Source organism: Halobacillus litoralis (assembly GCF_009856355.1).
Classification (GTDB): domain Bacteria; phylum Bacillota; class Bacilli; order Bacillales; family Halobacillaceae; genus Halobacillus; species Halobacillus litoralis_B.
The window spans coordinates 283788-399130 of record NZ_WMEW01000002.1 but is presented as its reverse complement, the minus strand read 5'-3'; the positions used below and the strand labels follow the sequence as shown (position 1 = coordinate 399130).

General features: G+C 48.1%; 118 protein-coding genes, 1 other RNA gene and 3 other annotated features (1 of these 122 only partly in view). Of the genes, 101 read left to right on the top strand and 18 right to left on the bottom strand.

What is annotated here, in order from left to right; genetic code table 11:
• The 6 genes from clpX to GLV97_RS05840 all read left to right on the top strand — a co-directional run.
• Positions 1 to 1068, top strand: the 3' portion of a protein-coding gene (clpX, locus tag GLV97_RS05865; protein WP_160836267.1) for an ATP-dependent protease ATP-binding subunit ClpX. 210 nt of this gene lie to the left of the window's left edge; the window shows 1068 of its 1278 coding nt (coding positions 211–1278); its start codon lies beyond the left edge, outside the window; the stop codon is at positions 1066 to 1068.
• A 258-nt stretch (positions 1069 to 1326) separates the two neighbouring features.
• Positions 1327 to 3657, top strand: coding sequence for an endopeptidase La (gene lon / locus GLV97_RS05860; protein WP_160889216.1), 2331 nt, complete (start codon positions 1327 to 1329; stop codon positions 3655 to 3657).
• Positions 3647 to 4234, top strand: coding sequence for a ribosome biogenesis GTP-binding protein YihA/YsxC (yihA, locus tag GLV97_RS05855; protein ID WP_160836265.1), 588 nt, complete (start codon positions 3647 to 3649; stop codon positions 4232 to 4234). The genes lon and yihA overlap by 11 nt, the downstream gene beginning before the upstream one ends.
• A gap of 432 nt (positions 4235 to 4666) precedes the next feature.
• On the top strand, positions 4667 to 5494 hold the full coding sequence (locus GLV97_RS05850; protein WP_160840735.1) for a transporter substrate-binding domain-containing protein: 828 nt from the start codon (positions 4667 to 4669) through the stop codon (positions 5492 to 5494).
• Between the two features lie 79 nt (positions 5495 to 5573).
• Entirely contained in the window at positions 5574 to 6239 is a 666-nt protein-coding gene (locus GLV97_RS05845) for an amino acid ABC transporter permease (RefSeq protein WP_412098052.1), read from the top strand.
• A gap of 28 nt (positions 6240 to 6267) precedes the next feature.
• Positions 6268 to 6990 carry an amino acid ABC transporter ATP-binding protein gene (locus tag GLV97_RS05840; RefSeq protein ID WP_160836513.1) on the top strand — a complete coding sequence of 241 codons (723 nt, stop codon included), beginning with the start codon at positions 6268 to 6270 and terminating at the stop codon, positions 6988 to 6990.
• 52 nt (positions 6991 to 7042) lie between these two features.
• On the opposite strand, the gene GLV97_RS05835 is transcribed toward GLV97_RS05840, so the two are convergent.
• The gene (locus GLV97_RS05835) at positions 7043 to 7525 is read right to left on the bottom strand and encodes a LiaI-LiaF-like domain-containing protein (protein ID WP_160840734.1); all 483 of its coding nucleotides are present in this window, start codon (positions 7523 to 7525) and stop codon (positions 7043 to 7045) included.
• A 256-nt stretch (positions 7526 to 7781) separates the two neighbouring features.
• Here GLV97_RS05835 and hemA point away from each other — a divergent pair, with 256 nt between their 5' ends.
• From hemA to GLV97_RS05800, 7 genes are all read left to right on the top strand, one after another.
• Positions 7782 to 9155, top strand: a complete 1374-nt coding sequence (gene hemA, locus GLV97_RS05830; RefSeq protein ID WP_160840733.1) for a glutamyl-tRNA reductase — start codon at positions 7782 to 7784, stop codon at positions 9153 to 9155.
• A 13-nt stretch (positions 9156 to 9168) separates the two neighbouring features.
• Positions 9169 to 9987, top strand: coding sequence for a cytochrome c biogenesis protein (locus tag GLV97_RS05825; RefSeq protein WP_160836261.1), 819 nt, complete (start codon positions 9169 to 9171; stop codon positions 9985 to 9987).
• Positions 9988 to 10002: 15 nt separating this feature from the next.
• Positions 10003 to 10932 carry a hydroxymethylbilane synthase gene (gene hemC / locus GLV97_RS05820; protein ID WP_160836260.1) on the top strand — a complete coding sequence of 310 codons (930 nt, stop codon included), beginning with the start codon at positions 10003 to 10005 and terminating at the stop codon, positions 10930 to 10932.
• Positions 10932 to 11708, top strand: coding sequence for a uroporphyrinogen-III synthase (locus GLV97_RS05815; protein WP_160836259.1), 777 nt, complete (start codon positions 10932 to 10934; stop codon positions 11706 to 11708). The genes hemC and GLV97_RS05815 overlap by 1 nt, the downstream gene beginning before the upstream one ends.
• 2 nt (positions 11709 to 11710) lie before the next feature.
• Complete coding sequence (gene hemB, locus GLV97_RS05810; RefSeq protein WP_160836258.1) at positions 11711 to 12697, top strand: porphobilinogen synthase; 987 nt, start codon at positions 11711 to 11713, stop codon at positions 12695 to 12697.
• Positions 12698 to 12714: 17 nt separating this feature from the next.
• The gene (gene hemL, locus GLV97_RS05805; RefSeq protein WP_160836257.1) at positions 12715 to 14001 is read left to right on the top strand and encodes a glutamate-1-semialdehyde 2,1-aminomutase; all 1287 of its coding nucleotides are present in this window, start codon (positions 12715 to 12717) and stop codon (positions 13999 to 14001) included.
• 163 nt (positions 14002 to 14164) lie between these two features.
• Positions 14165 to 15136: a LysM peptidoglycan-binding domain-containing protein gene (locus tag GLV97_RS05800; RefSeq protein ID WP_160836256.1), complete on the top strand. Its 972-nt coding sequence runs from the start codon at positions 14165 to 14167 to the stop codon at positions 15134 to 15136.
• Here the strand turns inward: GLV97_RS05800 and GLV97_RS05795 are convergent.
• Complete coding sequence (locus GLV97_RS05795; protein WP_160836255.1) at positions 15133 to 15321, bottom strand: hypothetical protein; 189 nt, start codon at positions 15319 to 15321, stop codon at positions 15133 to 15135. The genes GLV97_RS05800 and GLV97_RS05795 overlap by 4 nt on opposite strands.
• 126 nt (positions 15322 to 15447) lie before the next feature.
• Positions 15448 to 15672 (top strand) — a binding site (T-box leader).
• Positions 15673 to 15760: 88 nt separating this feature from the next.
• Between GLV97_RS05795 and GLV97_RS05790 the strand changes: the two genes are divergently transcribed.
• The 34 genes from GLV97_RS05790 (at position 15761) to yajC (ending at position 46253) form a co-directional block, all read left to right on the top strand.
• Complete coding sequence (locus GLV97_RS05790) at positions 15761 to 18403, top strand: valine--tRNA ligase (protein ID WP_160889215.1); 2643 nt, start codon at positions 15761 to 15763, stop codon at positions 18401 to 18403.
• Between the two features lie 58 nt (positions 18404 to 18461).
• Positions 18462 to 19742, top strand: coding sequence for a bifunctional folylpolyglutamate synthase/dihydrofolate synthase (locus tag GLV97_RS05785; protein ID WP_160889214.1), 1281 nt, complete (start codon positions 18462 to 18464; stop codon positions 19740 to 19742).
• Positions 19743 to 19835: 93 nt separating this feature from the next.
• Positions 19836 to 21566, top strand: a complete 1731-nt coding sequence (locus GLV97_RS05780) for a sensor domain-containing diguanylate cyclase (RefSeq protein WP_160889213.1) — start codon at positions 19836 to 19838, stop codon at positions 21564 to 21566.
• Between the two features lie 176 nt (positions 21567 to 21742).
• Complete coding sequence (locus tag GLV97_RS05775; protein WP_160889212.1) at positions 21743 to 22504, top strand: prepilin peptidase; 762 nt, start codon at positions 21743 to 21745, stop codon at positions 22502 to 22504.
• A gap of 121 nt (positions 22505 to 22625) precedes the next feature.
• Positions 22626 to 23426, top strand: coding sequence for an SPOR domain-containing protein (locus tag GLV97_RS05770; RefSeq protein WP_160889211.1), 801 nt, complete (start codon positions 22626 to 22628; stop codon positions 23424 to 23426).
• 164 nt (positions 23427 to 23590) lie between these two features.
• Positions 23591 to 24157 carry a Maf family protein gene (locus tag GLV97_RS05765; RefSeq protein ID WP_160840823.1) on the top strand — a complete coding sequence of 189 codons (567 nt, stop codon included), beginning with the start codon at positions 23591 to 23593 and terminating at the stop codon, positions 24155 to 24157.
• A 59-nt stretch (positions 24158 to 24216) separates the two neighbouring features.
• Positions 24217 to 24888, top strand: a complete 672-nt coding sequence (radC, locus tag GLV97_RS05760) for a RadC family protein (RefSeq protein WP_160836512.1) — start codon at positions 24217 to 24219, stop codon at positions 24886 to 24888.
• A 240-nt stretch (positions 24889 to 25128) separates the two neighbouring features.
• Entirely contained in the window at positions 25129 to 26169 is a 1041-nt protein-coding gene (locus GLV97_RS05755; protein ID WP_202409603.1) for a rod shape-determining protein, read from the top strand.
• An 11-nt stretch (positions 26170 to 26180) separates the two neighbouring features.
• The gene (gene mreC / locus GLV97_RS05750; protein ID WP_160840725.1) at positions 26181 to 27062 is read left to right on the top strand and encodes a rod shape-determining protein MreC; all 882 of its coding nucleotides are present in this window, start codon (positions 26181 to 26183) and stop codon (positions 27060 to 27062) included.
• Positions 27059 to 27586, top strand: a complete 528-nt coding sequence (gene mreD / locus GLV97_RS05745; RefSeq protein ID WP_160840724.1) for a rod shape-determining protein MreD — start codon at positions 27059 to 27061, stop codon at positions 27584 to 27586. Before mreC ends, mreD begins: the two co-directional genes overlap by 4 nt.
• Positions 27587 to 27620: 34 nt before the next feature.
• Positions 27621 to 28307 (top strand): septum site-determining protein MinC, encoded by a 687-nt coding sequence (gene minC / locus GLV97_RS05740; protein WP_160889210.1) that lies wholly within the window; start codon positions 27621 to 27623, stop codon positions 28305 to 28307.
• Positions 28300 to 29097 carry a septum site-determining protein MinD gene (gene minD, locus GLV97_RS05735; protein ID WP_160836245.1) on the top strand — a complete coding sequence of 266 codons (798 nt, stop codon included), beginning with the start codon at positions 28300 to 28302 and terminating at the stop codon, positions 29095 to 29097. Before minC ends, minD begins: the two co-directional genes overlap by 8 nt.
• Before the next feature lie 157 nt (positions 29098 to 29254).
• Positions 29255 to 30019, top strand: coding sequence for a peptidoglycan DD-metalloendopeptidase family protein (locus GLV97_RS20255; protein WP_160889209.1), 765 nt, complete (start codon positions 29255 to 29257; stop codon positions 30017 to 30019).
• Positions 30006 to 30860 carry a site-2 protease family protein gene (locus GLV97_RS05725; RefSeq protein WP_160836243.1) on the top strand — a complete coding sequence of 285 codons (855 nt, stop codon included), beginning with the start codon at positions 30006 to 30008 and terminating at the stop codon, positions 30858 to 30860. The genes GLV97_RS20255 and GLV97_RS05725 overlap by 14 nt, the downstream gene beginning before the upstream one ends.
• 13 nt (positions 30861 to 30873) lie before the next feature.
• A complete protein-coding gene (locus tag GLV97_RS05720) occupies positions 30874 to 32298 on the top strand; it encodes a ribonuclease E/G (RefSeq protein ID WP_160889208.1) in 1425 nt (474 codons plus the stop codon).
• A 35-nt stretch (positions 32299 to 32333) separates the two neighbouring features.
• Positions 32334 to 32404: a sequence feature (ribosomal protein L21 leader region), on the top strand.
• Positions 32405 to 32417: 13 nt separating this feature from the next.
• On the top strand, positions 32418 to 32726 hold the full coding sequence (rplU, locus tag GLV97_RS05715) for a 50S ribosomal protein L21 (RefSeq protein ID WP_160889207.1): 309 nt from the start codon (positions 32418 to 32420) through the stop codon (positions 32724 to 32726).
• Positions 32727 to 32738: 12 nt separating this feature from the next.
• Positions 32739 to 33068 (top strand): ribosomal-processing cysteine protease Prp, encoded by a 330-nt coding sequence (locus GLV97_RS05710; RefSeq protein WP_160836241.1) that lies wholly within the window; start codon positions 32739 to 32741, stop codon positions 33066 to 33068.
• Positions 33069 to 33082: 14 nt separating this feature from the next.
• Entirely contained in the window at positions 33083 to 33373 is a 291-nt protein-coding gene (gene rpmA / locus GLV97_RS05705) for a 50S ribosomal protein L27 (RefSeq protein WP_027955268.1), read from the top strand.
• Between the two features lie 175 nt (positions 33374 to 33548).
• Positions 33549 to 34064, top strand: a complete 516-nt coding sequence (locus tag GLV97_RS05700) for a Spo0B domain-containing protein (protein WP_160889206.1) — start codon at positions 33549 to 33551, stop codon at positions 34062 to 34064.
• A 14-nt stretch (positions 34065 to 34078) separates the two neighbouring features.
• Entirely contained in the window at positions 34079 to 35362 is a 1284-nt protein-coding gene (obgE, locus tag GLV97_RS05695) for a GTPase ObgE (RefSeq protein ID WP_160840720.1), read from the top strand.
• Between the two features lie 17 nt (positions 35363 to 35379).
• Positions 35380 to 35829 carry an ACT domain-containing protein gene (locus GLV97_RS05690; RefSeq protein ID WP_027955271.1) on the top strand — a complete coding sequence of 150 codons (450 nt, stop codon included), beginning with the start codon at positions 35380 to 35382 and terminating at the stop codon, positions 35827 to 35829.
• A gap of 14 nt (positions 35830 to 35843) precedes the next feature.
• Positions 35844 to 36719 (top strand): prephenate dehydratase, encoded by an 876-nt coding sequence (gene pheA / locus GLV97_RS05685; protein ID WP_160836238.1) that lies wholly within the window; start codon positions 35844 to 35846, stop codon positions 36717 to 36719.
• Positions 36720 to 36890: 171 nt separating this feature from the next.
• Positions 36891 to 37898, top strand: coding sequence for a SafA/ExsA family spore coat assembly protein (safA, locus tag GLV97_RS05680; protein WP_160840718.1), 1008 nt, complete (start codon positions 36891 to 36893; stop codon positions 37896 to 37898).
• A complete protein-coding gene (locus GLV97_RS05675) occupies positions 37888 to 38847 on the top strand; it encodes an aminoglycoside phosphotransferase family protein (protein WP_160889205.1) in 960 nt (319 codons plus the stop codon). Before safA ends, GLV97_RS05675 begins: the two co-directional genes overlap by 11 nt.
• A gap of 35 nt (positions 38848 to 38882) precedes the next feature.
• Positions 38883 to 39620: an NAD(+) synthase gene (gene nadE, locus GLV97_RS05670; RefSeq protein ID WP_160889204.1), complete on the top strand. Its 738-nt coding sequence runs from the start codon at positions 38883 to 38885 to the stop codon at positions 39618 to 39620.
• Between the two features lie 70 nt (positions 39621 to 39690).
• Entirely contained in the window at positions 39691 to 40245 is a 555-nt protein-coding gene (locus GLV97_RS05665; protein ID WP_160836234.1) for a YhcN/YlaJ family sporulation lipoprotein, read from the top strand.
• A gap of 75 nt (positions 40246 to 40320) precedes the next feature.
• Entirely contained in the window at positions 40321 to 41073 is a 753-nt protein-coding gene (locus GLV97_RS05660; protein ID WP_160840712.1) for a YebC/PmpR family DNA-binding transcriptional regulator, read from the top strand.
• Positions 41074 to 41153: 80 nt separating this feature from the next.
• Entirely contained in the window at positions 41154 to 41723 is a 570-nt protein-coding gene (locus GLV97_RS05655) for a BofC C-terminal domain-containing protein (protein WP_237418576.1), read from the top strand.
• Positions 41724 to 41885: 162 nt separating this feature from the next.
• Entirely contained in the window at positions 41886 to 42503 is a 618-nt protein-coding gene (gene ruvA / locus GLV97_RS05650; protein WP_160836232.1) for a Holliday junction branch migration protein RuvA, read from the top strand.
• An 18-nt stretch (positions 42504 to 42521) separates the two neighbouring features.
• Positions 42522 to 43523: a Holliday junction branch migration DNA helicase RuvB gene (gene ruvB / locus GLV97_RS05645; RefSeq protein ID WP_160836231.1), complete on the top strand. Its 1002-nt coding sequence runs from the start codon at positions 42522 to 42524 to the stop codon at positions 43521 to 43523.
• Positions 43520 to 43717, top strand: coding sequence for a DUF2905 domain-containing protein (locus tag GLV97_RS05640; protein WP_160836230.1), 198 nt, complete (start codon positions 43520 to 43522; stop codon positions 43715 to 43717). Before ruvB ends, GLV97_RS05640 begins: the two co-directional genes overlap by 4 nt.
• A gap of 63 nt (positions 43718 to 43780) precedes the next feature.
• Positions 43781 to 44806, top strand: a complete 1026-nt coding sequence (gene queA / locus GLV97_RS05635; RefSeq protein ID WP_160889203.1) for a tRNA preQ1(34) S-adenosylmethionine ribosyltransferase-isomerase QueA — start codon at positions 43781 to 43783, stop codon at positions 44804 to 44806.
• 33 nt (positions 44807 to 44839) lie between these two features.
• Positions 44840 to 45976, top strand: coding sequence for a tRNA guanosine(34) transglycosylase Tgt (tgt, locus tag GLV97_RS05630; protein ID WP_160836228.1), 1137 nt, complete (start codon positions 44840 to 44842; stop codon positions 45974 to 45976).
• A gap of 16 nt (positions 45977 to 45992) precedes the next feature.
• The gene (gene yajC, locus GLV97_RS05625) at positions 45993 to 46253 is read left to right on the top strand and encodes a preprotein translocase subunit YajC (protein ID WP_160889202.1); all 261 of its coding nucleotides are present in this window, start codon (positions 45993 to 45995) and stop codon (positions 46251 to 46253) included.
• 38 nt (positions 46254 to 46291) lie between these two features.
• On the opposite strand, the gene GLV97_RS05620 is transcribed toward yajC, so the two are convergent.
• Positions 46292 to 46675: a TIGR04086 family membrane protein gene (locus tag GLV97_RS05620; RefSeq protein WP_160836226.1), complete on the bottom strand. Its 384-nt coding sequence runs from the start codon at positions 46673 to 46675 to the stop codon at positions 46292 to 46294.
• Positions 46676 to 46799: 124 nt separating this feature from the next.
• Between GLV97_RS05620 and GLV97_RS05615 the strand changes: the two genes are divergently transcribed.
• Both GLV97_RS05615 and GLV97_RS05610 read left to right on the top strand, forming a co-directional pair.
• On the top strand, positions 46800 to 48089 hold the full coding sequence (locus tag GLV97_RS05615; protein ID WP_160836225.1) for an ArsB/NhaD family transporter: 1290 nt from the start codon (positions 46800 to 46802) through the stop codon (positions 48087 to 48089).
• Between the two features lie 56 nt (positions 48090 to 48145).
• Entirely contained in the window at positions 48146 to 48802 is a 657-nt protein-coding gene (locus GLV97_RS05610) for a DUF421 domain-containing protein (protein ID WP_160836224.1), read from the top strand.
• Between the two features lie 202 nt (positions 48803 to 49004).
• Here the strand turns inward: GLV97_RS05610 and spoVB are convergent, their stop codons facing one another.
• Complete coding sequence (spoVB, locus tag GLV97_RS05605; RefSeq protein ID WP_160889201.1) at positions 49005 to 50561, bottom strand: stage V sporulation protein B; 1557 nt, start codon at positions 50559 to 50561, stop codon at positions 49005 to 49007.
• Between the two features lie 113 nt (positions 50562 to 50674).
• Here spoVB and GLV97_RS05600 point away from each other — a divergent pair, with 113 nt between their 5' ends.
• From GLV97_RS05600 to dtd, 7 genes are all read left to right on the top strand, one after another.
• Complete coding sequence (locus GLV97_RS05600) at positions 50675 to 50968, top strand: post-transcriptional regulator (protein WP_160836222.1); 294 nt, start codon at positions 50675 to 50677, stop codon at positions 50966 to 50968.
• 137 nt (positions 50969 to 51105) lie between these two features.
• A complete protein-coding gene (gene secDF, locus GLV97_RS05595; protein ID WP_160889200.1) occupies positions 51106 to 53388 on the top strand; it encodes a protein translocase subunit SecDF in 2283 nt (760 codons plus the stop codon).
• 127 nt (positions 53389 to 53515) lie between these two features.
• On the top strand, positions 53516 to 53836 hold the full coding sequence (locus GLV97_RS05590) for a LapA family protein (RefSeq protein ID WP_160836220.1): 321 nt from the start codon (positions 53516 to 53518) through the stop codon (positions 53834 to 53836).
• Between the two features lie 56 nt (positions 53837 to 53892).
• Positions 53893 to 56226 (top strand): single-stranded-DNA-specific exonuclease RecJ, encoded by a 2334-nt coding sequence (gene recJ / locus GLV97_RS05585; RefSeq protein ID WP_160889199.1) that lies wholly within the window; start codon positions 53893 to 53895, stop codon positions 56224 to 56226.
• Positions 56216 to 56728: an adenine phosphoribosyltransferase gene (locus GLV97_RS05580; RefSeq protein ID WP_027955293.1), complete on the top strand. Its 513-nt coding sequence runs from the start codon at positions 56216 to 56218 to the stop codon at positions 56726 to 56728. Before recJ ends, GLV97_RS05580 begins: the two co-directional genes overlap by 11 nt.
• A 136-nt stretch (positions 56729 to 56864) precedes the next feature.
• Positions 56865 to 59069: a RelA/SpoT family protein gene (locus tag GLV97_RS05575; protein WP_160836218.1), complete on the top strand. Its 2205-nt coding sequence runs from the start codon at positions 56865 to 56867 to the stop codon at positions 59067 to 59069.
• Between the two features lie 15 nt (positions 59070 to 59084).
• Complete coding sequence (dtd, locus tag GLV97_RS05570; protein WP_160836217.1) at positions 59085 to 59531, top strand: D-aminoacyl-tRNA deacylase; 447 nt, start codon at positions 59085 to 59087, stop codon at positions 59529 to 59531.
• 66 nt (positions 59532 to 59597) lie between these two features.
• Here dtd and GLV97_RS05565 read toward each other — a convergent pair whose 3' ends face one another.
• A complete protein-coding gene (locus GLV97_RS05565) occupies positions 59598 to 61109 on the bottom strand; it encodes an SH3 domain-containing protein (protein WP_160889198.1) in 1512 nt (503 codons plus the stop codon).
• A gap of 161 nt (positions 61110 to 61270) precedes the next feature.
• Positions 61271 to 61491, top strand: a binding site (T-box leader).
• Positions 61492 to 61557: 66 nt separating this feature from the next.
• Between GLV97_RS05565 and hisS the strand changes: the two genes are divergently transcribed.
• The 3 genes from hisS to ssrS all read left to right on the top strand — a co-directional run bounded on the left by hisS (position 61558) and on the right by ssrS (position 64880).
• Positions 61558 to 62838 carry a histidine--tRNA ligase gene (gene hisS, locus GLV97_RS05560; protein ID WP_160836215.1) on the top strand — a complete coding sequence of 427 codons (1281 nt, stop codon included), beginning with the start codon at positions 61558 to 61560 and terminating at the stop codon, positions 62836 to 62838.
• A gap of 1 nt (position 62839) precedes the next feature.
• Complete coding sequence (gene aspS, locus GLV97_RS05555; RefSeq protein WP_160889197.1) at positions 62840 to 64621, top strand: aspartate--tRNA ligase; 1782 nt, start codon at positions 62840 to 62842, stop codon at positions 64619 to 64621.
• A gap of 66 nt (positions 64622 to 64687) precedes the next feature.
• Positions 64688 to 64880: non-coding RNA, 6S RNA (gene ssrS / locus GLV97_RS05550), on the top strand.
• 51 nt (positions 64881 to 64931) lie between these two features.
• Here ssrS and GLV97_RS05545 read toward each other — a convergent pair.
• The gene (locus tag GLV97_RS05545; RefSeq protein WP_160889196.1) at positions 64932 to 65588 is read right to left on the bottom strand and encodes an RsfA family transcriptional regulator; all 657 of its coding nucleotides are present in this window, start codon (positions 65586 to 65588) and stop codon (positions 64932 to 64934) included.
• Positions 65589 to 65671: 83 nt separating this feature from the next.
• A complete protein-coding gene (locus GLV97_RS05540; protein ID WP_160836212.1) occupies positions 65672 to 66946 on the bottom strand; it encodes a replication-associated recombination protein A in 1275 nt (424 codons plus the stop codon).
• Between the two features lie 118 nt (positions 66947 to 67064).
• Here GLV97_RS05540 and GLV97_RS05535 point away from each other — a divergent pair, with 118 nt between their 5' ends.
• The 20 genes from GLV97_RS05535 to GLV97_RS05445 all read left to right on the top strand — a co-directional run bounded on the left by GLV97_RS05535 (position 67065) and on the right by GLV97_RS05445 (position 85015).
• Positions 67065 to 67748, top strand: a complete 684-nt coding sequence (locus GLV97_RS05535) for a YitT family protein (protein ID WP_337192723.1) — start codon at positions 67065 to 67067, stop codon at positions 67746 to 67748.
• Positions 67702 to 68121 (top strand): cysteine metabolism transcriptional regulator CymR, encoded by a 420-nt coding sequence (gene cymR, locus GLV97_RS05530; protein ID WP_027955302.1) that lies wholly within the window; start codon positions 67702 to 67704, stop codon positions 68119 to 68121. Before GLV97_RS05535 ends, cymR begins: the two co-directional genes overlap by 47 nt.
• Positions 68122 to 68139: 18 nt before the next feature.
• Complete coding sequence (locus GLV97_RS05525) at positions 68140 to 69279, top strand: cysteine desulfurase family protein (RefSeq protein WP_160889195.1); 1140 nt, start codon at positions 68140 to 68142, stop codon at positions 69277 to 69279.
• A gap of 20 nt (positions 69280 to 69299) precedes the next feature.
• Positions 69300 to 70412 (top strand): tRNA 2-thiouridine(34) synthase MnmA, encoded by a 1113-nt coding sequence (gene mnmA / locus GLV97_RS05520; RefSeq protein WP_160840695.1) that lies wholly within the window; start codon positions 69300 to 69302, stop codon positions 70410 to 70412.
• Between the two features lie 85 nt (positions 70413 to 70497).
• Positions 70498 to 71157: a tetratricopeptide repeat protein gene (locus tag GLV97_RS05515; RefSeq protein WP_160889194.1), complete on the top strand. Its 660-nt coding sequence runs from the start codon at positions 70498 to 70500 to the stop codon at positions 71155 to 71157.
• A gap of 21 nt (positions 71158 to 71178) precedes the next feature.
• Positions 71179 to 73509 (top strand): ATP-dependent RecD-like DNA helicase, encoded by a 2331-nt coding sequence (locus GLV97_RS05510; protein WP_160889193.1) that lies wholly within the window; start codon positions 71179 to 71181, stop codon positions 73507 to 73509.
• A gap of 12 nt (positions 73510 to 73521) precedes the next feature.
• Positions 73522 to 74343: a TIM barrel protein gene (locus GLV97_RS05505; RefSeq protein WP_160889192.1), complete on the top strand. Its 822-nt coding sequence runs from the start codon at positions 73522 to 73524 to the stop codon at positions 74341 to 74343.
• A 48-nt stretch (positions 74344 to 74391) separates the two neighbouring features.
• A complete protein-coding gene (locus GLV97_RS19770; protein ID WP_202409600.1) occupies positions 74392 to 74568 on the top strand; it encodes a hypothetical protein in 177 nt (58 codons plus the stop codon).
• A gap of 6 nt (positions 74569 to 74574) precedes the next feature.
• The gene (locus GLV97_RS05500; protein ID WP_160889191.1) at positions 74575 to 75642 is read left to right on the top strand and encodes an AI-2E family transporter; all 1068 of its coding nucleotides are present in this window, start codon (positions 74575 to 74577) and stop codon (positions 75640 to 75642) included.
• A 333-nt stretch (positions 75643 to 75975) separates the two neighbouring features.
• On the top strand, positions 75976 to 78612 hold the full coding sequence (alaS, locus tag GLV97_RS05495) for an alanine--tRNA ligase (protein WP_160889190.1): 2637 nt from the start codon (positions 75976 to 75978) through the stop codon (positions 78610 to 78612).
• Positions 78613 to 78675: 63 nt separating this feature from the next.
• A complete protein-coding gene (locus GLV97_RS05490) occupies positions 78676 to 78948 on the top strand; it encodes an IreB family regulatory phosphoprotein (protein ID WP_027955310.1) in 273 nt (90 codons plus the stop codon).
• Positions 78945 to 79361, top strand: a complete 417-nt coding sequence (ruvX, locus tag GLV97_RS05485; RefSeq protein ID WP_160836203.1) for a Holliday junction resolvase RuvX — start codon at positions 78945 to 78947, stop codon at positions 79359 to 79361. Before GLV97_RS05490 ends, ruvX begins: the two co-directional genes overlap by 4 nt.
• 13 nt (positions 79362 to 79374) lie before the next feature.
• Positions 79375 to 79659 (top strand): DUF1292 domain-containing protein, encoded by a 285-nt coding sequence (locus tag GLV97_RS05480; protein WP_160836202.1) that lies wholly within the window; start codon positions 79375 to 79377, stop codon positions 79657 to 79659.
• 173 nt (positions 79660 to 79832) lie between these two features.
• Entirely contained in the window at positions 79833 to 80957 is a 1125-nt protein-coding gene (gene mltG, locus GLV97_RS05475; RefSeq protein WP_237416817.1) for an endolytic transglycosylase MltG, read from the top strand.
• Positions 80958 to 81216: 259 nt separating this feature from the next.
• A complete protein-coding gene (locus GLV97_RS05470) occupies positions 81217 to 81858 on the top strand; it encodes an O-methyltransferase (RefSeq protein ID WP_160836200.1) in 642 nt (213 codons plus the stop codon).
• 34 nt (positions 81859 to 81892) lie between these two features.
• Positions 81893 to 82546, top strand: a complete 654-nt coding sequence (gene udk, locus GLV97_RS05465; RefSeq protein WP_160836199.1) for a uridine kinase — start codon at positions 81893 to 81895, stop codon at positions 82544 to 82546.
• A 162-nt stretch (positions 82547 to 82708) separates the two neighbouring features.
• The gene (gene greA, locus GLV97_RS05460) at positions 82709 to 83185 is read left to right on the top strand and encodes a transcription elongation factor GreA (protein WP_160836198.1); all 477 of its coding nucleotides are present in this window, start codon (positions 82709 to 82711) and stop codon (positions 83183 to 83185) included.
• 157 nt (positions 83186 to 83342) lie between these two features.
• Positions 83343 to 84014: a YrrS family protein gene (locus GLV97_RS05455; RefSeq protein WP_160840684.1), complete on the top strand. Its 672-nt coding sequence runs from the start codon at positions 83343 to 83345 to the stop codon at positions 84012 to 84014.
• A gap of 16 nt (positions 84015 to 84030) precedes the next feature.
• On the top strand, positions 84031 to 84720 hold the full coding sequence (gene mtnN / locus GLV97_RS05450) for a 5'-methylthioadenosine/S-adenosylhomocysteine nucleosidase (RefSeq protein ID WP_160889189.1): 690 nt from the start codon (positions 84031 to 84033) through the stop codon (positions 84718 to 84720).
• Between the two features lie 67 nt (positions 84721 to 84787).
• Positions 84788 to 85015 carry a YrhC family protein gene (locus tag GLV97_RS05445; RefSeq protein ID WP_160889188.1) on the top strand — a complete coding sequence of 76 codons (228 nt, stop codon included), beginning with the start codon at positions 84788 to 84790 and terminating at the stop codon, positions 85013 to 85015.
• 42 nt (positions 85016 to 85057) lie between these two features.
• On the opposite strand, the gene sigK is transcribed toward GLV97_RS05445, so the two are convergent.
• The 8 genes from sigK to GLV97_RS05405 all read right to left on the bottom strand — a co-directional run bounded on the left by sigK (position 85058) and on the right by GLV97_RS05405 (position 91707).
• Positions 85058 to 85771, bottom strand: coding sequence for an RNA polymerase sporulation sigma factor SigK (gene sigK, locus GLV97_RS05440; protein WP_160836194.1), 714 nt, complete (start codon positions 85769 to 85771; stop codon positions 85058 to 85060).
• 208 nt (positions 85772 to 85979) lie between these two features.
• Positions 85980 to 86366 carry a monovalent cation/H(+) antiporter subunit G gene (mnhG, locus tag GLV97_RS05435; protein WP_160836193.1) on the bottom strand — a complete coding sequence of 129 codons (387 nt, stop codon included), beginning with the start codon at positions 86364 to 86366 and terminating at the stop codon, positions 85980 to 85982.
• Positions 86347 to 86658 (bottom strand): Na(+)/H(+) antiporter subunit F1, encoded by a 312-nt coding sequence (locus GLV97_RS05430; protein WP_160836192.1) that lies wholly within the window; start codon positions 86656 to 86658, stop codon positions 86347 to 86349. Before GLV97_RS05430 ends, mnhG begins: the two co-directional genes overlap by 20 nt.
• Positions 86659 to 87135 carry a Na+/H+ antiporter subunit E gene (locus GLV97_RS05425; RefSeq protein ID WP_160836191.1) on the bottom strand — a complete coding sequence of 159 codons (477 nt, stop codon included), beginning with the start codon at positions 87133 to 87135 and terminating at the stop codon, positions 86659 to 86661.
• A 6-nt stretch (positions 87136 to 87141) separates the two neighbouring features.
• Positions 87142 to 88626 (bottom strand): Na+/H+ antiporter subunit D, encoded by a 1485-nt coding sequence (locus tag GLV97_RS05420; protein WP_160889187.1) that lies wholly within the window; start codon positions 88624 to 88626, stop codon positions 87142 to 87144.
• Complete coding sequence (locus tag GLV97_RS05415; RefSeq protein WP_160836189.1) at positions 88619 to 88957, bottom strand: Na(+)/H(+) antiporter subunit C; 339 nt, start codon at positions 88955 to 88957, stop codon at positions 88619 to 88621. Before GLV97_RS05415 ends, GLV97_RS05420 begins: the two co-directional genes overlap by 8 nt.
• A 2-nt stretch (positions 88958 to 88959) precedes the next feature.
• Positions 88960 to 91296, bottom strand: a complete 2337-nt coding sequence (locus tag GLV97_RS05410; protein ID WP_160836188.1) for a Na+/H+ antiporter subunit A — start codon at positions 91294 to 91296, stop codon at positions 88960 to 88962.
• 258 nt (positions 91297 to 91554) lie between these two features.
• On the bottom strand, positions 91555 to 91707 hold the full coding sequence (locus GLV97_RS05405) for a sporulation histidine kinase inhibitor Sda (protein WP_160836187.1): 153 nt from the start codon (positions 91705 to 91707) through the stop codon (positions 91555 to 91557).
• Between the two features lie 288 nt (positions 91708 to 91995).
• Here GLV97_RS05405 and GLV97_RS05400 point away from each other — a divergent pair, with 288 nt between their 5' ends.
• From GLV97_RS05400 to GLV97_RS05365, 8 genes are read left to right on the top strand one after another with little or no spacing between them, the layout of a single operon-like run.
• Positions 91996 to 92568 (top strand): YqeG family HAD IIIA-type phosphatase, encoded by a 573-nt coding sequence (locus GLV97_RS05400; protein WP_160836509.1) that lies wholly within the window; start codon positions 91996 to 91998, stop codon positions 92566 to 92568.
• Positions 92568 to 93668 carry a ribosome biogenesis GTPase YqeH gene (gene yqeH / locus GLV97_RS05395; RefSeq protein WP_160836186.1) on the top strand — a complete coding sequence of 367 codons (1101 nt, stop codon included), beginning with the start codon at positions 92568 to 92570 and terminating at the stop codon, positions 93666 to 93668. Before GLV97_RS05400 ends, yqeH begins: the two co-directional genes overlap by 1 nt.
• Positions 93669 to 93680: 12 nt before the next feature.
• The gene (gene aroE, locus GLV97_RS05390) at positions 93681 to 94517 is read left to right on the top strand and encodes a shikimate dehydrogenase (RefSeq protein WP_160889186.1); all 837 of its coding nucleotides are present in this window, start codon (positions 93681 to 93683) and stop codon (positions 94515 to 94517) included.
• A gap of 1 nt (position 94518) precedes the next feature.
• Complete coding sequence (gene yhbY, locus GLV97_RS05385) at positions 94519 to 94809, top strand: ribosome assembly RNA-binding protein YhbY (protein ID WP_160836184.1); 291 nt, start codon at positions 94519 to 94521, stop codon at positions 94807 to 94809.
• A gap of 14 nt (positions 94810 to 94823) precedes the next feature.
• Positions 94824 to 95396: a nicotinate-nucleotide adenylyltransferase gene (locus GLV97_RS05380; RefSeq protein WP_160836183.1), complete on the top strand. Its 573-nt coding sequence runs from the start codon at positions 94824 to 94826 to the stop codon at positions 95394 to 95396.
• On the top strand, positions 95386 to 95940 hold the full coding sequence (gene yqeK, locus GLV97_RS05375; RefSeq protein ID WP_160836508.1) for a bis(5'-nucleosyl)-tetraphosphatase (symmetrical) YqeK: 555 nt from the start codon (positions 95386 to 95388) through the stop codon (positions 95938 to 95940). Before GLV97_RS05380 ends, yqeK begins: the two co-directional genes overlap by 11 nt.
• Before the next feature lie 48 nt (positions 95941 to 95988).
• Positions 95989 to 96342 carry a ribosome silencing factor gene (gene rsfS / locus GLV97_RS05370; protein ID WP_160836182.1) on the top strand — a complete coding sequence of 118 codons (354 nt, stop codon included), beginning with the start codon at positions 95989 to 95991 and terminating at the stop codon, positions 96340 to 96342.
• Position 96343: 1 nt separating this feature from the next.
• Positions 96344 to 97072, top strand: coding sequence for a class I SAM-dependent DNA methyltransferase (locus GLV97_RS05365; protein WP_237418575.1), 729 nt, complete (start codon positions 96344 to 96346; stop codon positions 97070 to 97072).
• Between the two features lie 75 nt (positions 97073 to 97147).
• On the opposite strand, the gene comER is transcribed toward GLV97_RS05365, so the two are convergent.
• Positions 97148 to 97957 carry a late competence protein ComER gene (gene comER, locus GLV97_RS05360; protein WP_160840669.1) on the bottom strand — a complete coding sequence of 270 codons (810 nt, stop codon included), beginning with the start codon at positions 97955 to 97957 and terminating at the stop codon, positions 97148 to 97150.
• Positions 97958 to 98033: 76 nt separating this feature from the next.
• Here comER and GLV97_RS05355 point away from each other — a divergent pair, with 76 nt between their 5' ends.
• From GLV97_RS05355 to GLV97_RS05345, 3 genes are read left to right on the top strand one after another with little or no spacing between them, the layout of a single operon-like run.
• Entirely contained in the window at positions 98034 to 98603 is a 570-nt protein-coding gene (locus tag GLV97_RS05355; RefSeq protein WP_160889185.1) for a helix-hairpin-helix domain-containing protein, read from the top strand.
• 57 nt (positions 98604 to 98660) lie between these two features.
• Entirely contained in the window at positions 98661 to 99218 is a 558-nt protein-coding gene (locus GLV97_RS05350; protein WP_160889184.1) for a ComE operon protein 2, read from the top strand.
• Positions 99215 to 101476, top strand: a complete 2262-nt coding sequence (locus tag GLV97_RS05345) for a DNA internalization-related competence protein ComEC/Rec2 (protein WP_160889183.1) — start codon at positions 99215 to 99217, stop codon at positions 101474 to 101476. Before GLV97_RS05350 ends, GLV97_RS05345 begins: the two co-directional genes overlap by 4 nt.
• A gap of 40 nt (positions 101477 to 101516) precedes the next feature.
• Here GLV97_RS05345 and GLV97_RS05340 read toward each other — a convergent pair whose 3' ends face one another.
• On the bottom strand, positions 101517 to 101651 hold the full coding sequence (locus tag GLV97_RS05340; protein ID WP_027955338.1) for a YqzM family protein: 135 nt from the start codon (positions 101649 to 101651) through the stop codon (positions 101517 to 101519).
• Positions 101652 to 101996: 345 nt separating this feature from the next.
• On the opposite strand from GLV97_RS05340, the gene holA reads away from it, so the two are divergent.
• Complete coding sequence (gene holA / locus GLV97_RS05335; RefSeq protein WP_160836177.1) at positions 101997 to 103025, top strand: DNA polymerase III subunit delta; 1029 nt, start codon at positions 101997 to 101999, stop codon at positions 103023 to 103025.
• A gap of 101 nt (positions 103026 to 103126) precedes the next feature.
• Here holA and rpsT read toward each other — a convergent pair whose 3' ends face one another.
• Entirely contained in the window at positions 103127 to 103387 is a 261-nt protein-coding gene (rpsT, locus tag GLV97_RS05330; RefSeq protein ID WP_160836176.1) for a 30S ribosomal protein S20, read from the bottom strand.
• A 160-nt stretch (positions 103388 to 103547) separates the two neighbouring features.
• Here rpsT and gpr point away from each other — a divergent pair, with 160 nt between their 5' ends.
• The 10 genes from gpr to prmA all read left to right on the top strand — a co-directional run bounded on the left by gpr (position 103548) and on the right by prmA (position 115338).
• Positions 103548 to 104633, top strand: coding sequence for a GPR endopeptidase (gene gpr, locus GLV97_RS05325; protein WP_160889182.1), 1086 nt, complete (start codon positions 103548 to 103550; stop codon positions 104631 to 104633).
• 84 nt (positions 104634 to 104717) lie between these two features.
• Positions 104718 to 105869, top strand: coding sequence for a stage II sporulation protein P (spoIIP, locus tag GLV97_RS05320; RefSeq protein ID WP_160836174.1), 1152 nt, complete (start codon positions 104718 to 104720; stop codon positions 105867 to 105869).
• 12 nt (positions 105870 to 105881) lie between these two features.
• On the top strand, positions 105882 to 106202 hold the full coding sequence (locus GLV97_RS05315; RefSeq protein WP_160840663.1) for a hypothetical protein: 321 nt from the start codon (positions 105882 to 105884) through the stop codon (positions 106200 to 106202).
• A gap of 93 nt (positions 106203 to 106295) precedes the next feature.
• Positions 106296 to 108110, top strand: a complete 1815-nt coding sequence (lepA, locus tag GLV97_RS05310) for a translation elongation factor 4 (protein WP_160836172.1) — start codon at positions 106296 to 106298, stop codon at positions 108108 to 108110.
• A 73-nt stretch (positions 108111 to 108183) separates the two neighbouring features.
• On the top strand, positions 108184 to 109323 hold the full coding sequence (gene hemW / locus GLV97_RS05305) for a radical SAM family heme chaperone HemW (protein WP_160889181.1): 1140 nt from the start codon (positions 108184 to 108186) through the stop codon (positions 109321 to 109323).
• Between the two features lie 99 nt (positions 109324 to 109422).
• Positions 109423 to 110445, top strand: a complete 1023-nt coding sequence (gene hrcA, locus GLV97_RS05300) for a heat-inducible transcriptional repressor HrcA (protein ID WP_160836170.1) — start codon at positions 109423 to 109425, stop codon at positions 110443 to 110445.
• A gap of 125 nt (positions 110446 to 110570) precedes the next feature.
• The gene (gene grpE, locus GLV97_RS05295; RefSeq protein WP_160836169.1) at positions 110571 to 111116 is read left to right on the top strand and encodes a nucleotide exchange factor GrpE; all 546 of its coding nucleotides are present in this window, start codon (positions 110571 to 110573) and stop codon (positions 111114 to 111116) included.
• A 40-nt stretch (positions 111117 to 111156) separates the two neighbouring features.
• Positions 111157 to 112986 carry a molecular chaperone DnaK gene (dnaK, locus tag GLV97_RS05290; RefSeq protein ID WP_160836168.1) on the top strand — a complete coding sequence of 610 codons (1830 nt, stop codon included), beginning with the start codon at positions 111157 to 111159 and terminating at the stop codon, positions 112984 to 112986.
• Between the two features lie 147 nt (positions 112987 to 113133).
• Entirely contained in the window at positions 113134 to 114261 is a 1128-nt protein-coding gene (dnaJ, locus tag GLV97_RS05285) for a molecular chaperone DnaJ (RefSeq protein WP_160836167.1), read from the top strand.
• A gap of 138 nt (positions 114262 to 114399) precedes the next feature.
• The gene (gene prmA, locus GLV97_RS05280) at positions 114400 to 115338 is read left to right on the top strand and encodes a 50S ribosomal protein L11 methyltransferase (protein ID WP_160836166.1); all 939 of its coding nucleotides are present in this window, start codon (positions 114400 to 114402) and stop codon (positions 115336 to 115338) included.
• Positions 115339 to 115343: the final 5 nt, after the last annotated feature.

The following is a 115343-nucleotide window of genomic DNA, read 5'->3' as shown; positions in this document are numbered from 1 at the left end:
CTCAATGATTATGTAATCGGACAGGACCAGGCGAAGAAGAACCTTTCCGTAGCTGTCTACAACCACTACAAGCGTATCAACGCAGGTGTGAAAAATGATGAGGTGGAGCTTGCGAAGAGTAACATCCTGATGCTTGGACCTACCGGAAGCGGTAAAACACTGCTTGCCCAGACCCTTGCCCGCATCCTGAATGTTCCATTCGCAATCGCAGATGCCACATCACTGACAGAGGCTGGTTATGTCGGGGAAGATGTAGAGAACATTCTTCTCAAACTGATTCAGGCTGCTGATTATGATGTTGAGAAAGCAGAAAAAGGAATCATCTATATTGATGAAATCGATAAAGTAGCACGTAAATCCGAAAACCCTTCCATTACACGGGATGTGTCTGGTGAAGGTGTCCAGCAGGCACTTCTTAAGATCCTTGAAGGAACGCAGGCAAGTGTTCCTCCACAGGGTGGACGGAAGCATCCTCATCAAGAATTCATCCAGATTGACACGACAAATGTCCTGTTTATCGTGGGTGGGGCCTTCGATGGGATCGACCAGATTATCAAGCGCCGCCTGGGCAGAAAAGTGATCGGATTCGGCTCCGAACAGGTGACAGACGATGCAGAGAAAAAGGATCTTCTGACAAAAGTACTGCCTGAAGACCTTCTAAGCTATGGTCTGATTCCTGAATTCATCGGACGTCTGCCGGTTATTGGAAGCCTTGAGCAGCTGGATGAAGACGCGTTGGTTGAAATCCTTACAAAACCGAAAAACGCTCTTGTCAAACAGTATCAAAAGCTGTTCCAAATTGACCATGTGGAGCTTGAGATGGAGGAAGAAGCTCTTCGTGAAATTTCCCGCCTTGCCATTGAACGTAAGACAGGGGCACGCGGACTGCGCTCCATTATCGAAGGCATCATGCTTGATGTGATGTATGAACTTCCTTCCCGCGATGATATCGAGAAGTGTATTATCACGAAAGATACAGTGAAAGCGGAAAACGGACGTCCGAAGCTTGTGCTGACGGATGGCACCGTTGAGGATGAAAACAAGCAGTCACCGAAAGAAAGTGCGTAATGCCTGAGGGTTTTCCCTTGAAAAGCCGTGCTACGAATAACTGTAGCACGGCTTTTTTATAGGGGCTTGACAGACTCTGGACCTAAGCATGAAACATAGGTTTCTGCTAATAATAGGGATACCATAAGGAAAGTCCCCCTGCCTGACTTGAGGCCGGGGCTATGCGTGTTGGCACCATCTGGTATCGTTTCGTTTACTTTCCACTTACATTTCTATATGATTAAATTACGTATCCGCATTTATCGGAGGTGCAAATAGATGACAGACAAACAAAGAAACAATATACCTCTACTTCCTCTTAGAGGGCTGCTTGTCTACCCATCCATGGTGCTACACCTGGATGTCGGCCGGGAGAAATCTGTCCAGGCCCTGGAGCAGTCCATGATGGATGATAATGAAATTTTTCTTGTTTCTCAAAAAGAAGTAAACATTGATGAACCAGCGTATGAAGATCTTTATTCCGTAGGGACCGTAGCCCGCGTCAAGCAGATGGTGAAGCTTCCGAACGGAACCAACCGTGTGCTTGTCGAAGGACTGCACCGGGCGGGCATGGATGAATTCAATGAAGAAGGCGACTTTTTCAAAGCATCCATCCAGATCATTGATGACGAGCACGAAGATAAAAACGAAGAAGAAGCGCTGATGCGCATGCTGCTCGATCAATTTGAGAAGTTCGTGAAAGTATCCAAAAAAGTGACGCAGGAAACGTACAACACGGTTGCGGACACGGATGATCCCAGCCACCTGGCTGATATCGTCTCCTCCCACCTGCCGATTAAGCTGAAGGACAAGCAGGATGTGTTGGAAACCCGTAATGTGAAAGAGCGTCTGAATAAACTGATTGAGCTGATCGGCAATGAACGCGAAGTGCTTCAGATTGAACAGAAGATCGGCCGTCAGGTGAAAAAATCGATGGAGAAAACGCAGAAGGAGTACTACCTCCGCGAGCAGATGAAGGCCATTCAGAATGAACTGGGCGATAAAGACGGGAAGACCGGTGAAGTGGCTCAGCTGAAAGAGAAAATTGAGCAGGCTTCCATGCCGGAGCGTGTGGAACAGATTGCCCTGAAGGAACTCGGCCGTTATGAAAAGGTACCACAGAGTTCCGCAGAGAGCTCTGTCATCCGTAATTATATCGAGTGGCTTGTTGCTCTCCCGTGGTCTGAGGAAACGGAAGACAATCTGGATGTCAACCGGGCGGAAGGCATTTTAGATGAAGATCACTACGGCCTTGAAAAAGTGAAGGAGCGGGTACTGGAGTACCTGGCTGTCCAGAAGCTTACGCAGTCGATCAAAGGGCCGATTCTCTGCCTTGCCGGACCTCCCGGAGTAGGGAAGACATCCCTGGCCAAGTCCATCGCTCGATCCATCAACCGTAAATTTGTCCGTGTATCGCTTGGTGGTGTGCGGGACGAAGCGGAAATCCGTGGTCACCGCCGGACGTACATCGGAGCGATGCCGGGCCGGATCATTCAGGGGATGAAGCGGGCCGAAACCGTTAACCCGGTCTTCCTTCTGGATGAAATCGACAAAATGGCAAGCGACTTCCGTGGAGATCCGTCTTCGGCTATGCTTGAAGTGCTTGATCCGGAGCAGAACGGTACATTCAGTGATCACTTCATTGAAGAGCATTATGACTTATCCAAAGTAATGTTCATCGCTACAGCCAACAACGTAGCCAACATTCCCGGACCGTTGCGCGACCGGATGGAAATGATTACGATTGCCGGTTATACAGAAGTGGAGAAGCAGCAGATTGCCAAAGAGCACCTGCTTCCGAAGCAGATTAAGGAAAACGGCTTGAAGAAAAGCCAGCTGCAGGTAAGAGAAGATGCGCTTCTCAAGCTTATCCGCCGTTATACCCGTGAAGCCGGCGTCCGTGGTTTGGAAAGAGAGCTGGCCGGATTATGCCGGAAAGCGGCTAAGATCATCGTAGCCGGTGACAAACAGCGTGTAGTCGTAACAGAAAAAATGCTCGAGGAACTTCTTGGGCGTCCGAAGTTCCGTTATGGACGTGCTGAGCTCGAGGATCAGATCGGGGCGGCTACAGGCCTTGCCTATACGACAGCCGGCGGAGACACGCTTTCGATTGAAGTGTCCATCTATCCAGGCAAAGGCAACCTGACGCTGACGGGTAAATTGGGGGATGTGATGAAAGAATCCGCCCAGGCTGCTTTCAGTTATATCCGTTCGCGTGCAGCCGAGCTTGATATCGATCCGGAGTTTGTGGAGAAGAACGACATTCACATTCATGTTCCCGAAGGAGCGACACCGAAGGATGGTCCATCAGCAGGAATCACAATGGCTACAGCCCTTGTTTCCGCTCTTACCGGGCGTCCTGTCCGTAAGGAAGTCGGGATGACTGGTGAAATCACCCTTCGTGGACGGGTGCTTCCGATCGGCGGCTTGAAGGAGAAATCCTTGAGTGCCCACCGGGCCGGCTTGACGAAAATCATCATTCCTGATGAGAATAAGAAAGACCTGGAAGATATTCCAGACAGCATAAAAGAAGGCTTGACCTTCGTCCCTGTCAAACACTTGGATGAAGTATTGGATCAGGCACTGGTGGAGGGTGCACATGAAGGTTAATTCCGCAGATATCGTCATTAGTGCGGCGAGCAAGAAACAGTATCCCAACCAACCGATTCCCGAGATCGCCCTCGCCGGGCGGTCGAATGTCGGTAAATCATCGTTTATCAACAAGATGATTCAAAGAAAGAACCTGGCGCGGACATCTTCCAAGCCGGGGAAAACGCAGACGCTTAACTTTTACATCATCAACGATAAATTCCATTTCGTTGATGTGCCGGGTTACGGCTATGCGAAAGTTTCCAAAAAGGAACGGGCCAAATGGGGAGCGATGATGGAGGAATATTTCGCTGAACGTGAACAGCTGAAAGCGACAGCACTTATCATCGATGTCCGCCATAAGCCTTCCGAAGATGACCAGGTGATGTATGACTATCTGAAGCATTTTGATGTGCCGGTAATGGTCATTGCAACAAAGCTGGATAAAATTAAAAAAGGGCAGCGCCATAAGCAGTTGAAAATGATTCAGGAGGTGCTGGAAATGGAAGAAGAGGATACACTCATTCCATTTTCGTCGGAAACAGGTGAAGGAAAAGATAAAGCCTGGAAAACGATGCTCTCTCATCTGCAGGTATAACAATCAAACCGCTCTCCCGTGAGGAGGGAGGTCTGAATAAGGGAGATCTTCTGTTGAACAGAGGGTCTCTCTTTTTAAAATCATCGGCGCCTGCGGGAAGAATACGTACCAGGGCAGGTACTGTTCCTGACCCGGCAGAGACCTATTGTGTCCCCGTAAACGACTAGCGGAACAAGCTGCTGACCGGCACATACTTTTTCCATAATTTTACTGTTCCCCCAATGGAGAACGGTTTTTTTATATAATTTTCTATTAAGAACGAGTAATATCGAGTATTTATAAGGTATATGTAGTATTTATGCATGTATTCGGCTTATATACTTCTATTTACCTATTTTTAGAATCTCATTAATTTTGGGAAATATTTGATAAATCGATATACTTTTAATATTACAGAACGATGACAAAAAGAGAAGGGATGATTCAGGGCTTATGAAGAAAATGAATGGAGTACTGCTGCTGCTCTTGACTCTGGTGCTTTTCCTGGCTGCTTGTGGAAGCAGTGAAGAAGACACGTCGGGAGATGAAGGGGACAGCGGTTCAGAGGATACAGCAGAAAATAACACGGATTACGAGCTTGTCGAAGATGGGACTTTTACTTTTGCGGCTTCCGGAGAGTTCCGCCCATTTAGTATGACCGGTGCGGACGGAGAGATGGAAGGTTTCGATATTGATGTAGCCAATGCGATCGCAGAGGAACTGGGTCTTGAACCGAGTCCTCAGAAACAGAAATTCGCAAGTATTGTGGAAGGTGTGAAAACCGGGCGTTTTGACGCTGCGGTAGCCAGTCATACGATAACAGAGGAACGTCAGCAGGAAGTAGACTTCTCGACGCCGTACTATTATTCCGGTGCACAGATTTTCACCCGCCCGGACAGTGACATTGAAACGCTTGAGGATTTGGAAGGCAAAGAAGTCGCTCTTTCTAAAGGATCGACATACAGTCAGTATGCAGAAGAAGTGACAGAGAATATTAAAACGTATGACAGTGATGTTGTGGCTCTGCAATCCTTGTCCAAGGGTCGTCATGATGCTGTCATCACCGACTTCCTGACTGGAAAGGAAGCTTCCGGTGAAGGGCTCGAGATCGAGGCGAAGGAAATGATTGAGCGCAGCGAACAGGCCGTTGCCGTATCGAAGGAAAACACAGAATTACTAGATGAGATCAATACAGCACTGGAAACCCTTCGAGAAAATGGGACTCTTTCTGAGATCAGCGAGGAATATTTCGGGGAAGACATCACAACTGCTCCTGAATAAGCCGTGATTTTGGATAGTAACGAAGGTGAAGAGTGCGCAGACGCGTACTCTTTTTCATATGACAGAGGAGTTGATGCAGATGTATCTAAATGTTGTTCATTTCTGGGATTCATTGATCAGCAGTCGTGGCATTTTCTTTGAAGCGGCACAGCTGACCCTTGCCTTAACGGCTGTATCTATTTTTATTGCGATTTTTATCGGACTTATGTTTGCATTTATGAAAATCTCCGGCATAAAGGTGCTGGAATGGATAGCTAATCTATATATTTATGTCGTTCGGGGCACCCCGTTGATTGTTCAGATCTTTGTTTTCTATTATGGATTGACAGAAATCTGGATGATCAGCGGGTTCTGGTCCGTGGCTCTTGGTCTGGCCTTCCATAACGGCGCCTATATTGCTGAAATATTCAGAGGCTCGATTCAGTCGATTGGAAAAGGACAGACAGAAGCCGGACGTTCCCTCGGAATGAGTCAGACCCTCACTATGCGCCGGATCATTCTGCCCCAGGCATTCCGGCGCGCATTGCCACCGCTCGGAAATCAGTTTATTATTGGATTGAAAGATTCATCCCTGGCTGCATTCATCGGGGTATCGGAGATTTTTGCTGTCGCTACGACACAAGGAGCGAATACCTTTGATTACATGACCTGGCTGCTTGTCAGTGCGGTATGGTATTTGATTCTGGTCTTCCTGCTGACCCTTGTTGTCGGAGCTGTAGAGAAGAAACTGGCGGCCAGCGATTAATGGAGGAGGAAATCGATTGTCTGATTATATGATAGAAGCGAATCAGTTAAATAAATATTTCGGAGACCTGCACGTCTTGAAAGATATCGACTTTCAGGTGAAGGAAAGTGAAGTCGTCGTTCTCATCGGAGCCAGTGGCTCCGGTAAAAGTACGATGCTGCGCTGTCTGAATTTCCTTGAAATGAAAAACGGCGGAGAGCTGTACATTCAAGGGAAGGAGATCAATCCGAAGAAGGATAACTTGAATGCGGTCCGCCAGCGGGTCGGAATGGTGTTCCAGCATTTCAATCTATTCCCGCATAAAACCGTGCTTGGGAATGTGATTGAAGCTCCTCTGCAGGTGAAAAAGCTTTCCAAGGCTGAGGCAAAAGAGGAAGGCCGGCAGCTGTTGGAGAAAGTCGGACTTGGCGATAAAGCGGATGTATTTCCGTCCCGCTTGTCGGGTGGGCAGAAACAGCGTGTAGCCATCGCCCGCGCCCTTGCCATGAAACCGGAAATCATGCTTTTCGATGAACCGACCTCCGCCCTGGATCCTGAGCTTGTCGGGGAAGTACTTCAAACGATGAAGACACTTGCACAGGAAGGGATGACGATGGTCGTCGTTACGCACGAAATGGGCTTTGCCCGTGAAGTGGCCGACAGAGTGGTGTACATGCACGATGGCAGGATTGTCGAAAGCGGAACACCGCAGGAGATTTTTGAAAATCCGCAGGAAGAGCGTACACAGGCCTTCTTGAGTTCCATCCTTTAAAATAAAAACAAGGCTGTCGGGAATGACATCGACAGCCTTGTTTTTTTTACTCTTATGTTTTCTTTTTTAGAAGATAGAGACCGAAAGCAATCAGCGCCAGCGGCCAGAACCTTTCAATTAAAAGAAAGAATTGGTTGATCCACTGAATCCAGGCCGGCAGCGTTGGTGAAAACAGGACAAAAGCTCCCGTGCCCAGCAGGACCAGGGCTGGAACCAGTCCTTTTTTTGTTTTTCGATATTGCAGCAGGAAAGCTGCACCGACAATACATAAGTAAACGCCCCAGTGATCGCGCCAGAAAGCCAGCTGATCCACGGCTAGAAAATGAATACCGAAGCCGGTGACAATCGTCCCGGTAAACAGGCTGGACGTATCCCTGCTCACATAGCTGTGAAACAGAAAGGCTGCACCGATCAGAACGAGCAGGAACGGCCATGAGTAAAATGGCTGCAGGTGGGGAATATTGAGATGACGAAGAAAAAAATACGCACCAAGTCCAATGAAGAGGAACCCAAGCAGGGTATGGTTTTTGTTCAATGTGCTCACATCCAGTCATTTTGGAATGATAATGTTTGTACCTTGATATTCTCCTGTAGATTTGGTATATTACAAACGAATTATAAATTAGATTCGTTCTAATTTAATAATTATAAGTAATTATTCAAATAACTCTATCTCATCCTATCATAACAGATTCAACATCTGTTCATAATTGGGACAAAAAATCTTCCGTTATTTATGTTATAATCTACACTACAGGAGAAAATCTGCACGTGTAATGGGGGTATATGAAATGCACATTATAGCCGTCGGTCTTAATTACAAAACAGCCCCTGTGGAAATTCGAGAGAAGCTCACATTTTCCGAGGATAAGCTTGAAGAAGCTATGGCCCAGCTCAACGGGCGTAAAAGTGTATTGGAGAATGTGATTATTTCTACATGCAACCGAACGGAAATCTTTGCCGTCGTGGACCAGATCCATACGGGACGGTACTATATTAAACAGTTTTTATCAGACTGGTTTCAAGTGGATAAAGAGTCATTCACTTCTTACCTTGCGATATATGAAACAGACGGAGCGGTCGAACATCTGCTGCGCGTCACTTCCGGTCTTGATTCCATGGTCCTTGGAGAAACGCAGATCCTTGGACAGATGAAGCAGGCGTTTCAGCGTGCTCAGAATGCCGGAACGACCGGAACGATATTCAACCAGTTGTTCCGACAGGCTGTCACTATGGCGAAGAAGGCACATAAGGACACGGAGATCGGTGAAAACGCTGTCTCTGTCAGTTATGCAGCTGTTGAACTGGCACGCAAAATCTTCGGTGACCTCGTTCATAAGCACATCGTGATCCTTGGTGCTGGAAAAATGGGTGAGCTTGCCGCTAAAAACCTTCACGGCTCAGGTGTCCGTAAAGTGACCGTCGTGAACCGTACGATGGAAAAAGCCCGTACTGTCGCTGGTCAGTTCAATGGGTATGCCCGTACGATGGACGAACTGGAAGCCGTGCTGGGTGATGCGGATATTGTCATCAGTTCTACAGGTGCGTCGGAGTATGTCATTACGAAGGAAATGATGGAGCCGGTCCATAAGAAACGGAAGGGCAAACCGCTTTTCTTCGTAGATATTGCTGTACCTAGAGATCTGGATCCGGCAATGGAGGCCTTGGAAAGTGTCTTCCTCTATGATATTGATGATCTTCAGGGAATCGTGGACGCCAACCTGGAAATGCGCAGGCAGGCGGCAGAGGAAATCGAAATCATGATGGAAGCAGAAATCGTGGAATTCAAACAGTGGCTCCAGACGATCGGCGTGGTGCCGGTGATTTCTGCGCTGCGTTCCAAAGCGCTCGACATTCAGTCGGAAACGATGAAAAGCATTGAGCGGAAAATGCCGGATCTATCCGATCGTGAGCGTAAAGTATTGAACAAGCATACGAAGAGTATCATCAACCAAATGTTGAAAGAACCGATTTCCCAGGCGAAGGAACTGGCGGCTCAGCCTGATTCTGAAGAGACGCTGAAGCTGTTTACGCAGATTTTCGGCATTGAAGAACAGGTGGAAAAAGAGGCCGCTCAACAGGAAAAAAAGAACAGCGCAGCGAATGAGCGCCGGGTAGAGGCGGATCAATCTGTTTCCATCATCAGCCCTGTGATTCATTCCTGAGGGGGCCGGCTCCATGTTTGAGTTGAAATGGGTGTACGAGCTGATCCTTTTCCTTTATGGACTCAGCCTGATCGGATATTTCATTGACTTTGTCCAGACAAACCGGAAGGCCAACCGTGCGGCCTTCTGGTTACTTAGTATGGTCTGGGCATTACAAAGTGTTTTCCTGTTGTCCCAGTTCTTCATCAAGGATAACTTTCCAATCATGACGGTTTACGACGGCTTATATTTCTATACTTGGATTCTGGTGACCTTTTCTTTATTAATCAACCGGTTGTTCAAGATGGATTTCCTCGTCTTCTTTACGAATGTCGTCGGCTTTCTGATCATGATTATTCATATTTTCACAAGGGCTCAGAATGCATTGGATAATGAAGGGGTGGCGCTCGTCAATGAACTTCTTGTCATTCATATCAGTCTGGCGATTATCTCTTATGGATTTTTCACCCTTTCCTTTATTTTTTCCATCATGTATTTACTGCAGTACCGGCTGTTGAAAAAGAAAAAATGGAATGCCAAACTGTTCCGGCTCGGGGATTTGACAAAGCTGGATCATTTTTCTTATATTGCGGTCATTTTAGGCGTACCGCTGCTGCTTATAGCGATTATTCTCGGAGTTGTCTGGGGCTATGTTTCGACAGATGTGTTCTATTGGTATGATTTCAAGACGCTCGGTTCCTTCCTCGTGTTAATCGGCTATATGATCTATCTCATTCTGCGGGTGGTTAAAGGGTATCAGGGACGGACCATTTCCATTTTTAACGCCGCCGCTTTTTTATTCCTGCTTATCAATTTCTTTTTATTCAGCTCCCTATCGAACTTTCACTTTTAAAGAGGAGGAACAAGCATGAGAAAAATCATTATCGGTTCAAGAAAGAGTAACCTGGCGATCACCCAGACGGAATGGGTGATCGATCAGCTGAAACAAATCGATCCATCCTACGATTTTGAAATCAAGCGGATCACGACAAAGGGTGACCAGATCCTTGATGTAACGCTGTCCAAAGTCGGAGGCAAAGGCTTGTTCATCAAGGAAATCGAACAGGCGATGTATGACGGTACGATTGATATGGCTGTCCATAGTATGAAAGATATGCCGGCTGTGGTGGCCGAAGGGTTGACGGTTGCCTCTGTGCCCATCCGCGAAGATCACCGCGATGCGTTCGTATCCAATGATCACGTCGCTTTGAAAGACCTTCCGGAAGGGGCTGTTGTGGGGACGAGCAGTCTGCGCCGCGGGTCTCAGATCAAAGCGGTCCGCCCGGATCTTGAGATTAAATGGATCCGTGGGAACATTGATACGCGGCTTCGGAAGTTGAAAGAGGAAGATTACGACGCTATTGTGCTCGCCGCTGCCGGTCTGAAGCGCATGGGGTGGGATGACAACCTTGTCACAGAATACCTGGAGCCGGATGTTTGTGTTCCTGCTGTCGGTCAGGGGGCCCTGGCCATCCAGTGCCGCGAGGAAGATAAAGAACTGCGTGATTTTCTTATGAAATTGAATCATGAATATACACAGACGACCGTAGCAGCTGAACGGAAATTCCTTCACGACCTGAATGGCGGGTGCCAGGTTCCGATCGGCGGGTACGCTTACCGGAAAGGCGATGATATCGTTCTTACCGCTCTAGTCGGGACACCGGACGGCGAAACGATTCTTCATGAGACGGTCACTGGACAGGATCCGATTGAAGTCGGGCGTCATGCGGCTGATCTTTTAAGAGAGCAGGGAGCGCAGGAAATCGTTGATCGTGCCAAAGAGGAGTATGGTCAGTAATGGACGCGCCACTGCACGGGAAGAACATCCTCATCACAAGAGGCAGATCCCAGGCGGCGCCGTTGAAAGAGCGGATCGAGGAAGCGGGCGGTGTTCCAAGACACACCCCGCTTCTCGCTTTTCAATTGAACGATCAACAGACAAACGAACCCATATTAGATGAACTTCACGAATTTTCCTGGATTTTTTTAACCAGTTCCAATGCCGTGAAGTTTTTTTTCAAATGGCTGCATAAGCATGGCAGGAAACTTCCTGCGGACGTCCGGACGGCTGTCATCGGCACAAAAACGGAACGCGCTCTGCAGAGATATGGAAGAAAAGCGGATTTTTTGCCTGCATCCTTCCAAGCGGCTAAAATGGAAGAGGAATTTTTTCAAAAGTACCCGGAACCGGGAAAGCTTTTATACATACGGGGAAATCGTTCCCGGGACGTTCTTCCGGCAGCTTTTCGTAAGCGGGCCGTGTTTTTCAAATCACTCACGGTTTATGATACGCTGTTACTGACGAATGACCAGAAAAATATTACCAGCTGGCTGGAGAACGGTGACCTGGACGCCTTGACGTTTACGAGTCCGTCCACCATTCAGGCTTTTAAAACGGTGACCAAAGGCAGCCGGGAGAGCGGCCTGTCCCTGCCCTGCTTCTGCATCGGACCGACGACGGCCCGGAAAGCGGAGACAGAAGGGTTTACCGATGTGTTTACTCCGCCGCAGTATACGATAGAACACATGGTGGAACAGATGATATTATATTTCAAGAACGAAGGGAATCGATAGGAATGAAGGATCTTCAATTTAAACGGCACCGCCGTCTGCGCCGCACGGAATCCATGCGGGCGCTCGTAAGAGAAACGCATCTTCGCACAGATGATTTGATTTATCCGATCTTTGTTGTAGAAGGGCAGGATATCAAAAATCCAGTGGCTTCGATGCCGGGAGTCCATCAAGTGTCCCTCGACCATTTAACAGCAGAAATGGAGGAGCTTGTAACACGGGGGATCCGCTCGGTGATCGTCTTCGGAGTACCCGCCCATAAGGATGAGGTCGGAAGTGAAGCGTATCATGAGGAAGGAATCGTTCAGCGTGCCATCCGTCAAATTAAAGAAGAAGTGCCTTCCTTGACGGTCATTGCTGATACGTGTCTGTGTCAATATACCGATCACGGTCACTGCGGCATTGTCCGGGACGGGGATATTGCGAATGATGAATCATTGACTTACATTACACAGACCGCTGTCACCCAGGCAGAGGCCGGTGCAGATATTATTGCTCCCTCCAACATGATGGACGGTTTTGTGGCAGCCATCCGCCGCGGACTGGATGAGGCCGGCTTCAGTCATATCCCGGTTATGTCCTATGCCGTGAAGTTTGCTTCTGCGTTCTACGGACCATTCCGGGATGCCGCTCACAGTTCTCCGCAGTTTGGAGACCGTCGTGCTTACCAAATGGATCCATCCAACCGTCTGGAAGCTCTTAGAGAAGCAGAGTCTGATGTCGAAGAAGGGGCTGACTTCCTTATCGTTAAGCCGGCGCTGGCTTATCTCGATATCATGCGGGAAGTGAAGGACCGCTACAATCTGCCGGTTGTTGCTTATAACGTGAGTGGCGAATATTCCATGATCAAGGCTGCGGCCCAGAACGGCTGGGTCAATGAAAAAGAAATCGTTCTTGAAAAGCTGACCGCTATGAAGCGTGCGGGTGCTGACTTAATCATTACGTACTTCGCTAAAGATGCGGCAGACTGGCTGAAGGAAGACCAATCTTAAGAAGGAAGGTGCTGACGATGAAAAACTTTGATCGTTCCAAACAAGCGTATCAAGAAGCTGTAGAACTGATGCCGGGGGGAGTCAACTCTCCCGTCCGTGCGTTCAAATCTGTAGACATGGATCCAATTTTCATGGAAAAAGGAGAAGGCTCCAGGCTCTATGACGTTGATGGCAATGAATACATCGACTATGTCCTGAGCTATGGGCCGCTGATCCTTGGCCATGCCGATGAAAGGGTGACGGATGCTTTAACAAAAGTGACCGCCCACGGAACAAGCTTCGGAGCGCCGACAGAGATTGAGAATCAGCTGGCGGATCTCGTCCGCGAGCGTGTACCTTCTATTGAAATGCTGCGAATGGTCAACTCTGGTACAGAAGCTACGATGAGTGCCCTGAGAGTGGCGCGCGGTTACACCGGTCGTGACAAAATCCTCAAATTTGAAGGGAACTATCACGGTCACGGTGATTCTCTGCTGATCAAGGCAGGATCCGGGGTGGCGACACTTGGACTTCCAGATTCACCGGGGGTTCCAGCCTCTATAGCTCAAAACACGATCACGGTCCCTTACAACGACCTCGAAAGTGTCAAATATGTCTTTGAAGAGTACGGAGACGACCTGGCTGCGGTTATTATTGAGCCGGTTTCTGGAAACATGGGTGTCGTACCTCCGAAGGAAAGCTTTCTTCAGGAGCTTCGTCAGCTGACTGAAGATAATGGGACGGTCCTTATCTTTGATGAAGTCATGACAGGGTTCCGGGTCGGCTACCACAGTGCTCAAGGTCATTTTGGCGTAACACCGGATATGACTTGTCTCGGCAAAGTCATCGGCGGGGGGCTTCCTGTCGGTGCCTACGGTGGAAAGCGGGAAATCATGGAGCGTGTCGCCCCTGTTGGTGATATTTACCAGGCGGGGACACTGTCAGGAAATCCGCTTGCCATGACTGCGGGATATCAGACCATTTCAGCGATGACCGAGGAAGCCTATGCTTCCATCAGTGAACGGGTGGACCAGCTGATCGAAGGGTATCAGCAGGCAGCCGAAGCCTATGACATTCCGCTTACTGTGAACCGGGCGGGATCCATGGTCGGATTCTTCTTCACCAATGAACCGGTGTACAATTTCGAAACGGCTAATCAATCCGATCTGGACATGTTTAAGAAATACTATCAAGGCATGATACAGGAAGGCGTATATCTTCCGCCATCTCAATTTGAAGGCATGTTCCTTTCTGTGAAGCATACAAAAGAAGACATCGAGCAAACGATTGAAGCCGTCCGTAAAGTCTTTTCAACGCTTAAATAAAAGCAGGACTACAAACAGACAGCCTGGGTATTCCCCAGGCTGTCTGTTTTTTGACGTGGTTCGCGGTCTGTTTTCGGACGATTCCTCCCAAACATGTATATAACCATATCCTGCGCATAAGGTGTTAGTAGAGAACAGGAATACCTTAGGGAGGGACTCTGGATTGCCAAATAAACAAAATGTATTTTCCTTTTATCTGGATGAATCGATATGGTTTCAGGAAGGACAGGGTGTAAGAGAGCTGATTGGTATTTCTTTAGAGCCGGATATCACGATCGAGGACCGCGGGGATGAAGTGTGCCTGAAGGGAACCGTTGATCTTGGCGGTGAATATATGCCGACAGGTCCTCAAACCGATGCAGAATCTCCGGCAGCTGCCGGGGCGAGGGTGATGGACAGCGTGGAGGCTCAGGGGGAGGGGATCTACGTCTTTTCCCACGCGTTCCCTGTGGAAATAACCGTTCCCCTGGAGCGTGTTTCCAATATGGATGATGTATGGATTGATATCGAAACATTTGATTATGAACTGCCGGCTGATCGTCAGCTCCGCCTCCATGCCCAGCTTACCATTAACGGAGTTGAGGAAGCACAAAGGGACGCGTCCAATGATGATACTTTCGATGAGCCTGCCCAGGCAGGACCGGTCAATTTCAAAGAAGAAGTGCCTGAGGTGGAGCGTGCCGTTCCTGAAAAAGAAGCCCCTGTATTCAGGATGAACGGGCACCAGCAGGAAGAACAGGAACAGGAGGATGATGGCCGCTGGTTTTACAAGAAATCACAAAGCTTTCCTGAATTTTTCGGCTCGCAGCAGGAGCCTGTCCAGGATATCCCGGTCCAGCAGCCTGCTTCCTCTGATAGTACCTCAGACTGGGGGGAAGTCAGTGTGGAGGAATCTTCCGAGTCCAGTGAATCGGAGGCTGCGCCGGGTGGGATGGATGGCATTAAACAGATCTTTAAACACCTGTTCCCAAATCGTGAGGATACGTATACACGAATGAAAATGTATATTGCCCAGGGGGAGGAGACCTTGACATCTATTGCTGAGAAATATGATGTTCCGGTCAGACAGCTGGAGCGTGTCAACAGCTGTGATGAGGATGTAGCCCCTGGACAGATTGTCTATATCCCTGATTAAATCCATTTATATTTAAAAGCCAGCCACAGACCGATGACGAGACCGAGAAGGAATATATCGAGGGTCGTCGGCCAGAAAATGGTCCGTAAAGCCTGAAAAATCACGATCGGAAGCAGGGAGGTTTCAATAACAATCAACCACGTCTTACACCACGGAGGAAGCCGGTAGCGGTACATTCGGCTCATCTGTCCACCTCTTTTCCTAAGTGTTGAGGCCCGCAGGCTTGGTCTGCGGGCTTTTGCATATTTTTTGTCAGACAGTTGACTAACGACGTATGTTCTATATACAATATGTAATATAGTCTTTATACGTGAAATGCTTAGATAGGGAGTAGTACGTAATCATTTCTTGCAGAGAGGAAAACAATTGGTGGGAGTTTTCCAGGAACCCTGATTATGAAAGTCGCCCTTGATGCAGCTTCTTTGAACATCATCAGTAGGAGAAGCCGGTTAGAAACCGTTATGATTGTGAGTGTACAGGAGTCTCTCCTGTAAATTAAGGTGGTACCACGGAAATTATACCCTTTCGTCCTTTTACTGGATGAAAGGGTTTTTTATTTTCCATTCCGTTTGAACCCCTGACCGAGTGTAATGACTGATATCAATTGAAGGAGGAAGATCAGAGATGAGTGAAAAGGATCTTTCAATGCCAACCAAATATGATCCGGCCGCTGTTGAGAAAGACCGGTACAAGTACTGGGTGGAAGGGAAGTTTTTTGAAGCGGAAGGAGATACGGATAAAGAACCGTATACCATCGTTATTCCACCGCCGAACGTAACCGGGAAGCTTCACCTCGGCCATGCATGGGATACGACCCTGCAGGATATATTATCCCGTGTGAAGCGTATGCAGGGCTATGACGTGCTGTGGCTGCCTGGGATGGACCACGCCGGTATTGCTACGCAGGCGAAGGTGGATGCCAAGCTCCGTGAACAAGGCATTTCCCGACACGACCTCGGCCGTGAGAAATTCCTTGATAAAGCGTGGGAGTGGAAGCATGAATATGCCAAGTTCATCCGTGCCCAGTGGGAAAAGCTCGGTCTCGGCCTTGATTACTCCCGCGAACGATTTACGCTTGATGATGGTCTTTCCGACGCTGTTAAGGAAGTATTCGTTACTTTATATGAAAAAGGCTTGATTTATCGCGGTGAGTATATCATCAACTGGGATCCGGCTACGCAGACGGCTTTGTCTGACATTGAAGTGGAGTACAAAGATGTCCAGGGCGCTTTCTATCATATGCGTTACCCGCTGAAGGATGAGGAAGGTTCCATAGAAATCGCTACGACGCGTCCGGAGACGATGCTTGGAGATACCGCAATTGCTGTTCACCCGGAAGATGAGCGCTATAAACATCTCATCGGAAAAAAAGCGGTTCTCCCTCTTGTCGGCAGGGAAATTGAAATTGTCGCGGATGACTACGTAGACATGGAATTCGGTTCCGGTGCCGTGAAGATTACGCCGGCTCATGATCCTAATGACTTTGAAATTGGAAACCGCCACAATCTGGAGCGCGTGCTTGTCATGAATGAGGATGGCACGATGAATGAAAATGCCGGTACTTATAAAGGTATGGACCGTTTTGAATGCCGCAAGCAGATTGTCAAAGACCTTAAGGAGCAGGGCGTCCTGTTTGAAATTGAGGACCATATGCATTCGGTTGGTCATTCCGAGCGAAGCGGTGCCGTTGTCGAGCCCTACCTTTCCACACAGTGGTTTGTGGATATGAAGCCGTTGGCGGATGCATCCGTGGACCTTCAAAAAGGAGACGAGGCTGTCCAGTTTGTACCGGACCGCTTTGAAAAACCTTACCTTCACTGGATGGAGAATACCCGTGACTGGTGTATTTCCAGACAGCTGTGGTGGGGCCACCGTATTCCAGCCTGGTACCATAAAGAGACCGGCGAAATTCATGTCGGCAAGGAAGAACCGAAAGATCCTGAAAACTGGAAACAGGATGAAGACGTCCTGGATACGTGGTTCTCTTCTGCCCTCTGGCCGTTTTCAACGATGGGCTGGCCGGATGAGGACAGCAGCGACTACAAACGCTATTTCCCGACCAACGTCCTTGTGACCGGCTATGACATTATCGGCTTCTGGGTAAGCCGGATGATCTTCCAGTCGCTTGAATTTACCGGAGAGCGTCCATTCAATGATGTTCTCATTCATGGTCTCGTCCGCGATGCAGACGGCCGTAAGATGAGTAAATCGCTTGGGAACGGCGTCGATCCTATGGACGTCATTGAAAAATATGGCGCGGATTCGCTCCGTTACTTCCTGTCCACCGGATCTTCTCCAGGTCAGGACCTCCGTTTCCACTGGGAGAAGGTGGAGTCGACGTGGAACTTTGCGAACAAAATCTGGAACGCCTCTCGTTTTGCTTTGATGAACATGGGCGGTTTGAAATTTGAAGAGATCGATCTATCCGGGGAAAAATCTGTGGCGGATCAATGGATTCTCACACGACTTAACCAAACGATCGAACAGGTAACTACTAACATTGATAAATACGAATTTGGAGAAGCCGGCCGTCACTTGTATAACTTCATCTGGGATGATTTCTGTGATTGGTATATTGAAATGGCGAAGCTTCCATTGTACGGAGAAGATGAGCAGCGCATTCATACGACCCGTTCGATTCTGGCTTATACGCTGGATCAGACGATGCGGATGCTGCATCCATTCATGCCGTTCATTACTGAAGAGATCTGGCAGCACCTTCCTCATGAAGGGGAATCCATCACCCAGGCATCCTGGCCTGTGGTAAGGGAAGATTTCCACAATGAACAGGCGGTTGCTGAAATGGAACGCCTTGTCTCCATTATTCGTTCCGTACGTAACATCCGTGCCGAAGTAGACACACCGATGTCCAAGCAGATTCAGCTTCTGATCCAGGCGAAGGATGAGGATGTCGTTCAGGAGCTCGAGAAGAACCGCTCTTATTTAGAGAGATTCTGCAACCCGAGTGAACTGACGATTGCCACCGATCTGCAGGCTCCGGAAAAAGCGATGTCTGCCGTCGTTACGGGTGCGGAACTTTACCTGCCGCTCGCAGGCCTCATCAATATCGAGGATGAGATCAAGCGTCTTGAAAACGAGTGGAAGAAATGGGACCAGGAAGTCACCCGGGTCCAGAAGAAGCTTTCCAATGAAGGTTTCGTAAGTAAAGCCCCTGAGCAAGTTGTTGAGGAAGAGCGGAAGAAAGAAACCGATTATCTCGATAAACGGACGAAAGTCGAAGCGCGTATTAAAGAACTGAAAGCCTAAGAGGAGAAGGAGGGTATTCTGCGGAATACTCTCCTCTTTTTAAAGAGAGGGAAGACTTATGAATTACGAAGAAGCGGTGCAATGGATACACGCTAGGGAAAAATTCAAAATCAAACCGGGGTTGAAACGGATGGAATGGATGATGGACCGGCTGAACCATCCGGAAGAAAAAATCACAGCTGTACATGTCGCCGGCACGAACGGAAAAGGGTCCACGGTTTCTTTTCTGAGGAATATCTTCGAGGGGCAGGGGCTGTCTGTAGGGACTTTCACCTCTCCGTATATTGAAACGTTTAATGAGCGGATCAGTGTCAATGGCAGACCGATTGCTGACGAGGAGCTGGCGGAGGTGGTCGACCGGATCCGTCCCTTGTCTGAGGAGCTGAAGCATACCTCTCTCGGTGAACCGACGGAATTTGAAGTCATCACCGCTGCAGCCCTGCTGCATTTTTCCCGGCTGGATCTTGATTATGTCTTAATGGAAACAGGGCTGGGCGGGACGTATGACTCTACCAATATCATTCATCCTGTATTGAGTGTGATTACGAACATCGGCCATGATCACATGAATATCCTCGGCTCTACGATCGGAGAAATCGCCGACGAAAAAGCGGGAATCATTAAACAGGGGGTTCCTCTGGTAACTGGTGCTTCCCAGCAGGAGGCCGCTGCTGTCCTTGCTGAAAAAGCAGCAGAATGCCATTCCCCTGTGTTCTGGTACGGGAAGGATTTCCATGCGGATCACTTAACAAGCGGTGCCGGCAGGGAGACCTTCCGTTTCATAAGTGAAAGCTTCGTCTCACCTGCTTGGAAAAGCTCGATGCTTGGGCCTCACCAGGTTACAAATGCCTCGCTTGCCATCCAGGCAGCGGAAGTTTTAAGACACAGGGGAGCCCCTCTGGAGAGGCAGCGGTACGGAGGAGCCATCGAGAAAACGTCCTGGCCGGGAAGATTTGAAACGATCCGGCATAAGCCGCTGACGATCGTGGACGGCGCCCATAATGAAGAAGGGACCGGAGCCCTTGTAGAAACGGTGAAGCGTCATTATTCCGACCGGCGGATCATCCTTGTTTATGCCGCATTGGAGGATAAACCAGTGGAGAAGATGCTGCATAAGCTGAAGGAAGTGGTGGATGTTCTATTTGTCACGACTTTTGATTTTCCAAGAGCCTTATCTGCAGAGGACCTGGAGGAACTCTCCCCTGTCCCGCATACAGAAGCGGTTCCTGATTATAAGACAGCGGTTCGTAAGGCGTCGGCTCAGGCCGGGGACGATGATGTCGTTCTGATCTCCGGTTCGCTTTATTTCATCTCTGCCATCCGCACATTTCTAAAGTAATCTCTTGTAAAAGTGGGAATTTATAGAAAATTTTACACAAATTTATGGTAAAATATACTATAATGAACGGCGATTACAGGCAGAGGTGAAACGATGTCCAAACAAAAAATTATCGGCGTCTGGCTGGTGTGGGCCCTGATCTGGCCGCTGAGCCTCGTACTGATTTACAACTTGGAAACTCCTGCTGTAACCGGCAGCCGGATGAACTTGATGGTGTTTACGCTCCTTACGGTCATTGTGGCCCTTTTTCCACTGCGGATCGGAAATCACCCGGTGTTTTTCACACAGGGGGTGGCGTTCGCTGTATTTCTCCAATACGGCCTGTTCGTGGAAATGGCCATATCGCAGATGGCCGTCGCAGTCCTGCTTATGAAAGTGAGGCTGAGCAGACATACGATGTACAGGCTTCCCATCAATCTGCTTATGTTCCTGGCCATCTCTGTGATTTCTGCTCTCCTTTATGAAGGGATGGGGGGCGGCCATGGCCCTGCAGCCGTGGATGAATTCAGCGATCTTTTTCCTATTACCGCCTATGCGGTCTCGCAGATTTTATTGAACCAGCTTTTTTTATCGGCCATCTCCAAATGGCTGTATCGACGGCCGTTTCAATGGTTCGACCAAGGGCTGTTATGGGATGTCATGACCGCCGGGCTTGTCCTGCCGATCGGCTTTGTCCTTTTTGTCGTCTTTCTGCAATTTGGCATCAGCGGAATCTTTTTTGTTGGTATTCCTTTTGTATTCATTTCCGGCATGATGATGATGTATCACAACAGCAGTCAAGTGAATGACTACTTGAAGAAAGCGAGCCGGATTGGTCATGAATTAACCGGGAACCTCGGAGTGACGGATGTTCTGGACCTCTTCGTCGATCACATTACTGAACTCCTGCCGGTGGACCATTTGTATGTGTTTGATGTGAAAGAGAGTGGACAATTGAATTTGATCCGTTTTTTCGACCAATCCGGCGGTCTGGACCTTCCATCCATCCTATTGGAAAAGGGGCAGAGTGTCAGTGGTCACACGCTGCTGACTGGAAAAGGGGCCTATTATAAAAAACGGACGGAATGGAGAACACTGGAAAGCCCTTATACACCGCAGGCGTCAGAAAGTGTTTTATCGGTGCCGGTCGTACGGAACAATGATACGGTTGGTGTGATTACGGTGTATTCCAACCAGAAGAGGGCCTTTTTACAGTTCCAGCTCCTTATTTTGACAATCCTGGCCAACTACCTTGGTGTAGCGATCGAAAATGCCCGGAACTATGAGAAAACAAAAGAGGAAAGCGAACGCTGTGCGCTGACAGGATTGTATAATTACCGTTACTTCGATGATTACATGAAGCAGTCTTTCCTGAGGCGTGGCGGAGATGAACAGGAACCCGTCTCGCTGATCCTTCTGGACATTGATCACTTCAAGAAGGTCAACGATACGTATGGACATGAAAGCGGCAATGAAATCCTGATTGAACTCTCCAGCCGTCTAAGGGGAGCGGCGGAAGAGGGTATGACGCTGGCCCGTTACGGAGGAGAGGAATTCGTGTTTCTCCTGCCTGGATTTGATGAAGCAGCAGCTCTTGCCTTCGCTCATCACGTTCAAGCGGTCATTAGGGAAACCCCTTTTACCGCGTATGAACATATCCTGAAAAGCGGGGGGCCGGTTTCAATACCGGTCACCGCCAGCATCGGAGCGGCCACTTACCCGGATTCATGTGAGGAACCGTTCGATCTGATCCGACAGGCGGACAGGGCGATGTATGTGGGAGCGAAGCAAAGGGGTAGAAACCGGGTGGCCGGTTATAAAGATTTGATTCAACCTGTCCAATAAGTGCTGTTGGGCAGGTTTTCGTTTTTTTTTTTGAGACAAACAGAGGCAAGTGGGATATAATTTTCCTTGATCCCCTGTTTTTGAGCACACCGCCTGTAAGGATGTCCTCTCTTCTTGAACGCTCCCTCCCCCTTTTTCCCAATGGCTGTCCATTCCATGAAAAAGGAGCCCCGCGTATGTCTATCCTTTTCCCGCTTTATTTGTTCCTCGCTGGTATTGTCTTAGGTTCCTTTTGTAATGTTGTCGGTCTGAGACTGCCCCAAAACGCTCCATTTATCACTTCAAGATCTGCCTGTCCCAGCTGTTCGACCAAGTTGTCAGCTGGAGAACTGATCCCTGTCGCTTCCTATATGATTAGGAAGGCGAAATGCCGGCACTGTAAAACACGAATTTCCCTGCTTTACCCTGCAGGGGAATTGTTCACAGGGGTTTTCCTTCTGCTTTCTTACAATCACTTCGGATGGACGGTGGAATTGCTGGAGGCCGGCCTTCTCCTTTCGCTGGCTGTCATCGTGACGATCAGCGATGTGAAGTATATGGTCATTCCCAACCGGCTGCTTGTATTTTCTGCCCTTGCGTTTACGGTTCTCCGACTGTTTCATCCTCTGCAGCCCTGGTACGACCCTCTGGCTGGTGCTGGGGTCGGATTTGCCCTTGTGTTTTTCATCATCTTTCTCAGCAGAGGAGGCATGGGGGCCGGCGATATGAAACTGCTCGCTGTCCTCGGCTTGTTTTTGGGCGTCCGGTTGACCCTGCTGACCTTGTTTCTGGCTGTGGCAGCCGGGGCAGTGGTGAGCACTTTTCTGCTGGCTGCGAAAATGATCAGCCGCCGGCAGCCTTTTCCCTTCGGCCCGTTCCTCATGGCCGGGGCGCTCATCAGTTTTTATTATGGTGACGCATTGACTGCGTTCTATCTGCGATACTTTATTCAGCCATGAAGAAACAGGGGACGGGAGCGGATGTTCAAGCTGAAATTGTCGAAGCGGCCCCGACAAAATTAAGCATGGTTTTTATTTCTTCTGTGATAGGGTTGGGACAAACGCTGCAGGAGTGATAACCATGGACTCAAAGAAGAAGATTTCGATTTCATTCCGGCCTGAGGATGGCTCCAAAAACGAAGTGGTCCGTACTCAGAAAGAACAGGCGGCGGCTGTGGATCAAGATAAGGAAAAAGAGAAACGGACCACGCCTGTTTACCCACTGCCTGTGAAAAAGAAGTGGCGGCTTCCTGGATCCTACCGTCCGATTCTGGCAACGGCAGTGATTGCCCTCCTGCTCAGCCTGGGACTTGGTTTTGTTCTATTAAGGATGTTCGTTTCCTTGACGGATGTTACGACAGCAGGCACAGAGGTTCTTCCTGCTGCTGAGGCACCGGCCGGACAGGTGCAGGAGGCCGGGGAAGCCTCAGAAAACCAACTGCCGGACAGTGCGGCAGCCTCGCTGGATACATACATCGTCCAGGCAGGTGCTTTTTCCACTGAGGGAAAAGCCGGTGAGTGGCAGAGCCGCTTGAATGCCCAGTCCATCTCATCGGTCGTATGGAAGCGTGATGGGCAGTATTTTTTGTTTGTCGGCAGTGCATCATCGAAACAGGAGGCCGCATATATCGCTGAAGAGATGAAGTCTAAAAGTATTGAAACCTATGTAAAGCCGTGGGTCGTAACCATTGAAAAAGAACTCCCTCCGCTTCTTCAGGAAGGGATGAAAAATCATACCCTCGGCTCCCTTACCGAGTCGGAGCGGAAAGAAATCGCCAAGGCCTCCGGCGAAGACTCTTCCCTGGGACAAGCCTTGGTGAACTGGGAATCCCAGGATGAGAACAACCTGAACTGGCTGAAGGTTGCAAAATCATTAGAATAAGACATTCGGTGTAAAAGCATACTGGAAAAAGGAAGTTTGCCCACAGAGCACTTCCTTTTTTTATACCCGGAGGTTCTTTCAAGGACGCTTTTCAGTTTTCTGCATTTCCTGTTATTTTTAGTATGATAATAGTAACCCCATGGATAGAAAGGATGTTTGCTGTGATGAAGACGCTCGTACTAGGTTCTCAGTCACCCCGGAGGAAGGCTTTATTGGAGATGGCGGGGTGCTCATTGATCCTCCGTCCTTCGTATGCCGATGAAACGCTGGAACCGTCTGTGCCCGCGGATGAAGCGGCAGCATATCTGGCGGAACAAAAAAGCACGGCTTTACAGCTGGAGCGCAATGAGGTGCTGCTGACTTCGGATACCGTCGTATCGATAGACGGAGACATTTTGGGTAAACCCGCGGACAGGCAGGACGCCCGTCAGATGCTGGAAAGGATGAGCGGCCGGACGCATCAGGTGTACACAGCTGTATGCCTGCGTTCAGAGGAGGGCAGGCGCACCTTTACAACAGGAACAGATGTCAGTTTTTATACATTAACGGATGAAGAGATCGACCACTACCTGAATACCGATGAACCCTGGGATAAAGCAGGGGGTTATGGGATCCAGGGAAAGGGAGGGCTCTTCGTCAGGGAAATTAAAGGAGACTATTACAACGTGGTAGGTCTTCCCATTGCCCGGGTCATCCGTGAGCTGAAAGAATTTGGCGTCTCCATCCACTGACACCTTTTTCCCTGGGGAGGAATGAGGAAGGATGTGGATCATTGACAACGCCAAACGTAATGATTAAAAACGTTCCAAAACAGGACCGTCCACGTGAAAGGCTGATGGAGCTGGGGCCTTCCCACCTGTCCAATCAAGAGCTCCTTGCCATCCTTTTAGGAAGCGGGACGAAGCAGGAGTCGGTGATGGAACTTTCCAACCGCCTGCTCGTCCATTTCGAAGGGATTACCCTCTTAAAGGATGCGGCTGTGGAAGAGCTTACCGCCATCAAGGGGATCGGGGCAGCCAAAGCTGTGCAGCTGCTGGCTGCGGTCGAATTCGGCAAACGGATGCACAAAATGAAACCGGTGGAACGCTATATGATCCGCAGCCCTGAGGACGGGGCGGATTTTATTATGGAAGAAATGCGGGATTTGAAGCAGGAGCATTTTATCTGCCTGTTCCTGAATACAAAAAATCAAGTGCTCCACAGGCAGACCATCTTTATCGGAAGTTTAAATGCGTCCATCGTCCACCCGAGAGAAGTATTCAAAGAAGCGGTGAAACGCTCCGCGGCCTCGATTATCTGCGCCCACAACCACCCCTCCGGAGACCCTACGCCCTCCCAGGAAGATATCCAGGTCACCCAGCGCTTGAAAGAATGCGGTAAAATGATCGGGATTGAACTGCTCGACCACATTGTCATTGGGGATCGTACCTTCATCAGTCTGAAAGAAAAGGGTTATCTATAAATGGCTGCGCTTTCCATTCCTGTATTCATCCACGCTTTTCGTATGTTTCTGGAAAAAGTTTAATAGGGATTGTTGTACCACTATCTATTTTTGTAGTTTTTTCGTATAATTGAATAGATGAACAAGACAGAGCGCCATTTATAGGATCTTCTTATAAATCGGCGCTTCTTCTAATCAGACAATTTTGGGGATGTCTCACCCCCGCCTGAGGAAAGCGGGCTCTTAGAAAGGAAGATATAATTGGGGATTTTTGGATTCTCTCAAGATCTCGGGATTGACCTGGGTACAGCGAATACACTCGTATTTTTGAAAAATAAAGGGGTTATTGTCAGAGAGCCCTCTGTCGTAGCCAAGAACTCTCAAACGGGAGAGATTGAAGCTGTTGGTAACGATGCGCGGAACATGATTGGAAGGACACCCGGATACATAAATGTGATCCGCCCGATGAAGGACGGGGTCATTGCTGATTATGATACGACGGCGCAGATGATGAAGTATTACATTAAAAAAGCCTTGAAAAACCGATCTTCGTTCGCGAGTAAACCGAACGTTATGGTCTGTGTACCATCAGGGATCACGATGGTGGAGGAAAGAGCTGTCGTGGATGCCACGAAACAGGCCGGTGCCAAGGAAGCCTATCCGATTGCCGAGCCGTTTGCTGCAGCCATCGGGGCAGGACTGCCGGTGTGGGAGCCGACAGGCAGTATGGTCGTCGATATCGGCGGCGGAACGACAGAAGTCGCCATCATCTCCCTCGGCGGCATTGTGACGAGCCAGTCCATCCGTGTTGCGGGTGATGAAATGGACGACAATATCATCCAGCACATCCGCAAGAAGTACAATTTGATGATTGGTGAACGTACGGCTGAAGATGTGAAAATGGAGCTCGGCGGTGCCGGTGAAGTCAAGGATATCGAAGAAATGGATATCCGCGGCCGTGACCTTCTGACCGGTCTTCCGAAGACGATTACGATCAAGAACGATGAGATTTATGAAGCTATGAAAGATACAGTGGATGCTATTATCGAAACCGTGAAAAACACATTGGAGAAAACCCCTCCAGAGCTTGCTGCTGATATTATGGAACGCGGCATCGTCCTGACGGGCGGCGGGGCTCTGCTTAAGAATATCGATACAGTCATCAGTGACGAAACCAATATGCCGGTCTTTATTGCGGATGAACCGCTTGATTGTGTAGCCATCGGAACAGGGAAATCCCTGGAATACATCCATCACTTCCGCTCCCAGCCGAACGTGGCGAGCCGGGCGAACATGGAGTAAACGAACCGGTTATGCCTTCTTTATTCCGCAGAAAAAGACTGATGATTGTATTAATTGGTTTCATAGTACTTGTGACGTTAATCGGCTTTTCCATCCGTGACCGGGATTCCCTCAGCACACCGGAGAAGTTTCTCCAGGATTCGATCGGCTGGATGCAGACGATTTTTCATAAACCGGTCAGCCTCGTAGATACCACAGTTGAAAACGTTCAAGATATGTTCAACGTGTACGAGCAGAACCAGGTGCTGAAAACCCGTCTCTCTGAATATAAAGGTGTGATTCAGGAAAATCAGCGGCTCAACAAAGAGGTGGATGAACTTCAGGATACCCTCGGCAAGTCCGAAGGCCTCAGTGATTACTCGTCTATTCAGGCCACCGTCATCGCCAGAAGCTCGGACCGCTGGTTTGAGCAGATGACCATCAACAAAGGAGAAGAGGATGGAGTGGAAAAGGACATGGCAGTCATGACAAGTGACGGCCTGGTCGGAAAAGTTAAATCGGCGGGAGCCTTCCATTCCACCGTCCTGTTGTTGAGCGGGTTTGATCGTTCCAACAAGATTTCCTCCTGGGTGGTCCGGGAGGATAAGGAAGAAGCTTTCGGGTTAATCGAAGGCTATGATGACGAGTCAGGGCGCCTTCTCCTTGAAGGTATTAAGCTTGATGAGGAGCTTGAGCCCGGGGATACGGTCATTTCCTCAGGACTTGGAGGTGTCTTTCCGAGTAATCTGAGAATTGGAACCGTTGAGGAAGTGGTGAATGATCAGTATGGGTTGACGAAAACGGCCTATGTGGAGCCGTTTGCTGATTTATTCGACATCAACCACGTCATGGTGGTGGACCGATCGGTGGAGACGATCGATACAAGCAGCGAAAAGGAGGGGGATGAATCATGAGTCGTTATGTCATCCCGCTTGTCTGCCTTTTCCTGCTCGTTATGCAGGGGATGGCCATGAGCCTGCTTCCTGCGAAGCTCGTTTACTCCGATCTCCTGATCACCCCTCACTGGATATTAATCTTTTTGTTCATCATTGCGATTTTTTATGACAAGGACCATACCTACCACGCCGTCTGGTACGGTCTTATGTTCGGACTGTTAATTGATGTGGTTTATACAGGGGTGCTCGGGGTGTATATGATTACTTACACCCTGATTATTTATGTGGTTCACGGGTTGAAGAAACTGGTGCATGCCAATTTTCCTGCTGCTTTTTTACTCGCAGTCATCGGCCTCATTCTGGCGGATGCCCTTCTTTATATCGTATATTCGTTCGTTCAAATTACGTCCATCAGCTGGGTCGATTATGGTCTGCTTCGTCTGCTCCCTACGCTGGCAGCGAATATGATCTTTTTCACCCTGCTCTATCCACTGGTTAAAGAGAGGGTATACGATTGGTCGGAAGAAATCAGCAACGTTTAGTGTAGTGAATGTCTAAGGTCTGAGGTGATTGCCAATGTCGGCGAATGGTCAGAGAATCATGATTAAAGGTACGAGAGATGGATTGATCTTGAAACTGGATGACCAGTGTTCATTCGATCGGCTCCTCCGGGATCTGCAGGATAAGCTGTCCATGAACGGAGTAACGGAAGATGAGCCGATGATCCGGGTCATTATTCAAGTTGGAAAACGCTACTTGACAGAGGAGCAGAAGGAAGAGTTGTCTGCCGTTGTCCGTGAAAAGCAGAAACTCGTCGTTGATAAAATCGAATCGGACGTTTTGACGAAAAAAGAAGCGTTGGATTGGAAAGAAAATACAGAAATTACCCCCGTAGCCAGAACGGTCCGATCCGGGCAGGTGGTGGAAGTGAAGGGTGATCTTCTTCTTGTTGGAGATGTCAATCCAGGTGGACAGGTGAATGCCACGGGGAACATCTTCATTATGGGGCGTTTGAGAGGGATTGCCCACGCCGGCTGTGAAGGGGATGGGGAAGCTGTGATTGCAGCGGCCTATATGCAGCCCAGTCAACTGAGAATCGCTGATCAGCTCAGCCGTTCCCCTGACTATGAGTCGGAAGGCGTGTATATGGAATGCGGGTTTATCGATAAGGGCGTTCAGAAGATTCGTATTGATCGGTTACAGGAAGTTGTAAAGAAGAGACCGAATCTCGTGAGTTTTGAAAGGAGAATGATCAATGGGTGAAGCGATTGTCATTACCTCTGGAAAGGGAGGCGTCGGAAAAACGACTACAACTGCCAATCTGGGGACCGCTTTGGCCTTGCAGGACAAAAAAGTCTGCTTAGTTGATACTGATATCGGTCTCAGGAATTTAGATGTTGTGATGGGGCTTGAGAACCGGATTATCTATGATATCGTAGATGTCGTAAAAGGGCGCTGTAAAACAAAACAGGCACTGATTACAGATAAACGCTTCGAATGCCTTCATGTGCTGCCGGCCGCGCAGACGTCTGATAAATCGGAAGTCACGCCGGAAGGCATTAAAGCCATTGTGGAAGAACTGAAGCAGGATTATGATTACGTGGTTATTGACTGCCCTGCTGGAATTGAACAGGGATATAAGAATGCTGTATCCGGTGCGGATAAGGCGATCGTCGTAACAACGCCTGAAAAATCCAGCGTGCGCGATGCCGACCGGATTATCGGACTGCTGGAGCAGGAGGAGATGGAAGCGCCGAAACTGGTCATCAACCGGATTAGAAACCATCTGATGAAGAATGGGGATATGATGGATGTAGATGAAATCGTCAACGTGTTGTCTATAGATCTTCTAGGCATTGTCATTGATGATGAAGCAGTGATCAAGGCATCCAACAGTGGAGAGCCTGTCGCTATGAAACCGAATTCCAAAGCATCCTTAGCTTACAGGAACATTGCACGCCGGATTCTGGGTGAGACCGTACCCTTGCTGAGTCTGGAAGAAGATAAAGGTGTGCTGGCTAAAGTGAAGCGGTTCTTCGGAATGCGCTCCTGAAAAGAAAAAAATCCCCGGATACGGGGCGGAAGACTGGCGGGAATGTTCCCGGCAGTCTTTTTTTTTGCCGGCGTTTCCCCTGGAGGAAGAAAAAATAATAAACCGGACTCTTGTCCCATAGAATAATAGAAAAAAGGGCAGAGAGAGGGGTTTGAGTGTGAATAAGAATATAAGGGATGTACGGAGGAATATAGCGGGACGAAAGAAAAAAAAGCTAGACCGGCCGGCGTCGGGGACAGGCCCGGTCTATCTTCCCCCACAGGACGAGGAGGCCCATGGTTTCCCGCCATTGTTAACAGGTGACGGAGGATCGCCGAGAGAACCTGTGGAAAACAGAAGAAGCAGCAGGATCGGCCTGCAGGTGTTCTTTGCTGTTCTGTTATTTGGTGTCATGGCTGCAGGTACTCATTCGGGTGCAGGTCTTCTGAAGACGCCCGCAGACTGGGCGGCGGGTCAAATGGAGGATGAATTTCCGTTCGCTAAAGTAACGGCCTGGTACAATGATCGGTTTGGTGATCCTCTTCAAGTCATGAAACCGAAAGAAGATCAGGTGGAAGAGCCTCTGGCGATGCCTGTGAATGGTACTGTGACCACCCCGTTTCAAAATGACGGGAAGGGAATCATTTTGACAACAGCCAGTGATTCCAAAGTACGCGCTGTCCGGGATGGAACGGTCGTCTTCGCAGGTAATGACCCCGACTCAGGAAAAACCGTGGTCCTGCAGCATCCGGACGGCACGGAAACGACCTACGGTTATTTGTCTGAGATTGATGTGTACTTGTATGAAAATGTCCAGGCCCAGGGAGGGCTCGGTTCTGTGAAAGCAGAAGAGGGGGAAAACGCTGAATTCTTCTTTGCCATAGAAAAAGATGACACGTACCTGGACCCCGTTCAGGTGATTAAAGTAAATGAAGGATCTTAGGGTGGCCGGCTGGCTTCATATCCACCCCCTTTTCTTTCTGCTGGCTTTTTCGGCGATTCTTACGGGAGCTATTCTTGATTTTATTCTTTTGTTTACGATTGTCCTCATTCATGAAATGGGGCATTTTTGGACGGCCCGTTACTACAACTGGCGGGTGGAAAAACTTGAAATCTGGCTTTTCGGTGGTGCTGTGGTCAGCGAGGAGCACCATACCCGTCCGTTCAAGGAGCAGACTGCTGTTGTTCTCGCAGGGCCGCTGCAGCACGTGTGGATCTATCTTCTTCTGTACGGTATTCAGATGTGGATCGGTCCGCACCCCTTTATAGCGACGGCTTTCTTCTACAACACGCTGCTTCTCGGGTTTAACCTGATGCCTGTATGGCCGCTGGATGGCGGCAAACTTATTTTCTATCTCTTCTGCCAGACCTCCTCTTTTCAAAAGAGCTTGAAAAGGACGCTCTTTTTTTCTGCGCTTGTTTTGGCGGCAGCCGCCGGCTGGTTGTTCATTGAACAGCGGTGGACGCTCGCAGCCGTCCTGCTTACGGCTTTTCTCATTACAGAACATGTCCTGGAATGGAGGAAACGGGCGTTCAGCCACATGCGTTATCTTCTCTTCTGCGCCTATCAGAACAGAGAAGGCATGAAAACGGAATACCAGCATGTGTCTCCGGACATGCGGATTATGGATGCTGTGAAACATGTCCGACCCAACCGGAGGGTGAAGTATATATTGAAACAGGCGCCCCACTTTTATATAGTAGATGAACAGGAATGTCTGCGCGCTTATTTTGAGAATAAGCAGCCGTACTTAAAGTTTAGAGACATCCGCCAATTTGCTTAAAAAGAGGGATGGCATGCGAACGTTTATCATACAGACAAAAACGGCAGAACGAACCGGCCTGCTGCTGGAAGAAGGAAAGATTCAGGAATATAAAATCGACAGGCCCGGAGCGCGGACGCTCACGGGCTCTATTTACTGTGGAGTGATTGCCCGGATCGATCATGGACTGCAGGCCGCCTTTGTCGATATCGGTTTAGAGAAACAAGCGTTCCTCCGGGGAAATTCCATCCCCTGGGGAAGCGGAAGAATCGAGGAGAAAGTGAAGGTCGGAGAGCGGCTGTTCGTCCAGGTGGAAAAGGACCCGGAGGGCCTCAAAGGAGCAAAAGTAACGGCAGACCTTACACTGGCGGGGGTGAATATGGTTTACCGGCCCTATGGCGGAGAGACAGCCCTTTCAAAAAAGCTGACAGAAGCAGAACAATCTGAGCTGCGTGCTGTGTTTGAGCCGGTGCTTCGTGATCAGGAAGGCTTGATTGTTCGGACCGGAGCAAAAGACACATCCCGGGAGGAGCTGTTGGAAGAACTCCAGCGCTTACAGGAAGAATGGGCCCGTACGGCGGAAGAAGCAGGGAAAAAGCCCCGAAGGATTTGGCATGAAGCTTTTCTTCCGGACCAATGGTTAAGAAAGTTCCCGGTTTCGACCATCGACCAAATCATCATCGACGACACAGCCACTGTGAAGCGTGTGAAGAAAAAGATGCCCGCCTTAGCCGGCAGAATCCAGTGGACAGTAAATGCAGCTGACCATCTGCCTGTGCCGGTCCATACGTTACAGGAGAGTCTTGTGCAGCCGGAAGTCCACATGGAAGAGGGCATCAGTCTGGTCATGGAACAGACCGAAGCGATGGCTGTGATCGATGTCAACAGCCGCCGCTTCAAAGGACGTTCCTTCTCCAATGCCCAGGCACTGGACGTGAATCTGCGTGCGGCAGAGGAAATTCAGAGACAGATCCGTCTAAGGAATTTGTCCGGCATCATTATGATTGATTTTATTTCCATGACTCATCCGGAACACAGGAAGAAGCTGGAGAAGACATGGAGGCAGCTGATGAAGAAGGACCCTGTTTCAACGGTCGTGTATGGACTGACGAAGCTTGGAGTTATGGAGATGACGCGGAAGAAAGAGGAGACAGGACCGCTTTCGCTGCTTGCTGCACAGAGCGCGTACACGTTCACCTATGAGACGATGGTTTACCGGCTGGAGCGCACATTGCTGGAGCTTGGGGATACGGAAGCTGTTCTGCTCGCGGTGGATCCTGAGTGGCTGAAAATAAAAAAACGCTTGTTTTCTGAGCCTGTATCTAGTAAAATTCCACAGGAGCTGTTTGTCAGGATGGATGACAACATCCATGGCTGGCAGATAGAGCTTGAAGGGTCTTCCGACATGATTAAAGAAGTGGCGGAAAGCCGTGATGCACGTGTTGACAACTTGTTTTGATCTGTGGTAACATTATTTTGTTATTCTAGTAGCACCCGCTGCTACAACCGCGCAGAACAGGTTTTAAACCGGAAACGGTACCTGAATGGCGAGTCTGAGTATATTGAGGAGGTGCAGGTATGTACGCAATTATTGAAACTGGTGGTAAGCAGGTTAAAGTTGAACAGGGCCAGGAAATCTACGTTGAGAAAATGGACGTGGAAGCTGGTGAGACTGTCACTTTTGACAAAGTTCTATTCGTAGGTGGAGAAGATACAAAAGTTGGTGCTCCTTACGTAGATGGTGCTTCTGTAACAGCTAAAGTTGAAAAACAAGGCCTACAGAAGAAATTGACTGTCTTCAAATACAAGCCTAAGAAGAACTACAAGCGCAAGCAGGGTCACCGTCAGCCGTACACGAAACTTATCGTTGATGAAATCAACGCGTAAGGATCGTTCCGGATGATTGAAGTATCCATGTTTCGCTCTCAGGGGAATATTACAGGCTTTGAAATTTCCGGTCATGCAGAAAGCGGACCCTACGGCCACGACTTAGTCTGCGCCGCTGTGTCAGCTGTCTCATTCGGAACCGTCAATGCTATTGTAAGCCTCTGTGAATTCGAACCTCATGTTGTACAGGGAGGCGAGGGTGGTTATTTAAAAATCACACTGCCTGACAATCTGCAGGAGCCGGTAAAAACAAAAGCCCAGACGCTTTTGGAAGGCATGCAGGTTTCCTTACAAACGATTGAACAAGATTACGATCAATATATTCATATATCCCAACGATAAGGAGGTGAAGACTCATGCTACGTCTTGATTTGCAGTTTTTCGCCCAGAAGAAGGGTGTAGGTAGTACAAAGAACGGTCGTGACTCTGAGTCCAAGCGTCTTGGAGCCAAACGCGCAGACGGACAGCACGCATCCGCTGGTTCTATCCTTTACCGCCAGCGCGGTACGAAAATCTATCCAGGAGCCAACGTTGGCCGTGGTGGAGATGACACATTGTTTGCGAAAGTGGACGGTGTTGTTAAGTTCGAACGTTACGGACGCAACCGTAAAAAAGTCAGCGTTTATCCTGTAGCACAGGAAGCGTAAACGAATAATTTCGTGCAGCAGAAGCCGCGCTTATTGCAGAAAGCAAAGCGCGGCTTTTTTTATATCCGCTTTTCCAGACGCCGTACTCCCTCCGTAATTTGCCCGGAACTGTTTTTGCCGGCTGTAATCTCTGCTATACTTTTTATTATTATGGGTGTACGAGGGAGTGGACAGGATGGAAGAGAAAGAGATCATCGGACTGCTTAGACATAAGCGTCATGACTGGATGAATCAAATTCAATTGATTCAAGGATATGCTTCGCTTGGGAAGCAAGATCGTCTGATGGATCTGCTGGATACTGTGAAGGCAGAATCGGAGGAAGAGCGCAAGCTGTTAAATGCAGAAGCATCGGCCTTCCCGCTGTGGCTTCTTACGTTTAACTGGATCTATGCATCGTTCCAACTCACCTATTCGCTGGAGCAGGGGCTTGATTTATCCAGTCATGATCAGACACTAACTGCTTATGGCAGGCGGTTGATGGAAATAATGGAAAAGCATAAGGATGCCGATGAACTCTATGAAGGGACTGTGACGCTTTATCGTGGAGGTCAGGGGGCACTTGGATTAAGCTGGGAATGGGATGGACGCTTTCCAGACCCTGATCCGATGCTGAAGGCCCTTCAGGAAGAAGGGTTTATCGCTTCCATCTATGACAGGAAAGAACTTTCTATTGAAATGACAATAGAATGAAGAGGTGAATACTAATGTTTGTCGATCAGGTTAAAGTATTTGTAAAAGGTGGAGATGGCGGGAATGGTCTTGTCGCCTACCGCCGTGAAAAATATGTACCAAAAGGAGGCCCTGCCGGCGGAGACGGTGGTAACGGAGGGGACGTTGTGTTCGAAGTGGATGAGGGCTTGAACACTCTCATGGACTTCCGGTACCAGCACCATTTTAAAGCGGTGCGTGGGCAGAATGGTATGAACCAGAAGCAGCACGGAAAAAATGCCGAACCGCTGGTCATCAGCGTACCACCGGGGACAACTGTGAAAAACGCGGACTCTGATAAAGTAATAGCCGATTTGACGGAACACAAGCAGAGAGCGGTTATTGCTAAAGGTGGACGTGGAGGACGCGGAAATGCCAGGTTTGCGAACCCGAGAAACCCGGCACCTGAAATTGCCGAAAACGGTGAGCCGGGGGAAGAACTGGATGTTGTTGTCGAATTGAAGCTGCTTGCTGATGTCGGTCTTGTCGGTTTTCCGAGTGTCGGAAAGTCTACATTTCTTTCGGTCGTCACGGCTGCACGCCCGAAAATTGCCGACTATCATTTTACGACCCTGGCGCCCAATTTAGGCGTCGTGGAAAGTCAGGACCACAGAAGCTTCGTGATGGCGGATCTTCCCGGACTGATTGAAGGGGCCCATGAAGGAGTCGGACTCGGGCATCAATTCCTGCGTCACGTAGAGCGCACGCGGCTGCTTCTTCACGTGATTGACATGTCTGCTATGGAGGGCCGTGATCCTTATGAGGATTATGTAACGATTAACCAGGAATTATCCTCCTATGATGATCGACTGAAAAATCGTCCGCAGCTCATTGTCGCGAATAAAATGGATATGCCTGGAGCAGAAGATAACCTGGAGCTTTTCAAAGAGCAGCTTGGGGATCAGGAGGTCGACATCTATCCGATTTCCACTGTGACGCGTGACGGTCTTGATGAACTGCTTTATGCGGTGGCTGATAAGCTTGATCAAATGCCGAAGCAGGAAGAAGAACTGGAAGAAGTCGACGAGCGCGTCCTGTATAAATTTGAAAAAGAAGAAGCGCCGTTTAAAGTGACACGGGCCGATGATGGTGCATACGTGTTATATGGAGAGAAAATCGAATCCTTGTTCAGACGGACAGACTTCTCGAGGGATCAGTCCATCAACCGTTTTGCCCGTCAGATGCGGAGCATGGGCGTGGACGAAGCCCTTAGAAAACGAGGAGCCAAAGATGGCGATACGGTAAGACTCATGGATTATGAATTCGAATTTGTTGATTAAGAAGGGAGGAAGAGGTCATGGCGGATTATAACGAAACATTTTATTTAGTCCGTAGTGATATTCTCCCTGAAGCGATGATGAAGACGATTGAGGCGAAAGAGCTGCTGGAACGGGGAAAAGTCGGCTCGATTTACGAAGCGGTCAAACATGTGGGATTATCCCGCAGCGCGTTTTATAAATACCGGGATGCGGTTTTTCCTTTTCAGGCCATGGTAAAAGAACAGATGATCACTCTTTTCTTCCATTTAGAAGACCGGAGCGGGACATTGTCAAACTTATTGATGACGGTGGCGGAATCAGGATGTAATGTGCTGACCATCCACCAGACGATCCCCCTTCAGGGCAAGGCCAATGTGACTCTCTCCTTAAATACGTCAGGAATGAAGGAAAGCATCGAGAAATTGTTACAACAGCTCCATAAACTCGATTTTGTCGATCGTGTTGAAATTTTAAGTTCAGGAGCTTAATTGGAGGGGAAATCATGTCGGAACAGCAGATCGGGTACTTGGGACCCAGGGGGACGTTTACAAAAATGGCGGTGGATGCATTATTTGATGGCGGGTCATTTATCGCTTACGAGAGCATTCCAGCCTGTCTGGATGCGGTGGAGCGTGGCGAAATAGGAACAGCCGTTGTTCCACTTGAAAATGCTATTGAAGGCTCTGTCCATTTGACGATTGATTATTTAGCTCATCAGGTGGATCAGTCTATTATTGCTGAAATGACCGTTCCTATTAAGCAGCATTTACTTGTTCATCCAGCAAGGAATGGGGAAGAGATCCGGAAGGTATATTCCCACAGCCATGCGATTGCGCAGTGTCATGAATACCTTCACAAACACTATCCGAACGCTGAGATTGAATATACAGCCTCAACGGCTAAAGCAGCCGAGCTTGTGGCAGCTGAGCGTGACGGAGTGGCGGCTATTGCGAACCATCTCGCGGCTGAAGGAAATGGACTGACGTTCCTGGATACGGACATTCACGATTATGATAATAATCATACACGGTTTGCTGTCGTTCAGAAGGCGGCGCAGACATTGAAAGTGAAGGACCATCCTGTGAGTAAGCATAAGACGACCGTGATGGTGACGCTGCCCAAGGATTACGTCGGTGCCCTGCATCAGGTTCTTGCAGCTTTTGCCTGGAGGAAGATGAACTTATCAAAAATTGAGTCAAGACCGATGAAAACGGGTCTTGGCAACTACTTTTTCCTAATAGATGTAGATCAGCCTTATGATCAAGTGCTGTTCCCTGGTGTCCAGGCGGAACTGGAAGCCCTGGGCTGTCGGTTGAAGGTAATTGGAACGTATCCAAGCTACCAGATCGACATCCCGGCCCCTGTCCATGAAGCCTGACCCTTCAAACCCCGGAATCCCTGCTGTGACAGGGACATCCGGGGTTTGTTTATATTTTATAGAAATTATTATAGGCTTTTTCATCAAACTTTCGGCTTGTGCTGCATAGAGTGTTATGAAGTTATTTTTGTTTTATTGTTCCTCAGCAATGACAGGAAGGGAGTTGCAAATGTGAGAATTCACATTGTACAAAAAGGAGATACACTCTGGAACATAGCCAAGAAATATGGGGTGGACTTTGAGGAGTTAAAATCCGTAAATACCCAGCTTTCCAATCCTGATATGATTATGCCGGGTATGAAAATCAAAGTCCCTCAAGGTACAAAGTCTGTGAAGAAGGAAGCACCAAAAGCTCAGGCTCCCGCAAAGGAAATGCCTGCAGCCCCTAAGGAAAAGGCAAAGCCGATACCTTCCATTAAGGAAGATGAAAAGAAGCCGGCTCCTAAAGGTGTGAAAGAAAAACCGATGCAGCCCATGCAGCCTATGCAGCCGATCCACATGAATATGCCGATCACCATGCCGAGTATTGATCAGCAGATGCAGAATTATTATACAACCTTCCATCTGCCTCAAATGCCGGGGCCTAAACCGGAAGAGTCACCAGAGTCTCCGGAGTCACCAAAAGAGGAAGTAAAAGGAGAGCAGTATCAGCCGATGCAGCAGCCCTACTGCCCTCCGATGCAGCCTCAGCTCGTGCATACGGATTACTACTGCTGTCCTCCTTATCCGGTTATGATGCCGATGCCATACGGCGGGCCTCACCACATGCAGCAGCCGATGCCGTATCCAATGAACCAGCCCATGTACGGCGATGATTTTGAGTCGGATGATGAAATGGTACAGGGAGCCCAATCGGAGGAGGACTGCGGGTGTGACGGAGGCTCTCCGGAAGGATATGGCCCGGGGTACGGCGGATATCATCCCGGTCATCACCCCCACCCCCCTCACCCTCAGCATCCATGGCAGCAGATGCCTTATGGAGGCATGCAGCATCCGGGGGGATGGGGACATCCGTATCCACAGCAGCCCCAGCACCCCCAGTATCCTCAACAGGGATGGGGCCATCAGCAGCCCTATCAAGGATGGGGACCGCATCCGCAGATGGGACCATGGAACCCTCAACAGGGCGGTCAGGGGATGCCGCAGTCCTGGAGAGACGATGATGTAGATGAAAGCTGAATATAAAAAGGGCGATTCATACACGGATCGCCTTTTTCATTGGATACAAAAAGAGGAGAACCTTCCTGTCATTTACGAACGGACCATTAAACCGAAAGTGTATAAAGTTTCATTTGCAGGCAGGCCGATGATTTTAAAGGGTTATCGGCGGCTCCACGTCATCCAGCAGCAGATCGACTTTTTTGAGCACTGGAATTACGCCTCGCGGACAGCGGCCCGTCCGCTGCCGTTCCGTCCGGGAACATTTACTCTGGGGAAACTGGGCTGTGACTGGGCTTTGTTCGAAAGAATGGAAGGAAGACATGCGGACTTTGACCGGCATCAGGACCGAAAGAAAGCGGTCCGTATTCTGCATCAGTTCCACCGGACCACAAAGGGCATTGCGGTTCTGTCGATTCCGAAGGATCCGTTGTATGTGAAGTGGGAGCGGAGGTTGGAACAGTTTTTGGAAACGAAAGATGTGTTTACGGATTTGGGCAGGCGTCAGATGTTTCAGGATATTTCCTCTTTGGTCCAGCGGAGACTGGAGGCTTTTGCCGACTGTCCGTGGGGGGAAATAGAAGAACGTGCATGGGACAGTCATGAATGGCTGCACGGAGATGTCGCCCATCACAATTTTATTGTCACCCGTGATCAATCCATCCGGATGATTGATTTTGATCTGCTTCATACCGGTCCGCGTGTATATGACCATATTCAACTGGCCCAGCGTTTTCTTCCACATGTGGAATCCGAGCGCTCTACATTGGTCCAATATTTTCCCCACGTAAAGGAACGAGATATCTGGTGGAAAGGTGTTCTTGTTCCCTCTGACCTTCTGCGGGAATGGCTGTACGGCTATAGGAGCTGTCTGCGGGAGGAAAGCTCCTTTACCCGGCAGATGAGAAAACTGGAAAAAGCGTGGGAGAGCCGGAAGAAGTTTGTCCGATACGCAGAACATATGCTATGATTAGTTATCATATGTGTGAAAGGATGAACAATCCGGTGGAAGAAAAAGTTCAGCAGATAACAGCGTGGCTTCAGGAAAAAGTGAAAGAAGCCCATGTAGACGGTCTCCTTGTCGGAGTCAGCGGCGGCATTGATTCCGCAGTCGTAGCCAATTTAATTAAAAGAGCATTTCCTGACAGATCCCTGGGTGTAATTATGCCCTGCAAGAGCCAATCGGAAGATCAGGAACATGCCCGGCTTGTAGTAGAAGCCTGTGACCTCCCTGCCTTGACGGTGGATTTGACGGAGACGCACAACGTGATGTTCACAAATATTCAAACCCAGCTCGAATCAGCCGGCCAATTGAATGAGGATCAGTTGAAACTTGCGGATGCCAACCTGAGAGCGAGGCTTCGCATGAGCACCCTTTATACGATTGCCACAAACCATAAGTACCTTGTAGTGGGGACAGATAATGCTGCTGAATGGTATACTGGTTACTTCACGAAATTTGGAGACGGCGGTGTCGACCTTGTACCGCTTGCAAATCTGACCAAGGGTGAAGTGAGGGAAATGGCTGAATACTTAGGTGTACCGGATGAAGTCATTCATAAACAGCCGAGTGCCGGTCTTTGGGAAGGTCAGACAGACGAAAATGAAATGGGCACCAGTTATGCCATGATTGATCGTCACCTTAAAGGCGAGGAAATTCCTGAAGAGGACCGTCAGATCATCGAAGCAATGCATAAGCGGTCCGCCCATAAGCGCCAGCTTCCTCCTGCACCCCCGCAGTAACTCTGGTGGATTTTGTCAGACTAAAACATTCTTCTTTACCCATAGTAAGGGGAAAAGGAGAATGTTTTTTATGTGGAAAATTATTGGAGTGTTGACTGCCGTCTGTGTGTTGAGTGCGTGTCAATCGGAGGAAGCTCTGGAACCCGGGACGTCCTCTGGTGAAATATATGAGCCGATCAGCTATGGTGAAGTAGAGGACCCGGAAAGGCGTGGACAGATTCCGACCGGCAAGGACAGCTATTTCAAGCGGACAGCAGAGAAGGATTTCCGTAACGCCCGGTATGGAGAAACGAACCGGGCGCATGATAATGATTTCAGTAATGAAGATGCCATGGCCGTCGTAGAGAAGATTCATGAAATAAAGGAAGTGACAATGGCCCAGGCCTATTCTACGGATGAAGATATGTATATCGCCGTGATGATTAATCCGACGGATCGGAGAGATACCGATGTAACGGAAAAAATCAAAAAGAAAGCCGGGGAATTGACGGATAAGAAGCTGACCATTTATACGAATAATAACAACTGGGACCATATGAAGGATTTGAACGCCCGTTTGAATGCTGCGGAAGCACCGGACCGTGTGAAAGAGCGGATTCGTGAGTTCTTCAGGCCTGAGGAGTAAAGCGCCTGCTTTTGTGCCGCAAAATGAATATGGTATAGTGTAGGGTAGAAATGTTTGGGGAGAGGAGAATGTCCAATGGCCGGCCATTCAAAATGGAGTAATATAAAGCATCGTAAAGGGGCTCAGGATGCAAAGCGGGGAAAGCTTTTTATGAAACTGGCCCGTGAAATTTTCATGGCTGCTAAACAGGGCGGAGGGGACGAGGAAACCAACCCTGCGCTCCGAATCGCTGCCGATAAGGCCCGATCCAACAATATGCCGAAAGATAACATTGAAAGAGCCGTTAAAAAGGCGACAGGTGATCTGGAAGGCGTCAACTATGAAGAGTTTACGTATGAAGGATACGGTCCTGGAGGCGTTGCGGTTATGGTCAAAGTCCTGACGGATAATAAGAACCGCACCGCCGGGGAAGTGCGTCATGCCTTCAGCAAAAATGACGGCAATCTTGGTGAAAACGGCTGTGTCGCCTTTATGTTCAACCGTTCCGGCTATCTCGTCATTGATCGTTCCACGACGGAAGCAGATGAAGAGGCGATGATGCTGGAAGTGATTGAAGCGGGTGCTGAGGAAATGGAAACGACGGAAGAGAGCTTTGAAATTTATACAGAGCCTGAAACCTTCTCTGATGTGAAAGCTTCGCTGGAAGAAAGCGGCTATACGTTTTCTACAAGTGAAGTGACGATGATTCCTGAGACGTATACCGAGCTTGAAGAAGAGGGCGTAGAGAAAATGCTGAAGCTGATTGATATGCTGGAGGACAACGACGATGTCCAGGAAGTGTATCACAATCTCGATGCGGATGAAGCGGTTCTCGAAAAATTGTCCTGATTCTGCCTTTCTATGATAATAACTTCTATTTCTGGACAGACTGGAAATAGAAGTTATTTTTATTTGGGAGGGTGAGTACTTTGAAAGCTGCAGCGTATAGGATTACCGGCTGGCTTCTGGTATGTATGGTTCTTGCTTCCTGTTCTCCCGCTGTACTGGAAGGGCAAGACCACAGCTTGATGAGAAGTGTAGAGAAAACGGAGAAAGGGACCTCAGAAGCAAGTGTTGAAACGCTTGTCCAGGCTGAGCCTTTGGAATTGACGATTGTTATGAAGGAACACTACCTCGATGGAGTGGTCGAAACGACGACGAAGCAGGAGACCATCTGGTCGATGATGGACTTCTGGGCTTCTTATGAGGGCTGGAGAATTGAAAATCAGGAGCTGGATCGTATTGTTTTTCAACGGCAGGTGGAAGACATCTCTCCGTTGACTAAACAGCATGGATACTTTGGGTTGAATGAGAACGGAGAACTGGCCGTTTTTCAAGGGATTCCCAATGAGGGAAAAGTGATGGAGTCGTTCAAACCGATTCCTGTAAAACCGTTGGAATCGAAACGCATCGATCTGTTGAAAGGTGGCATTAAGATTAAGGACTCATCCCATTTTGAGCAGGTTGTCCATCAGTATGCCGGAGAAAACCAGATGTAATGACAGGCAGCCGCAGCTTATCTGCGGCTGTTTTTGATGGGGCTGCAATCTCTTGTACAACGCCCCCCCTCCTGCTTTTTTACGTGTGTGTACATAGGCGAACATATGGTTCTATGTTACAATAAGAGGGTTAAGACTAGAGAGCAGGAGAGGTTGCAGCAGATGATTAGTTATATCAAAGGCCAGCTGACGACGCTTGAAGAAGGGTCGATCACGATAGAAGTAAGTGGGATCGGGTATGAGGTTTTATGTGCCAATCCCTTTCATTTTGAAGCACAGATGAATCAAGAAGTGAAAGTACATACGTACCACTACATTCGCGAAGACAATCAATCCTTATATGGATTTAAGAAAAAGGAAGATAAACAGCTGTTCGGGCAGCTTCTTAACGTATCCGGGATCGGCCCGAAAGGAGCGCTGGCCATCCTCGGGACGGTCAGCGTACCGGAATTTGTATCCGCAATCGAGCAGGAAGATGAAAAATACCTGACTAAATTCCCCGGCGTCGGTAAGAAGACGGCCCGCCAGATGATCCTTGATTTGAAAGGCAAGCTGATTGTATGGCTTCCGGATGAGCAGAACGAAGAAACCTTGTTCTACCAGGAAGATCTGACCTCCCGTGAAAAACGTGAGCTGATCGATGACGCCATTGAAGCCTTGAAGGCACTTGGATATACCGAGAAGGAAGTGAAGATGGTCCGCACGCAGCTTGAGAAGTCCAAGCAGGGAACCGTGGATGATTACGTAAGACAAGGACTTCAAATGTTGATGAAATCCTAAAGAGAAGGAGGGATAACCATGGATGACCGGATGATATCCGGCGAGCAGCAGCAGGCCGATCAGGATCTTGAGCTTAGTCTGAGGCCGGAACGGTTGAGCCAGTACATCGGACAGGATCAGGTGAAGAACAACTTGAGCATCTTTATCGAAGCAGCGAAGATGCGGGAAGAGCCGCTTGACCATGCCCTGCTGTATGGCCCGCCCGGGCTGGGGAAAACGACGCTGGCTTCGATTATCGCCAACGAAATGGGCGTCCAGTTCAGAACTACGGCGGGACCTGCGATTGAACGTGCGGGGGATTTGGCGGCGATTTTATCCTCCCTGGAACCCGGGGATGTTCTTTTCATCGATGAAATCCACCGGCTTCCCCGTTCCGTGGAGGAAGTGCTTTATCCGGCGATGGAGGATTTCTGTCTTGATATAGTCGTCGGGACAGGTCCGAGTGCAAGGTCTGTCCGGCTTGACCTCCCTCCCTTTACGCTTGTCGGTGCAACGACAAGGGCGGGGCTTTTGTCCGCTCCGCTCCGGGACCGTTTTGGTGTACACAGCCGTCTGGAGTACTATGATACGAAAGCACTCTGCTCCATTGTCGAGCGGACGGCGGAAATCTTTTCCGTATCAATCGAAAAGGACGCAGCTGTCGAAGTGGCCCGCCGTTCACGCGGGACCCCGCGGATAGCCAACCGGCTCTTGAAACGGGTCCGGGACATTGCGCAGGTCAAAGGGGAAACCGTCATCTCCAAGGCGACCACACAGGAAGCGCTGAGGATGCTGCAGGTGGACGCCGAAGGTCTTGATTTTATTGATCATAAATTATTAATGGGGATTATGGACAGCTTTCAGGGCGGTCCTGTAGGGCTGGATACGATTGCAGCGACGATCGGCGAGGAATCGCAGACCATTGAAGATGTGTATGAGCCGTATCTGCTGCAGATCGGATATATTCAGCGTACACCGCGCGGACGGGTCGTGACCCCGAAAGCTTATGCCCATTTCAACAGGGAGGTGCCCGGCTCTTGACGGGGTTTGGCAGAATCTTTATTGTTATAGGGATTGTGTTTATTGTCATAGGAATCGTGTGGAGTCTGTTCGGCAGACTCCCTGGTGACTTCTCTTTTAAAAAAGGAAATGTCACGTTTTATTTTCCGATTATGACCTCGATTATCGCCAGTATTGTATTATCTTTGATTTTTTACTTAATTCGGAGATTCTAGCAGGACCAGCGGTAAACGGGCACGATGAAAGAAGAATTATCTCAGGAAGAATAGGGGATTTGTATGGATATTAAGCAGTATGATTTTGATCTGCCGGAAGAGCTGATTGCACAGGTTCCGCTTGAGGACCGTTCCTCTTCCAGATTGATGGTCTGCGACCGCAGCACAGAAAACATCGAGCACAAGCACTTTGCAGATATTACGGAAGACTTAAATCCCGGCGACTGTCTTGTATTGAATGACACACGCGTCCTTCCGGCCCGGTTGTTCGGAGCGAAGGAAGGAAGCGGCGGGAAAGTGGAAGTTCTTCTTCTGCATCAGACAGAAGAGGATGAATGGGAAGTCCTTGTAAAACCGGCTAAAAAGGTGAAGGAAGGAACGAAAATCATCTTCGGCGACGGAAAGCTTACGGCTGAATGTACGGAAATTCAGGAGCATGGTGGACGGAAGGTGAAATTCAGCTACGAGGGAATTTTCCTTGAAGTCCTTGAATCTCTAGGAGAAATGCCGCTGCCTCCATACATCAAGGAGCAGCTGTCGGACAGAGAACGGTACCAGACGGTCTATGCGAAAGAAGAAGGCTCAGCTGCAGCACCGACCGCAGGCCTGCACTTTACGAATACGCTTTTAGAGGGGCTTCAGGAAAAAGGTGTGGAACTTGCCTACCTGACCCTCCATGTTGGTCTTGGGACATTCCGTCCGGTGAGCGTGGATAACATTGAAGAGCATGATATGCATGCGGAATTTTATCAGCTCAGCCGTGAAACCGCCGATCAGCTGAACCGGGTTCGTGAAAACGGTGGAAGAATTATCTCTGTGGGAACAACGTCCACCCGTACTCTGGAGACGATCATGAGAGACTACGGAACGTTTACAGAGGCGGGTGGATGGACGGATATCTTTATTTATCCTCCCCAGAAGCTGCAGGCCATCGACGGATTGATTACGAACTTCCACCTTCCAAAATCGACGCTCATCATGCTTGTCAGTGCATTTGCCGGGCGTGACTTCGTTATGGAAGCCTATCACCGTGCTGTAGAGGAGCGTTACCGTTTCTTCAGCTTCGGGGATGCTATGTTTATTAAATGATCAGGAAGATCAACGGAAGAAAGGATAGGAAAAATGGCAATCACATATGAATTAATCAAAACTTGTAAGCAGACAGGGGCGCGTCTCGGAAAAGTCCATACACCCCACGGCTCTTTCGAAACACCGATGTTCATGCCTGTCGGTACTCTTGCTACCGTAAAGACGATGAGTCCCGAGGAACTGGAACGGATGGGGGCTCAGATCATCCTTTCCAATACGTACCATCTGTGGCTCCGTCCCGGAGAGGATATCGTAGAGGAAGCCGGCGGCCTTCATAAATTTATGAATTGGAACGGTTCCATTCTAACGGATTCCGGCGGATTCCAAGTGTTCAGTTTGAGCGATCTTCGTCAAATCGAAGAGGAAGGGGTGCACTTCCGCAACCACATCAGTGGAGAGAAGCTGTTCCTCTCCCCGGAAAAAGCGATGCATATCCAAAACTCTCTCGGTGCAGATATTATGATGGCGTTTGATGAGTGCCCGCCTTATCCGGCTGAACATAAATATATGAAGGACTCTGTGGAACGGACGAGCCGCTGGGCAGAGAGGTGCCTGGAAGCTCATCAGCGGCCTCATGATCAAGGATTGTTTGGGATCATCCAGGGCGGGGAATATGAAGACCTTCGTCAGCAGAGTGCCCGTGATCTGACATCCATGGACTTTCCGGGATATGCCATTGGAGGCTTGTCTGTAGGAGAGCCGAAAGACGTGATGAACCGCGTGCTCGATTTCACGACACCGCTTCTTCCGGATCAAAAGCCCCGCTATTTGATGGGCGTCGGTTCACCGGATTCCCTCATCGATGGAAGCATCCGCGGCATTGATATGTTTGACTGTGTCCTGCCTACCCGGATTGCGAGAAATGGAACATTGATGACCTCCCAGGGCCGTCTCGTTGTGCGCAATGCGAAATATGCCCGCGATTTCCGCCCGATTGATGAGAACTGTGACTGCCATACGTGCCGGAATTACAGCCGCGCGTACATCCGTCACTTAGTCAAATCCAACGAAACATTCGGTTTTAGACTTACGACTTATCATAATCTTTATTTTCTGTTAAACTTAATGAGGCAAGTGCGTGAAGCCATTAGAGAAGATCGACTCGGTGATTTTAGAGAAGAATTCTTTGAACAATATGGTTTCAATAAACCAAATGCGAAGAACTTTTAGAAAGGGGGAATAATAGATGGACACATTAGTAGGCCTGTTACCGATTATTCTAATGTTTGTCATTTTCTATTTCCTATTGATCCGTCCGCAGCAGAAGAAACAGAAACAAGTGCAGCAGATGCAGTCGGATTTACAGAAAGGTGACAAGATCATTACTATCGGAGGCATGCACGGTACGATACATGCGATTGATGAAGGTACGCTTATCATCAGCGTACAGGATGGAACGCAGATGAAGTTCGACCGTTCCTCCATCCGTGAAAAAGCCAGCGAATAATACAGAACCCCGCTCATGGAGCGGGGTTTTATTATTGTTTACCGCTTTGCTGTCTTTTTAGGCAGATTTACCCCGATCATGCCGCCCAGCCAGGCTGCAAGGACCAGTCCTCCGAAATAGCTGAGCTGCGGCAGGGTTACCATTGTATTTTCAAAAATGATTTGAAATAAGGCCATCGCCCCGACAAATACAGCCCCGGTCAAAACGCCGGCCAGCCATCCTTTCTGTTCTCCTTTATAGGCGGCCGCTCCACCCCCGAATGCCAGAATACTGATTCCGACGATTAATGCGAGCTGGTTCAGCGTGCCGTATTCCATATCCGTCAGCTTCAGTAAGCCGGCCAGTACCCCGGAAAAAACAATCATCAGGATAAAGATGGATCCGATTCCGTAGCCCAGCACACCCTGCATCATTTTCTTCATATCGACCCTCCTGGATTCAGCTTGTCACTTTCACTATATGCGCAAAATCCATAGAGATAGAAGCAGATATTTTGTCCTTCCCGTGAATACGTATATAAAAAGTCCGTATAAAAGGGGAAGATCTATGTCAACCGTACTGGCAATTCTCATATTTACTGCAAGTTATATCCTCATCATGACGGAGAAACTGAACCGGGCACTCGTAGCTGTTGCCGGCGGCGTCCTCTTATTAATGACGAAGGTTTACGCATGGGAGGAAGCTTTCGGTTTTATCGACTGGGAAACGGTCGCCCTTTTGTTTTCGATGATGGTCCTTGTATCCATAACGAAAAAGACCGGCATCTTTTCGTTTATGGCTGTCCGCCTTGTCCAGCTCGTACAGGGACGACCTGTTCCACTGTTGATCGTCACCGGTATTTTTACAGCGGTAGGTTCTGCCTTCTTGGACAATGTGACGACTGTGCTTTTGTTTGTGCCTGTTCTTCTCTCTCTCATTGATCAGTTGAAGCTTCCCGCTTTCCCTTATTTAATTACGACCATTTTCAGTTCGAATATCGGGGGAACAGCGACACTGATCGGGGATCCGCCGAACATTATGATCGGACAGGCGGTGGAGCATTTCAGCTTCGTCTCCTTTATGTATCACCTTGGTCCTGTCGTCATTGTCATTTTTGTCGTCATGATGGCCGGCATGATCCTTCTGTACCGGAAACGTCTGGTTTATGATGAAGCGCTCGCACGGCGGCTGATGGAACGGAACGCCAAAGCGGACTTGAAGGTGACACCGCTTCTTTTTCAATCGGTGGGGGTCCTGCTCCTGACCATTACAGGGTTTATGATGCATCCGTTCATTCATATGGATATTACGACCATCGCCGTCAGCGGCGCGCTCCTGCTGCTGTTTCTTTCTGAGAAGGAACTTGACGTCGAGCATGTGTTTCAGGAGGTGGAGTGGGTCACGTTATTTTTCTTCATGGGACTCTTTATGCTTGTCGGAGGACTGGAAACGGTCGGTGTCATCGACGAGATGGCCCGGGGAATGGTCTGGCTTTCCGGCGGGGACCTGCCTGTGACCGCCATGGTGATGCTGTGGAGTGCCGGAATCCTGTCAGGGGTCGTGGATAACATTCCTTTTGTAGCAGCGATGATCCCTGTCGTTCAGGAGCTTCAGGGCTACGGCATGATGAACGTGGATCCGGTCTGGTGGGCGCTTGCGCTCGGAGCCTGCCTGGGTGGGAATGGGACGTTGGTTGGGGCTTCAGCAAATGTTGTCGTTGCCGGGCTCGCAGCCAGCCACAACAAACCGATTCCTTTCCTGAAGTTTTCCTTATACGGGTTTCCTGTTCTGCTGGTTTCCCTGCTCATATGCAGTGTGTACATCTGGTTCCGTTATTTGCTGCCATTCTTGTCATAATAATTGATAAATAGGTGATGTTAACAATATAAGGAACGGCAGCGGAAAGGTCGTGGATGGACGTGCTTGTCATCTCTGTAATTTTTCGAACCCTCATCACCTATCTGATTATACTTATCGTCTTCCGGTTTATGGGAAAAAGGGAAATCGGGGAACTGAGTGTCATGGACCTCGTCGTTTTTATCATGCTGGCAGAAATTGCTGTTTTTCTGATTGAAGAGCCCGATGAAGATATTTGGAAAGCCATTGTTCCTATGGCTGTACTCCTGACGATTCAAATCGGGAGTGCCTGGATTTCCCTCAAGAATCAGTCGTTCAGAAACTGGTTCGATGGAAAGCCTTCTGTGATCATCAAGCATGGCAGAGTGGATGAATATGAGATGAGACGCCAGCGCTATAACTTTAATGACCTTCTTCTTCAGCTCCGCGAACATGGCGTCCATGAGGTTCAGGATGTCGCCTATGCGGTGCTTGAACCTTCAGGGAAACTGTCCGTCTTTGAGAAAAAAGAAGATGGATCTTCTGATTTTGCAGTGGTTTTAATTGCGGATGGAGTGGTTCAAAAGAGCGGGCTGAAGATTATTGGAAAAAGCCGGCGCTGGCTTATGGATCAGCTTCAAAATCAGGGGTATACCGATGTGCAGGAAGTCTCTCTATGTACAGTGAATGATCAAGGGGAGGTCCATTTCGATCAAAAGAATGAATTTCACTAAAATCACGGGCGGACTTCGGTTTAACGGAAGACGGTCTCTATTTATACTGGAGCACAGGATTTTCTGCTTTTTTCCATGCGATCGTGGCCGTCTTCGTGTGGTCTTTCTGATTAAATATCTACGTTTGTCAGTGGAAAGGGACCTCGGAAAACCGGGAAATACAACATTCATAACAACCCGAAAATAACCGCCCCAGGGGCGGTTATTTTTTCGGAAGCATTCTCCTCCAGGGGATCATCTTCCACTCTTCATTTCGGATCAGCTGGAAGGTGTATGTCAAAAACAGATAGAGAGCCGTTAGACCAGCTCCCATAATGAGCAGCTGGGAAAGCGGCCGTGCTTCATGCAGCCAGTTGTTTTTCCATATGAATCCGACCACCCCTGTCGTGCCGATGACGATGAAGAATTTCAGGAACAACAGAAAAGGAAACGAAAGCACCTTGTATTTGACGAGCACCTGCAGGTGAAGAAGGGTGACTATGACGACGCCGACACAAATTGCCGCTGCCGCTCCGTGAATACCGAATTCAGGTCGTGAAGTGAGAGCGACAAGCACAATGAATTTCACAACAGCTCCGATGAGTGTGTTCCACATGGCGGGACGCGCAAGGTCAAGCGCCTGCAGGGCGGCCTGGAGAGGCGTCTGGATATAATGGAGCAGGAAGAAGGGAGCCATGAACTGGAGCATGAAAGAAGCATGGCTCGTCCCGTATACAGCGGTTAAGATAACAACAGGAAAGATCATGAAGACAATCGTGATTAAACCGCCCGAAGCGATCGACAGGCGGATGGACTGCATGATCCTGTAACGGATTGTTTCCTTGTTCCCTTTGGCTGCTGCTTCGCTGATCGAGGGAACGAGTGCTGTGGAAAGTGCATGCGTAAGGAACGTCGGCAGAAAGAGCAGCGGCAGCACATAACCGGTTAATTCCCCGTACAGTTTTGTGGACTCGACAGCTGCAAAACCGGCAAGAGCCAGGCTCTGAGCGACAAGGATGGGCTCAAAGAAGTAGGTCAGCGATCCGATGAAACGGCTTCCGGTCGTAGGGAGGGCAATAGTCATCAACTCATTTAACGTCTTCCGTCCTTCACCCAGATTCTTTTTCCACGATTTCCTGAGATGGAAGCTTTTATGGACATTGAACTGCCTGAGCATATACAAAAGAGAGACCAATTCGCCAAGCACCGCGCTTCCCATTGCACCGGCGGCAGCGTATTGGACACCATAGGGGTAGAGCATTTTCGTAAAAAGAATGACAGATCCGATACGGACGACCTGCTCAATGACTTGGGAAATGGCCTGGGGCTTCATGTTCTGCCTTCCTTGAAAATAGCCGCGGATGACCGAAGAGATAGCAATGATCGGTATGATGGGTGTTACCGCAAGCAGAGGGGAAACGGCACGTGCATCCGTTAAAAAGTGATCAGCGATGACAGGAGCCAGCAGGAAAATGCCAATCGTAAATACAAAGCTCAATGTCGTTGTGACTGCGAGGGACACAATCAAAATGCGCTTGATTTTGCCCTCGTTTCCTGTAGCCTCCGCTTCTGAAACGCGTTTGGAAATCGCCACGGGAAGTCCGAACTGGGTGATGGTAATAGCCATAATCAAGGTCGGCAGAGCCATCATATACAGGCCGACACCTTCCGGGCCCATGACCCGTGCCACCACGATCCGGTTCACGAACCCAAGGAACCGGGTAATCAATCCGGCGGCAACGAGGATCAGGGCCCCGTGCAGAAAAGTTTGTTTAGACATATTTCGATCCGCCTTCTCAAAGAAATGAAATTCCGATACAATGAAGTATATGCTCAATCGTGGACAAGGCATGACTACGGATTCTACGAAATGATGAAGTGAGGAGTATCGATATGGAACCTTATAAGCGTGTCGGATTGTGGAAAAAGGAAGTAGCTCCGGTAACAAAGAGTAAAGCGGAGGAGTTCAAACTGCTTGGCTACCCCCGGGCGACAGAAACGGAAATCTGGAACTGTCTCATGTCCAAGGTGTGGAAAGGGGAGCCGGAAATGAGGCTTCACCAGGTCGTACAGGATATTTTTCATTTATCCAGTCATACATACACAAGTTACCTGACGGTTGAAGCCTATCAAAATGATGATCTGCTCGCGTCTATTGAAGCACTCAACCAGACGGAACCGGAATAGAAACACAGCTTTACACGGATGCTGTTGCGAAAAAAGTAAAAAGTAGTAGAATAGGGACGGGATAGAACGGACCCTGTTTTGTACAACGGTACGGGGTGAGCCCTGTGTCGGGATACATAAAGGAGGAGCAGAAGCGAATGGTGAAACGAGGGCGGATTGTCGCCTTTTTCATCGTGGTGCTGTTGTTGGCAGCTACGATTGGGACGACGATTACTGGAGTTACAAAAGATATTAAATTAGGACTGGATCTTCAGGGCGGCTTTGAAATTCTTTATGATGTGGAGCCTCTGAATGAAGACCAGGAAGTGAATGATCAGGTATTGGAAGCCACGGCTGAATCGCTGAGCCAGCGTGTCAACACGCTCGGAATCAGTGAAACCAACATATCCATCGAGGATAACGGGCGGATCCGGGTGCAGCTGGCCGGTGTCGAGGACCAGCAGACCGCTCGGGAACTGCTTTCGACAACAGCGGAATTGACATTGAGAAGTACCGATGGAAAACTGTTTCTTGACGGTTCCGACCTGGTAGAGGGAAGTGCCCAGCAGTCCTTCGATCCAAATACGAATGAACCGGTCGTAACTTTGAAGGTGAAGAGCGCCTCCGAGTTTTACGATGTTTCAGAGGAAGTCTATAATACACCGGATGATCCATCGACTCCCTACCCGGACGACCTTCTTGTCATCTGGCTGGATTATGATGAAGATACATCCTTTGCTGAGCAGTATGGATCAGCAGATCCTGAATATATTTCGGCTCCGTCCTTCCGGCAGAACGGACCGATACGCAGCAATTCCATTCAGATCAGCGGGGACTTCACAGTGGAGTCAGCCCAGCAGCTGGCGGATATTTTGAACGCAGGTTCTCTCCCTGTCAATCTGGAAGAAACGTATTCCAATTCCGTCGGTGCCCAATTCGGGGAACAGGCTATGAATAAAACCATTATCGCAGGAGCGATCGGTGTTGCCGCCATCTTCCTGTTCATGATTGCCTATTACCGATTCCCCGGGGTTATTGCATCCCTGACGCTGTCTGTTTATATTTATTTGATTTTAGTGGTCTTTGAAATGATGAACGGGGTTCTTACCCTGCCGGGGATTGCAGCCTTGATTCTAGGGGTTGGTATGGCAGTCGATGCCAACATCATTACCTATGAACGGATCAAGGAGGAATTGAAATCAGGCAAGTCGCTGATGTCCGCCTATAAAGCAGGGAATAAGCGCTCGCTGTCAACGATCCTTGATGCTAACATTACAACCTTGATTGCCGCCGCTGTGCTGTTCATTTTCGGTACAAGCTCTGTCAAAGGTTTTGCTACGATGCTGATCGTCAGTATTCTGGTGAGCTTTATAACGGCGGTGTATGGAACGCGTCTCTTTATGAGTCTATGGGTGAAGAGCCGTTTTCTTAATAAACGTCCGCGCTGGTTCGGAGTAAAACCGGAAGACATTCAAAATATCGAAGACGGCAAAGAAGTGAATGCAACGTTCATGAAGCGTTCCTTCGATTTTGTAGGAAAGCGGAAGTTGTTCTTCACGGTTTCCATTGCTTTGATAGCCGCCGGTATTCTTGCACTGTCTGTCTTCCGTCTCAACCTTGGCATTGATTTCTCCAATGGTTCGCGTGTCTCCATTTTATCGGACGGGGATATAACAGCTTCTCAAGTGGAGGAGACAATGGAAAGTGAATTTGACGTTTCTCCTGAGCAGGTCGTCATTTCAGGGGATAACGATGAAATCGCCGTAGCGAGGTTCGATTCTGAACTGAGCAAGGATAAAGTCGCCGAGATTCAGTCGTACTACGAAGAGGAGTTCGGCAATACTCCAAACATCAGTACCGTATCTCCGATTGTTGCCAAGGAACTGGCGAAAAACGCAGCGCTTGCGGTACTGTATGCCTCGATTGGAATCATCATCTACGTCACGATACGTTTTGAGATATTCTTTGCGATCACGGCCATTATCGCTCTCCTGCACGATGCATTCTTCATTCTGGCCTTCTTCAGTCTTACAAGGCTGGAATTCGATATCACGATCATTGCTGCTATTCTTACCATCGTCGGTTATTCTGTCAACGATACAATCGTAACGTTTGACCGGATACGGGAGAACTTGAAACTGAAGAAGAAAGTCAAGTCCTTCTCCGAACTGGCTAAGATTGTGAATGACAGCTTAATGCAGACACTGGCGAGGAGCTTCAATACGGTGATTACGGTCATCTTTGCAGCTGTCATGCTGCTCGTGTTCGGCGCATCGTCGATTACGAATTTCTCTTTCGCCCTTGTGATCGGGCTGCTGGCAGGAACGTATTCGTCCCTGTTTATCGCATCCCAGCTATGGCTTGTCTGGCGCGGGAGAAACATTAAGGATAAACCGATCAACTATGTGAAGAAAAAACGGAATGATGGACCGCAGGTATAACCTGCCTGTCCGGTAACGGACCAAGGTCCTGATCAAGCGGTCTTTCCCCGGGGAAAGACCGCTTTTTGTTTATTTGGAGATCGGGTATATAGGTAGTATTCACATATGGAAAAAGGAGAGATGCTTTATGAAGGGTCAAACGTACATCATTTCAGCCCTAATTTTTGCTGTAGTGATTGCTGTATTTGCGGTCATCAACGTGGAGAATGTGCAGGTGAATTACTTATTCGGAACCGGGGAAGCCCCCTTGATTCTGGTGATACTCGTTTCTGTGTTGCTTGGAGGTCTGGCTACTGCTTCTGTCGGGGCCGTCCGCTACTTCAGGTTAAGAAGGGAGAACCGTTCCTTACAGGAAAAACTGCAGGCATATGAGAAAGAGAGTGGAGAGAAAATGGAGCCTGTTTCTGGAACCAGTGAAGAGGCAGGTTCCAGGGAAAACATCACATAATTGCATTTGCTACCCCTGATCCGCTCTTGTATAATAGATGGGTCAGGGGTGAACTTATGATAGAAAGTAAGATGAAATGGAAAATTACATATAATGAGCCGGTCGATGCAGAAGGTAACAGCCGCTCAGGCGGATTGACGCCGCTTACGAAGCAGCTGCTGGAAAAGCGGGGGATAGTTGAACCTGAAGCGGAACAGCGTTTCCTTCATCCGTCTTTTGAACAACTGCATGATCCATTCCTGATGGAAGGGATGGAAAAGGCTGTTGCGCGTATGAAAAAGGCTGCCGCTGAGGGGGAGCCTGTTCTTGTTTTTGGGGATTATGACGCTGACGGGGTCAGTTCCACCACATTGATGGTCGAGGCGCTCCGAGAGGCGGGGGTGGACTGTGATTTTTATATTCCCAACCGTTTTACAGAAGGGTACGGTCCGAACAAGGAGGCCTTTCAATTTGCTTTTGATTCCGGTTATGGTGTCATTATCACCGTCGATACAGGAATTGCTGCGGTCGAAGAAGCGGCCTTTGCCAGGGATCTGGGACTGGATTTAATCATTACGGATCACCACGAAGTGCAGGAAACTCTTCCGGATGCCTATGCCATCATCCATCCGAAAACATCAGCAGATTACCCGTTTCAGGAGTTGGCAGGCGTCGGCGTTGCTTTTAAATTTGCTCATGCTCTCTTAGGGGAATTTCCGAAACATTACCTTGATCTTGTAGTTATCGGCACCATTGCGGACCTTGTGCCTCTTGTTGATGAGAACCGTGTCCTTTCCTATTTTGGTCTGAAGGCGATCTCCCAGTCCACGAGACCGGGAATCCAGGCGCTGCGAAAGGTCTGTTCCATTGAAGGAGAGATGAACGAAGAAACGATCGGTTTTACCATCGGGCCGAGAATCAACGCTGTCGGACGTCTTCAGGACGCCACACCGGCTGTTGACCTGCTGTTATCCGATAGTCTGGAAGAGGCTCAGGAAATGGCTGCTTTTATTAACCAGCTGAATCAGGAACGTCAGAAGATCGTTGCTTCCATTGCCAAAGAGGCGGAAGAGATGGTGGTGAATGAGCATGGAGAGGCTGATGAGGTAATTGTCGTAGCCAAGGAAGGCTGGAATCCGGGCGTACTGGGTATCGTCGCCTCCAAGCTTGTCCGGCAGTTCGACAGGCCTGCCATCGTTCTCGGCATTGATTCGGAAAAAGGAGTGGCCAAAGGTTCAGCCCGTAGTATTGATGCCTTTGACATGTTTGCCAATTGTATGGAGGTCCGCCACCGGTTCCTTCATTTTGGTGGACACGCCCAGGCAGCGGGTATGACCGTCGAACTGGATCAACTGGATGCTTTGAGGGAAGATCTGATCGGCATTGCCAGGAAAAAGCTGACGGCAGACGACTACCAGCAGGTGCTTGACATCGAGACGACCATAGACGTGGACGATGTCTCACTGAAGCAGATTGAAGAAATCGATCAACTCCGCCCGTTCGGCATGGGTAACCCTAAACCTTTGTTCCATCTCAAGCATACCCCTAAAGAAGTACGGTTGATCGGAAGCAGAAAAAATCATTTGAAATTTCAATTCCAAGGTCAGCAGGTAAAGGTGGACGGCATCGCCTTTGGTCTGGGTGATCTGTATACGCAGCTGTCTCCGCATGCGGCTGTAGACTTTGTTGGAGAACTGGGAGTCAATGAGTGGAATGGGCGTAAAAACCTCCAGGTCATGATCAAAGACTTAAGCGTGACCGAGTGGCAGCTGTTTGACCACCGCGGGTCAAGGCATCTCGAAAAAAATGTAGCTGTACCACAGCACGAAAAGTATGGGGCTGTAAGCTTCGGTGATCAATCTGACGCTCCGTTCGACCTTCCCGTCCTGAAACCGGAACAGGTTGTGAATGAACAGGAGTGGGACGGTCTTCTGCTTCTTGATCTTCCGCGTGAATTGAAGGATCTCACGTCGCTGCTGGAAGTGATCCGAGTGAAGAAAGTTTATGCCTGTTATCACTTGGAAGACAGTACCTTCTTAAAAACATGGCCGTCGCGTGACCACTTCAAATGGTTTTATGGTATGCTGATGAAGCGTGGACGTTTTGACATGAAAAAAGAAGCTGATCTCCTGGCCCGGAGAAAAGGCTGGGATAGATCGATGGTGGAATTTATTTCAGAGGTGTTTTTTGAACTTCAGTTTGTTAAAATAAAAGATGGGATTTTAACGGTTGAATCCGAACCATCTCAAAAAGATTTACGTGAATCTTCGCTTTACCGCGAACGCGAAGAGCAGTTGAAAATGGAACAAACGCTATATTATTCCACATATAAAGAATTGAAGGAATGGTTCGACCGCTATCTGAACCAACGTTCGAAGCAAGTCAAGGAGGAAGTAGTTAATGGATTATAAAGAACATATTGCAATCGTACAGGACTGGCCCAAAGAAGGCGTCCAGTTTAAGGACATCACCCCATTGATGGATAACGGCCCTGCCTTTAAATCCGCTGTCGATGAGATTGTAGAGTATGCGAAACAGCTGGAAATTGATATTGTCGTAGGTCCGGAAGCCCGTGGATTCATCGTAGGATGTCCGGTTTCCTATGCCCTTGAAATCGGTTTTGCACCGGTGCGTAAAGAAGGGAAGCTCCCTCGTGAAACCATCAAAGTGGATTACGGCCTGGAGTACGGCAAAGACGTACTGACGATCCATAAGGATGCCATTAAGCCGGGACAGCGGGTTCTGATCGTTGATGACCTGCTGGCTACCGGAGGGACGATCGAAGCGACCATCGACCTTGTCGAGCAGCTTGGCGGCGAAGTAGCCGGATGTGCGTTCTTAATTGAGCTTACGTATTTGAACGGCCGTGAAAAACTGAAGAATAACGATGTATTGACATTGATGCAATATTAATAGAAAAGAGTGCCCTTTCTTTAGGGCGCTCTTTGTTTTACAAGCGCTGGATGTGTATGACTTTACAAAAAAGGTGCTTTTTTTGATAATGATGACAAATAACTTTAGAAAGTCTTAAAGGAATCAGGGTGATTGAATGGCGAAAGATACAGTTCTAACTGCTGAAGAGGTCATAGAACAGGCAAGCCAGTATTTAAATGAGTCGGATCTGGCTTTTATTCGTCGTGCCTATGAGTTCGCAGAGGAAGCGCACAGCAGTCAATTCCGAAAATCCGGTGAACCTTATATTATCCACCCCATTCAGGTTGCAGGAATCCTGGTCAATCTGGAAATGGATCCCGAAACCGTCGCAGGGGGATTTCTTCACGATGTCGTGGAAGATACGGATATTACACTGGAGGAGATTGAGAAAGCTTTTAATGAAGAGGTTTCCATGCTTGTCGATGGTGTTACCAAATTAGGTAAGATCAAATACAAATCCAAGGAAGCCCAGCAGGCAGAGAACCACCGTAAAATGTTTGTAGCTATGGCGAAGGATATGCGGGTGATTCTTATCAAGCTCGCTGATCGTCTTCATAATATGAGAACGCTGAAGCATCTCCCGGCAGAAAAACAGCGGAGAATATCCAACGAAACCCTGGAGATTTTTGCTCCGCTTGCCCATCGGCTTGGAATCTCCACAATCAAGTGGGAGCTGGAAGATACGGCGCTGAGGTACTTAAATCCGCAGCAGTATTACCGGATTGTTCATTTGATGAAGCAGAAGAGGAACGAACGGGAGCATTACATCGAAGAAGTCATCGATGAAATTCGTGATCAGCTCGATGATGTAAACATTGATGCTGATTTAAACGGCCGGCCGAAGCACCTGTACAGCATTTACCGGAAGATGGTGCTGCAGAACAAGCAGTTCAATGAAATCTATGACTTGTTAGCCGTTAGAATTACCGTGAACAGCATCAAGGACTGTTACGCAGTTCTTGGAATCATCCATACCTGCTGGAAACCGATGCCCGGCCGGTTCAAGGATTTTATTGCCATGCCGAAGCCGAACCTGTACCAGTCTCTTCATACAACGGTCATTGGACCAAAGGGAGATCCGCTGGAGGTTCAGATCCGTACCCATGAAATGCATGAAATCGCTGAATACGGAATTGCTGCCCACTGGGCTTACAAAGAGGGCCGGCAGAACACAGCGGGTCAATCCTTTGAAGAAAAACTGACGTGGTTCCGTGAAATTCTGGAATGGCAGAGTGAAACCCACGATGCCGAAGAGTTTATGGAATCATTGAAAGTGGATCTCTTTTCCGATATGGTCTATGTTTTTACACCGAAAGGGGACGTCATTGAACTTCCTTCCGGTTCGGTGCCTGTCGATTTTGCCTTCCGGATTCATACCGAGGTGGGTAACCAGACGATCGGCGCCAAGGTTAATGGGAAGATGGAGCCGTTGGACTACGAACTGAAAACCGGTGACATTGTGGAAATCATGACGTCCAAGCATGCGTACGGCCCTTCTAAAGACTGGATCAAGCTTGCGCAGACTTCCCAGGCTAAAAACAAAATCAAACAATTCTTTAAGAAACAGCAGAAGGACGAAAACATTTCCAAGGGAAAAGAACTTGTAGAACGGGAAATCCGCAACTTCGGTCTCCAGCCGAAGGAAGTTTATACCCAGGACAACCTCAATAGAGTGTCTGAGAAGTTCAACTTTGCCAACGAAGAAGATATGTTTGCCGCCGTCGGATATCAAGGCATTACCGCAGCCCAGATTGCTACAAGGCTTACAGAGAAAATCCGTAAGCAGAAGCAGAAGGAACAGGACCTTGAACAGACCCTTGCCGATGTCAGCACGACAGAAATTAAGAAACCTTCCAAAACAGGAAAAAAAGATTCAGGCGTCCGTGTCGAAGGTGTCGACAACCTGCTCGTTCGTCTGTCCAAATGCTGCAACCCGGTGCCCGGCGATGAAATCATCGGCTATATTACTAAAGGCCGCGGGGTATCCGTTCACCGTACGGATTGTCCAAACGTGCATACGGAGGAGGCACAGACCCGTCTGCTTCCTGTGAAATGGGAAACGTCGGTCACAGATTCCAAGCAGTATCATGTCGATTTGGAAATCTGGGGCTATGATCGGAGAGGCTTGTTGAACGAAGTTCTGCAGGCGGTCAATGAAACAAAAACCAACATTACCGCTGTTTCAGGTAAATCAGACCGGAACAAAATGGCGACCATCCACATAACGATTCTCATCCAGAATACAAACCATTTGAGAAAAATCGTCGAACGGATCAAACAAATTCAGGAAGTATACACGGTCCGCCGTGTGATGCAGTAAAAAGGGGAATAGAAGATGAAAGCCGTTGTCCAAAGAGCGGTTGATGCTTCTGTCACTGTGGAAGAAGAAACGGTCGGAAGCATCGAGCGTGGTCTAGTGATCCTCCTTGGGGTTACACATGAAGATACAGAGGAAGACGCTCGTTATTTAGCGGACAAGATTCCTCATTTGAGGATTTTTGAAGATGAAAACGGGAAAATGAATCATTCTCTTAAAGATGTGGAGGGGCAGATGCTGTCCATCTCCCAGTTCACGTTGTATGGAGATACACGCAAAGGCCGCCGCCCGAATTTTATGGGGGCAGCCCGGCCTGATGCAGCTGTTCAACTGTATGAGTCCTTTAATAAGATGGTGATGGATCAGGGGGTCCACGTTGAAACCGGATCGTTCGGAGCGATGATGAACGTGCAATTGACAAATGAAGGTCCTGTCACCCTGATACTGGACAGTAAAGAACGATAAAAAAACAGCTGCGGGAATCGTTCCCGCAGCTGTTTTTTCTTTGTTCATAATCGTTTGCTGTTCAGCTTATTTGAAATATTGAATAAGGCCCTGGGTCACACCCTGGCTGACTTTCTCTTGATAAGAGGACGTACGTACGGTCTGTTCCTCACGAGCATCCGATATGAAGCCGAGCTCCAGCAATACGGATGGCTTCCTGTTCTCCCGGATCACGTGGAAGTTGCCATATTTAATTCCACGGTCTCTCAATCCCGTTTTCTGTACCATGCCTGCCTGAAGATCTGAAGCAAGATTTTTGTTCTTGGAGTGATAATAATACGTATTCAGTCCTGTTGCAGCAATGTAGAGAGGAGCGCTGTTATAGTGAAGACTGATAAATGCGTCGGCACTGGAAGCATTGGAATAATAAGTTCTGGCTGATAAAGCCACATACTCATCACTGCTGCGTGTCATCAGTACTTCTGCACCGGCCTGCTCCAGCTGTTTCTTCAAGATGTGGGCTGTACTTAACGTCAGATCACTTTCGTGACTGCCCGCTCTTCCGACAGCCCCTGAATCACGACCGCCGTGGCCGGGGTCGAGCATGATCGTTTTCCCTTTTAACGATCCCGAAGAGGAGCTGGTGTGCTGGGCACCTTTGGTGGTTTCTGTGACAATCCAGCCCGCTACATACGCGGTCATGCCGTTGAATTTAATTTTATACCAGCGGCCTTCTTCAGCAATGACATCGAATTGATCGCCTTTATGAGCCCGGCCTACAACTTTATACCCGGTGGATGGACCGCTGCGGATATTGGTGTAGTTATAGTCCAGAGTGACGGCTGTATTCGTTGTGGTCCCGGAGGAGCTGTTTCCACTCACAGGATCAACAAGCCAGCCTGCCACCCAGCCTGTCCGGCCGTTTCCCCACTTGATCTGGTACCAGCGATCTTTTTCGTTTATGTATTCATAAACTCCGCCTTTTTTAATCTGAGTAAGGATCGTCCCTTTTGTTGAATTCTGACTTCGAACATTCAAGACTGGTGTGTCTACTTTAATTTTTCCAATAACCGATTGACTGCCGGAGCTTTCATTGGATGACGAGCTTCCGGATGAGGAATTGGAAGATTTCTTCTGGGCAAGATAATCCCCATGTACCCAGCCTTTGATGCCGCCGTGCTGGATGTACACCCATTTTCCGCTCGACTTCTGCGGAGTTACGACATCGTTTTTCATCAAGTACCCTTTGATCTTTCCATTCAGTCCCGCCGATGAGCGGATCCTTAAGTAATCATACTTGGAATAATAAGTGCCGGAGGCCTGTGATGTTTCCTTCTTTACGGTGGTGAGCCATTCAGCCACCCACCCGGTTTTCCCATTCCAGTTGATCTTCAGCCAGTCGTTCTGTTTCTTGACAATGGTGTACGTTTCGTTGGCGTGCACCTGGCCGATGCGGTTGTAGCTCGTGTCAGGACCTGTTCTTACGTTCAGGTAATCCACCTGAATGACGGCTTGGTCTGCATGTGCTGTCCTGCCTTCAGCCTCCATCAAGCTGAAAGCTGCCAATAAAAAGACAATAAGAAAAAGTCCTTTTTTCAATAGTTTTCCACCTCCTGGTTCAACAGCTCCTTTCCACTATTCGACAAAAGCCTCCGGTATCCTTCATAGTTTGTTGATTTTTTTAATACTTTTATGGAATCATCAGCTTGACATAAGTGGAAAGGAGAATATATGATAGAAATCAATTCTAACATGAAACGAGAAAACCGTTGAGGGAAAAAGTAATCAGCACCCATGCGGACAGAGAGGGAATACCATAGGCTGAAAGTATCCCCCCGTCACGTGCAGACGAAAGACATTCCTTAGGTTCTATGTCGAAATTCTTAGAGTAGGCATAGACGTACACAGGCGTTAACTGTTTTGAGCGGGAGCTGCTGGAGGCTCCAATCAGGGTGGCAACGCGGTTTAATCCGTCCCTTTTCTGTAACAGGAAAAGGGGCGGATTTTTTTGTGGGAAAAAATGGTTGATATGACAGGAGGAATTTTAATGACGATCAATGCACCGAGAGGTACACAGGATATTCTGCCGGGTACATCAGAAAAGTGGCAGTACGTGGAGCAGAAGCTGGTGGATTTATGCCGCCGCTTTAATTATAAAGAAATCAGAACCCCGATTTTTGAACATACGGAATTGTTTCAGCGCGGGGTAGGGGACAGCACAGATATTGTACAAAAAGAAATGTACACGTTTGAAGACCGTGGAGGGCGCAGCATTACCCTTCGTCCAGAAGGCACAGCCTCTGTTGTCCGCGCTTACGTCCAGAACAAAATTTACGGCCTGCCGAATCAGCCGTCCAAATACTTCTACATGGGGCCGATGTTCCGGTATGAGCGCCCACAGCAGGGAAGAATGCGTCAATTCGTCCAGTTCGGCATTGAAGCACTTGGAAGTGACGATCCAGCTATAGATGCGGAAGTGCTGTCCCTTGCTTTGAATTCCTACAGGGAGCTGGGCCTTTCCTCCTTGAAGCTGGTATTGAACAGTCTTGGTGATGCCGAAAGCCGGGAAGCTCACAGAGCAGCGCTTGTCCGTCATTTCGACCCACACCGGGAAGAGCTTTGTTCCGATTGTCAGGTGCGTCTTGATCAAAATCCGCTGCGTGTGCTGGATTGTAAAAAAGACAAGGATCACCCGGCCATGGCAACAGCTCCTTCGATACTGGAATACTTAAATGATTATTCGAAAGATTACTTCGAGAAAGTGAAAAGTTACCTTGATGCGATGGGCATTGAATATGTGATAGATCCGAACCTCGTCCGCGGGCTTGATTATTACAACCACACCGCTTTTGAAATCATGAGTGAAGCGGAAGGGTTTGGCGCCATTACGACATTGAGCGGAGGCGGCCGCTACACGGGCCTCGTTCAGGAAGTCGGAGGTCCGGAAACGTCCGGCATCGGTTTTGCGATGAGTATTGAACGTCTGTTAATGGCACTGGAAGCAGAAGGTGTCGAGCTGCCGGTGGATGAAGACCTGGACTGCTATGTTGTGGCTCTTGGAGAGGAAGCCCAGGTCGAAGCGGTCCGTCTTGCAGATTCCATGCGCCTTGCCGGGCTTCAAGTCGACAAGGACTATCTGGGTAAGAAAATGAAAGCCCAGTTCAAATCGGCGGATCGTTTGAATGCGAAGTACGTGCTCGTCCTCGGTGAGCAGGAGCTCGAAAATGGAGTCATTAATGTGAAGGAAATGGCTACAGGGGAGCAGAAGGAAATCGAACTTGGCTCGGTAATTGAATATATGAAAGAACAAATGGCAGGAGGAAAGTAAGATGATACGAACTCAGAGCGGAACACTCCGCAAAGAACATATCGAACAGGAAGTTACATTGAAAGGGTGGGTACAGAAGCGTCGCGATCTGGGCGGCCTGATTTTCATTGATCTTCGGGATCGTTCCGGAATAGTCCAGGTGGTTTTCAACCCTGAAACCTCCCCGGAAGCCCTGAAGACAGCTGAAGACGTACGAAGTGAGTACGTGTTGGAAGTGAAGGGGCATGTGGTGGCACGTGATCCGAATACGGTCAATGCGAATCTTGGAACAGGGGAAATTGAAGTGGCTGCGCAGGACGTGACAATCCTGAACAAAGCCAAGACCCCTCCATTCATGATTGAGGAGCAGTCAGAGGTTTCTGAGGATCTTCGTTTGAAATACCGTTACCTCGATCTTAGAAGAAAAGAGATGCAGGAGACGTTCAAGATGCGTCACCAGACGACACAGTCTATCCGCAGTTTCCTTAACGAAGAGGAATTTCTGGATATGGAAACGCCGATGCTTACGAAGAGTACGCCGGAAGGAGCCCGGGACTATCTGGTTCCAAGCCGCGTTCATGAGGGCGAGTTCTACGCACTTCCACAGTCGCCCCAGCTGTTTAAACAGCTGTTGATGATTTCGGGCTTTGAAAAGTATTATCAGATCGCCCGCTGCTTCCGTGATGAGGACCTTCGTGCCGATCGCCAGCCGGAATTCACCCAGGTGGATATCGAAACATCCTTCATGAGTAAAGAGGATATCATGGCGATGACAGAGCGTATGATGAAGCGCGTGATGAAGGAAGTCAAAGGCATCGATATTGAAACTCCGTTCATACGTATGCCGTACACAGAAGCGATGGAGAGATTCGGTTCTGATAAGCCGGATACCCGGTTCGAACTGGAACTGGTCAACCTCTCAGACGTTGTGAAGGATTCCGGATTCAAGGTCTTTCACAGTGCCGTCGCCTCTGGTGGACAGGTCAGTGCGATTAACGTGAAGGGTCAGGCGGATGCCTTCTCCAGAAAAGATATTGATAAGCTGACCGAAGACGTCAAAGTATACGGAGCGAAAGGACTGGCCTGGCTGAAAGTGAAAGACGGGGAATTCAACGGTCCAATCGCCAAATTCTTCGCTGAAGAAGAGGCCGGAGCCATAAAAGATAAGCTTCAGGCGGAAGACGGAGACCTCCTTCTGTTTGTTGCGGATAAAACGGAGATCGTCTGGGACAGCCTCGGTTCCCTCCGCCAGAAACTTGCGCGTCGCCTCGACCTGATCGATGAAACGAAATTCAACTTCTTATGGGTAACCGACTGGCCGTTATTCGAATACGACGAAGAAGCAGGCCGCTATTTCGCAGCCCACCATCCGTTTACAATGCCTGCCGGCGGGGATGTCGAGGAATTGAAGAAAAACCCTCGTGATGTGATGGCAGAAGCGTATGACATCGTGCTGAACGGATATGAGCTTGGCGGAGGCTCCCTTCGTATTTATGAAAAAGAAATGCAGAATGAAATGTTTGATGTGCTTGGATTCAGCAGGGAGGAAGCAGAGGAACAGTTCGGTTTCCTGCTTGAGGCATTGGACTACGGCACGCCTCCACATGGGGGAATCGCTTTTGGTCTTGACCGCCTTGTCATGCTTCTTGCTGGACGCACCAACCTGAGAGATACGATTCTCTTCCCTAAGACAGCGTCTGCCTCCGATTTATTGACGGAAGCACCGGGCGCAGTCAGTGAAGCACAGCTGGATGAACTTCATCTTCAATTGAAGCCGTCTGATTCCAAAAAAACGGAACAGTAAATTTTCATCTTCATTCTTGATAAGCTTATGTAAATATGCTAAGATGAATTTACAAAATTAAAGAAACCAATCCTGATGTGTACGTTGTTCGAATGTACGTTTTGACCGAACATTTTTGATACGGGAGCCTGGTGTTTCTACATGGAATGCACGCCTCATAACCATCACTGATGGGAGGACGCAAGAAATGTGGAACAGGGCACCCACCTGCCTAGAGCGGGTTCAAAACTCATGATGCAACGGCACGATTGGGATTGGTTTTTTTATGCACAAAGAGGAGCTCTCTAAATAGAGAGCTCCTCTTTTGCGTTTAACGGGCGACATTTTCGAGGTTTCCGTTCTTTTCCATCCGGAACTGCGGCTTATAGTCCTGCTCAGGTTCTTCAAATAACACCATTTTTCTGGCTCTGTCCATAATCTGAATCAAGGCTTGATAGTCTTCTGTAACGGATTCCAGTTTTCTATGAAGCTGACTGTTCTGTTCAGAAAGGGATTTGTTTTCCTCTTCTAATTCATTGAGACGCGCCTGCACACTCGGCTGAGTGGAGGATTCCTGCTCCAGCCCTTTAAGAAACCGGATGACATCGTTCAAGCCGATTTCTTCAGATGCAGCTCTTGAGGTCATTTCCTGTTCTGCCTCCGGTTCTGGAAGTCTGAAATCTTCCGGATCAGGAGAAGGCGGGTAATAAGCGGCCGGCTGGGGTGTTTGGTAGGCCTGCTGTTCTTTGGCTTCTTTTCTCTTCTTTTCCTTGCGCTGTTTTTTAGCCAGTTCAACCGCCTGTTCGTACTTCTGGCGGACTTCAGCATTCCATCGGAACCCGCAGGCAGCGGACGTCCGATTCAACAGGTCTCCCACTTCATCGAAGGCTTTCAGTTGTGTGCTGCCTTCTCTAATGTGCCGCAGCACCGTTTCCGCTAATAGTAAATCGTCTTCATGAGACCAGGCATCCTGCCTTACTTTAGGCATCTTCATCACTCCTAAATCTAATTGAAAAGGTAATAGTTTGTCAGATTTAGTAGTAGTGTAGCCAACATAAGACAGGAATATACTCAGGTGGTCCGCTGTTTATTTATCCTGCTGTACACCTGTTCAAGAGCCTGTTCGAATTTTCCTGTCGTTTTAGGTTCATAATACCGCTTTTTCTTCAGGGAATCAGGAAGATACTGCTGATCGACCCAGGCATTTTCATAGTTATGCGGATATTGATAACCGATGCCGCGTCCCAGTGCTTCGGCCCCTTTATAATGAGCATCCTTTAAATGAGCAGGAACATCGCCGCTTTTTCCTTTGCGGATATCGGATAGGGCTGCGTCCAGCGCTTTGTAGGCACTGTTGGACTTTGGTGACAGCGCAAGCTCTGTAACGGTTACGGATAGAGGGATACGTGCCTCGGGAAAACCAATCCGCTCCGCAGCCTCAACAGCGGCAAGCGCCCTCGGACCTGCCTGCGGGTTGGCAAGACCGATATCTTCATAAGCAATAACGACAAGCCTCCTGGCGATGCTGTCCAGATCCCCCGCTTCTATCAAACGGCCGAGATAATGGAGGGCCGCGTTCACATCACTGCCTCTGATCGACTTTTGAAACGCTGATAACACATCATAATGAGCATCTCCGTTTTTATCATGGGAAAAGCTTTTCTTCTGCATGCATTCCTCTGCCGCTTCAAGGTCAATCATAATGGTTCCGTCTTTTTCCGGCGTGGAAAAGGCGGCGAGCTCCAGGCCGTTCATTGCAGAGCGGAGATCTCCGTTCGAAGCCCCTGCCAGGTGGTCGAGGGCATCGTCTGTAATCTCCATAGGTAAATGTCCAAGTCCTTTCGCTTCATCCTGAGCGGCCCGGGTGAGAGCCTGCTTAATTTCCTCTGTTGTCAGTTTATGCAGTTCAAACAAGTGACAGCGGCTGCGGATCGCCGGGTTAATAGAGTGGTACGGGTTGCTTGTCGTACAGCCGATTAAGGTAATCCGGTTATTTTCCAGATGAGGAAGCAGAAAATCCTGTTTCGCCTTATCCAGCCGATGGACTTCATCGAGGATGAGGACGAGCTGCCCGTGCATTTTTGCCTCTTCGACAGCGGCTTCCATATCTTTTTTCTTATCTGTAACGGCGTTTAACATTTTAAAAGGCATGCGCAGACTCTTGGCGAGTGCGGTTGCCATCGATGTCTTGCCTGTTCCGGGCGGTCCGAACAGGATCATCGAAGCCAGCCGTCCGGCTTTGACCATGCGGTTGATCGTTTTCCCCTCGGAAACGAGGTGGGATTGTCCGATAATTTCATGAATATCTGCCGGGCGCATCCGGTAGGCGAGTGGTTGCTGACTCATTGTTCATTCTCCTTTAAGAGGTGATAAATGTAAGCGTAGAATGATTGCACATAAAATGCAAGGGACTTGCCATCCATGCTATAATAGCGTTTGGTATAATAGAGAGAGGAGGATGGCCGTGCAATCGACCACGAATAAAAGGCGTACCCTGTGGCTTCGCTGGAGCTTTTTTTGTATGGGATTGATCATCCTCGGGCTTGGCATTTCGATGACCATGCAGGTCAAGGACTTCGGAATAGGTCCGTGGGACGTGTTCCATTACGGCCTTTTCCTGCAGCTGGGACTGACAGTTGGAACATGGTCCATTATCGCCGGTCTTGTTATTGTCGTTGTAAGTGCAGTACTGCAGAGAAAATGGCCTCAGATCGGGACCATTTTAAATATGGTTTTTATAGGTGTATTTATTGATTTCTTTAACTGGCTGCTGCCGGAACCCGACGTGTTGTGGATGCAGCTTGTCGTATTTATTTCAGGGATTTTTGTCACCGCTCTTGGTATTGGGATCTATGTGGCCCCTGAAATTGGAGCAGGTCCGAGGGACAGCCTGATGCTGTTGATTACAGATAAAACAGGGTGGAAGGTTTCGAGTGTCCGGAATGGTATAGAAATCATCATTGCTGTTTTTGGTTTTCTGCTGGGTGGACCTGTTGGAGCAGGGACCGTATTCATTGCTTTGTTTTTGGGGACATTTGTAGGATATACACTTCCTCATGCAAAAAGTTGGCTGCAGTTTTTAATAATGAAGGGTGAAGTATATGAAGATATCTACGAAAGGCCGTTACGGGCTGACCATTATGATTGAACTGGCAAGAAAGTTCGGGGACGGTCCGATTTCCCTGAAACAGATTGCCAGGGACAATGACTTGTCCGAGCATTATCTGGAGCAGCTGATTGCTCCATTAAGAAATGCCAGTTTAGTGAAAAGCGTCCGCGGAGCGTATGGCGGCTATATGCTGACGAAAGCCCCGCACGAGATTACAGCCGGTGATGTCATCCGTGTTCTGGAGGGACCGATCACTCCGGTGGAAGGTATTGAAAATGAAGAGCCTGCCAAACAGGCGCTGTGGAAAAGAGTCAGGGATGCCGTAAAAGATGTGCTGGATACGACAACTCTTGAGGATTTGAAAGATCATGTAGATGATCAGACGCAGGACGCCTATATGTTTTACATTTGATTCATTGGAGGGAAATTTATGAAATCCATTTATTTGGATCATGCGGCGACGACACCTGTCCATCCGGATGTGGTGGAGGCGATGGTTCCTGTCTATCAGGAAACGTTCGGCAATCCTTCCAGTGTCCATCAGTTTGGAAGGAAAGCAAGAAGCATCCTGGACAAGGCGCGTCGTAAAGCGGCATCCAGCCTGAATGCGCATGAAAAGGAAATTGTGTTTACAAGCGGCGGTACAGAGGCGGATAATCTGGCTGTCATCGGTACGGCCCGTGCAAATAAAGATAAGGGAAGTCATATCATTACCACTTCGATTGAACATCATGCTACATTACATGCAGTCGAATTTTTAGAAACAGAAGGTTTTGATGTGACCTACCTACCTGTGGATGAAAACGGCCACGTTCAGCTGGAAGACATCAAACAGGCGTTAAGGGAGGACACTATCCTCGTTTCGATCATGATGGTCAACAATGAAACAGGAGCTGTCCAGCCGATTGCAGAGACAGCAGAACTGTTAAAGGATCATCAGGCTTATCTTCACTCGGATATCGTACAGGCCTACGGGTTGATGGAGATTGATGTGAAGGAACTCGGTGTCGATCTTCTCGCTGTGTCCGGTCATAAAATCAACGGCCCGAAAGGTGTCGGCTTCCTTTATGTGAAGGAGGGCACCGTCCTTTCTTCCCAACAGTATGGGGGAGAGCAGGAGCGGAAACGCCGGGCGGGTACAGAAAATGTGCCGGCAGTCCGCGGGCTTCAGGCGGCGATTGAAGTGATGGAAGCCAATCGTTCGACGTATCAGGAAAAGTATCTTCATTATAAAAGAAGCTTTATCCAGACATTGAAGGATCAAGAGGTTGCGTTTGAAGTGAACGGAAACGAAGAGACGACCGCCGCTTCCATTGTGAATATCAGTTTTACCGGCATGAACGTGGAAACGCTGCTTACGAACTTCGATCTGTCAGGGATCGCCGCTTCCAGCGGGAGTGCCTGCACAGCGGGTTCTGTGGAGCCCTCCCACGTGCTGACGGCCATGTTCGGCCCTGGTCATCCGAAAACGACAAACTCGATTCGATTCAGTTTTGGTCTCGCTAATGATGAAGGTGATGTTATAGAAGCGGCTGAGAAAATCAGCCAGATCATCAAGCGTCTCGCTTGATTTAAGGAAGGTGAAAGATAATGAAAGAACCGAAAGACACCCGCGTCGTCGTCGGTATGAGTGGTGGGGTGGACTCCTCCGTAGCGGCACTGATGCTCAAAGAGCAGGGGTATGACGTTGTGGGTATTTTTATGAAAAACTGGGACGATACAGACGAAAATGGCGTCTGTACAGCAACGGAAGACTATGAAGATGTCATCCGTGTCTGTAACCAGCTGGACATCCCGTACTATGCCGTGAACTTCGAAAAGCAGTACTGGGATAAAGTATTTACCTACTTCCTCGATGAATATAAAAAAGGCCGGACACCGAACCCGGACGTGATGTGTAATAAAGAAATCAAATTCAAGGCGTTCATGGATCATGCCATGTCCCTGGGGGCCGATTATCTTGCAACCGGTCACTATGCACAGGTCCGTGAAAAAGATGGACACTTTGAAATGCTGCGCGGAAAAGACAACAATAAAGACCAAACGTACTTCCTGAACCAGCTTTCCCAGGATGTATTGTCGAAAGTCATGTTCCCGCTCGGCCATCTGGATAAAAAAGAAGTGCGTGCCATCGCCGAAGAAAATGATCTGGCTACAGCCAGGAAAAAAGATTCCACCGGCATCTGCTTCATCGGTGAGCGGAACTTCAAAGAGTTCTTAAGTGAATATCTGCCTGCGCAGCCGGGACGTATGGAAACGCTGGATGGAGAAGTGAAAGGACAGCATGACGGTCTGATGTACTATACGCTTGGCCAGCGCCAAGGTCTTGGAATCGGCGGTGCCGGTGATCCGTGGTTTGTCGTTGGAAAGAATGTAGAAGATAACATTCTTTATGTCGGACAAGGTTTCCACCATGATGCTCTCTACTCTGATGGTCTGATGGCTTCAGAAGCGAACTGGACGAGTGGAAAAGCACCGGAAGCTCCATTTGAGTGTACAGCGAAATTCCGCTACCGTCAGGATGACAGCCGTGTAACGGTGTACCCGGCGGAAAATGGAAACTGGAAAGTGGAATTCCACGAACCAGAGCGTGCCATCACTCCGGGACAGGCGGTCGTCTTTTATGACGGAGAGATCTGCCTTGGCGGTGCGACGATTGATACCGTATTGAAAGAGGATACAGCCCTCAACTATGTAGGATAATAAAAAAGTCATGTCCATCTTGGGAGGGGCATGACTTTTTTGTGTGATTCGTATTAAAATGAACGTTGGAAAAGGAGTGGATAACATGGATAAGTTAAAGCAGGGAATCGAGGAAATGCAGAACCACAATTATGAGGAGGCAGCAAAACTTTTTACAGAAGCCATTGATGAAAATCCGAACGAGCCTGTAGGGTATATTAATTTCGGAAACCTGTTGATGCATATGAACGATAACGACCGGGCGGTGCGTTTCTTCAACCGCGCCATTGAAATCGATAAGACGGCTGCCACCGCTTATTATGGTCTCGGCAATGCTTATTACGAGCAGGAGAAATATACGAAGGCGCAGGAGCAGTTCCTTCTCGCTGTGAAAAACGGCCTGGAGGAAGCGGATGTGCATTTCATGCTCGGTATGACCTTCATTCATCAGGAGTATGTCAAACTCGCTCTCCCATACCTTTTACGGGCAGCTGAACTGGCTCCGGACGATGTGGATGTTCAGTTCCAATACGGCCTCTGTCTCGCGCAGAACGGGCAGATTGATGCGTCTGAAAAGGTGATGAATCATGTGCTACAATTGGAGGAACAGCATAGTGATGCGCATTATAACCTGGGCGTAGTTGCGCTTCATAAGGAAGATGCCCGCAAAGCTCTGGATCATTTCCGTCAGGCATTGGAGATCAATCCTGAGCATATGCTCGCTGCTCATGCGAAAAGTCAGGTGGAACAGGCGTTAAACGAGTAAGAACGAAGGAGAACGATGGATATGACTCAACAATCCTTTTTTAGCGAAACGAATGAAGACGAACGTCCCTATGTCAAGGGGGAGCTCAATCGGATGATTTTTCACAACGAGTCGGAGCATTTTTCCATCGCCTCTATTAACGTGAAGGAGACGAATGAGTCCTTTGAAGAAAAAACGCTCGTCATCAAAGGGCATTTTTCCCCGTTGGAAGAAGGGGAGACCTACATCTTCCACGGTTCATTCAAAGATCATAAAAAATTCGGCAAACAGTATGAAGTAGAGATGTACAACCGGGTGCTCCCTGAAACTAAGGACGGCCTCATTCTATACCTTTCCAGTGATCTTTTCCACGGGATTGGAAAGAAGACCGCTGAACGGGTGGTGGACACCCTTGGTGAAACAGCGGTCACCCGTATTCTTGAGGACAGGGATGTGCTTGATCAAGTTCCGAAGCTGCCGAATGAAAGAGCAGATCAGCTGTATGAGGCGTTAAAGAAGCACCAGGGATTTGAACATGTCATGATCCATCTGTCTCAGTACGGTTTCGGTTTGAAGCTTTCTCAGAAAATCTATGAAGCGTTTAAGGATCAGACGCTTTCCATCATTGAAGAGGACCCTTACCAGCTGGTCTTTCACGTAGATGGATTCGGTTTCCATCGGGCCGATGAAATGGCACAGATGCAGAACCTTTCTTACGATCACCCTACGAGAATCCGGGCGGCCTGTCTTTATGTGATGCAGAAAAGTATGAGTGCCGGACACGTGTATCTTCCTACAGAAGAATGCCTCCTTCAGGTGGAGAGCCTGTTGAACCATGGGTCTGGGACAGCGATTACCTTCGATCAGCTGTCCGAGCAGATCATCCATCTTGGGGAGGATAAGTTTCTTTATATCGAGGATGAGCGTCTCTACCTCCCTTCGCTCTATTTTGCAGAGAATGGCTTCCGCGGTCATATTGAACGGATCATGGAGGAAGAGGTGGAAGTGACGCACACCCAGGCGGACTTGATGAAAATCATCGGTGATCTGGAAGAGGAAGAAGCGATGAGCTATGGGGAAGATCAGTTCAATGCTATCGAAAAAGCCCTTCACTCCAAGCTGATGATTCTCACAGGTGGACCAGGGACAGGGAAGACAACGGTTATAAAAGGTATTATCCATACGTATGCCGCTTTGAACGAAGAGACAGTGAACCCGGAAGACTATCGTGGGGATAAGACCTTTCCGTTCATTCTTGCTGCACCCACAGGCCGGGCTGCGAAACGGATGACCGAATCCACAGGGCTGCCGGCCAGTACCATCCACCGGCTTCTTGGCTGGGATGGTCATGACTCCTTTGAGCGCAACCGCAATAACCCATTGGAAGGGAAGCTTTTGATTGTTGATGAATTTTCAATGGTCGACATATGGCTGGCCAACCAGCTTTTCCGTGCTGTTCCCAATGATATGCAGGTGCTGCTTGTAGGAGATGAAGATCAGCTGCCATCGGTCGGACCCGGTCAGGTGCTTGCAGATTTACTGGCTTCCGGACAGCTTCCTTCTTCCAAACTGACAGAAGTGTACAGGCAGAAGGAAGGGTCGAAAATCATCCAGCTCGCGCATGAGATTAAAAATGATGCGTGCACCCAGGCTTCGCTTCAAAAAGAGCATGATTTCAACTTTATTCCAGCTAAAGAACACCAGCTGGCCGATCTTGTGACCAGCATTGTGAAAAAAGCAATGGATAAAGGCATCGATGCGAAGGACCTTCAAGTGCTTGCGCCGATGTATCGGACAGATGTTGGTATTCATAAGCTCAATGAAACGATTCAGCAGACGGTAAATCCGCAAAAGAAGCAGAAGCGTGATTTAAAGCATTTTGAAGTGACTTACCGTAAAGGGGATAAGGTCATCCAACTTGTCAACCAGCCGGATGACGGTGTTTATAATGGCGATATCGGAGAAGTAGCGGCTATTTTCCGTGCGGAGGAGAACGTTGATGGTGTCGAACAGGTCGTTGTGGATTTTGACGGAAAGGAAGTCGTGTATCCGAAGAAGGAATTGAACAGCATTATGCATGCCTACTGTACGTCGATCCATAAGTCGCAGGGCAGTGAGTTTTCCATTGTTATTCTCCCTGTGGTGAGGAGCTATCGGCGGATGCTGCGTAAAAATCTGCTGTACACGGCGATTACAAGGTCCAAACAGTCCCTGATCATCTGCGGGGATAAAGACGCCTTTTTAGAAGGAGTCCGGGCGACGGACACGAATACACGGTATACAAGACTTAAAGACAAGCTGCAGGAACAAAGTGCACCTGAGATTGAGCCGGAAGAGGAAGAAGAGCAGCTGTCTCCTTATGACTTTATGTAGGAGAGGATTGCAGTGAATCATAGATTAGGACTGTCAGGGAGTACGATTTTATCCGATACGCACCAGTTTTCTTTTCTATTTGAACGCGGCCTGGACCATGTCGAAATCGGAGAGTTTCCAGACGAAACCTCCTATGAGACGTTCAAGGAAATGGCAGAGGATCACCAGCTCAACAGCTTCGGTATCCATTCGCCTCTCCTCCGGGGGAGGAGCAAGTACGATTTGATTGAACGTGTGGCTGTGGACCCGGAGGAGGCCCGTCATTCATTTGAACGGGAAGTGGCCCGTCTTGCTGAGGAAAGGGCTTCCTACGTGCTCGTTCATTTCCCGTATTTTGCGGGAACCTCGACCAGCCCTTTTCAAGAAATCGAAGAAGGATTGAAATTTTTACATAGATTGAAAGAAACCTATGCGCTTCCAATCGTGTGCGAGCCCAAACTCGGCCGTAACCGTTCAGGTAAGGGAATAGATTATCTCCGGCAGTTCCCTGTTGAATTGTGGGAGCGTTACGGCCTCGATATCTGTGTCGATCTGGGGGACTACCGCATGGCGGCTGGAGAGGATTGGCGTTCGTATGTGGAGCCTCTTCTGCCTTTTACGTCTGTCGTCCATCTTCACAACGTCTGTTATGTCGAAGACAAGTATTATTGGATTCCGCTTCATCCGGACAAAGGGAGATGGAACGGTGCTTATGATATGGAACCCATGCTGCAGAAGCTCCGGGAAGGCAGAGAAAAATACTTCATATTCGAACACACTCCCCATATGAATCCAACACCGGAAGAAGTGGATGAAGGCATCCGCTGGGTGAGGGACGTGCTCAGCCGGGTATGAATTTCCTTCATAGGGACATACTGATAGGTAAAAAAGGAGTATGTCCTTATGCGGTGCCCAAATTGCAACAATAAGAACCTAGGAAAAATCGGCAGTGAGCAGTATTACTGCTGGAACTGCTGTCTGGAGCTTTCGGTGGAGGATGGCCGAATCAACATTAACCAGATTGAAGAGGATGGCAGTCTGAGCTCCCTGAATGATATCTTTTATCAACAGGGATCCTGATGATTCATGAGTGAGCGTTCTTCCAAATGGCTCAAACGGTTAACCATCTTCTTTATTACCTTGTTGTCTCTTCTGCTTCTGGCCTGGCTTTTTCCTTATTATGACCAGGGGCTTTTGGTGATCGGAAAGGTCCTGTTCCCTTTTGCTGCATCCCTTGTTCTTTCCCTGCTGCTCCATCCGCTCGTACACGGACTTGAGGAAGCAGGTGTGCCCCGGACATTAGCCATCCTTGTGATCTTTTCAGCCTTTTTTACACTGGCGAGTTACGGGTTGTACAAAGGAATGCCAAGGCTGCTGGATCAATTGAAGCTTCTCAATGAGCATCTGCCTGCTCTTGTGGAATCTTATCAAGGGTGGACGAAGGAACTGTATGCCCAGACCGAGCGGCTCCCGGATGGAATTCATGAAAAAATGGATCAGCGTTTTGAAGCCTTTGAAGGCTGGATCAGTCAAAAAGTAATGACGGTTTTTACAGGAATCAGCGGTCTTTTCAATATGATTCTGCTGCTTGCTGTGATTCCTGTGATGACCTTCTACTTTTTAAAGGATTATCAAATGATCGGACGGTACTTACTCACGCTGCTCCCGCGCACGTGGCACAGCGAAGCGGGGCGTCTGACTGTTCAACTGAATCACTCGCTTGGCGGATATATCCGGGGGCAGCTGTTAATCAGTCTTGTCGTCGGGGTACTGGCAGCCGCTGGGTTTTGGCTGATCGACCTGCCCTACCCACTCGTCCTTGGGTTAATTGCGGGGCTGACCAACATCATTCCGTATTTCGGTCCGATTTTGGGGGCTGTGCCTGCTGTGGTGGTGGCGGTAACTGTTTCGGTCAACAGCCTTCTGCTTACACTGCTCGTCGTCATCGTGATTCAAGTGATTGAAGGGAATCTTTTGTCTCCGTATATTATGGGGAGGAGCATCCACACCCACCCGCTGTTCATCATCTTCGCTCTTTTACTCGGAGGTGAAATCGCGGGGATTCCCGGGTTGATTCTGGCTGTTCCAGTCTTGACGTGCCTGAAGGTTATTGTTGATGAAGTCCGGGCTGGACGGCTTCATATTGACAGGTGAAGGACACTTCACTATAATTACGTTTAGCGTAGACTTTTTGAACGAAGAAAACGATGAAGGAAACGAGTAGGCATCCTTTTCATGGACAGAGAGGCGTGTTCCCGGCTGTAAAACACGCTGCATGATTGTGCCGAACGCTATTCCGGAGTGCGGTTAATCCCCGTCGTAGTCATGCCGCGTTACAGGCATTCCAAGCTGACAGGTGCAGAACCTGTAACCAGGGTGGTACCGCGGAAAAACTCCCGTCCCTGCCGATGATGGCAGGGACGGGAGTTTTTATTTTTCTTCGTTCGTTACGGTCTCTCTATGTATACTTAAGGAGGTAGCTCTATTATGAGAAATTTGACATCTGCTGACGTACGTCAAATGTTTCTGGACTTTTTTAAAGAAAAAGGCCACAGTGTAGAACCCAGCGCATCGCTTGTTCCACATGAAGATCCGACGCTTTTATGGATCAACAGTGGTGTAGCGACATTGAAAAAATATTTCGACGGCCGCGTTATTCCGGACAACCCGAGAATTGTCAACGCCCAGAAATCCATCCGTACCAACGATATTGAAAATGTCGGCTTCACCGCCCGCCACCATACGTTTTTCGAAATGCTTGGTAATTTTTCCATCGGTGACTATTTTAAGAAGGAAGCGATGGCATGGGCCTGGGAATTCTTAACGAGTGACAAGTGGATCGGGTTTGATCCTGAGAAGCTGTCCGTAACCGTTCACCCCGAAGATGATGAGGCGTTCCAAATCTGGAGAGACAGCATTGGACTTCCGGAAGAGCGCATCATCCGCATTGAAGAAAACTTCTGGGATATCGGCGAAGGCCCGAGTGGACCAAATACAGAGATTTTCTATGACCGCGGGGAAGCCTTCGGCAGCGACTCCAACGATCCGGAATTGTATCCAGGCGGTGAGAACGAGCGTTACCTGGAAATCTGGAACCTTGTATTCTCCCAGTTCAACCACAATCCGGATGATACCTACACGCCGCTTCCGAAGAAAAACATTGATACAGGAATGGGTCTTGAGCGTATTGTCTGTGTCATCCAGGAAACGGATACCAACTTTGAAACCGACTTGTTCAAGCCGATTATTGAAGCAGCTGAGAAAATGACGTCACACAAATACGGGGACAGTGTTGAAGGTGATTCTTCCTTCAAGGTCATCGCAGACCATATGAGAACGGTCACCTTTGCTGTGAGCGATGGAGCACTGCCTTCAAACGAGGGACGCGGGTATGTCCTCCGCCGCCTGCTTCGTCGTGCGGTTCGTTTTGCCAAGCAGATCGGTATTGATAAGCCGTTCATGTATAAGCTTGTACCTGAAGTGTCCAACATCATGGTCGACTTCTATCCAGAAGTGAAGAAGAAGGAAGCATTCATTCAGAATGTCATCCAGACAGAAGAGGAACGTTTTCACGAAACACTGAATGATGGTCTGCAGATTCTTTCTACGATCATGAAAGAGGAAACGGATAAAGGAAGCACGGTATTCCCGGGAACTGAAGTGTTCCGACTGTATGATACGTACGGATTCCCGAAGGAACTGACGGAAGAGTATGTAGCTGAGGCCGGCTTTACCATCGATGAAGAAGGCTTTAAGCAGGAGATGGAAAAACAGCGGGAACGTGCCCGCAGTGCCCGCCAGAAAACAGATTCCATGCAGGTCCAGGATGGTGTGCTTGGTGAGGTTCATGTCGACAGTACCTTTGTCGGTTATGATAAGCTTACAGCTTCTTCCACAATCGTCGAATTGATCAAAGATAAAGGGTTTGCAGAGAAAGCAGAGGAAGGCGATACGGTGTATCTTTTCCTTGCAGAAACACCGTTCTATGCAGAAAGCGGCGGACAGATGGCGGATAAAGGCTTGATTAAGACGGAGGAAGGCCTTCTTGAAGTCACGAATGTGCAAAAGGCTCCGAACGGACAGCATATGCACGAGGCGGTCGTGAAAGAAGGAAGGATAGAAAAAGGGGCACAGGTCACAGCAGAAGTCGACCAGGGCAGTCGTTCCTTCATTGTTAAAAACCATACGGCGACCCACCTGCTTCACCAGGCGCTGAAAGATGTGCTCGGAGAGCATGTGAACCAGGCCGGATCTCTCGTTGCGCCGGATCGTCTGCGATTTGATTTCTCTCATTTTGGTGCGGTAACCAATGAAGAAATGGAAAAAATCGAAGCGATTGTCAATGAAAAGGTATGGCAGTCCCTACCGGTTTCCATTGAAATCAACTCCATAGAGGAAGCTAAAGCTAAAGGAGCGATGGCGCTCTTTGGCGAAAAGTATGGGGACACGGTCCGCGTCGTTCAAGTAGGGGACTACAGCCTGGAGCTGTGTGGCGGCTGTCACGTGCTGAATACAGCAGAAATCGGTCTGTTCAAGATCGTATCGGAATCAGGAATCGGAGCAGGAACACGCAGAATTGAAGCAGTGACTGCGAAAGATGCCTATCTTTATATGAATCAGAAAGCTTCTGTCCTGAAGCAGGCCGGTGCTCTATTGAAGGCATCTCCGGAACAGGTGCCGGAGCGCATTGAAACGCTTCATAAAGAAATGAAGGATCTTCAGAAGGAGAATGACTCCTTGAGCGCGAAGCTGTCCAATATGGAGGCAACAAGTATCCTTGATGAAGTAGAGCAGGTCAATGGTGTGAACGTACTGGCTAAGCAGGTGGATGTGAAAGATATGAACACACTCAGAACCATGGTTGACGACTTGAAGCAGAAGATCGATTCAGGCATTATCCTGCTGGCTGCTCCAAACGGTGAAAAAGTGCAGCTGATTGCCGGAGTATCCAAAGATCTAATTGACCAGGGCTATCATGCCGGTCAATTGATCAAAGAAGCAGCCACCCGCTGCGGCGGTGGTGGTGGAGGCCGCCCCGATATGGCTCAGGCCGGAGGGAAGGACGCTTCCAGGATTCCGGACGCGCTTGAATACGCCAAAGAGTATGCCGGTCAAAACTCTTAGTTTTTACTGAACGGTATTTAGGTATATAATGGAGTAAATACATTTTTGTGCGAGGTGACCGAAATGAGTTCAATGGATAAAACGATGCGGTTTAATTTTTCAGAAGAACCCTTCGATCAGGATGTCCAGTCTGTGCTGCTTTCTGTTTACGGGGCACTGCAGGAGAAGGGATACAATCCCATCAACCAGATTGTAGGTTATCTGCTTTCGGGCGACCCTGCCTACATTCCCCGTCATCAGGATGCACGGAATTTGATTCGAAAGATTGAACGTGATGAACTGATCGAAGAATTGGTCAAATTTTACATTAATGAGAATAAAGAGGGCAGTAAATGAAAAAAATAGGTTTGGATGTGGGCGAGAAAACGATCGGCATTGCCGTATCGGATGCCTTAGGCTGGACAGCCCAGGGGCTTACAACGCTGCACTGGGATGAACAGGACTTCTCCACAGCGCGGGAAGAGCTGAAGCGGATTATTGCCGAGCATGGGATTACGGAAGCCGTTGTCGGCTTTCCGAAGAATATGAACGGCACCGTCGGCCCGCGTGGGGAAGCCAGCCAGGCTTTCGCCACATGGATGGAAGAAGAATTTCAGCTCACGTCCCATTTGTGGGATGAACGTTTGACGACAATGGCAGCCGAACGTGTGCTGCTTGATGCTGACATGAGTCGGAAGAAAAGAAAGAAAGTTATCGATAAAATGGCGGCTGTCATGATTTTACAAAGCTTTTTAGATGCAAAACGATGAGGAGGATGTCTGTATGGCACTAGAAAAAGAAGAACGTATTATTATCCCTGATGAGAATGGGGAAGAGCATTTATTTGAAGTCTTGTTTACCTTTGATGTGGAGAAGACCGGTCATTCCTATATTGCTGTCATCCCGGCTGAACAAAAGGATGGCGAGGAAGTCGAAGTTTTTGCTTTCCGCTTTGAAGAGAAAGGCAATGAGGAAGACGATCTGGCCCTTTACCAGATCGAATCCGATGAAGAGTGGGAAATGGTTGAGGAAATGCTCAATACGCTTACAGACGAAAACCTGACGTAAGAAATGAAGAAAAGACTGCCGGAAGCTTCCGGCAGTCTTTTTTGTATATCCTTGAAGGGGAGAGGGAAGAATGGAGCCATCGCCCCCGGCGTCCATTGTTGAAAATTCCGGGAATATGTAGAAAGATTCTCTCTACTTATAGTATAATGTACCGGATGAAAGGAGGAAGTCCGTTGTCTAATTCTGACTTTAAATCCCAATACCAAAAGAAATTAAAGAATAGAATCGAAGAAGCCGGCAAAGTAAGGAAGATTGTTGCCATCATTCTTACGGTTTTCACTCTAGTTATGCTTATTGTAGGAATATCCGGCTACCTCTATGTGAAATCCGCCCTTGAACCTGTTGATCCAGGAAATGATAAGCAGGTGGATGTGGAAATCCCTCTTGGTTCCTCTACTTCCAATATCGCTTCCATCCTTGAGGAGAACGGAATCATTAAAAATGATATGATTTTCCGATTTTATACCAAATTCAAAAACGAGTCTGGTTTTCAGGCAGGAGATTACCAATTCACTTCCTCGATGACCTTGGATGAGGTGATTGAATCCCTGAAGTCCGGAAAGCTGGTCAAAGACCCTGCTCTCACAGTGACTGTTCCTGAAGGCCGGAATATGGAGCAGATTGCTGACATTTACGCAGAGGAGTTCTCCTTTACTGCTGAAGAATTCATGGACAAAGTCAATGATGACGCGTATGTAAAAACACTGATGGAAGACTATCCTCAGCTTCTTACAGAAGATATTCTGGAAGAGGACGTCCGTTATCCTTTGGAAGGATACTTGTTTGCAGCGACTTATCCGATGTATGTCGAGGATCCAAGTATCGACCAGATTGTGAGGAAGATGCTGGATCAGACAAACAAAGTGGTGGCCCCGTATTACAGTCAAATCGAAGAATTGAATAACATAGAAAATGTGCACGATCTTGTAACGATGGCATCCCTGTTGGAAAACGAAGCACGTACAGCAGAGAGCCGGCAGAAGATTTCCGGTGTCTTTTATAACAGGCTCGAAGATGATATGATGCTGCAGACGGATCCTACTGTCCTGTATGCAAAAGGCGAGCACCAGGAAAAAGTGTACTACAAGGATCTGGAGATTGAGTCACCTTATAATACGTATCATGTGAAAGGCCTGCCTGCCGGGCCGATTTCGAACTTCAATAAAAACTCTCTTGAGGCCGCTGTTAAGCCGGAGGAGCACGATCACTTATACTTCCTTGCGGATAGTGAAGGTGAGATTTACTATGCTGATACCCTCGAGGAGCACAACAAGTTGAAGGAAGAGCACATTAATTAATAAGCGCAGGGAGACCTGCCTGAATAAGAACGGTACATGTTTACATGTGCCGTTCTTTTGTGTAATCCTCTCCATGTGAGAATGGAAACGGTTGAAAGGTGATGCTGCTCCGGCCGTTTATGAGCCGCATGTTGTGGTGATTCTGAAGTTTCTGTAAACAAAGGCAGCCCCAAAGAACAATGGCGTTCCCTTAGCGATTTGTGTTAAAATAGTGGGGTTGTAAAAACGATGTAAATTTGATGTGAAGGGATGAAGCAGGATGGAGCAGGAGAATTATCTACAGTCATTGCTCTCTAAGCCTTCCAAACCATTTCAAGATATGGAGTCGTTTGCTGAAGAACATAAGATACCGATTATGGAGCCGCTGGGGATGAATTTCCTTATGCAGCTGATCCGTATGCAGAAGCCGGAGCGGATTCTGGAAATCGGAACAGCGATCGGCTATTCAGCTCTATGTATGCTGGAGGCTTTTCCTACAGCCCGAATTACGACTGTTGAAAGAGATGAATGGCGCTATAAGGAAGCCTTGAAAAATATAGAACACATGCAGGCAGAGAACCATATTTCTGTCATCTTTGGAGACGCTCTGGAAACAGGCGGCCAGGTGCGCACAGAAGGGCCGTATGATGTGCTGTTCATTGATGCAGCCAAAGGGAAGTATGAGGAATTTTTCCACTTATATGCTCCGATGCTGAAGGATGACGGGGTCATAATCACTGATAACGTCCTGTTTAAGGGTTATGTTGCTGATGACCGGTCAGCCAGTCCACGTATGGCAAAAATAGCGGGTAAAATCCGTAAGTTCAACGAATGGCTTGTGAAGCACCCGGATTATGATACAACGATTGTTCCTATCGGGGACGGCGTTGCCATTACAAAGAAAAAGAGCAGTCACAGCTGACTCGCGGATGGGATGAAAGGAGAACCATGTAACTATGAACGATAAACCAGTAGTCATTGGTGTAGCGGGCGGGACAGGTTCTGGGAAAACGAGTGTAACCAGATCCATTATCCAGCGTTTCACTGATAAAACGTTATTGATGATCGAGCAGGACTATTATTATAAGGATCAGAGCGATGTACCATTTGAGGAAAGACTTGAAACGAACTATGATCATCCGCTCGCCTTTGATAATGACTTGTTAATGGAACACCTCCAGCAGCTGATCGACCAGAAATCTGTTGAAAAGCCGGTGTATGATTACAAGATGCATACCCGTTCAGAAGAGACGATCCACGTGGAGCCCAAGGAAGTCATCATCGTTGAGGGAATCCTTGTTCTAGAGGATGAACGCCTCCGTGATCTTATGGATATTAAAGTGTTTGTGGATACAGACGCTGATGTCCGGATTATCCGCCGGATGATGCGGGATATTAATGAGAGGGGACGCACCCTTGACTCAGTCATTGATCAGTATATTAATGTCGTCCGGCCGATGCACCTTCAATTTGTAGAACCTACGAAAAGGTATGCGGATATTATCATTCCAGAAGGTGGGCAGAACCACGTAGCTATTGATTTGATGGCTTCGAAAATCAAGACGGTTCTCTATGAAAAGGGTTTACTGATAGACGAAGAAAATAGTTGAAATACTGGCAAAAATCTGGCATAGTTTTCAATAGTAGTTCTAAAATTTTATGTCCTCGGGTAAAGTATAGTAAATCTCTACAATGAGCGTACAGATGTACTGCTCATTTCCTATATTAAGGACATCTCATTTTTTCTTGTACTAAAGGAGTGTAGACGGACCATGGCAGAAGAAAAAAGTTATTATATGACAGAAGAAGGAAAACAGAAGCTCGAAGATGAGCTTCATCACCTGAAAACAGAGCGCCGTAAAGAAGTGGTGGAACGGATTAAAATTGCCCGCGGCTTCGGCGACCTTTCCGAAAACTCGGAGTATGACGCAGCAAAGGACGAGCAGGCCTTTGTTGAAGCACGGATTACGCAGGTGGAAAATATGATCCGTAATGCTGTTATTATTGAAAATGACAATCAAAACCCTGATACAGTAACAATGGGTAAATCCGTAACCTTCAAGGAACTTCCTGACGGAGATGAAGAAACGTACACCATCGTCGGCAGCGCAGAAGCTGATCCTTTCGAAGGGAAAATTTCCAACGATTCTCCTATGGCCCAAAGCCTGATCGGCCACGAGGTCGGTGACAAAGTGAAAGTTGCGACACCGGGCGGAGAAATCGACGTTCAAATTATTACGGTGGAATAGAAAGAAAGGCAGGGGCTCCCCCTGCCTTTTTCTTCATTCCTGTGCATACACCAAAGGGGAGCTGTTATTCCCCGGGAAATAGAGAGGACCTTGGATGGATTGGTCATTACAGCCGGATATTGTATAATAAACGGCGTATTCAAAGGAGGAAATGAGCATGGCGGATAAACATACATCCGAGTCCCGTACCGGGCGTTTTGAGAAAAAGCGTCAATGGACCAAACGACTTCCGTGGCTTGCAGGAGCAGCCGGGGTATTTGTAGTGTTGTTGATTTCTCTGATATTATTTAACGGAAATGATCAGACCGGACAAGCTCAGAAACCGGAGGAAGAACAGCAGACCGCAATTACTAAAAGTGATACTGAGGAAGTACAGAAGAATGAATCGCCGGAAGAACCTGAAGAAGAAGCCGATCCTGATAAAACAAGTGTGTCTATGGAAGGTTTTGAGGAATTGGAGCCTATTAAGGAAGAAGAAGGCGTGCAGATAGAAGAAAGTGACAACCCGAATGTTGAAAGTGTCGTAACAAAGGACTGGCCGGTTATCCCGACAGAAATGGACACAAACGGCAGCCACAGCATTACGTACCAAGAGGGTACTCAGGACTATAAAGAGCTTCAGGAAGCTGCCAGAAGCGCTGTGAACCTTTCTGAGGACAACATTATTTATTGGTGGGTCGGAAACGACGGAGGCCCGCAAAGAGCCGTCGTCACCGTTTCTGATAAGAATGAAACCGGATATCTCCGGGTGTATGTCCAATGGGTGGACAACGAAGGATACAAGCCGGTGAAGCTGGAAGTATTAAAAGAAAAAGTCGTGAACAGATAGAAAGGACGAATAGACGATGGCTATTGGAATTATTGGAGCGATGGATGAGGAAATCGAGCGCCTTCAGGCAGAAATGACGGATAAGGTTGAAAATGAAACGGCTGGGAGCTTGTTTATTGAAGGGATGCTGCGTGGGAAAAAAGTCGTCCTGCTTAAATCAGGAATCGGCAAAGTAAACGCGGCCGTCTCCACAACCATTCTGCATGAACAGTATGGTGTTGAGAGTGTAATCAATACTGGTTCTGCGGGTGGTTTTGCCGAAGAGTTGGAAGTGGGGGATATTGTAGTTTCCGACTTTGTGACGCATCACGATGTCGACGTGACGGCTTTTGATTACGCCTATGGACAGGTACCCGGTATGCCGGCCATGTATGAGGCAGACCCTGCACTTGTAGAAAAAGCGATGCAGGCGGTCGGGAGTACGAAGGCCCGTGCAGCCAAAGGGATTATTGCAACCGGCGATTCCTTTATGCAGGACCCGGAGAGGGTGGCCCTTGTCAGGAGCCGCTTCCCCGAAATGATTGCTGCTGAGATGGAAGCCGCAGCCATTGCTCAGGTTTGTTATAAATACGGCACACCTTTTGTCGTGCTGCGCGCATTATCCGACATTGCCGGGAAAGAGTCTTCACTGTCCTTCGATCAGTTCCTTCCTGTAGCTGCTGAAAATGCAGCACAGATGATCATGACGATGATCGAAGCGGATTAACAACGATTACCACCTCTATGAACCTGTCGATTGTGTTAGTATGATGGACAGCGGGGAGGTGGAGGAGTTGTCATCCAAGGAAGCTCTATCCGTAAAAGTAAAAGACTATCAGAGATTTGTTATGACGCTGATCATTTTAAACGCCTATCTTTATGCAGGTGTGTTGATCAGTCTGTATGTGTATAAAACCCGGGCTCATTTATATATGTTCCCTGTAATAACGGCTGCATCAGCGGCTGCCTTTTCAATGATTCTCAAAATGAAGAAGTGGAAACGGCAGGCAGCAGAAGAATAAAAGCCGAAAAAGCTTCATTGACTATAGTCAATGAAGCTCTTTTTATGAATGGCCGCCCTGCTTACTCTGTTTATAGAACTCGTGAAAAATTTTCATTAAGGCCCTTTTTTCAATGCGGGAGACATAACTTCTGGATATCCCCAGCTCCTTGGCAATTTCCCTCTGCGTCTTCTCTTCCGTCTGGTTCAGTCCATACCTGAATATAATGACCTCCTTCTCCCTGTCATCCAGCACATTTATAAAGTCTTTAATCTTTTCAAGCTCCATATGAAGCTGGATTTCCTCGACGATATCCGTGACATCTGCCTGCAGAATATCGAGTAGATTAAGTTCATTCCCTTCCTTATCGTGTCCGATCGGGTCCTGGAGGGAAACATCCTTACTCATTTTTTTTGTGGATCGTAGATGCATGAGTATCTCATTTTCGATACATCGGGCGGCGTAAGTAGCCAGTTTTGTTCCTTTTCCCGTCGAGTAGCTTTCAATGCCCTTAATCAGTCCTATCGTACCAATGGATATCAAATCCTCGAAGTCTTCCTTTGTATTTTCGAATTTTTTGACGATGTGTGCAACAAGGCGGAGGTTATGTTCGATTAGTTTGTTCCGTGCTTCATGACTGCCTTCTGCCATCAACTGGAGCTGCTTGGCTTCTTCTTCCGGTGAGAGGGGGTTGGGGAAGGCCTGGTTTTTCACATACGACATGAAAAAGAGGGACTCTTTGAAAAAGTAAAGGATCGACGCGATCAGACTGCTCATGGATCCACCTCCTCATGAATTAGGCAACTGCCTATCTCATGTGTATGTAGGGAAAGGAGGCTCCGTGCTTGTCTGTACTCAAAAATAAAAGGTATAACCGGGGGATGGGAAAGATCATTAAAACAAAGAAAAACCCGTGCGATGCTTGAAATGCTTGAGCGCCGCACGGGTTTTATCGTATGAAATGTTTGTCATAACATTTTGTTCTTTATGAATCCTGAGCCTGGTTTTTCCGTTCCTTTTCCAGATCTTCTGCATAATCATCCTGCACACTTTTATCCCAGAGAGGGACACCGGCACGATAGGCTGCTCTTGAAATCATATGACCGGAAACAGGGGCTGTCAGAAGGACGAAGAAAATTCCGAGCAGCAGCTTCCCGCTGACAATTCCATTCTCCACATAGAGAAAGAGAAAAGCACCGATCATTATGCCGGCTACGCCGAGTGTTGAACTCTTTGTAGCCGCATGAAGACGGGTATAGACATCCGGAAACCTTAGAATCCCAATGGACCCTGAAACGAGGAAAAAGGCACCGCTCAGCAGGAATAGACAAATGACAATATCAAAGATGAAGTTAATCCACGTCCCGCTCAATAATAACACCCTTTTCTAAGAATTTCGCCAGAGCTACTGTTCCGATAAACAGCAGAATTCCGATCAGCAGCACGACGTCATTGAATTTGGTTGTCACAAGCAGGACGGCAATCAGCCCTGCGAGGGCCATTAAATTAATTCCGATGGTATCCAGAGCAACGGCCCGGTCCGGGTTTGTCGGACCGAGAATCGCTCTGTAAAGAAGAAGGATGACGGATGCAGCAACGGCTACAATGGCGATGATGGCTGATGTTTCAATCAGCCTCTGTGTTGTATCTAAAACAGCTTCCATTTAACGCGTCACCTCCATGATTTGTTTTTCAAATGAATTCTTAATATCATTAATGGTTTCCTGTACATCGGGAATATCCATCGCATGAATATAAATCTTCCTGTGGTCTTCGCTGACTACAACAGACAGCGTTCCAGGTGTCAATGTAATCAGATTGGCAAGCAGAGTAATCTCAAAGTTCGTTTTCACATCGATCGGAAGAGCAAAGATCCCCGGCTGCATATCCTGTTTCGGCTTGTATACATATTTCAGTATATCCAGGTTGGACAGGATCAGCTCCCGTATAAACAGGAGAATCAGCTGGACGAATTTCCATGTCCGTTTCATGTAAAAGGAATCAGGGACGAAACGACGTAAAAGGAACAGGAGAATAATCCCGAGAATGTAACCGACAAGGAAAGAAGTGAACGTATAGCTTTCACTCAGGAACATCCACATGAGGGCAATTATGATGTTCAGTACTATTTGTAATGGCATCGGCTTCTACTCCTTTAATACAGACTCAATGTAGATTTCCGGATCCATTAAGTATCGAGCGATGGACTCCACGACAGGGAAGAACCATTCAGCGCCAACACCTAACAGGACGGAAAGGGTTAATAGAAATACAGCCGGGTAAACCATGCGGCTGCCTTTTTCCTTCCGATCCGGACGGGGGATATCGGTCTTTTCTCCCCAGAATCCCCTGATAAAGATACGAATCATCGAGAATAGAATCAACAGACTGGAAATCAACGCCACAATTATAATCATTACTTCATCCTGCCCCGCAGCACCACGGATCAGCTGCAGTTTGCCGATAAACCCGCTGAATGGCGGAATTCCGGCAAGGACAAGGGAGGCCAGGAATGTCATCCATCCAAGAACAGGGTAGTGGTGGATCAGACCGCCCATTTTTCTTAAATCCGATGTGCCGGCTACATAAACGGTGGCCCCGGCGAGTATGAAGAGGGCGGCCTTAATAATCATGTCATGAACAAGATAATAAATCGTACCACTCAGGGAAACTTCTGAAAAGATTCCAATTCCCATGAGCATGAAACCGACCGCTGGAATAATGTTATAAGCAATAATCAGTTTCACGTTGTGGGTGGATAAAGCGCCAATGACACCGAAGATCATCGTCAATGCAGCAAGGTAGATGAACAGGGTGTGTGTAATATCCACCTGTTGGTTGAACATAAGCGTGAATGTCCGCAGGATGGAGTAGATACCAACCTTCGTCAATAACGCTCCGAATAGTGCGGAAACGACGGCGTTTGGTGCTGTATAGGGCCTTGGAAGCCAATAGTACAGTGGGAATACGGCCGCTTTTGTTGCAAAGACGAAGAACAACAGAATTCCGATGGTCGTTAAGATCCCCTGCTGCTCAACTTCCTGAACGCGCTGTGCGATCTGTGCCATGTTAACAGTACCGACAACAGAGTATAGAAAGCTGATTGTTGTTACAAACAGCATGGAAGAGAACAGGTTGATCAATACATATTTAATAGATTCCCGAAGCTGTGCTTTTCCATTCCCGAGGACAATCAATCCGTATGAAGCCATCAACAGGACTTCAAAGAATACAAACAGGTTGAATAAATCACCGGTAAGGAAAGCTCCGCTTACACCTGCGATCAAAAGGAAGAAGAAGCTGTAAAAATAGAAGGATTCTTCTTTTTCCGTTAGAGACTTGGGAGCGAAAAATACAGCAGCGACACCAATAATGTTGGTCGTCAGCACGAGGACGGCTGCTAATAAATCACCCACAAGGACAATCCCGAACGGCGCTTCCCAGCTTCCGAGCTCAAGGACGATGGTTCCCTGACTGCGGATGGTCATAAAGACGTACCCGACGACAATCAGGTTGATGACTGCAGTAATCTGGGAAAAGGAGCGGACCAGTTTCGTTTTTTTGTGGATAAAGGCTGTTATGATTCCTGCCAGCAGTGGCAGCAGAATCGGCAGTATAGCTAAATTACTCATAGTCGTTACCTCTCAGTTGCTCCATATTATCCGTACCGTTGATTTTCGCGGCACGATAGGCGAGAACCAGCAAAAGACTGGTGACACCAAAGCTGATTACAATAGATGTCAAAATCAAAGCCTGCGGGAGCGGATCTGTGTAGTTCTCGATTCCTTCGGTAAGAACCGGGGGCGCACCCCGTTTCAGTTCGCCCATCGTAAGGATGAACAGGTGGGCTCCGTGGGAAATGAGCCCTGTTCCTATAATGATTCTCAGCAGTTGCTTTTGAAGGAGGTTATACACGCCGGTCGTAAATAAAATACCGGCTAATACAGCCATAACGAATTCCATCCTTATTCACCCTCCTTCGGTTTCTTTAATCGGATCAACCCGAAAATCGCCATGGCGGCAATTCCGAGGACGACGATTTCAAATAACGTATCCAGGCCACGGAAGTCAACAAGAATGACGTTGACGATGTTATCTCCGCCTCCGAGTTTATAGGAGTTCTTAACAAAGTATTCCGCGATGGAATCAAACCACTTACTGCTGTGGGCAGAGATGGCAACCATGGTCATGAGAGCCCCGAAGCCGACAGAAATAATGACGTTAAGAACCTGGGTGCTCACAGGCTGGTCTTTCTTCCTGAGTTTAGGAAGGTGATAGAACACAAGCAGGAATAGAGCAACCGTTACCGTTTCAACAATAAGCTGAGTCAGCGCAAGGTCGGGTGCTCTGTAAAGCACGAACAGCATGGAAAGCCCGTATCCGACGACACCTAAAATTAAGATCGCCGCAATCCGGTTGTTGGTCAGGGCTGTTCCGACAGCTGCCAGAACCATTGTAACGGCTACAGCAATTTCAGGTGCCGTAATTCTGGATAAGTTGGACGTATCCACGGTAAATCCGCCTGTAACGGCCATAAAGGCAAAACTGACAATCAGGATGGCCGCCAGAATCAAGCGGACATAGCGTCCGAGCGATCCGTTCATATACCCCTTTGTGATGACTCCGGAATAACGTTCCGTCCGGTCGACAAGCCCATCGTAAAATTTGTTCAGGCTCAACCGTCCCGGGAGGAAGTTATAGACAGGGGTCCATACTTTCCTTGAAATGGCCAGGATCGCGCCGAAGACGACAACGGTTAAGGACATGACAAATGGCGGGATGATGCCGTGCCAGAATGTAATGTGTTTTTCGTCCAGGGCTGTTCCCTTAACAGCATCCGCTGCGTGAGCGATGAACGATCCGTTCACCAGGAACGGGAATAGACCGATGATAATTACACCCGCCACCAGAATCATCGGGGATACAAGCATGCCGATCGGAGCTTCGTGTGGTTTTTTCGGAAGCTGATCGAGCTTGGCTCTGCCGCGGAAGGTACCGAAAAAGAAGTACATGGAATAGACAAATGTAAATATACTTCCCAATACAGCAAGATAAGGAATAACACTCATCATAAATCCTGAAAATCCGGCCGCTGATGCTTCCAGATGCAGGGAGGAGTCAAAGAATATTTCCTTACTATAGAACCCGTTTAAGAATGGCAGGGGTACACCAGCCATTGAGAAGGAAGCAAACAATGCCAGCGTCGCTGTAATCGGGAGATAGGTCATTAAACCACCGAGACGGCGGATATCCCTTGTCCCTGTTTCATGGTCGATAATTCCGGCAACCATGAAGAGGCTTCCCTTGAAGGTGGCGTGGTTCAGAATATGGAACACGGCACCGAATACAGCGGCTTTCGTTCCGAATCCTAGCATCGCCATGATCATACCCAGCTGACTGATGGTCGAGAAGGCGAGTATTCCTTTTAAATCTGTCTGTCTGACAGCCATATAAGATCCCCAGCATAAGGTAACAATCCCAGCAGTGGACACAATAATGAAGAACCATTCACTGGAAGAGAGCATCGGGGAGTATCTGGCAACAAGATATATTCCTGCTTTAACCATAGTGGCTGAGTGAAGGTAGGCACTGACAGGTGTCGGTGCTTCCATGGCATCAGGAAGCCAGATGTGGAAAGGAAACTGGGCGGATTTTGTAAAAGCCCCTAAAAGAAGCAGGCACAAAATCAGCGGGAAGTATTCACTGTTTAAAACAAGCTGCTGCTGATCAATCATCGCGCGGATACTTGTTGTATTTGTTAACACACTCATGTAAACCAGCGCACCGAGCAGACTCAGGCCGCCGAATACGGTGATCAGCATGGATTTTAGTGCGCCATAACGAGATTCCTGTTTATAGTTCCAGAACCCGATTAACAGGAAGGAAGACAAGGACGTAAACTCCCAGAAGCTGTACAGGGCGAACACGTTGTCCGAAAGAACAACACCAAGCATCGACCCCATAAAGATAAGGAAATATACGTAGAAATGGCCCAACTGCTCCGATTTATGTAAGTAGTAAATCGAGTAGAAAGCCACTAAGGCACCGATTCCACTGATAAGAAGTGCAAACAGCAGACTCAGGCCGTCCAGATGGAAAACCATGTTCATTCCGAGAGACGGAATCCATGAGTATTCCTGAATGACAGGTTCAAAGCCTGTACCAATATGACGTACAAAGTAAATAAAAATGACCACAGGCACAAGTGTTACAAAGAAGCCCGGGTGCAGCTTTTCTTTCCATCTGCTTAAAAATGGAATGAAAAGAGCAAGAATAAAAGGCAGTAATACGGCCACCAGCATGCGGATAATTCCTCCTTTGGCTATGTTTCATCTATTTGGTTGATATAGGGATGATGACAGCCTTGTATCCATTCAATTGTAATCAAAAAAACGGTCATTGTTCAACTGTAGCATACCAGCAGCAGCATGTTGTAGACTTATTTTAGTCTTTCCTTATAAATAAGTAGAGACACATCAAAAATAAAAATAAAAAAACACAAAAAAACATTCATTCTCTAAGGAGAAACGAATGTTTAACAATACGGTCATCTATTTGATTCATCCCACCCTGGGAACCGTTTTTTCCAATTGGTTCTGGATGGCCCTTTTTTTTATTTCTCTGCTGATCTGTTCAACAAACTCTTCGGAAAGATTGAGTTCAATGGCTTTGTGGTAAGATTGTATAAGCAGGGAATCCGATAGTTGCTTCATACCGCTGTCACACATGTGACAGTCACCTCCCGTTTTTCTTTGGTCTTTCAACGTCCATCCTTGAATGTATGTTTACCTTACCATGACCCGAAAATTGCCACAATATAGAAGTTATCTACAAGAAAATGTAGATAACTATATGGAAAAACCATACCGGGATAGTGATAACAAAGAAGTTACTGTGTGGAAAATGTGCATAAACTTATCCACAACCCGGATATGTCGGTAAATGTCGAACGAATTATGTTCTTAATGGAAGACCTTTTGAAACATAACGAAATTTTGTATATGATGGTGAAGGAGATTTTGCCGTTGTATAAGAGATGGAGTGAGTTGATGTTAAATAATTTTCTGCCCAATGAACACGTTCCAAGTGTATTTGATATAGATCCACAGGAACTCAAGGACAAAGGAATTAAAGGTGTTATCACCGATCTGGATAATACGCTGGTAGCCTGGGATGTTCCCGATGCTACCGAAGAAATCAAGGCATGGTTTAAAAAAATGAACAGTCATGGAATTCAGGTGACCATCGCTTCCAATAATAATGAAGCGCGTGTGAAGTTGTTTTCGGAGCCTTTGGATGCCACTTTTATTCACAGCGCCCGGAAGCCCCTGTCCAAAGCGTTCAAAAAAGCACGCAAGCAGATGAAATTAAATAAGAACGAGGTTGCTGTTATTGGTGACCAGCTTCTCACTGATGTTCTTGGAGGCAACTCTGCAGGTTACCATACCATTCTCGTCGTACCGATCGTTGAGACGGACGGTTTCGTTACCCGCTTTAATCGGAAGATTGAGCGCCGGATTTTAAACTGGATGAGAAGAAAAGGGAAAATTACGTGGCAGAGGAGAGATGGATAATGGCAGAGATTCAATGCCAGGGCTGCGGAGCTGAAATACAAACGACAAATCCTGAATTACCGGGATACGCCCCTGCTTCCGCATTAAACAGGGAGGATATCATTTGTAAGCGGTGCTTCAGGCTGAAACACTATAATGAAGTACAGGATGTGCCGTATCAGGATGATGATTTCCTCGAGATGCTCAATCAGATCAATGGGACGAAAAGCCTCGTTATCCAGCTGATTGATATTTTTGATTTCAATGGAAGTTTTATTCCAGGATTAAAGCGATTGACCGGAAATAATCCCGTTCTTCTTGTCGGGAACAAAATGGACGTTCTTCCAAAGTCCGTGAATCATGGCAAGGTGAAGCACTGGCTGAAACGTTCGGCCAGAGAGAACGGCTTGGAAGTAGAGGATGTTTTCTTGATTTCCGCTGAAAAAAATCAGGGGATTGAAGACCTGTCAAGAGCTGTTGAGGAGTACCGGAAGGGAAGAGATGTGTATGTAGTAGGGACGACGAACGTTGGTAAATCGACGTTTATCAATACCCTCATTTCCAACACATCAGGCGTGAAGGATGCAATCACGACGTCCTATTTCCCAGGGACAACCCTCGGTTTTATCGATATTCCCCTGGATGAAGAGAGCTCTATGTTTGATACGCCGGGAGTGATCCACCGCCATCAGATGGCCCACTACGTGTCCGATAAGGATTTGAAATTGATCACACCCCGGAAAGAAGTGAAGCCTAAGGTCTATCAGCTGAATGAACAGCAGACCCTGTTTATCGGGGGACTGGCCAGGCTTGATTTTGAAAAGGGAGAGCGGTCTTCCTTTATCGGGTATTTCTCTAATGAACTGCATATTCACCGGACAAAAATGGAGAAGGCTGATGAATTGTACAAGAACCACTTAGGGGAGCTTCTTACCCCGCCGGATCCGAATACGAAAGAGAAGCTGCCGCCATTGACAGCTCAAACATTGAAAATAACAGAGCCGAAGACAGATATCGTGTTTTCCGGGCTGGGGTGGATCACCGTGCCGGAAGGAGACATCACCGTAACGGCTCATGTTCCGGAAGGTGTGAAAGTATCCCTTCGTTCATCACTCATATAGGGGGAGATTTTTTTGTATACATTCGGGTTAGCAGGTTTTCCTGTCGGCCACTCACTGTCACCATGGATTCATGGACAATTGATGAAACAGACGGGGGTCGAAGGAGATTATCAACTGTTCGAAATCAAACCGGAAGACTTTGATGAGCAGATCAGTGAGATGAAGAATCGAGATCTGGACGGATTCAACGTGACGGTACCTTATAAAGAAAAGATTATTCCGCATCTTGACGGCGTCGACGGCAGTGCTGCCCAGCTTGGTGCCGTCAATACAGTCAAGCGGACATCTGAAGGGTGGATCGGCTATAATACAGACGGAACAGGATTCCTGCATTCGCTTCAGGCCCGTTTTCCTGACCTTTTTGAACAGGAGATCAACGTTCTGCTCCTCGGTAGCGGAGGAGCGGCCAGGGGGATCTTTGACGCTCTGATGAAACAGGCAGAGGTGCAGGTCGATGTAGCGAACCGGACGCTCAGCAGGGCGGAAAGTATGATTGCTGAAACCGGCGGGGCCGGCATTGCCCGGGCGGTTTCGTTTGATGAGGCTGAACAAGCAGCAGGAGAGTATGACCTGATCATCCAGACCACCACTGTCGGTATGAGCCCGAATGAAGACACATCCATTTTGTCACTTCAAAACTTGAAAGAGGGGACGGTTGTCAGTGATATTGTCTACCGCCCCGTCATGACGACCTTCTTAAAAGAGGCAGAACAAAAAGGCGCCCGCCTGCATTTTGGGCATGAAATGTTATTGCAGCAGGCGGTCTATGCTTTTCAAATCTGGACGGATCTTGAGCCGGAAGCTCGTCCGCTCCTTGAAAAGTTCGAACGAAAGTTGAAAGGGGAATAACATGTTAACGAGTAAACAGAAAAAGCATTTGCGTGCGGCATCCCATCAGGTGCAGCCGATCTTCCAGGTTGGTAAAGCAGGGGTCAATGAAAATATGACGACACAGATCAATGAGGCTCTTGAAAAGCGTGAATTGATCAAGGTCAGCATTCTGCAGAATTGTCTGGAAGAACCCGCTGTTGTAGCGGAAGAAATTGTGGAAGCTACGGACGCCCACATTGTACAGGTAATCGGAAGCACGATCATCCTGTACAAAGAGTCTAAAGAAAATAAGCAGATTGAACTGCCGTAGAGAAGGATGACCTTATGAAAAAAATCGGCATCCTCGGCGGTACGTTTGATCCACCTCATTATGGACATTTGTTAATGGCTGAATACTGCCGGGAGGATATGGGACTGGATGAGGTCTGGTTTATGCCATCCTATATCCCTCCTCATAAAAAAGAGTCTCAGACAGACGCGGAACTTCGTCTGGAGATGGTGGAGCGTTCGATTGCCGGACATCCGGATTTTCGTTTGTGTGATATCGAACTTGTGAGAAAAGGGACGTCATACACGTATGACACCTTGACCCTTTTGAATAGCGAATACCCGGACCATCATTTTTTCTTTATTATTGGTGGAGATATGGTACAAAATCTCCCACAGTGGTATAAAATAAAAGAACTGAAAACCATCGTGGATTTTGTCGGAGTGAAGCGGCCGGGGTATGAGTGGAATCCGGAAGCGGATGTTCATTATGTAGACATTCCCGGTGTCGATGTTTCTTCCACTATGATCAGGGAAAAGCTTAAAAATGGAAAAAGTGTCCGTTACCTTGTGCCGGAAGCGGTGGATTCTTATATAAAGGAGCATCACCTCTATGGAAATGACTCGTGAACAAGCTTTGGCGTATGTCAAACCTTTTCTAAAACAGGAGCGGTTTGACCATACTGTAAGAGTAACCGATCAGGCCGTCATCCTCGCTGAGCGTTTTGGTGCCGATGCTGAAAAAGCTGCCCTCGCTGGTGCCCTTCATGATTATGCCAAGTACAAGGACAGGGATCTGATGCGGCGTTGGATTGAAACCGACAGGCGTCTTCCTAAAGATCTGCTTGACTATCATCATGAGCTTTGGCATGGACCCGTAGGCGCCCTGATGCTGGAACAGGAAATTCATTTGACAGATCCCGAGGTGTCCAGTGCTGTTTCCTGTCACACGACAGGAAAGAAACATATGAGTGTTTTGGATAAAGTTGTCTTTTTAGCGGATTACATTGAACCCGGCCGGAATTTCCCCGGTGTTGATGAAGTCCGGGAAACAGCAGAAACGGATTTGGATAAGGCCTGCCTTCTTGCCTTGAAAAATACAATTGTTTTTTTAGTCGGCAGGGGAAGGACCGTTTATCCGGACACGTTTCATGCATATAATGATTTATTATAAACAGGGAAAGACCCTAAAGAGATAAAGGATGAAAAAGGGAGGAAGCTCATGGAAAGCAGAGAATTAGTAACACTGGCCGCACAGGCCTGTGATGAGAAAAGAGCTCAGGATATTGTTGTATTGGATATGGCAGACGTATCTTTAATTGCGGATTACTTCGTTATCTGCGAAGGATCCAATGAAAGACAGGTACAGGCTATTGCCAGGGAAGTGAAGTCTCAGGCTGAAGAGAATGGGATGGAAGTGAAACGTATGGAAGGATTTGAACAGGCCCGCTGGGTTTTAATTGATCTCAATGGTGTCGTCTGTCACATCTTCCATAAAGATGAGCGTCATTATTACAATCTGGAAAGACTCTGGGGAGACGCGGATACCGTGTTCGTTGAGGGTTTGGAAAACTAATATGAGCTACAGGGACATGGCCCGGGTATACGACCGTTTGATGGAAGACGCTCCTTACAGCAGCTGGGTGTCATTCACAAAGGATCAGATGCATCATCACGGCATTACGGGCAGCAGGATTCTTGATGTAGGCTGTGGAACAGGTGAGATTACTCATAGACTGGATCAGGAGGGGTATCAAATGACAGGTGTGGACCTGTCAGAGGAAATGCTTGCTGTCGCCCAGCAGAAAAACCCCCGTTCCTCTATTCAATGGTTAAAACAGGATATGACTGAACTTGAATTTCCGGTATCTTTTGACACCGTTATCAGTTATTGTGACGTTTTCAACTATCTCCAGGAACCAGAACAGGTAAAAGCGTCTTTCAACCGTGTTCATGCAGCGTTGGAAGAGGGCGGACTGTTTTTGTTTGATGTCCACTCTATAGATCATATTCAGCGGGACCTTAGTGGTTCCACCTTTGCCGAGGTTTATGATGATTTGTCCTATGTATGGTTCTGTGATCCTGGTGAAAAGGAAAACAGCATCGTTCACGACTTGACCTTCTTTATTCAGGAAGGTGCCGGTTATCATCGATTTGATGAAGTTCATGACCAGCAGGGATTTGAACTCCGTGACCTTAAAGCGTGGCTGGAGGAGGCAGGTTTCTCCTTCCAGGGCGTCTATGCAGATTTCAGCACAGAACCTGATGCAGAAGGGGACCGGTGGTTGATCGCTTGTACGAAATAGGAAGGAGTCCGATTGGAAAATCGGACTCTTTTTTTTATGCAGCAGGAAATCAACAAAGAATGTCGAATAATAGGGTTACAGATGAATGTTTGTTTTATCTTCTTTATGTTTCCTCTGTGTGGCTTCGAACATCTTCTGGAATAAAGGTCCAATGTGGTCCTCCAGGGCCTGAAGTCCCTCCCCGGTCACCCCGCCTTTGACTGTGACTTTCTCCATCAGTTCTTCCAATGTCATAATCCGCCTGGACAGCAGTTCACCGAGCCCTGTCATCATATTTTCTGTTAAAACGGTCGCCTTTTCCTTCGGCATGCCGGCCACCTCTCCGGCGGCTGCGATCCATTGACTGAGCAGAAAACTGATAAAGGCCGGCCCGCAGGAAACGATATCAGACGCTGCGCGTATATATTCCTCTTCAATCTCCACTGGTGTCGAAATGTGGGAGAAAGCTCGGTGAATAGCAGTCCGGAAGGGTTCACTTGTGTTTTCTGAAAATGTCATCAAACTGACGCCGGCAAGGGCGTGATTTGTGATCGACGGTACTACCCGGGCGACTTCACAAGGGACAGCCTTCTCCAGCTGTTCCACGGCAATCGGTGAGGTGATGGAAACGAGACACTGCTCTTTTTTCCACTTTCCTTCCAGTTCCTCTAAAATTCCTTTATAATGATGCGGTTTCACACAGATGAAAAGGATATCGCTGTTTTGCTGGATGTCCTGCAGCGTATCCGCCACAGTAATCGACCCCAATTCTTCTTTTAAGTTTTCCGCTTTTGCTTTTGTTCTATTGTAAATCGTTAATTGATTTCCACGCACAGCTCCACTTTTAACCAGTGATGCAGTCAGCATGCTTCCCATATTTCCGGTTCCGATGATTCCCCATCTCATTGGAATCCCTCCCTTAATGGTCACCTATACCATAGTATTCCAACAGTGAAGTTTTATGAGAGAAGGGCGGACGATTATGATCAAACGATACGGATGGATTGTGATTGTTATAGTAGTGTTTGTACTCGTCTATCGGCAGAGTCAGCCGGAAGCAGAGGTTGAAAATGCTGTCGTAACAGAAGAAGAGCAGGTACCGGCCGAATCTGAAGGAAACATGTCAGAGGATGAAATTGTTGTGGATGTGAAAGGGGCGGTTGTACGGCCGGGTGTGTATGCGATGGAGGAAGGGACAAGGGTGGATGACGTCATCACAGAGGCAGGTGGAATGACAGAAGAGGCTGATCCGCATAGTGTTAACCTTGCTCAAATCCTTCAGGATGAAATGGTCGTTCTAGTGGCCGGGACGCCTGAGGATGGAGAACCCGCTTCCCGGTCATCTGGTATGGATAACGGAAAAATACGAATTAACCAGGCTTCTATGGAAGAAATCCAGACGTTGAATGGTATCGGTCCTTCGAAGGCTGAAAGCATCATGAAATACAGGGAGGAACATGGACCTTTCGGCTCTGTAGAGGAATTGCTCGACGTACCGGGGATAGGGGAGAAAACATTGGATCAGCTTAAGGAGTTTATCACAGTTCCATGACGTTGACGGAAGAGTATACAGAAAGTAAACTTAACTAAAAAACAGGGGGATACATAGATGGAACGAATTACGTGGAATCAATATTTTATGGCACAGAGTTACCTGTTAAAATCCAGAAGCACCTGCCAGCGGCTTGCGGTCGGGGCTGTGATTGTCCGGGACAAGCGGATGATCGCGGGTGGTTACAATGGTAGTGTAAGCGGCGGAGTGCACTGTATTGATGAAGGGTGCTATGTCGTAGGGGGGCACTGTGTCCGGACGATTCATGCAGAAATGAATGCGCTGCTGCAGTGTTCCAAGTTCGGCGTAGCTGCAGATGGAGCAGAGGTCTATGTTACTCATTTTCCATGCGTTCACTGTACGAAAGCGTTAATACAGGCTGGCATCAAAGCCGTTTATTATGGAGAGGATTATAAAAATGATCCCTATGCTGTCGAGCTCTTCCAACAGGCCGGCGTTCGAATGAAAAAGGTCCCCTTGGAAATTCCGCCTATGCAGACGGAGCAGCGCCATCTTGTCGGCCGGCTGATTGATAAGCTGGAGAATTCGCATGATCCTGAAGTGGAGGAGTTGAAGGAATTAGCCGATCATTATTTCTCCCTTCCTGAAAAATGAACGCCTTCACCGGCCGGTGGCACCTCCCCGTCCTTGCTTTTGCTGCGGGCGGGGTTCTGGCCTCCCTGGAGGGGGAGGCGTTTTATATTTTTGTCCTCTTAATTACCGTTATTCTCTATGGTTTCCGTGCTCATATCCCTCAACTTCTTCTCTCCCTTGTTCTCCTCGCTGCCGGGTTCATTTATCTTACTCCCCCATCTCCTCCTGCCTCTATGAAAGGGCCGGACACGTGGACCGCTGTCATTGATTCAGAAGTGAAAGAAACCTCCTATGCAGTGCAGTTTCTTATGGAAGATGAACAAGGTATAAGACGGCAGGTGCGCTTTATGAAAAGCGATCCTGATGAACAGGTACCTGTTTATCATCACGGAGGTCTCTGTACGGTATCCGGTACGGCGGGCCCGTTTGATCCGGCCCGCAACCCGGGGGAATTTGATTATGCGGCGTATATGGCCACACAGGGGGTCTTCACTAAAATGATGGTGGAAAACCACTCTGATATAACCTGTCAAGGAAGGTCCTATGTAAGTTTTATATACGAATGGCGGACCAATCTTCTAAAAAGGGTACAACAACAGTTGGATCCCGGGGCCTGCAGCTGGATCAAAGCCCTTGTTTTTGGAGAAAAGGATGCCATACCTGAAGAAATTACAGAATGGTTTCAAACCTACAATCTTTCCCATATCCTGGCTATTTCAGGGCTGCACGCCGGGCTGCTTGCTGGAGGCGTCTACATGGTTCTTTACCGATCCGGTCTGGCAACGAGAAGGCAGGCCGGGGTATTTCTTCTTCTCTTTCTCCCTTCATATACAATCCTCGCCGGCGCTGCGCCATCGGTGATCCGGGCATGCGTGATGGCGCTTATTGTCCTTTTGTTCTCGATGGTTAACCACCGGATTCCATTATCTGATGTTATTGCCTGGACAGCTGGTTTTCTTCTTGTTTGGAAACCGGATTATCTTCATCAGGCCGGCTTTCAATTTTCCTTCCTTGTCACGTTCAGTCTGATTCTGTCCGTACCTGTATTGAAGCGGGCCTCCGGTCTGTGGCAGCAGACGATAATCATCAGCCTTATCTGCCTACTATCCATTCTTCCACTGCAAATCCGCTATTTTTATGAATTTCAACCGCTGTCCCTTTTTGCGAATGTGGCCATGGTCCCTTACTTTTCTTTTTTTGTCATTCCTGTTTCCTTTCTTTTGTTTCTTTCTGCCTTCGTTCTCCCTGGAGATGTCTCCCGGGGCGTATCTTCGTTATTTTCTGATTTTCATCACCGCATCCTTTCAGCTGGCATGAGCGCGGGAGGTCTGCTTGATATTCCGTGGGTGATCGGTGAACTGGCTTCTTCCGCAGTCCTTGTCTTTATGATCTTGTTTGTCAGGATGATGATTCATTGGTGCAGAGGGAAGCTCGAGCGGTGTTTTGCGTACGGTGCAGCGTGTGCAGGGGTGCTTATGGTTTACGCCTCCCTTCCCTATTTGTCTCCGGAAGGGACGGTAACGATGCTTGATATTGGACAAGGGGACAGCTTTGTCATTGAACTGCCTTACAGAAAAGGTGTGTGGATGATTGATGCCGCAGGTCCTCCTCCGTACATGGAAGATGAGACCAGAACCGCAAAGACCGTCATTGTGCCATTTCTGAAATCCAGAGGCATCGACACCATTGATACGATTCTGATTACTCATGAGGACAGTGATCATAACGGAAGCGTTCCTTATCTGATCGATCAACTTGATGTGGGAAATGTTGTGACTTCACCTTTTTACCCTGTCCAGTATAAAGGAGTGAAGCAGAGGGAAGCGTCTGCTGGAGATCACTTAAAAACAGATGGACTCAGCATGCGTGTGCTGCACCCGGCAGAAAATACAGGGGATGCGAATGACAACTCCCTTGTTGTCACCTTTGATCTTGGGGGGAAGTCGTGGATGTTCACCGGAGACATATCCGTCCCTGTGGAAAAACAGCTGCTTCAGGATCTCCCGGATGTACGCATAGATGTACTGAAAGTGGCTCATCATGGCAGTGACACTTCCTCCAGTGATGCGTGGCTGGATGAGGTTAATGCTGGTACTGCCTGGGTTTCGGCTGGAGTGGAAAACAGCTACGGACACCCTCACGAAGAAGTGGTGGAGAAGCTGATGGAGCGGGATATGCTCATTCTGCGGACCGACCAATCCGGGGCTGTCCACTATAATTTTTATGGAGATGATGGAACGTTTTCGACTTTCCTTCCGTATAATGCAAGCAGAAAATAAAAAAAGACTGCTTCATAAGCAGCCTTCCGGAATTGCACCATTATTGACCGACCACAGAAAATACAACCCCGATTGCGAAAATAATGAAGAAGAAGACAAATGAGAAGACAAATCCCAATCCGGAATCAATGACATCATTCGTTTTGGATTGAATATCATTTTTGAACTCGTTCATATTACCCCTCCTATATCAATTACTAAGTATAGTGCATTTACAGCCAAAAATCTACATGGTGTGAAAAGGATTTCTAAAATTATCCTGGATTCATACGTTTGCCACAGCTAGCAAGACTTGTCACAGATAATTCTCCCCCAGGCGGTCAAACTAAACGCAAGAGAGGAACAACATCGTCCTCTTCAAAAGCACCCGGGGCTTTTGAAATGGCGTTTATATAGATGGTTTATACGGCATGCTCACATCACTTTTTGACAGATCTTGAAAAGGACAATAAAATAGTGACACTGAGCTCCCTCTCAGGAGGGTGCCGTATTCTTTTTTTATAGAGAGGACAACCATTGTATGGCCAAGCAGAATCAATCACAGGTGTACTTACTATATGGAGTAGAACCGTATCTAATACAGGAAAACAAAGATAAAATCATAAAGCAGGCGTTAAAGAAAGAAGATCGGGAGTTCAACGTATCCCAGTATGATCTGGAGGAAATTCCTGTGGAAGATGTCGTCACAGATGCGGAAACTTTTCCGTTTCTGGGAGATGGGAAAGTGGTCATCGCCAACAACCCTGTCTTCCTCAAAGCAAAGCCGGACAAGCTGTCCTTTGAGCATGATGTGGATGTGCTGCTGCAGTACATACAAAATCCAGCCGAATACACGACTCTGGTCCTGATTGCTCCCTATGAAAAGCTGGATGAGCGCAAAAAGCTTTTTAAAGAACTGAAAAAGCATGGCGCGGTGGTTCACTGTGAGCCGGTTAAAGAATGGAACATGGACAAGTGGATTGCAAGTCTTGCGCGGGATTTACATATTACCGTGCCGGAGGATATATACGAATTATTCACACAGGAAATTGGTGCGAACCTGATGGCGCTGCGGAATGAAATGGAAAAGCTCGCCCTTTATGTAGGAGAAGGCGGCGTTGTAACAAAAGAAGCAGCCGAGCAGCTTCTTTCACACAGTGCGGAAGCTTCCGGACTGAAGCTCGTGGATGCTGTGATGGAAAGGGATCTTGGAAAAGCGATCCGTATTTACAAGGACCTTGAAAAAGTGAATGAAGAGCCGATCGCTTTGACGGCTCTGCTTTCCTCTCAATTCCGTATTATCAATCAGGCTAAAGTGCTTAAACAGAAAGGCTATGCCCAGAATCAAATGAAAACGTATATAAAAGCTCATCCATATGTCATCAAAATGGCATTAAAGCGGGAGCGTTATTTCAGTAATCAGGAATTGAACCAAATCATGAATGAACTTGCGGAGACGGATTACAATCTGAAGCAGGGGAAAATGGAAAAAGCGCTTGCTTTTGAAATGCTTCTATACCGGTTAATCCATATTAAACAGCAGACGTCGGATGCGAAAGCATCGATATAAAATAAAGAGGCCCTCCGGCTTAGTGCCGGAGGGCCTCTTTCATGTAAAAACGACCCATTCCATTAAGAAGGATCGTCTGTTGGTCATAAATTACGATTTAATTATAGTGCGTTAACTAATTTAGTTAGGCGGGATTTTTTACGGTTTCCTGTGTTTTGGTGCAGGGCGCCGCGCTGAACAGCTTTGTCAATTTTCTTAACAGCTGTAGGAAGCACTTCTTTCGCGTTTTCTACATCTTTAGCTTCAACAAGCTTTTCTACACGTTTAACCGCCGTACGCATGTCGGATTTGAATGCTGCGTTAAGGGCGCGGGCATCATCGTTTACACGTACACGTTTTTTCGCTGATTTAATGTTAGGCATGGTTTCACCTCCTAGGTAAAAACAAAAGACTCATTCATATCGAACAAAAGACATTTTACCAGAGCAGCCAGCTGTTTTCAATACTTATCTCAATCCTTATCCGATCATCTGCATAGTTTTCTTATGCTTGGGAGAACATTTGGATAAGGAGGCTGACGTTATGGAAGAACGATTCAACTACTCAATCCGCACGGATCTGGCGCTTGAAGCGCAGGAAATGAATGTAAAGGATGATCCGTCATCCTCAGACAGAGACGGGGTGGAAGTCCATGAAAACAAGGAGAATGACATCACCATCACCTATGTCACGGTCGATGAGGCCGGGGCCGAGAGAATCGGCAAGAAGCCGGGGCATTATGTGACCCTGGAATCCCTGGCCATTCGTAAACAGGACAAGGAACTTCAGGAAAACCTGGCAGAAACGCTTTCGGTACAATTGAGAAAATTGGTGGAAGCATGCGGCATCAAGGATATGGACCGTGGACTGATCGTCGGGCTTGGGAACCATAATGTGACCCCGGATGCTCTTGGTCCGCTTGTGACCGAAGATGTTTACGTAACCAGCCATTTGTTTGAACTGCATCCGGAAACCGTCGCGGAAGGCTGGCGTCCGGTTTCGGCGGTCACCCCGGGGGTCATGGGAGTCACCGGCATTGAAACGAGTGATATGGTTCATGGCATTATCGAGGAAATCAAGCCTGATTTTGTCCTCGTTATCGATGCTCTTGCTTCCAGGTCCATTAACCGGATCAATGCGACGATTCAGCTGTCTGACACGGGCATACACCCCGGATCCGGCGTCGGAAACAAACGAAAGGAAATCAGCCGGGAAACGTATGGGATTCCCGTCATCTCCATAGGGGTGCCGACGGTTGTGGATGCTGTTACCATTACGAGTGATACCATTGACTATGTACTCAAGCACTTCGGACGCGAGTGGAGGGAGAAAGACCGTCCATCCAATGCATTGTCTCCGGCTCTTAATCCCTTTGAAAGAAAAACCCTGACAGAAGAAGACCATCCTGATGATGAACAGAGCCAGGCGGTGATGGGGATGTTTGGTCAACTTGCCGAACATGAGAAAAAGCAGCTGATCAAGGAAGTATTGACTCCTCTGGGTCATAACTTGATGGTGACCCCGAAGGAAGTGGATAGTTTTATTAAAGATATGGCCTGTGTTATTGCCTCCGGTATTAACGGAGCGCTTCACTCCGGTGTCGAAGACGGCCGCCTTGAGTCATACTAAAATAGAAAAAATGATAGAGACCGGTTCTATGAAAATCCTCTTTCTCATACCATTTACTAGATGTGTATGAGAGGAGGATTTTTTATGTACCGTTACCCGGACAAGTGGAAAAAGAAGGACGGAAACGTTGTGAAACGCGGGACCCGGTGGGTTGTGCTGAGTGTCACCATCCTGCTTCTGCTATTCATTGGCATCGGGGTGCTTACTGGTGCGAAAACGACCTACCGGCTGTATTCCGATACGATACAGGAATGGACGGCGAAGCTGAAAGGTGGATCCTTCATCTATTTGTTTGAAATGGAGAACCGGGTGTTCAAAGATGCGCATCCGGAGGGAAACAGGATTCCCGGCCTCACCTCCCTCTCTTTTCAACTGCTGACAAGTTTGACACCCAATGACCCGCGAAGCCTCCTTGGTAGAGAAATTCCCGGTTTATCTTCCTACAACAGTCAGATTATCATTGCCGGGCAGGGAACGGACTTTTCTACACTCCCAATTGAATCAGAGCCGCCTCTTGAAGTAGAAGAACGAGGGGAAGAGGGGGAAATAGAGGAGAAGGATTCTGGTACTGACCAGGAAGCCGAACCTGTGGGAGAGGACCATGTGTATATTTACCATACGCACAACACCGAATCCTTTTATCCCCACCTTCCTGATGAATCGACCGTTTATGATGGTAAAGTGAATATCACCCTTGTAGGAGACCGTTTAGGAAAGAGTCTGGAAAGAAGAGGAGTAGGGACAATCGTTGATAAAACAGATGTAGCCGCCCTTCGAAGTGAGAAAGGTATGAAATACTATCAGTCTTATGATGCTGTCCGGCCGGTAGTGGAGGAAGCGGCAGGCACCAATGATTCGTTGATCTACTTCTTTGATCTTCACAGGGACAGCCTTGGAAGAGAGCATACGACAACGACGATAAATGGGAAGGACTACGCTCGTTTTGCTTTTGTTATTGGTGCGGAGCATCCTGGTTATGAGAAGAACCTTGCATTTGCCACTGCTCTTCACAACAAACTGGAGGAGGCCTACCCGGGTATCAGCCGCGGGGTTATTACTAAAAAAGGGTCGGGGGTGGATGGGGTGTACAATCAGGACATCAACCCAAATGCCATTCTGATCGAATTCGGAGGCGTCTATAACAATTTGGATGAGCTGTACCGTTCAGCGGACATCATGGCTGAAGTATTCAGCGACTACTACTTCGACGAACAAAAAGTAACGACAGAACCATAAGGAGGGACGATCATGAAGGGACTGGCCGGTCTGATCATCCTGTTCGGAGTCTTTATTGCCGGCGCTTTGTACGGCATTGAGAAGAATAATGAAAAGCTTGATGAGGCTGTGTCCGTCCATCAGCCGGAGGAGGTAGAAGAAAAAGCAGAAGACCGGCAGTCCCCCACTGGCACAACAGAACAAATACACGCGGCCGAAAAGGACTGCCATCCTTCTTCCCAACCAGAAGATGTTCCGTGGATCACCCGTCTGGCTGCCGGGATTGGAGAAGGGGTGGCGGTCACGTTCAACGGTTTGATCGTCATTGCCTCCGAAATAATTCAGGCAGGCTGATCCGGCCTGCTTTTCTATGCCATTGAATAATCCGGGGGTTACTGCTATAATCAACCTAGATATTTGTGTCGAATTCAGTAGGAGTGATTTAAGTTGACAGCACAAAACAAACAGGAAAGGGTCCGGAACTTTTCGATTATTGCCCATATCGACCATGGGAAATCGACATTGGCGGACCGTATCTTAGAAAAAACAAAAGCTTTAACCCAGCGTGAAATGAAAGAGCAGTTCCTTGATGCGATGGATCTGGAACGTGAGCGCGGGATTACGATTAAACTGAACGCCGTTCAATTGAATTACGAAGCGAATGACGGTTTGGATTACACGTTTCACCTGATTGATACTCCGGGCCACGTCGATTTTACATATGAGGTTTCCCGAAGCCTTGCTGCCTGCGAAGGGGCGATTCTTGTCGTTGACGCTGCACAGGGGATCGAAGCCCAGACACTGGCAAACGTGTATCTGGCGTTGGAAAACGATTTGGAAATCATCCCGGTTATTAACAAGATCGACCTTCCTGGTGCTGATCCTGACCGGATTAAGCAGGAAATTGAAGACGTCATCGGCATTGATGCGTCTGATGCGATTCTCGCTTCGGCCAAGGAAGGAGTCGGCATCGACGAAATTCTGGAACGGATCGTGACCGATATCCCTGCCCCTGAAGGCGGGGTCCAAGATCCGACGAAAGCATTGATCTTTGATTCCCTTTATGATTCCTACCGCGGTGTCGTTGCCTATGTCTGCGTCCGTGAAGGTTCAATTAAAATGGGCGACAAAATAAAAATGATGGCGACAGGCAAGGAGTTTGAAGTCAATGAACTGGGCGTCTTCCGTCCGACCCCGACCCAGAAAAAAGAACTGACGGTCGGTGATGTCGGATACTTGACGGCCTCCATCAAGAACATCGGAGACAGCCGTGTGGGTGACACGATTACGCTGTCCTCCAACCCTGCTGCTGAACCGCTTCCGGGTTATAAGCGCATGAATCCAATGGTATTCTGCGGGATGTATCCGGTCGATGCCAGCAAATATAACGACCTGCGTGATGCACTGGAGCGTCTGGAACTCAATGATTCCTCCCTCCAATTCGAAGCAGAGACATCCCAGGCGCTTGGGTTTGGTTTCCGCTGTGGTTTCCTCGGGATGCTGCACATGGAAATTATCCAGGAGCGGATCGAGCGTGAATACAAAATCGACCTCATCACGACGGCTCCAAGCGTAATTTACAAGGTTACGACGACAGACGGCTCTGAAATGAATGTCGACAACCCATCAATGATGCCTGATAACCAGACATTGGATGAGGTGCAGGAACCCTTTGTAAGAGCCACCATTATGGTTCCGAATGATTATGTAGGTCCGGTTATGGAGATCTGCCAGCGTAAGCGCGGGAACTTCATGGATATGCAGTACCTTGATGATAATCGTGTGAATATCGTATATGAGATCCCGTTGTCTGAAATCGTCTATGACTTTTTCGATTCCTTGAAATCTCAGACGAAGGGATATGCGTCCTTCGATTATGAGCTGATCGGCTACCGCGTATCCAATCTTGTGAAGATGGATATCCTTCTTAACGGAGATACCATTGACGCGCTTTCCTTCATCGTTCACAGAGACTTCGCTTATGAGCGTGGAAAGCTGATTGCTGAAAAGTTGAAAGAACTCATCCCGAGACAGCAGTTTGAGGTTCCGGTGCAGGCTGCAATCGGGAACAAAATCATTGCCCGTACCACAATCAAGGCGATGCGTAAAAATGTCCTTTCCAAATGTTACGGAGGAGATATCTCCCGTAAGCGTAAACTGCTTGAGAAGCAGAAAGAAGGGAAGAAGCGCATGAAGATGGTAGGCTCTGTGGAAGTCCCTCAGGAAGCCTTCATGTCTGTGCTTGATCTGAACGAAGACTAAACGAACAGTTTTACTATAAAGACCGCAGGAGACTATTCTCTTGCGGTTTTCCTTATGAAAGGTGGAAACATCCATGAATATCCCATCCGCTTATATACACATTCCTTTCTGTCAACAGATCTGTCATTACTGCGACTTTACGAAGTTCTTTTACAATGAACGGCTGGCAGATGAGTATTTAGAAGCGTTGGAAAAAGAAATACACGCATATATCCCGGGAGAGAAAGCCCGTGTCCGTACAATTTTTGTCGGTGGAGGAACACCTACAGCCGTCAACCATAAGCAGCTGGAAAAGCTCCTGAAGATGATTGATGACCACTTTGATACAGCCTCATGCGAGGAATATACGTTTGAAGCGAACCCGGGTGATCTCGATCTTGAGAAGGTGCGTTTATTGAAAGCCTATGGAGTCAATCGGATATCGCTCGGTGTCCAGGTGTTTGATGATGAGATGCTGGAAAAAATCGGACGGGTGCACAAAGTCAAAGATGTGTATACAAACATAGATCGTCTTGTGCAGGCAGGTCTTACAAATGTGAGCATTGATCTGATGTACGCTCTTCCCGGCCAGACGGTGGAGGATTTTGAAAAAACAGTGGATGAAGCCGTCCAGTTCGGCCTGCCTCATTATTCTTCGTATTCGCTGCAGATCGAACCAAAAACGATTTTTTATCAGCGTTATAAAAAAGGGAAACTGACAAAAGCGCCGGAAGAGGATGAGGCCCAGATGTATGAGCTTCTCCAGCGTAAACTCGCTGCGGCCGGAGCTCATCAGTATGAGATCAGCAACTTTGCTCTTCCAGGGTTTGAAAGTAAACACAACCTGACATACTGGAATAACGAATATTACTACGGAATCGGGGCGGGTGCCCATGGATATATGCCTGGGAAACGGACAATCAATATCCGACCGCTGCCAGCCTACGTGAAAAAGGCAGGAGAAGACGGAAAACCGATTCTTCATGAGGAACCCATCACAACCAAAGAAGAAATGGAAGAAGAAATGTTTCTTGGGTTGAGGAAAACGCAGGGGGTATCCATGGAGCGGTTTTATAAGAAATACCAGAAGCCGATGGATAACGTTTTCGGTGACGCACTTGGAACATTGAAAAACAGGCAGCTGATTCAGGAAAACAACGGGTTTATCCAGCTCACACCACGGGGAAGAATCCTTGGGAACGAAGTGTTCCAGGAATTCCTGCTGGACGAATGAAAAATTGATGGTTTTCCGTTGACATCACCGGACCCTTTTGATAATTTATTATTAGATTTAGCACTCACTTAAAACGAGTGCTAACAGAGGTGATCATCGATGTTAACAGATAGACAATTGCTGATTTTGCAAGTGATTATTGATGATTTCATTCTGACCGCTCAGCCGGTAGGATCGCGTACCATAGCAAAGAAAGAAGCTGTAACATTCAGCTCCGCTACGATACGTAATGAAATGGCCGACCTTGAGGATCAGGGTTTTATTGAAAAGACCCACTCCTCATCCGGAAGGGTCCCTTCTGAGAAGGGCTACCGCTTTTATGTCGACCATCTGCTCTCTCCGCTGCGGTTGTCCCGGCAGGAAATCGTTACGATCAGAGATGCCTTTAACGAAAAAATGATGGAATTTGAACGAGTGGTTCAGAAATCGGCAGGCATTCTGTCTGAAATGACCAACTATACTTCCATCATCCTGGGGCCGGAAGTATTTGAGACGAAGCTTAAGCAGCTTCAAATCGTTCCGCTCTCTGAACATTCTGCGATTGCCATTCTTGTTACAGACACCGGGCATGTGGAGCACAGAGCGTTCAACGTGCCTGTGGAAATGAAAGGCACAGACCTTGAGAAGATGGTCAACATCCTGAATCAGCGTCTGCAGGGTGTTCCCCTTGTGAAGCTGCACGAGAAGCTCTATACGGAAATTAACGAGATGTTAAGGCACCATATGGATCACCATGAAGAGGCCTTCTCTTATTTAAGGTCCGCGCTTGTGGAAGACCATCCGACAAAGCTGTATATCGGTGGTAAGACAAACATTCTCATGCAGCCGGAGTTCAGGGATCTGGAAAAGGTCCGGTCGCTGTATGCGACGATTGAACAGGAAAATGAAATGGCTGATCTGCTGCGTTCCGGTCAGGAAGGCATCCAAGTCAGAATAGGTCAGGAGAATCCATTCGACTCCATGCAGAACTGCAGCCTGATAACAGCTACCTATCACCTTGGCAATGACCAGATGGGGACCATTGCTTTATTAGGTCCGACGCGCATGGAGTATAACCGGATGTTTTCATTGATGCATGTACTATCCAAGCATATGACCAACACGTTCCGGGGCTGGTATTGATCCTGTGAACGGCAAAAAGAAGATGGGGCGGTTTTCCCATCGCTTCTTTTTGTGTGATGCTTTTTTAGGATATAGATTCATGTTATATTCAATAACGGTGTAATGGATAGTAGGAGGTGGAAGTCATGGAAGAGAACAAACAGGAAATCATTGATGAAAAAGATGAACAGCAGGAACCGGAAGAGGTTCAAGGTGAAGTTGTAGAAGAAACCGAAGAATCTCAAGGGGAAATAGAGCAGCTCCGTCAGGAAAAAGAGGAGCTCAACAACCGGCTGATTCGTCTTCAGGCAGACTATGATAATTTCCGCCGTCGTACCCAGAAGGAAAAAGAGGCGGATCGGAAATATCGATCCCAAAGTCTTATTGAAGAGCTGATTCCAGCTTTAGATAACTTCGATAGAGCCCTGCAGGTAGAGGTGGACAGTGACGCCGCCAAAAACCTTGCCAACGGTATGAAAATGGTCTACGACCAGTTCAAAACCGCTCTTGAGAAAGAAGGCGTAGAGGTCATCCCTGCCCAGGGAGAAGAGTTTGACCCACATCTTCATCAGGCAGTGATGCAGGTAGAGGATGAAAACTACGAGTCCAATATCGTAGTGGAAGAGCTCCAGAAGGGCTATCGCTTGAAAGACCGGGTTATCCGCCCGTCAATGGTAAAAGTAAACCAATAAAAAAACAGGTAGATGAGTACGCAAAGGAGGACATTCAACCATGGGTAAAATTATAGGTATTGACTTAGGTACAACGAACTCTTGTGTAGCAGTGATGGAAGGTGGGGAAGCGAAAGTTATCCCTAACCCTGAAGGTAACCGCACAACGCCATCCGCAGTGGCATTCAAAAATGGAGAACGTCAGGTAGGGGAAGTGGCGAAGCGTCAGGCCATTACAAACCCGAACACACTTCTTTCCATCAAGCGTCACATGGGTACAGACTATAAGGTGGAAGTTGAAGGTAAAGAGTACACACCTCAAGAGGTTTCTGCAATCATCCTTCAATACATCAAGAACTATGCTGAAGATTACCTCGGAGAAACCGTTGATAAAGCGGTTATCACAGTTCCAGCCTACTTTAACGATGCGGAGCGTCAGGCGACAAAAGATGCTGGTAAGATCGCTGGTCTGCAGGTAGAGCGTATCATTAACGAGCCGACAGCTGCAGCATTGGCATACGGCATTGACAAGGAAGACCAGGATCAGACAATTCTTGTTTATGACCTTGGCGGCGGTACGTTTGACGTATCCATCCTTGACATCGGTGACGGTACATTTGAAGTAGTTTCTACAGCTGGTGACAACCGTCTTGGCGGAGACGACTTCGACCAAGTCATTATCGACCACATGGTAGCTGAATTCAAAAAAGAAAACGGCATTGACTTGTCCCAGGACAAAATGGCGAAACAGCGCTTGAAAGATGCGGCTGAAAAAGCGAAGAAAGATCTTTCCGGCGTAGCACAGACGCAAATTTCCCTTCCGTTCATTACTGCGGGAGAAGCAGGACCGCTTCACCTTGAAATGAACTTGACTCGTGCGAAATTTGAAGAGCTTGCTTCTGATCTTGTTGAGCGTTCCATGAAGCCGACTCGTCAGGCTCTTAAAGATGCCGGCATGAGTGCTGGAGACATTCACAAGGTTATTCTTGTTGGTGGTTCCACACGTATTCCAGCTGTACAGGAAGCCATCAAGCGTGAAATCGGACAAGATCCTTCCAAAGGTGTAAACCCTGACGAAGTGGTAGCACTTGGTGCCTCCATCCAGGGTGGTGTCCTTCAAGGAGACGTAAAAGATGTTGTTCTTCTTGACGTTACTCCACTTTCTCTAGGTATTGAAACAATGGGCGGCGTAACAACGAAGCTGATTGAACGTAACACAACGATTCCTACCAGCCACTCCCAGACGTTCTCTACAGCGGCGGACAACCAGACAGCTGTAGACATTCACGTCCTTCAAGGGGAACGCGAAATGGCTCAGGACAACAAAACACTTGGACGCTTCCAGTTGACGGATATTCCACCGGCACCACGCGGTGTTCCACAAATTGAAGTATCCTTCGATATTGATGCCAACGGTATTGTGAACGTTCGTGCTAAAGATCTTGGTACAAATAAAGAGCAGTCCATCACAATCAAATCTTCTTCCGGTCTTTCTGATGACGAAGTAGAAGACATGGTTCGTCAGGCAGAAGAAAATGCGGAAGAAGACAAGAAGAAACGTGAAGCTGTTGAACTTCGAAACGAAGCTGATCAGCTGATCTTCACAACAGACAAGACCATCAAGGATCTTGGTGAGCAGGTCAGTGAAGATGAAAAACAAAAAGCAGAAACAGCTAAGGAAGAACTTCAAACAGCCCTTGAAGGCGAAGACCTTGATGCGATCAGGGAGAAGAAAGATGCCCTTCAAGAGCAGGTTCAGGCACTTTCCGTTAAGCTTTACGAGCAGGCTCAGGCGCAGGCGGAAGCCCAGCAGGGTGAACAGGCCGGCGGAGCCGATGAAGATGTCGTAGATGCTGACTATGAAGAAGTCAACGAAGACGATAAGAAGTAAGATAGCGTAGAAAAAAAGTCAAAGTCAGGATCTTCTTGACTTTGACTTTTTTAATGAATAAGAAGGGGAAGCGGTGACGGTTGCCCGCCCTACCCTTCAGTGTTAATATTAACGTTATGTAATAGCGTCCGGGAGAGTGATCTACAAGTGAGTAAACGTGACTATTATGAGGTGCTTGGTGTGTCCAAGGATGCCTCGAAGGATGAAATTAAGAAAGCCTACCGCAAGCTGGCTCGTCAATATCACCCAGACGTCAGCAAAGAGGAAAATGCTTCTGAAAAATTCAAGGAAGCAAAAGAAGCTTATGAAACCCTGAGCGATCAGCAGAAGAGAGCCCAGTATGACCAGTTCGGCCATGCCGGTCCAAACCAGGGAGGCTTCGGCGGATTTGGCGGAGGCGCAGAAGACTTCGGTGGATTCGGTGATATCTTTGATATGTTCTTCGGTGGTGGAGGCCGCCGCCGTGATCCGAACGCCCCTCGTAAAGGTGCCGATCTGCAATATACAATGACCCTTCAGTTTGAAGAAGCCATCTTTGGGAAATCCACGGATATTGAAATTCCTGTGGAGGAAGACTGTGATACGTGTGATGGGTCCGGGGCGAAACCGGGAACTACACCGGAAACGTGTTCCCATTGTCAAGGTTCCGGGCAGATTAATCAGGAGCAGAACACACCATTCGGCCGTGTCGTAAACCGCCGTGTCTGTCACCACTGCCAGGGCAGCGGAAAAATCATTAAGGATAAATGTAATACGTGCGGCGGCGACGGCCGCGTGAAAACACGCAACAAGATCCATCTTGATATTCCTGCGGGTATTGATGATGGCCAGCAGATCCGTGTCCAGGGCAAAGGGGAAGACGGAGCCAACGGCGGACCGGCCGGCGACTTGTTTGTTGTCATCCGTGTGCAGCCGCATGAATTCTTCCAGCGTGAAGGCGACCATATCTTCTGCGATGTCCCTCTGACCTTTGCACAGGCAGCCCTTGGGGACGAAATCCAGGTGCCTACGGTTCACGGGAATGTGAAGCTGAAGATTCCTGCCGGTACGCAGACAGGAAAAACGTTCCGTCTTAAAGAAAAAGGCGCACCGAATGTTCACGGCCGCGGCCAGGGCGATCAGCATGTGAAGACGAAAGTCATCACACCGAAGAACCTGACCGAGCGCCAGAAGGAACTTCTTCGTGAATTTAATGATATTAGTGGAAATGAAGCCGCTGAAGAACAGCACGGCAATTTCTTTGAGCGAATGAAGCGCGCTTTTAAAGGCGACTAAGGATGTAACAGAGTCTGTACGATGGAACTTGCAGGTGATTTCCGAGTCAATGTCCTGTTTTCATCGTGCAGACTTTTTTTGAGAGGGAAGAAAAGGCCTCCGGGTTTTTTTAGACATAAGAGAAGAGGGTGGAGTGTAATGAAATGGTCTGAAGTCTGTGTTCATACGACGACAGAAGCGGTTGAACCTGTATCAAATATTCTGCATGAATCCGGTGCCAGCGGCGTGGTCATTGAGGACCCGGCTGATATGCAGCGCAGGAAAACGAAGCTTGGAGAAATTTATGAGCTGAACCCTGCTGATTACCCTGCGGAAGGTGTTTATGTTAAGGCTTATATGCCTATGAACAGTTTTCTTATGGAGACTGTCGATGGAGTGAAGAAAACCATCAGCAATCTGACTGAATTTGGCATTGACATCGGCCGCAATGAAATAACGGTCCAGGAAATCCATGAAGAAGACTGGGCTACAGCTTGGAAAAAGTATTACAAGCCCGTTAAAATTTCCGAGAAAATCACCATCATTCCTGAGTGGGAGGATTACACACCTGTCTCCAGTGATGAAATCATTATCGAAATGGACCCGGGTATGGCTTTTGGTACTGGGACCCATCCAACAACGGTTCTGAGCATCCAAGCACTGGAACAGTATTTGGAAAAGGGAGATGTCGTCGCTGATGTCGGTGCCGGCTCAGGAATCCTGAGTGTCGCTTCCGTTCTTCTCGGGGCTGAGCATGCGTATGCCTATGATCTGGATGATGTGGCGGTTTCGAGCACGAAAAACAATGCCGCGCTGAATGGTGTGGAAAACCAGGTGACCTCCGAAGTGAATGATCTGCTTGAAGGTGTGGATTGGGAAGCGGACCTGATCGTTTCCAATATCCTGGCTGAGATTATTGTAAAATTCACAGATGATGCTTTCCGTGTCGTGAAACCAGGCGGCTATTTCATTACGTGTGGAATCATTTCTGCCCGCAAAGAAATGGTACGTGATCGTTTGATTGAATCAGGCTTCGAAATTGTGGAAACAAATAAAATGGAAGACTGGATCAGCATTATCGCCAAAAAGCCGGAGTGACCTCT

Coding starts and splice junctions, on each gene's coding strand:
- lon (WP_160889216.1), top strand. CDS start 1,327: ATGACAGACAAACAAAGAAACAATATACCTCTACTTCCTCTTAGAGGG.
- yihA (WP_160836265.1), top strand. CDS start 3,647: ATGAAGGTTAATTCCGCAGATATCGTCATTAGTGCGGCGAGCAAGAAA.
- GLV97_RS05850 (WP_160840735.1), top strand. CDS start 4,667: ATGAAGAAAATGAATGGAGTACTGCTGCTGCTCTTGACTCTGGTGCTT.
- GLV97_RS05845 (WP_412098052.1), top strand. CDS start 5,574: ATGTATCTAAATGTTGTTCATTTCTGGGATTCATTGATCAGCAGTCGT.
- GLV97_RS05840 (WP_160836513.1), top strand. CDS start 6,268: ATGATAGAAGCGAATCAGTTAAATAAATATTTCGGAGACCTGCACGTC.
- hemA (WP_160840733.1), top strand. CDS start 7,782: ATGCACATTATAGCCGTCGGTCTTAATTACAAAACAGCCCCTGTGGAA.
- GLV97_RS05825 (WP_160836261.1), top strand. CDS start 9,169: ATGTTTGAGTTGAAATGGGTGTACGAGCTGATCCTTTTCCTTTATGGA.
- hemC (WP_160836260.1), top strand. CDS start 10,003: ATGAGAAAAATCATTATCGGTTCAAGAAAGAGTAACCTGGCGATCACC.
- GLV97_RS05815 (WP_160836259.1), top strand. CDS start 10,932: ATGGACGCGCCACTGCACGGGAAGAACATCCTCATCACAAGAGGCAGA.
- hemB (WP_160836258.1), top strand. CDS start 11,711: ATGAAGGATCTTCAATTTAAACGGCACCGCCGTCTGCGCCGCACGGAA.
- hemL (WP_160836257.1), top strand. CDS start 12,715: ATGAAAAACTTTGATCGTTCCAAACAAGCGTATCAAGAAGCTGTAGAA.
- GLV97_RS05795 (WP_160836255.1), bottom strand. CDS start 15,321: ATGAGCCGAATGTACCGCTACCGGCTTCCTCCGTGGTGTAAGACGTGG.
- GLV97_RS05790 (WP_160889215.1), top strand. CDS start 15,761: ATGAGTGAAAAGGATCTTTCAATGCCAACCAAATATGATCCGGCCGCT.
- GLV97_RS05785 (WP_160889214.1), top strand. CDS start 18,462: ATGAATTACGAAGAAGCGGTGCAATGGATACACGCTAGGGAAAAATTC.
- GLV97_RS05780 (WP_160889213.1), top strand. CDS start 19,836: ATGTCCAAACAAAAAATTATCGGCGTCTGGCTGGTGTGGGCCCTGATC.
- GLV97_RS05775 (WP_160889212.1), top strand. CDS start 21,743: ATGTCTATCCTTTTCCCGCTTTATTTGTTCCTCGCTGGTATTGTCTTA.
- GLV97_RS05770 (WP_160889211.1), top strand. CDS start 22,626: ATGGACTCAAAGAAGAAGATTTCGATTTCATTCCGGCCTGAGGATGGC.
- GLV97_RS05765 (WP_160840823.1), top strand. CDS start 23,591: ATGAAGACGCTCGTACTAGGTTCTCAGTCACCCCGGAGGAAGGCTTTA.
- radC (WP_160836512.1), top strand. CDS start 24,217: ATGATTAAAAACGTTCCAAAACAGGACCGTCCACGTGAAAGGCTGATG.
- mreC (WP_160840725.1), top strand. CDS start 26,181: ATGCCTTCTTTATTCCGCAGAAAAAGACTGATGATTGTATTAATTGGT.
- mreD (WP_160840724.1), top strand. CDS start 27,059: ATGAGTCGTTATGTCATCCCGCTTGTCTGCCTTTTCCTGCTCGTTATG.
- minC (WP_160889210.1), top strand. CDS start 27,621: ATGTCGGCGAATGGTCAGAGAATCATGATTAAAGGTACGAGAGATGGA.
- minD (WP_160836245.1), top strand. CDS start 28,300: ATGGGTGAAGCGATTGTCATTACCTCTGGAAAGGGAGGCGTCGGAAAA.
- GLV97_RS05725 (WP_160836243.1), top strand. CDS start 30,006: ATGAAGGATCTTAGGGTGGCCGGCTGGCTTCATATCCACCCCCTTTTC.
- GLV97_RS05720 (WP_160889208.1), top strand. CDS start 30,874: ATGCGAACGTTTATCATACAGACAAAAACGGCAGAACGAACCGGCCTG.
- rplU (WP_160889207.1), top strand. CDS start 32,418: ATGTACGCAATTATTGAAACTGGTGGTAAGCAGGTTAAAGTTGAACAG.
- GLV97_RS05710 (WP_160836241.1), top strand. CDS start 32,739: ATGATTGAAGTATCCATGTTTCGCTCTCAGGGGAATATTACAGGCTTT.
- rpmA (WP_027955268.1), top strand. CDS start 33,083: ATGCTACGTCTTGATTTGCAGTTTTTCGCCCAGAAGAAGGGTGTAGGT.
- GLV97_RS05700 (WP_160889206.1), top strand. CDS start 33,549: ATGGAAGAGAAAGAGATCATCGGACTGCTTAGACATAAGCGTCATGAC.
- obgE (WP_160840720.1), top strand. CDS start 34,079: ATGTTTGTCGATCAGGTTAAAGTATTTGTAAAAGGTGGAGATGGCGGG.
- GLV97_RS05690 (WP_027955271.1), top strand. CDS start 35,380: ATGGCGGATTATAACGAAACATTTTATTTAGTCCGTAGTGATATTCTC.
- pheA (WP_160836238.1), top strand. CDS start 35,844: ATGTCGGAACAGCAGATCGGGTACTTGGGACCCAGGGGGACGTTTACA.
- GLV97_RS05675 (WP_160889205.1), top strand. CDS start 37,888: ATGAAAGCTGAATATAAAAAGGGCGATTCATACACGGATCGCCTTTTT.
- GLV97_RS05665 (WP_160836234.1), top strand. CDS start 39,691: ATGTGGAAAATTATTGGAGTGTTGACTGCCGTCTGTGTGTTGAGTGCG.
- GLV97_RS05660 (WP_160840712.1), top strand. CDS start 40,321: ATGGCCGGCCATTCAAAATGGAGTAATATAAAGCATCGTAAAGGGGCT.
- ruvA (WP_160836232.1), top strand. CDS start 41,886: ATGATTAGTTATATCAAAGGCCAGCTGACGACGCTTGAAGAAGGGTCG.
- ruvB (WP_160836231.1), top strand. CDS start 42,522: ATGGATGACCGGATGATATCCGGCGAGCAGCAGCAGGCCGATCAGGAT.
- queA (WP_160889203.1), top strand. CDS start 43,781: ATGGATATTAAGCAGTATGATTTTGATCTGCCGGAAGAGCTGATTGCA.
- tgt (WP_160836228.1), top strand. CDS start 44,840: ATGGCAATCACATATGAATTAATCAAAACTTGTAAGCAGACAGGGGCG.
- yajC (WP_160889202.1), top strand. CDS start 45,993: ATGGACACATTAGTAGGCCTGTTACCGATTATTCTAATGTTTGTCATT.
- GLV97_RS05620 (WP_160836226.1), bottom strand. CDS start 46,675: ATGAAGAAAATGATGCAGGGTGTGCTGGGCTACGGAATCGGATCCATC.
- GLV97_RS05615 (WP_160836225.1), top strand. CDS start 46,800: ATGTCAACCGTACTGGCAATTCTCATATTTACTGCAAGTTATATCCTC.
- GLV97_RS05610 (WP_160836224.1), top strand. CDS start 48,146: ATGGACGTGCTTGTCATCTCTGTAATTTTTCGAACCCTCATCACCTAT.
- spoVB (WP_160889201.1), bottom strand. CDS start 50,561: ATGTCTAAACAAACTTTTCTGCACGGGGCCCTGATCCTCGTTGCCGCC.
- GLV97_RS05600 (WP_160836222.1), top strand. CDS start 50,675: ATGGAACCTTATAAGCGTGTCGGATTGTGGAAAAAGGAAGTAGCTCCG.
- secDF (WP_160889200.1), top strand. CDS start 51,106: ATGGTGAAACGAGGGCGGATTGTCGCCTTTTTCATCGTGGTGCTGTTG.
- GLV97_RS05590 (WP_160836220.1), top strand. CDS start 53,516: ATGAAGGGTCAAACGTACATCATTTCAGCCCTAATTTTTGCTGTAGTG.
- recJ (WP_160889199.1), top strand. CDS start 53,893: ATGATAGAAAGTAAGATGAAATGGAAAATTACATATAATGAGCCGGTC.
- GLV97_RS05580 (WP_027955293.1), top strand. CDS start 56,216: ATGGATTATAAAGAACATATTGCAATCGTACAGGACTGGCCCAAAGAA.
- GLV97_RS05575 (WP_160836218.1), top strand. CDS start 56,865: ATGGCGAAAGATACAGTTCTAACTGCTGAAGAGGTCATAGAACAGGCA.
- dtd (WP_160836217.1), top strand. CDS start 59,085: ATGAAAGCCGTTGTCCAAAGAGCGGTTGATGCTTCTGTCACTGTGGAA.
- hisS (WP_160836215.1), top strand. CDS start 61,558: ATGACGATCAATGCACCGAGAGGTACACAGGATATTCTGCCGGGTACA.
- aspS (WP_160889197.1), top strand. CDS start 62,840: ATGATACGAACTCAGAGCGGAACACTCCGCAAAGAACATATCGAACAG.
- GLV97_RS05545 (WP_160889196.1), bottom strand. CDS start 65,588: ATGCCTAAAGTAAGGCAGGATGCCTGGTCTCATGAAGACGATTTACTA.
- GLV97_RS05540 (WP_160836212.1), bottom strand. CDS start 66,946: ATGAGTCAGCAACCACTCGCCTACCGGATGCGCCCGGCAGATATTCAT.
- cymR (WP_027955302.1), top strand. CDS start 67,702: ATGAAGATATCTACGAAAGGCCGTTACGGGCTGACCATTATGATTGAA.
- GLV97_RS05525 (WP_160889195.1), top strand. CDS start 68,140: ATGAAATCCATTTATTTGGATCATGCGGCGACGACACCTGTCCATCCG.
- mnmA (WP_160840695.1), top strand. CDS start 69,300: ATGAAAGAACCGAAAGACACCCGCGTCGTCGTCGGTATGAGTGGTGGG.
- GLV97_RS05515 (WP_160889194.1), top strand. CDS start 70,498: ATGGATAAGTTAAAGCAGGGAATCGAGGAAATGCAGAACCACAATTAT.
- GLV97_RS05510 (WP_160889193.1), top strand. CDS start 71,179: ATGACTCAACAATCCTTTTTTAGCGAAACGAATGAAGACGAACGTCCC.
- GLV97_RS19770 (WP_202409600.1), top strand. CDS start 74,392: ATGCGGTGCCCAAATTGCAACAATAAGAACCTAGGAAAAATCGGCAGT.
- GLV97_RS05500 (WP_160889191.1), top strand. CDS start 74,575: ATGAGTGAGCGTTCTTCCAAATGGCTCAAACGGTTAACCATCTTCTTT.
- alaS (WP_160889190.1), top strand. CDS start 75,976: ATGAGAAATTTGACATCTGCTGACGTACGTCAAATGTTTCTGGACTTT.
- GLV97_RS05490 (WP_027955310.1), top strand. CDS start 78,676: ATGAGTTCAATGGATAAAACGATGCGGTTTAATTTTTCAGAAGAACCC.
- ruvX (WP_160836203.1), top strand. CDS start 78,945: ATGAAAAAAATAGGTTTGGATGTGGGCGAGAAAACGATCGGCATTGCC.
- GLV97_RS05480 (WP_160836202.1), top strand. CDS start 79,375: ATGGCACTAGAAAAAGAAGAACGTATTATTATCCCTGATGAGAATGGG.
- GLV97_RS05470 (WP_160836200.1), top strand. CDS start 81,217: ATGGAGCAGGAGAATTATCTACAGTCATTGCTCTCTAAGCCTTCCAAA.
- udk (WP_160836199.1), top strand. CDS start 81,893: ATGAACGATAAACCAGTAGTCATTGGTGTAGCGGGCGGGACAGGTTCT.
- greA (WP_160836198.1), top strand. CDS start 82,709: ATGGCAGAAGAAAAAAGTTATTATATGACAGAAGAAGGAAAACAGAAG.
- GLV97_RS05455 (WP_160840684.1), top strand. CDS start 83,343: ATGGCGGATAAACATACATCCGAGTCCCGTACCGGGCGTTTTGAGAAA.
- mtnN (WP_160889189.1), top strand. CDS start 84,031: ATGGCTATTGGAATTATTGGAGCGATGGATGAGGAAATCGAGCGCCTT.
- sigK (WP_160836194.1), bottom strand. CDS start 85,771: ATGAGCAGTCTGATCGCGTCGATCCTTTACTTTTTCAAAGAGTCCCTC.
- GLV97_RS05430 (WP_160836192.1), bottom strand. CDS start 86,658: ATGGAAGCTGTTTTAGATACAACACAGAGGCTGATTGAAACATCAGCC.
- GLV97_RS05425 (WP_160836191.1), bottom strand. CDS start 87,135: ATGCCATTACAAATAGTACTGAACATCATAATTGCCCTCATGTGGATG.
- GLV97_RS05420 (WP_160889187.1), bottom strand. CDS start 88,626: ATGAGTAATTTAGCTATACTGCCGATTCTGCTGCCACTGCTGGCAGGA.
- GLV97_RS05415 (WP_160836189.1), bottom strand. CDS start 88,957: ATGGAATTCGTTATGGCTGTATTAGCCGGTATTTTATTTACGACCGGC.
- GLV97_RS05410 (WP_160836188.1), bottom strand. CDS start 91,296: ATGCTGGTGGCCGTATTACTGCCTTTTATTCTTGCTCTTTTCATTCCA.
- GLV97_RS05405 (WP_160836187.1), bottom strand. CDS start 91,707: ATGAAGCAACTATCGGATTCCCTGCTTATACAATCTTACCACAAAGCC.
- GLV97_RS05400 (WP_160836509.1), top strand. CDS start 91,996: ATGATGGTGAAGGAGATTTTGCCGTTGTATAAGAGATGGAGTGAGTTG.
- yqeH (WP_160836186.1), top strand. CDS start 92,568: ATGGCAGAGATTCAATGCCAGGGCTGCGGAGCTGAAATACAAACGACA.
- yhbY (WP_160836184.1), top strand. CDS start 94,519: ATGTTAACGAGTAAACAGAAAAAGCATTTGCGTGCGGCATCCCATCAG.
- GLV97_RS05380 (WP_160836183.1), top strand. CDS start 94,824: ATGAAAAAAATCGGCATCCTCGGCGGTACGTTTGATCCACCTCATTAT.
- yqeK (WP_160836508.1), top strand. CDS start 95,386: ATGACTCGTGAACAAGCTTTGGCGTATGTCAAACCTTTTCTAAAACAG.
- rsfS (WP_160836182.1), top strand. CDS start 95,989: ATGGAAAGCAGAGAATTAGTAACACTGGCCGCACAGGCCTGTGATGAG.
- GLV97_RS05365 (WP_237418575.1), top strand. CDS start 96,344: ATGAGCTACAGGGACATGGCCCGGGTATACGACCGTTTGATGGAAGAC.
- comER (WP_160840669.1), bottom strand. CDS start 97,957: ATGAGATGGGGAATCATCGGAACCGGAAATATGGGAAGCATGCTGACT.
- GLV97_RS05355 (WP_160889185.1), top strand. CDS start 98,034: ATGATCAAACGATACGGATGGATTGTGATTGTTATAGTAGTGTTTGTA.
- GLV97_RS05350 (WP_160889184.1), top strand. CDS start 98,661: ATGGAACGAATTACGTGGAATCAATATTTTATGGCACAGAGTTACCTG.
- GLV97_RS05345 (WP_160889183.1), top strand. CDS start 99,215: ATGAACGCCTTCACCGGCCGGTGGCACCTCCCCGTCCTTGCTTTTGCT.
- GLV97_RS05340 (WP_027955338.1), bottom strand. CDS start 101,651: ATGAACGAGTTCAAAAATGATATTCAATCCAAAACGAATGATGTCATT.
- holA (WP_160836177.1), top strand. CDS start 101,997: ATGGCCAAGCAGAATCAATCACAGGTGTACTTACTATATGGAGTAGAA.
- rpsT (WP_160836176.1), bottom strand. CDS start 103,387: ATGCCTAACATTAAATCAGCGAAAAAACGTGTACGTGTAAACGATGAT.
- gpr (WP_160889182.1), top strand. CDS start 103,548: ATGGAAGAACGATTCAACTACTCAATCCGCACGGATCTGGCGCTTGAA.
- spoIIP (WP_160836174.1), top strand. CDS start 104,718: ATGTACCGTTACCCGGACAAGTGGAAAAAGAAGGACGGAAACGTTGTG.
- GLV97_RS05315 (WP_160840663.1), top strand. CDS start 105,882: ATGAAGGGACTGGCCGGTCTGATCATCCTGTTCGGAGTCTTTATTGCC.
- hemW (WP_160889181.1), top strand. CDS start 108,184: ATGAATATCCCATCCGCTTATATACACATTCCTTTCTGTCAACAGATC.
- hrcA (WP_160836170.1), top strand. CDS start 109,423: ATGTTAACAGATAGACAATTGCTGATTTTGCAAGTGATTATTGATGAT.
- grpE (WP_160836169.1), top strand. CDS start 110,571: ATGGAAGAGAACAAACAGGAAATCATTGATGAAAAAGATGAACAGCAG.
- dnaK (WP_160836168.1), top strand. CDS start 111,157: ATGGGTAAAATTATAGGTATTGACTTAGGTACAACGAACTCTTGTGTA.
- prmA (WP_160836166.1), top strand. CDS start 114,400: ATGAAATGGTCTGAAGTCTGTGTTCATACGACGACAGAAGCGGTTGAA.